This is a genomic window from Streptomyces johnsoniae, assembly GCF_031845565.1.
GTDB classification, from domain to species: domain Bacteria; phylum Actinomycetota; class Actinomycetes; order Streptomycetales; family Streptomycetaceae; genus Streptomyces; species Streptomyces johnsoniae.
The window spans coordinates 169,403-262,069 of sequence record NZ_JAVREV010000011.1 but is presented as its reverse complement, the minus strand read 5'-3'; the positions used below and the strand labels follow the sequence as shown (position 1 = coordinate 262,069).

Below are 92,667 nucleotides of genomic sequence, written 5' to 3'. Positions count from 1 at the left end.
CCGCCCGGGTCCGGCCGGCCCGGTCGGCGCCGCCCCCCCCCCCCGGCCCTTGTGGCAGCTTCGTTACCCGGTCGCGCCCCGGGCACGGCGTCCGTCTCAGGGCTGGACGCTGTTCGCCTCGATGACCGCGGCGAAGTCCTCTGGCGTCTTGGGAACGTCCACGACCTCGTCGTTGTACTTCAGCGTCGGGGTGCCGGACACGTCGGGCGCGGCATCGAACTTGTCGGACATCTGGAGGGCCCAGACGGCGAACGTGCTGTCGGTGACCGCGGCTTCGAAGTCCGCGTTGCCCTCCAGCTCGGGAACCTCCTGGGCTATCTCGATCAGCCGCTCGTCGTCGGCGAACGCGTCGGACGACTCGGCGGGGTGGAACTCCTCGGAGTAGAGGGCCGCCTGGAGGTCCAGGAACGCCGAGGGGCTGACGTCGAGTGCGGCGCCGAGTGCGGTCAGGGCGTTCTTGGAGCCGGAGCCGCCGAGCCGGTCGTCGAGGAAGGAGCCGAAGACGTACTCGACGGCGAAGGTGCCGTCGTCGATGCCCGCGTGGACGCTGTCGCCGATGCTCTGCTCGAAGTTGGCGCAGGCGGGGCAGCGCGGGTCCTCGAACAGAGTGAGGGTGTTGGCCGCGTCCTCCTCGCCGATGCGGATGGTCAGGCCGTCCTCGCCCGAGGTGTTGGCCGGGGCGTCGGCGGCGAACTCGCCCGACCCGCCGTCCTCGATCTGCGTGCGGACGGCGCCCCAGTCGGTGTTGTCCGAGTCGCCGCCCATGTTGGCGACGGCCACGCCGACGCCGCCGGCGACGGCCAGGAGGGCCAGGGCCGAGCCGCCGACGATTGCCTGGCGGCGCACCTTTTCGCGCTTGGCCTGGCGTTCGCGCTCGGCACGCAGCCGTTCGCGGGCCTCGCGTTTGGCCACGGAGGTGTTGCGCTTGCTCATGGGATATCTCCGTCGAGAAGTGTCGGTGGTCCCGGGCGCGGCGGGGCGGCCGGGACGGGTGACTGCCGGTGCGGGGTGCTCGCTCAGTGGGCGAGCGCCGCGCTGGGCGGGCCCCGACGGAGGACGGAGTGGGCCAGGGGCGGCGCGATCGGCGCCGCGGGGGCGGTCCGCGGGCGGCGCGGCAGCCGCGGGGGCTCGGCCGCGGGCACGTTGCGGAACGTGACGGCGAGCAGCAGCGGCCGGAAGCCGGCCGCGACGGCGGCGTGCAGGAGCCGGGCCAGGGCCCGTTCGCCGCAGCGCAGCCAGCCGGCCGCGGCCAGACCGGCGCAGACGTGCGCGGCCAGCAGTACCCAGGGCCCGGCCGGATCGGCCGCGTCCAGCGGCCCGCGGCCGGCGGCCGCGAGGTTGACGAGCGGGGTGCCGACCTCGCCGGCACAGAGCAGGTCCACGCCGAGCAGCCGCAGCGGCCCGGTGACCGGGCCGCCGCCGGGGCCGTAGCAGGTGGACTGTCCCGCGGTGAAGAGGGTGTCGGCCGCCAGGTGCAGGGGAACGAGCAGCGCGGCGATGGCGCGGAAGCCGCGTTCCCCGCCGCCGAACAGCAGCCAGGCACACGCGAAAACCGCGGCGCCGACGGCGGCGACGGCCGGTGCGGGCAGGGGCGCGCCGGACAGCAGGACGTGGGCACCGGCGGAGAGCGTGACGCACAGCGCGGCGAACATCGCCGCGCGGGCCGCACGCATGCCAGGAGCCGATATACCCATCGAGCCCGAGTGTGCCACGGCCCGCGGGGCGGGGGTACGGGCGGTGCCGGGTGAGGTTTTCCGGCCGGCCTTCCCCCGGGTGGGCGGCGTGCGTTCCCGGGCCGGGAGCGGGGCACCGTCCTGACCTTGGGCATTGCCGTGATCATGGCTCTGACCTGCGGAAACGCCGAGGAATTGGGATCGCGTGCGCGGGGCCGGTGCGGCTGGTGCGGATGTAGGGTTCAGGGTGATCCAAGCCCCTGCTGCGGAAGGCCGTGGAGTGACGAAGCCCTTCACACACCTGCATGTGCACACCCAGTACTCGCTGCTCGACGGAGCGGCGCGGCTTGCGGACATGTTCAAGGCGTGCCGGGAGATGGGCATGTCACACATCGCCATCACCGACCACGGGAACCTGCACGGCGCCTACGACTTCTTCCAGCAGGCGCGGGCCGCGGAGATCACGCCGATCATCGGCATCGAGGCGTACGTGGCGCCGGAGTCGCGGCGGCACAAGCGGCGGGTGCAGTGGGGGCAGCCGCATCAGAAGCGGGACGACGTCTCCGGCTCCGGCGGTTACACGCACAAGACGATCTGGGCGTACAACAGGACGGGGCTGCACAACCTGTTCCGGCTCTCCTCCGACGCCTACACCGAGGGCTTTTTCGTCAAGTGGCCCCGTATGGACCGGGAGACCATCGCGCAGCACGCGGAGGGCCTGATCGCGTCCACCGGCTGTCCTTCCGGCGAGGTGCAGACGCGGCTGCGGCTCGGTCAGCCCGAGGAGGCGCTGAAGGCGGCGGGGGAGTACCGGGAGATCTTCGGAAAGGACCGGTACTTCCTCGAACTGATGGACCACGGTCTCGAAATCGAGACCCGGGTCAGGGACGGGCTGCTGGAGATCGGCCGCAAGCTGGGCATCCCGCCGCTGGTGACGAACGACTCGCACTACACGTACGCCCACGAGTCGGCCGCGCACGACGCGCTGCTATGCGTGCAGACCGGGAAAAACCTGTCGGACCCCGATCGCTTCCGCTTCGACGGCTCGGGGTACTACCTGAAGTCGCCGGAGGAGATGTACGCCATCGACTCCTCCGACGCCTGGCAGCAGGGCTGCGCCAACACCCGCCTGGTGGCCGAGCAGGTCGAGACCAGCGGCTGGTTCGAGCCGCGGGACCTGATGCCGCGCTTCGACGTGCCCGAGGGGTACACGGAGGTCTCCTGGTTCCAGGCGGAGGTGGCCCGCGGCATGGCCCGCCGCTACCCGGGCGGGGTGCCGGAGTCGCGGCAGCGGCAGGCCGAGTACGAGATGGGCGTCATCATCCAGATGGGGTTCCCCGGCTACTTCCTCGTGGTCGCGGACTTCATCATGTGGGCCAAGCAGCAGGGCATCGCGGTCGGCCCTGGGCGCGGTTCCGCGGCCGGTTCGATCGTGTCGTACGCGCTGGGCATCACCGACCTCGACCCGATCGACCACGGTCTGATCTTCGAGCGCTTCCTCAACCCGGAGCGCGTCTCCATGCCGGATGTCGACATCGACTTCGACGAGCGCAGGCGCGGCGAGGTGATCCGTTACGTCACCGAGAAGTACGGCGCCGACAAGGTGTCGATGATCGGCACCTACGGCACGATCAAGGCGAAGGCGGCCATCAAGGACGCCTCGCGCGTGCTGGGTTACCCCTACGCGATGGGTGACCGCATCACGAAGGCGATGCCCGCGGACGTGCTGGGCAAGGGCATTCCGCTGTCCGGCATCACGGACAAGGACCACCCGCGGTTCAGCGAGGCCGCCGAGGTCCGCGGCATGTACGAGAACGAGCCGGACGTGCGGAAGGTCATCGACACCGCGCGTGGCCTGGAGGGGCTGGTCCGGCAGATGGGCATGCACGCCGCGGGCGTGATCATGTCCAGCGAGCGGCTGGTCGACCACGTGCCGCTGTTCGCGCCGAAGAACGACGGTGTGGTCGTCACGCAGTGGGACTATCCGACGTGTGAGGCGCTCGGCCTGCTGAAGATGGACTTCCTGGGCCTGCGGAATCTCACGATCATGGATGACGCGGTCAAGCTGATCAAAAAGAACAAGGACGTCGACATCGAGCTGCTCAATCTGACGCTCGACGACCCGAAGACGTTCGAGTTGCTGGGGCGCGGGGACACGCTGGGCGTCTTCCAGTTCGACGGCGGGCCCATGCGGTCGCTGCTGCGGATGATGAAGCCGACCGACTTCGAGGACATCTCCGCCGTCGGCGCCCTGTACCGGCCGGGCCCCATGGGCATGAACTCGCACATCAACTACGCCCTGCGCAAGAACGGCCAGCAGGAGATCACGCCGATCCACAAGGAGCTGGAAGAGCCGCTGAAGGAGGTCCTCGACGTCACCTACGGCCTGATCGTGTATCAGGAGCAGGTGCAGAAGGCGGCGCAGGTGCTGGCCGGCTACAGCCTCGGACAAGCGGACCTGCTCCGCCGGGCCATGGGCAAGAAGAAGAAGGAGATCCTGGACAAGGAGTTCCTTCCGTTCCAGAAGGGCATGCGGGAGCGCGACTACTCCGACGAGGCCATCCAGGCCGTGTGGGACGTGCTGGTGCCGTTCTCCGGCTACGCGTTCAACAAGGCGCACTCGTCGGCATATGGCCTTGTCACCTACTGGACGGCATATCTCAAGGCCAATTACCCGGCCGAGTACATGGCCGCGCTGCTCACCTCCGTGCGGGACGACAAGGACAAGTCGGCCGTCTATCTGAACGAGTGCCGGCGCATGGGGATCAAGGTGCTGCCGCCCGACGTGAACGAGTCGGAGGCTTTCTTCACCCCGCGCGGAGACGAGACGATCGTTTTCGGCCTCACCGCCGTCCGCAACGTGGGGCAGAATGTTGTCGATTCGATCGTGGCCACGAGGAAGGCGAAGGGGAAGTACAGCTCGTTCCCCGATTTCCTGGACAAGGTCGAGGCGGTGGTCTGCAACAAGCGCACCATCGAGTCGCTGATCAAGGCCGGCGGATTCGACAGCCTGGAGCACACGCGCAAGGGCCTGACCGCGCATTTCGAGCCGATGATCGACAACGTCGTGCAGGTCAAGCGCAAGGAGGCCGAGGGACAGTTCGACCTCTTCGGGGGCATGGACGACGACGCCGGCAGCGAAGGGCCCGGCTTCGGCATGGACGTCGTCTTCACCGAGGAGGAGTGGGAGAAGGCGTATCTCCTCGCGCAGGAACGGGAGATGCTCGGCCTGTACGTGTCCGACCACCCGCTGTTCGGCATCGAGCACGTGCTCGACGACAAGGCGGACGCGGCCATCTCGGCACTGACCGGAGGCGACTACAGCGACGGCGCGATCGTCACCATCGGCGGCATCATCTCCGGCCTCCAGCGCAAGATGACCAAGCAGGGCAACCCCTGGGCCATCGCCACCGTGGAGGACCTGGCGGGCTCCATCGACTGCATGTTCTTCCCCGCCACCTACCAACTGGTCTCCACACAACTCGTCGAGGACACCGTGGTGTTCGTCAAGGGTCGCCTCGACAAGCGCGAGGACGTCCCGCGGCTGGTCGCCATGGAGCTGATGGTGCCCGACCTGTCGGAGGCGTCCGCCGATTCCCCCGTGACCATCACCATTCCCACCCTGAGAGTCACCCCGCCGCTGGTGGAGCGGCTCGGGGAGGTGCTCGGCCAGCACCGCGGGCCGACCGAGGTGCGGGTGAAGCTCCAGAGCGCGCGGACCACGACCGTGCTGCGCCTGGACCGGCACCGGGTGCAGGCCGATCCCGCGCTTTTCGGCGACCTCAAGGCACTGCTCGGGCCCGCCTGCTTGGCCGGGTGATGCCGCAAGTTGGCGCGATGATGGAAGCTGCTTTACCGAAACGGGTAATTCCGAGGTCTACCTTCGAAAGGGAGGATTTCGACAATCGAGGGGTGGGCCGTCATGGAGACCCGGATGATCGAAAAGGCAGTATTCCTGCTGCGCCAGGTGCACAGTTCCCGGCAGGAGGCCGTGCACGCGCTGGCCGTGTATTTCCCCGGCGCGGCATTCGAGGACAGGCTGCGGTGTGTCCACGAAGCCTGGGACATCGCCCGCCGTGGCGAACAGCCCGCGCAATCCGTCGTGTCCCAGGTGTCCGACGCGCGGTATTTCGCGGCGGCACACGAACGGCACGCCTTCACCGACTGAAAGGTGCCCGGCCGGCCCGGCTCCGGCGCCACGGGGCGCACTTCCCGCGACGGGGTGTGCGCCCCGCGGCGTTGGAGCCGCGTCAGTTGTGGCCGAAGCGCCGCTCGCGTTTCCTGGTCTTCTGCTGCTCCTCAGGAACCTCGGCGCGGCTCTGCTCGGCCGGACGCTGCGGCTCCGACCGGCGGTTGCGGTTCTTGTTCCTGGCCATGATCGCCTCCTGGGTGAATCATCCTCCGGGCGCGGAACGCCGACCGCCACCAGATTCGCACGGCGCAACATAGTTCGCATTCCGGGCGGCGAGGGTCATCGATTCGCCACGCCGAAGATCGAGTTGGCACAGATAACGGCGGCGTGGTCGGGCAGACTCAAGAAAACGGTACGGGAACGTCGGGAGAAAGAAGGTGCAACGTGGACCGCTGCGTCGTCCTGGTGGACGCGGGCTATCTGCTTGGCGCCGCCGCCAGCCTTCTCGCCGGAGAACCTGCCCGGCCCCGCATCACCGTGGACCACGCGGCCCTCATCCAGGGCCTGCGGGAGCGCGCCGAGGCGGACACCGGCCGGCCGCTCCTGCGGATCTACTGGTTCGACGGCGCGCCCGACCGCGTGCCCCAGCCGGAACACCGGCGCCTGCGCGTCATGCCGCGCGTCACCGTGCGCCTGGGTGCGCTCACCAGAAGTGACGGGCGGTGGGCGCAGAAAGGCGTCGACGCGGCCATGCACGCCGAACTGACCGAGCTGGCCCGCAACCGCGCCTGCGCCGACATCGTCCTCGTCACGGGCGACGGCGACCTGCTGCCGGGCCTGATGTCGGCCAAGGAGCACGGCGTTGCCGTCCACCTCTGGGCCGTCCAGGCCGCCGACGGCGACTACAACCAGTCCGAGGACCTGGTGGCCGAGGCCGACGAACGCCGCGTCCTCGACCGGGCCTGGATCACCCGCGCCGTGCGCGTCAGCGACGCGGCCGTCCCCGGCACCCCGCACGGCGTTCCGCGTTCCGAGATCGCCGCCATCCTCGCCGCCCCGCTGCCGGAGACCGGCGCGCCCGCGGGAGCGCCCGCCGGGCGGGAGCCGGCGGTCGCCGTGAAGAACGGCGCCCCGCAGACCGGGGAGCCCCCCTGCCCGCCCCCGCACCGCGACGCCACCGGCCCCGCGGTCAAAGGCGTTCCGACGCCCAAGGACCTCGCCTCGCTCGGCCGTCCCGTCCCGCCCCCGGCCACCGCCACGCTGCGCTGGTCCTCCGACCGCGGCTGGGTGGACCGCGGCACCCCGGAGGAGCCGCCCGAGGTCGCCGGGCTGCCGATGCTCTCCCAGCTCACCACCGCCGAACAGCGGTGGGCCGACCGCGAGGAGGACATCACGGCCGTCAGCGGCGACCCGTTCGAGGTCGGCCAGGTCTTCGCCCGCCGCTGGGCCGAACGTCTCTCCGCCCCGGCCCACTTGCAGCAGCTCTCCGGCGAGTACCCGCGCATCCCGCACCGCATCGACGGTGAACTGCTGCGCTACGCGGCCCGCTTCGGCCTGCTCGCGCACAAGGACGATCAGATCGACGAGCAGGACCGGTACGCGATCCGCGCGGGTTTCTGGCGCGAGGTCGACGGGCGCACCGGCGCCGAACGGGCCTCCTGAGGGCGCGGGCCCGGGGCGGGCGGCGACTTGACCGAAACATGCCCCGGTGTCCGGCGGCCGCGGGCCGCCACGTAGGCTCCTCCACCGTGGCCTCATCCATCGCACGGGCCGGCTCCCACCCCACGGCGGAGCGGCGTGCGCCGGGCAGTACGGCGACCGCCGCCCGGCCCGCCTTCGCCGTGCGCGGCCTGACCAAGACCTACCCGGCCGCGCGGGGCCGCGCCGGCCGCGGGCGGAACGCCGAGCGGCCCCGGCCCGTGCGCGCCAGCGACGACATCAGCCTGGACGTGGCCCGCGGGGAGATCTTCGGCCTGCTGGGGCCCAACGGAGCGGGGAAGACCACGCTCGTCCGGCAGCTCACCGGCCTGCTGCGGCCCGACGCCGGCCACATCACCCTGCTCGGGCACGACCTGGTGCGCCACCCGCGCCGGGCCGCGCGGCTGCTGGCCTACCTCGGGCAGGAGTCGACCGCGCTCGACGAGCTGACGGTGGCGCTCGCCGCCGAGACCACCGGGCGGCTGCGCGGCCTCGGGTCCGACGCGGCCCGCCGCGAGCGCGACGCCGTCCTCGACGAGCTGGGGCTGGCGCCGCTGGCCGGGCAGCCGCTGAAGAAGCTGTCCGGCGGGCAGCGGCGGCTCGCCTGCGTGGCCGCCGCGCTCACCGGCGAACGCCCCGTGCTCGTGCTGGACGAGCCGACGGCCGGCATGGACCCGGTGGCCAGGCGCGCGGTGTGGTCGGCGATCGACCGGCGGCGCACCGGGAACGGCACCACGGTGCTGCTCGTCACCCACAACGTCATCGAGGCGGAAACGGTCCTCGACCGGGTCGCGGTCCTCGACTCGGGCCGCGTCATCGCCTGTGACACACCGGGCGGTCTGAAGGGCATGGTCAGCTCCGAGGTGCGCCTCGACCTGGTCTGGCGCGGTGAACCGCCGCTGGGCGAGCCGGAGATCGCCGCCCTGTACGGCGCGGCCACCGTCGCGGGCCGCCGCTGGACGCTGCGGCTGCCGCCGGAGCGGGCCCGTTCGGTCGTGGCCGCCGTCACCCAGGGGCCCGCGTTCGCCGCGCTCGACGACTTCACCCTGGCCACCCCCAGCCTGGAGGACGTCTACCTGGCGCTCGGCGGCCGGGGCGCGGGACTGGAGCGCTCGTGAGCACATCCGCGATCAGCGCCGTGCATCCCCTGGCGCCGGGCGCGCGCCTGTGGCCCGCCCTCGGGGCGGTCTACCGGGCGCAGCTCTCGCGCGCCCGCGTGGCGCGGATACCGCTGCTGTTCGTCGCCACCTTCCAGTCCATCGGGATCATGGTCCTGATGCGCGGCGTCGTGGACGGCGGCGGGGGCGAGGAGGCGCGCGCCGTCGTGGCCGGCTCCGCCGTGCTCGTCGTGGCGTTCGTCGCGCTCAACCTGCTGGCCCAGTACTTCGGGCAGCTGCGGTCCGCCGGCGGCCTCGACCACTACGCGACGCTGCCGGTGCCCGCGGCGGCGGTCGCGCTGGGCACGGCCGCCGCGTACGCGTCGTTCACGGTGCCCGGCGTGATCGTCACCGCCGTCACCGGGAGCCTGCTCTACCAGCTGCCGATGGGCGGCCTGTGGGTGATCGCGGCCGTCGTACCGCTGGCCGGTGCCGCGCTCGCCGGGCTCGGCGCCGCGCTCGGGCTGCTGGCGCCGCGCGCCGAGCTGGCCACCCTGTGCGGACAGCTGGGCATGTCCGCGGCGCTGCTGCTCGGGGTGCTGCCCGAGGGGCGGCTGCCGGAGCCGGTGCGCTGGCTGAGGGAGCTGCTGCCGTCCAGCTACGGTGTCGACGCGCTGGCCGCGGCCCTGGGCCCGCGGACCGACTGGGGCTCGGTCGCGGCGAACCTCGCCGTCTGCGCCGCCGTCGGCGCCGCGGCGCTCGCCCTGGCCACGTGGGCCTACCGCAGGGCGGCCCTGCGCTGAGCCGCCGGAAAATACGGTCATACGCCCGAACGGCCGTCCCGCGGGCCGAACAGGTGCCCGTACCTGGCAGGATGACAGGGTGACCGTTCCCCAGCCCGCACCGGATCACCGTCCGGCCGCCGACAATGCCGCCGAGCACACCGCCGGAGGCGAGGGCCACGACCCGTGGGCGGCCAGGACCGCGGCGCCCGTGCCCGGCCGCGCCGCGGCGGGGACCGCGCCCGACTGGGGCCGCGAGATACGCGACGGCCTGCTCGTCGCCCTGCCGGTCGCCGTGCTCGGCGGGCTGGTGCTCGGCCTGCTGTGGCTGTGGCGCGCGCCGCGCGTTCCGCTCGTCTCGGACGGCCAGGCGGTGCTGCTCGCCAATTCGGAGGGGCAGGCGGCCATGGGCGCCGACGCCACGTTCCTGCTGTTCGGCCTCGCGCTCGGCGTGCCGGTCGGCATCGCGGTCTTCGTGGCGCGTCGCCGCGGCGGCGTGGGCACCGCGATCGGCCTGGCCGTGGGCGCCCTGGCCGGCTCGTGGCTGGCCTGGCGGCTCGGGGTGTGGCTCGGCCCGGCGCAGGACGTCGCCGGGCACGCCAGGGAAGTCGGCGCCGACGTCGAGTTCGACGCCCCGCTCGACATCGGGGCCCGCGGCGTGCTGCTGGGCCTGCCGTTCGCCGCCGTCGGCGTCCACCTGCTGTGCATGGCGGCCTGGGGCCCCCGCGAGCCGCAGCAGCAGCCCGCGGAACTGCCGCATTGGCGCGGACACGGCGCGCCGCCGCCGGACCACGCGCCGGGAGGCACTTCCTGATCTGGCGCGGCTCGACCGGCCGCCCGCGGATCGGCGGCCTGCCGAACGGTGCCTGCCCGAACGGAACGCGCGGTCGGCCCCCGTTCGGTCAGTCCTTCGCGATCGGCGCCGTGCGCGCGCCCGTCAGCGTCACCAGATCCGCCGGGGACAGCTCGATCTCCAGACCCCGCCGGCCCGCCGAGACGAAAACCGTCTCGTGCCCGGCCGCCGAGGAGTCGACCACCGTCGGCAGCCGCTTGCGCTGCCCGAGCGGCGAGATCCCGCCCCGCACGTAGCCCGTGGTCCGCTCCGCCGTCGCCGGGTCGGCCATGGCCGCCCGCTTCCCGCCGACCGCCGCCGCCAGCGCCTTGAGGCCCAGCGAAGCCGACACCGGCACCACCGCCACCGTCAGCGCCCCGTCCACCTCGGCCACCAGGGTCTTCAGCACCCGCCGCGGGTCGCTGCCCAATGCCTCGGCCGCCTCCTCGCCGTAGGACGCGGCGGCCGGATCGTGCGCGTACGCGTGGACGCGGAAGGGGATGCCCGCCCGCGTCGCGGCCACCGTCGCCGGCGTGCCGCCCGCCGCGGCGCGCTGCTTCCTGCCCACTGCCGGCCCTCCGCTCAGTTCAGACTCGTCGGACGGGCGGTGTACTCGGCGCCGGGAACGGAGGGCAGCTTGCCGATCAGTGACGTCTCCTGCCGCAGGATACGCAGCTCCTCCGCGAGTCTCGTCGCCGTGTCCTTGGCCTGGAGCAGCCGCTGCTTGTCCGACGTGTACAGCATCGTCGCCGCCGCCACCAGATAGGACACCACCGACGGGTCCTCCGGCAGCTCCTGCCCCGGGGCGAGCGTCCGCTCGTTCGCACCCGCGAGCACCTTCTGGTAGGCGCGGAACGCCCGCAGCACCCCGGAGGCCAGCGCGCCCGCGCCCTCGCCCGCCTCCTCCGGGAGCGGCTCGACGTCCGCCGTCAGGTACGGCCCCTCGGTGTGCACCGAGAGCAGCCGGAACCTGGTCGTCCCGGTGGCCAGCACCTCGTAGCCCTCGGCGTCCTCCTCGTCCGCGCCGCCCGCCGCGGACCGCGCCCTGATCGTCGAGGCGTCCGCGATACAGCCCACGCCGTGGAACGACAGCATCGGGTCCCGCGCGAACCCGGCCCCCGCGCCCGCCTCCGGCGGCTCCGAGCCGTCCGGCAGGCCGAGCGCGCTCGGCGCCACCTCGTGGCCGTCCCTGATGGCGACGACACCGAACGGACGTGGCCCCTCGCCCGGAAGTTCGAGCAGGTCCCGCATCATGGCCCGGTATCTGGCCTCGAAGACGTTCAACGGCAGCACCAGCCCGGGAAACAGCACGGTGTTCAGCGGAAAGAGCGGCAGGCGCGTGGTCGTCACGACCGGCCAGCCTATCGGCTGGGCTCCGGGGCAGGGCCCGCATGGTGAAACGCGTCAGCGGTGCGCGTGTGGCGTCTGCGAGACTGGACGGGTGCTGACCCGAATCGACCTGCGGAGTTCCCCCGGCCAGGGGGCGATCGACCGTGACCTGCTGCCCCGCGCCGAACTCGACGTCGAGGCCGCCCTGGAGAGGGTGCGGCCCATCTGCGAGGACGTACGCCATCGCGGGACCGCGGCGCTGATCGACTACGCGCAGCGGTTCGACGGGGTCACCATCGAGCGCACCCGCGTTCCCGCGGAAGCCCTGGAGCGCGCCCTCGCCGAGCTGGACCCGGCCGTCAGGGCCGCCCTGGAGGAGTCCATCGCGCGCGCCCGCCTCGTCCACCGCGAGCAGCGGCGCACCGACACCGCCGTGCGCGTCGTGCCCGGCGGCACCGTCACCGAGCGGTGGGTGCCGGTGGAGCGCGTCGGCCTCTACGTGCCCGGTGGCAAGGCCGCGTACGGCTCCTCCGTCGTCATGAACGTGGTACCCGCGCAGGAGGCCGGCGTCGGCTCGCTCGTGGTCGCCTCGCCGCCGCAGCGCGCCCCGGGCAACGAGTGGGGCGAGGGCCTGCCGCACCCCACGATCCTGGCCGCCTGCGCGCTGCTCGGTGTCACCGAGGTCCACGCCGCGGGCGGCGCCCAGGCCGTCGCCATGTTGGCGCACGGCACGGCCGAGTGCGCCCCGGTGAAGCTGGTCACCGGCCCTGGGAACGTGTACGTGACCGCCGCCAAGCGCCTGCTGAAGGGCATCGTCGGCATCGACGCCGAGGCCGGACCGACCGAGATCGCCGTGCTCGCCGACGCCTCCGCCGACCCCCGGCTGATCGCCGCCGACCTCATCAGCCAGGCCGAGCACGACGTGCTGGCCGCCGCCGTCCTGATCACGCCATCCGCGGAGCTGGCCGACGCGGTCGACGCCGAGCTGGGCCCGCAGGTCGCCGCCGCCAAGCACCACGAACGCATCTCCGAGGCGCTGACCGGCCGGCAGTCCGGGATCGTCCTCGTCCGCGACCTCGACCACGGCCTCGCCGTCAGCGACGCCTACGCCGCGGAGCACCTGGAGATCCACACCGAGGACGCCGCGGCCGTCGCCGCCCGCGTCCGCAACGCCGGCGCCGTGTTCGTCGGGCCGCACGCCCCCGTCTCGCTGGGCGACTACTGCGCGGGCTCCAACCACGTGCTGCCCACCGGCGGCTGCGCCTGCCACTCCTCCGGGCTGTCCGTCCAGTCGTTCCTGCGCGGCATCCACGTCGTCGACTACGACCGGCAGGCGCTGGCCGAGGTCGCCCACCACGTGGTGGCGCTGGCCGAGGCGGAGGACCTGCCCGCGCACGGCACCGCGGTCAAGGCGCGCTTCGAGAGCGGGAAGGCCGGGCCGGGCGCGTGACACGTATCGACGACCTCCCCGTCCGGGACGAGTTGCGGGGCAAGATGCCCTACGGCGCGCCCCAGCTGGACGTTCCGGTGCGGCTCAACACCAACGAGAATCCGTACCCCGCGCCCGAGGATCTGGTGCGCCGCATCGCGGAGCGCGTGGCCGCCGCGGCCCGCGACATGAACCGCTACCCGGACCGGGACGCGGTGCTCCTGCGCACCGAGCTGGCCGCCTACCTCTCCAGGACCGCGGGCCTGCCCCTCGGGCCCGAGCGGGTCTGGGCCGCGAACGGGTCCAACGAGGTGCTCCAGCAGCTCCTCCAGGCGTTCGGCGGCCCCGGGCGCAGCGCGCTCGGCTTCGACCCCACGTACTCGATGCACTCCCTCATCGCCCGCGGCACCGGCACCGGGTGGATCTCGGGGCCGCGCACCGAGGACTTCGGCATCGACCGGGACGCGGCCGTCGCCGCCGTGCACGAGCACCGGCCCGACGTGCTGTTCATCTGCTCGCCGAACAACCCGACGGGCACCGCCGTCGGCCCGGAGACCGTGCTCGCCCTGTACGACGCGGCGCAGCGGGCCGCCCCGGGGCCGCGCGGCGCGCTGGTCGTCGTGGACGAGGCGTACGCCGAGTTCAGCCACCGCCCCTCGCTGCTCCCGCTGACCGAGGGCCGCCCGCTGCTGGTGATCAGCCGCACCATGTCGAAGGCGTTCGGCGCGGCCGGGCTGCGCCTCGGCTACCTGGCGGCCGACCCGGCCGTGGTGGACGCGGTGCAGCTGGTGCGCCTGCCCTACCACCTGTCCACGGTCACGCAGGCCACGGCGCTCGCCGCCCTGGAGTTCACGGATACTCTGCTGAGCTACGTCGAGGAGCTCAAGGGCGAACGGGACCGGCTGGTGACCGAGCTGCGGGCGATCGGCCGCGAGGTCACGGAGTCCGACGCCAATTTCGTGCAGTTCGGCCGGTTCGCCGACGCGGCTGCCGTCTGGCGGCGGCTGCTCGACCACGGCGTGCTCGTCCGGGACAACGGCGTGCCCGGCCGGCTGCGGGTCTCGACCGGGACCCGCGCGGAGAACGACGCGTTCCTCGACGCGATACGTGCAGTGACGAAGGAGATCAGCGAATGACCCGCGTGGGCCGCGTGTCACGCACCACCAAGGAGACGTCGGTGCTCGTCGAGATCGGTCTCGACGGCACCGGGCAGGTCGATGTGTCGACAGGAGTCGGCTTCTTCGACCACATGCTCGACCAGCTGGGCCGGCACGGCCTGTTCGACCTCAGCGTCAAGACCGAGGGCGACCTGCACATCGACAGCCACCACACCATCGAGGACACCGCCCTCGCGCTCGGCGCCGCCTTCCGGCAGGCGCTCGGCGACAAGAGCGGCATCGTCCGCTTCGCCGACGCCTCCGTCCCCCTGGACGAGGCGCTCGCGCAGGTGACCGTGGACCTGTCGGGCCGCCCCTACCTGGTGCACCGCGAGCCGGACAACATGGCGCCGATGATCGGCTCCTACGACACCACGATGACGCGCCACATCCTGGAGTCCTTCGTCGCTCAGGCACAGGTGGCGCTCCACGTTCACGTGCCGTACGGCCGCAATGCGCACCACATCGTGGAGTGCCAGTTCAAGGCCCTGGCCCGCGCCCTGCGTTACGCCAGCGAGATCGACCCCAGGCAGCCGGGCATCCCCTCGACCAAGGGCGCCCTGTGAACGGAGAGACATTGTGAACGGGGTTTCGACGCTGCTCATCGTCGTCGGGCTCTTCCTGGCCGGCGGCGTGTACTCGTTCGCGAAGCAGGGGCTGCCCCGCGGCGTCGTCGTGCTGCTCGCCGTCGCCAGCGGCCTCTGCCTGCTGGCGGGGGTGCTGAGGCTGGAGTGGTAGCCATGAAGAGTGTCGTCGTCTTCGACTACGGGTTCGGCAACGTCCGTTCCGCCGAGCGGGCCGTCGCCAGGGCCGGGGCGCGGGTCGAGATCACCCGGGACCTCGACGCCGCGCTGCGGGCGGACGGGCTGCTGGTACCGGGCGTCGGCGCGTTCGCCGCCTGCATGAACGGCATCCGCGAGGCGCGCGGCGACTGGGCCGTGCAGCGGCGCCTCGCGGGCGGGCGGCCCGTGCTCGGAATCTGCGTCGGCATGCAGGTCCTCTTCGCCCGCGGCATCGAGCACGACGTGGAGAGCAAGGGCCTGGACGAATGGCCCGGCACCGTCGGGCCGCTGCGCGCGCCCATCGTGCCGCACATGGGCTGGAACACCGTCCGCGCCCCGGCCGACTCCGCGCTGTTCGCCGGACTGTCCGCGGAGGAGCGGTTCTACTTCGTGCACTCCTACGCCGTGCACGAGTGGGAGCTGCCGCCCGACAGCGGCACCGCGGCGCTGTCCGTCCCCAGGGTCACCTGGGCGACCCACGGCGAGCCGTTCGTCGCCGCCGTGGAGAACGGCCCGCTGTGGGCCACGCAGTTCCACCCGGAAAAGTCGGGCGACGCCGGTGCCCGCCTCATCACCAACTGGATCGAGACTCTTTGATGCTGGAACTGCTTCCCGCCGTCGACGTCCGCGACGGCCAGGCGGTGCGCCTGGTGCACGGCGAGTCCGGAACGGAAACCTCCTACGGCGACCCGCTCGCCGCGGCCCTCGCCTGGCAGCGCGCCGGCGCCCCGTGGCTGCATCTGGTCGACCTGGACGCCGCGTTCGGCACCGGCGACAACCGCGCCAGGATCGCGGAGGTCGTGCGGGCCATGGACATCAAGGTCGAGCTGTCGGGCGGCATCCGCGACGACGACTCGCTGCGCGCCGCGCTCGGCACCGGCTGCACCCGCGTCAACCTGGGGACCGCCGCGCTCGAGTCGCCCGACTGGGTGGCCAAGGTCATCGCGGAGCACGGCGACCGCATCGCCGTGGGCCTCGATGTACGCGGCACCACGCTGCGCGGGCGCGGCTGGACGCGGGACGGCGGCGACCTGTACGAGACGCTGGAGCGGCTGAACCGCGAGGGCTGCGCGCGGTACGTCGTCACCGACATCAACAAGGACGGCACGCTGAAGGGCCCGAACCTCCAGCTGCTGCGGGACGTGTGCGCCGCGACGGACCGCCCGGTCGTCGCCTCGGGGGGCGTGGCCACCCTTGACGATCTGCGGGCCCTTGCCACTCTGGTACCCGAGGGCGTCGAGGGTGCGATTGTCGGAAAGGCGCTCTACGCCAGGGCGTTCACCCTGGAAGAGGCGTTGGAGGCCGTGGCGGCATGAGTGTGGAGCGGGTGCGGAACGGAAGTCCCTGGCAGGAGACCATCGGTTCGGCACGCGCGGTGGCGGCGGGTGACCTGGTGCTGGTGGCGGGCACGATCCCGGAGGCGGACGGGGCGGCCGCCGTCGGTGACCCGTACGAGCAGGCCAGATCGGCGCTCGGCGAGGCGATCGCGGCGCTCGGACCGTTCGGGATCGGCGCGGAATCCGTGGTCCGCACCCGCCTGTACATCAGTCACGCCCGGGACGCGGAGGACGTGGGGCGTGCCCACCGGGAGCTGCTCGGCGCGGTCGGGCCGGTCGTCACGGTCGTGGTGGTGTCCGGTTTCGCCGATTCGCGGGTGCTGGTGGAAGTGGAGCTTGAAGCGTATCGAGGAGCGGCGACGTGACCCTGGCCGTACGAGTGATCCCCTGCCTGGACGTGGACAACGGCCGGGTGGTCAAGGGGGTCAACTTCCAGAACCTGCGGGACGCCGGCGACCCGGTGGAGATGGCGCAGGTCTATGACGCCGAGGGCGCGGACGAGTTGACGTTCCTCGACATCACCGCCTCCTCGGGCAACCGGGAGACGACGTACGACGTGGTGCGCAGGACGGCGGAGCAGGTCTTCATTCCGCTGACCGTCGGCGGCGGCGTCCGCACCGCGGACGACGTCGACCGGCTGCTGCGGGCCGGCGCGGACAAGGTGGGCGTGAACACGGCGGCCATCGCGCGGCCCGAGCTGATCCGGGAGATCGCGGAACGGTTCGGCCGCCAGGTGCTGGTGCTGTCGGTGGACGCCAGGCGCTGCCCCGAGGGCACCACGACCCCGTCCGGTTTCGAGGTGACCACGCACGGCGGCCGGCGCGGAACGGGCCTGGACGCGGTGGAGTGGGCGCACCGGGCGGCCGGGCTCGGGGCGGGGGAGATACTGCTCAACTCGATGGACGCGGACGGCACGAAGGACGGGTACGACACGGAGATGATCGCGGCGGTCCGCGCCCAGGTGTCGATCCCCGTCATCGCCTCGGGCGGCGCGGGCCGCGGGGAACACTTCGCCCCGGCCGTCGCCGCGGGCGCCGACGCGGTGCTCGCCGCATCGGTCTTCCACTTCGGCGATCTGCGCATCGGCGAGGTCAAGACGGCCCTGCGGACCGCCGGGCACCCGGTCCGCCACCCGCTGCCCGACCCCGCCTGACACGGAGCGCACGACCGGCCCGCCGCCGGGCACACCGCGGGTCGACAACCGCTTGCTGCGTCGTTCTTTCCTTGTTCCCCGTCTCGATCGAGAGAGCCGGGCGCGGCTCTTGACATGTATGCAGTAAGCGCTTACTTTCCGGGTGAGACGCTTGCCCGGGGGTGGGACGACCCCCCGGGCAAGCGATTTCCACGGCACCGGCGGGCACGCCCGCCGGGACCTTCACCAGCCACGAGCCGCACCTTCGGCGTGCGCGTCGAGGGACGGCGAGGAAGGGGTAAGCACCGTGCAGCCATCAAGAACGTTATCGAGGAAGAGGCAAGGTCCGCTGGGGGCGTGCCTGGCCGTGGCAGCAGTGGCGGCCGTGTCCGCCGCCGTGCTGCCGGGTACGGCCGGTGCCGCGCCCGTCGCCCCCGAGGCGGTCGCGCCCGCGGCGGTCGCGGACGGCTTCGCGAGCGTGTCCGCGCTCGGGCAGGACGGCACCACCGGGGGAGCGGGCGGCGAGGTGGTCACCGCCTCGACGACCGAGCAGTTCCTCGACTACATCGCGCGGCCAGAGCCGCTCGTGGTGCAGGTGAGCGGCACCATTCCGCTGCCGACCGGGGACAGCGACGGCATGCACGACGTGGCGTCCGACAAGACCATCGTCGGGCTCGGCGCCGACGCGGCCCTCACCGGCGGCGGGCTGAACATCGGCCTGCCGGTCGACGAATCCGTCACCGCGCCGCCGCCGGACGCGGTGCACAACATCATCATCCGGAATCTGTCGATATCCGGCGCGACGGACGACCTGATCAACGTCCAGATGTTCTCCCACCACATCTGGATCGACCACAACGACTTCTCGGACGGCGACGACGGCGCCGTCGACATCAAGCGGGGCTCCGACTACGTCACCGTCTCGTGGAACCACTTCTACGACCACGACAAGACGCTGCTCGTCGGGCACGACGACGACAACGCCGCCCAGGACGCCGGCCGCCTGCGCGTGACGTACCACCACAACTTCTTCGACACCTCGGACCAGCGCAACCCGCGCGTCCGGTTCGCCGAGACGGTCCACGTCTACAACAACTACTACTACGACAACAGTTACGGCGTGGTCTCGGCCATGGACGCGGGTGTGGTGCTGGAGGGCAACTACTTCTACAGCGTCAACAACCCCGGCCGCGTCGACTTCAGCGGCGATCTGGGGCGCATGGTGGAGCGCGACAACATCCTCGTCGACTGCAACCACGAGATCGAGACCCGCGGTTCGGTCGTGGAGCCGGGCGACTCCTACGACTACGCGCTGGACCCGGCGGCCGACGTTCCCGAGGTGGTCCCGGCCGGTGCCGGTGCCGGGCGGATCGAGGGGGGTGCGGCATGACGCGCGACGTCTCCCTCACCCGCCGCGGCCTCCTCGCCGGCACGGCCGGCACGGCCGCCGCGCTGGCCCTCGCGGGCCAGGCCCATTCGGCGCCGCGTGCCGCTCCCCGTTCGGCGCCCGGCGCCGCCGCCACCGCGGACGGCTTCGCCGGGGTGAACGCGCTGGGGCTCGACGGCACGACCGGCGGTATCGCCGGCGAGGTGGTCACCGTGTCGGACGCGGACACGTTCCTCGACTACTGCGACCGCAACGAGCCGTACGTCATCCAGGTGCAGGGCACCATCGCGATCACCAGCAAGCAGGGCGTGCGCTCCGACAAGACGATCGTCGGTCTCGGTCCGGACGCCGAGATCACCGGCGGCGGCCTCGACATGTACCGCAGGCAGAACGTGATCATCCGCAATCTGCGCTTCACCGGCGGGGAGGACGACTCCGTCAGCATCCAGCAGGACTCGCACCACATCTGGATCGACCACTGCGCGTTCACGGCCGGGGCCGACGGCCTCATCGACATCGTGCGGGGCGCGGACTACATCACCGTGTCGTGGAACCACTTCCACACGCACAGCAAGACGATGCTGATCGGCCACTCCGACGCCAACGGCGGCCAGGACACGGGCAAGCTGCGGGTCACGTTCCACCACAACTTCTTCGACGGAACAGAGCAGCGGCACCCGCGCGTCCGCTTCGCCGAGCCCGTGCACGTGTTCAACAACTACTACCGCGACAACGCCCTGTACGGCGTCGCCTCGACCGAGGACGCCGGTGTGCTGGTGGAGGGCAACTACTTCGAGAACGTGCCGCACCCCATCTACTCCGGCTACGACGAGAGCGGTCCTGGCCGGGTGGTCGAGCGGGACAACGTGTACGTCGGCTCGGGCACGCCCGAGACGCTGGGCACGGTCGTGGAGCCCAGCACCTACTACACCTACACCCTGGACGATCCGCAGCGCCTGCCCGAGATCGTGCCCGCGGGCGCCGGTGTCGGCCGCGTCGCCTGACGGCACCTCCCCCCACTTCCCCCACATCCCCTTCCTGGAGGAGCCATGAAGCTCCGCACCAAGGCGGCCGCCGTCTCGGCCGCCGCCGTCACCGTGCTCGGCACCGGTCTCGCCGTGACCCAGTCGGCGCCGGCCGCCGCCCACACCGTTCCGCCGTCCGTGCTCGCCGAGACGCCGACCGGGTTCGCGAGCATGTCCGCGCTCGGGCAGGACGGCACCACGGGCGGCGCCGGCGGGCCGCAGATCCCGGTCTCGGACGCGGCCTCGTTCATCGAGGCGATCGCGGCCGACGGGCCGCGGACCGTCGTCGTGGAGGGCATGATCACGCTGCCCGCCGGCATGTACGACGTCAGCTCCGACACCACGATCGTGGGCGTCGGCGCCGACTCCGGTATCAGCGGCGGCGGGCTGAACGTCGGCCTGCCGGTCGACGAGTCCGTCACCGCGCCGCCGCCGGACGCCGTGCACAACGTGATCATCCGCAACCTGAACTTCCGGGACGCGAGCGACGACTCGATCAACGTCCAGATGTTCTCGCACCACGTCTGGATCGACCACAACGATCTGGCCGAGGGCTACGACGGCCTCATCGACATCAAGCGCGGTTCCAGCTACATCACCGTCTCGTGGAACCACACGCACGACCACGCCAAGAACATGCTGCTCGGGCACGACGACGACAACGAGGCCCAGGACGTGGGCCACCTGAACGTCACGTACCACCACAACTGGTACGACCAGACCCCGCAGCGCAATCCCCGGGTGCGGTTCGGCAACCCGGTTCACGTCTTCAACAACTACTTCTTCGACAACAGCGACACAGGACCGGCCTGCCAGGCCGACTCCGGCTGCTGGATCGAGAACAACTTCTTCGAGGACGTCGAGGAGCCCATGACGACCGACTACTCGGGCCCCAGCGGCAACATCGTGGAGCGGAACAACCACTTCGAGGGGGAGACGGGCGAGCCCGTCGTCGGCGGCGAGGTCCGCGACCCCGGCGCGTTCTACTCCTACACGCCCGACCCGGCCGCGGACGTCAAGGCGCTGGTGACGGCGGGAGCGGGCACCGGCACCATCGGCCTGTGAGCCGCACGCCCGGCTGATCCGGTCCTGGGCACGGAAAGGGGGCGGCCCTCCGGCGGGAGGGCCGCTCTCCCATCCCGCCGCCGTATAAGAGGACCGCCCCCGGGCCGTGGGGTCAGACGCCCTTGCGGAGGGCGCGCAGGTATTCGCGGTTCATGGTGGTGATGGACGACATCGGGATGCCCTTGGGGCACACCGTGGTGCACATGCCCGTGTTGGTGCAGCCGCCGAAGCCCTCGTCGTCCATGGTGTCGACCATGTCGAGCACGCGGCTCTCGCGCTCGGGACCGCCCTGCGGAAGCGTGTTGAGGTGCACGACCTTGGCCGAGGTGAAGAGCATGGCCGACCCGTTGGGGCAGGCGGCCACGCAGGCGCCGCAGCCGATGCACTCGGCGTGCTCGAACGCGGTGTCCGCCGCCGCCTTGGGCACCGGGGTGGCGTGCGCCTCGGGCGCGCTGCCGGTCGGGGCGGTGACGTAGCCGCCGGAGCCGATGATGCGGTCGAACGCCGAGCGGTCCACGACGAGGTCCTTGACCACGGGGAACGCGGCGGCCCGCCAGGGCTCGATGTCGATGACGTCGCCGTCCTCGAACTGCCGCATGTGCAGCTGGCAGGTCGTGGTGCGCTCGGGCCCGTGGGCGTTGCCGTTGATGACCATGCCGCAGGCGCCGCAGATGCCCTCGCGGCAGTCGTGGTCGAACGCGACGGGCTCCTCGCCGCGCAGGATCAGGTCCTCGTTCAGGGTGTCGAGCATTTCGAGGAACGACATGTCGGGGGAGACGTCGGTGACCTCGTAGGTGGTCATGGCGCCCTCGGTGTCGGGGCCCGTCTGCCGCCAGATGCGCAGGGTGAGGTTCACGCGTAGCTCCGCTGGGTGGGGTGGACGTCGTGGAAGACGAGGTGCTCCTTGTGCAGCACGGGCGCCGCGCCGCTGCCGGTGAACTCCCAGGCCGCGGCGTAGGTGTACTCCTCGTCGTGCCGCTCGGCCTCGCCGTCCGGGGTCTGGCTCTCCTCGCGGAAGTGGCCGCCGCAGGACTCGGCGCGGTGCAGCGCGTCCAGGCACATCAGCTCGGCCAGCTCCAGGTAGTCGGCGACGCGGTTGGCCTTCTCCAGCGACTGGTTCAGCTCGGTGCCGCTGCCGGGGACCTTGATCCGCCGCCAGAACTCCTCGCGCAGGGCGGGGAGGCGGTCCAGCGCCTTGCGCAGCCCGGAGTCGCTGCGGGACATGCCGCACTCGTCCCACAGCAGCTCGCCCAGCTCGCGGTGGAACGAGTCGGGCGTGCGGTCGCCGTTGTTGGACAGCAGCTGGTAGAGGCGGTCGGTCACGCCGAACACGGCCTCGGTGACCGCCGGGTGGTCGGCCGGCACCTCGTCGTGGGGGTGGCGGGCGAGGAAGTCGGCGAGGGTGGACGGGAGGATGAAGTACCCGTCGGCCAGGCCCTGCATCAGGGCGGAGGCGCCCAGCCGGTTCGCCCCGTGGTCGGAGAAGTTGGCCTCGCCGATCGCGAACAGGCCGGGAATCGTCGTCTGGAGGTCGTAGTCCACCCACAGGCCGCCCATCGTGTAGTGGATGGCCGGGTAGATACGCATCGGCACCTGGTACGGGTCCTCGGCGGTGATGCGTTCGTACATCTCGAAGAGGTTCCCGTACTTGGCCTCCACCGCCGGGCGGCCCATGCGGGCGATCGCGTCGGCGAAGTCCAGGTACACGCCCTGGCCGCCGGGGCCGACGCCGCGGCCCTCGTCGCAGACGGTCTTGGCGGCCCGGGAGGCGATGTCACGCGGCACCAGGTTGCCGAACGAGGGGTAGGCCCGCTCCAGGTAGTAGTCCCGCTCGTCCTCGGGGATGTCGCCCGGCGCCCGGGTGTCGCCGCGCTCCTTGGGCACCCAGATGCGGCCGTCGTTGCGCAGCGATTCGCTCATCAGCGTCAGCTTGGACTGGTGGTCGCCGGAGCGCGGGATGCAGGTGGGGTGGATCTGGGTGAAGCACGGGTTGGCGAAGTACGCGCCGCGCCGGTGGGCGCGCCAGATGGCGGTGGCGTTGGAGTTCTTCGCGTTGGTGGAGAGGAAGAAGACGTTGCCGTAGCCGCCGGTGGCCAGCACGACCGCGTCGGCGAGGTGGGTGTCGACGCGGCCGGTGATCAGGTCGCGGGCGACGATGCCGCGGGCCCGGCCGTCGACGACGATCAGGTCCAGCATTTCGGTGCGCGGGTGCATCTCGACGTTGCCCGCGGCGATCTGCCGGGAGAGCGCCTGGTAGGCGCCGAGCAGCAGCTGCTGCCCGGTCTGGCCGCGGGCGTAGAAGGTGCGGGAGACCTGGACGCCGCCGAACGAGCGGGTGTCGAGCAGGCCGCCGTACTCGCGGGCGAACGGAACGCCCTGGGCGACGCACTGGTCGATGATCTCCACGGACACCTCGGCGAGGCGGTGGACGTTGGACTCCCTGGCGCGGAAGTCGCCGCCCTTGACCGTGTCGTAGAAGAGGCGGCGCACCGAGTCGCCGTCGTTGCGGTAGTTCTTCGCGGCGTTGATGCCGCCCTGGGCGGCGATGGAGTGGGCGCGCCGCGGGGAGTCCTGGTAGCAGAACTGGACGACGCGGTAGCCCTGCTCCGCGAGCGTCGCGCCGGCCGCGCCGCCCGCGAGCCCGGTGCCGACGACGATGACGGTCTGCTTGCGGCGGTTCGCCGGGTTGACGAGCTTGGCCTCGAAGCGGCGCCGGTTCCAGCGCTCGGCGACGGGGCCGTCGGGCGCCTTGGTGTCGACGACGGGCTCGCCGGTGCGGTAGTCGAGGTAGCTGCCGTGGGGCGTGGTCATTCCACTACTCCCGTCATCACGCCGATGGGTACGGAGAGGAAGCCGATGGTCAGGATCAGGGCGAGGCCGTTGGCGGTGGCCTTCAGCGCGCGGTCGCGGGTCGGGCTGCCGACGCCCAGGGTCTGCGCGGCACCGTAGAAGCCGTGCCGGATGTGCAGGCCGACGGCGATCATCGCCACGAAGTAGATGACGTTGCCGTACCAGGTGTCGAACGTCGCCACGATGTTCTCGTACGGGCGGCCGTGCTCGCCGTTCGGATTCACCGTGCCGGTGGTGAGGTCCAGGATGTGCCAGACAATGAACAGCGCGAGGATGATCCCGCCCCAGCGCATGGTGCGGGTGGCGTAGCTCGTGCGGCGGCGCTGGTGCGCGTACTTCACGGGGCGCGCGGCGATGTCGAGGCGGCTCAGCTGGTAGGCGGCGACGCCGTGCGCGATCACGGCGGCGAGCAGCGCGACGCGCATGATCCACAGGAACCACTCGTGGTGCAGCACCGGCTCGCCGATGGTCCGCAGCCAGTGCGCGTAGCTGTTCATGTCGTCGGGGCCGAAGAAGACCTTCAGGTTCCCGACCATGTGCGCGATCAGGTAGAGCAGCATGACGGCGCCGCTGACGGCCATGACCGTCTTCTTGCCGATCGTGGATCGCCAGAGCCGTCCGGCCGTGGACACGGGCCGGGTCGGGCGCTGCTTTCCGCGCTGTTGCTTGTCGCGCTGTTCCGGGCGCGTCGCCAGAGCCATGATCCGACCGTAGGTCGCGGCAGGGGAATCAGTCCAAGACATAGAACGGCTGATTCCGATAGCCGTAGACTATCGACATGCAATTGCAGCAGCTCCGCTACTTCGCGGCCGTCGCCGAGACCCGGCACTTCACGCGCGCGGCCCGCCGCGAGCACGTCGCCCAGCCGTCGCTCTCGCAGCAGATCCGCGCCCTGGAACGGGAGCTGGGCGCCGAGCTGTTCCACCGGGCCCGCGGCCACATCTCGCTCACCGACGCCGGTGCCGCCCTGCTGCCCCTGGCCCGCCGCATCCTGGCCGACACCGACACCGCCCGCCGCGAGGTGCAGGAGGTCGCGCAGCTGCGGCGCGGCCGGGTCAGACTCGGCGCGACGCCGAGCCTGTGCGCCAGCCTGGTGCCCGGAGTGCTGCGGACGTTCCGCGACAGCTACCCGGGCGTCGAGCTGTTCGTCCACGAGGACGGCTCGCAGGACCTGGTGCGCATCCTCGCGGCCGGCGAGCTGGACCTGGCGCTGATCATCACGCCCCTGCCGGGGCAGGCCCCGGTGCTGGCCACCGAGGAGCTGCTGCGGGAGGAGCTGGTGGTGATCTCCTCGCCCATGCTGCCGCCGCCCGTGCCGGGGGACCGCATCGGCATCGAGGACCTGCGGGGCGAGCCGCTGGTGATGTTCCGGCACGGCTACGACCTGCGGGAGCTGACCCTCGCGGCCTGCCATGGCGCCGGCTTCGAGCCGACGTTCAGCGTCGAGGGCGGCGAGATGGACGCGGTGCTCGGCTTCGTCCGGGCGGGCCTCGGCCTCGCCGTCGTCCCGAGCATGGTCGCCGAACGGGCCGGCCTGCGCGCCACCCCGTTCGCCCCGCCCGGACTGCACCGCACGATCTCGGTCGCCCACCGCGGCGACGTCTCCCCGCCCCGGGCGGCGAGAGAATTGCAGCGCATCCTCATGGCGCATTGAGCCGTATTTCCGCGCCGCCGCGGGCCGCGGTCACCAGCCGTAGGGTCCGAACCGGCCCCACGCGACGAGCGCGGCGAGCGCGAACAGGACAGCGGTGACCACCACTCCGGACGGCTCTTCGCGGCGGATGTGCACGGCCGCCGCAAAGAGCATCAGGGCCGCGAGCCCGGTGGCGGCGACCGGTGCCAGGACGGACGCGATACCGGTGGCGGCCGGCACGATCAGCCCGATCGCGCCGAGCAGCTCCGTGCCACCGATGAACCGCACTGTCGACAGGGAGACATCCTCTATCCACGGATACTTGGCGGCCTGCTTGTCCTTCGGCTGGACGGTCTTGGCCAGGCCGGACATGGCGAACATGGCCGCCAGGACCGCCTGCACGATCCACAGGAGCACGTTCACAGGTGAGTCACTCCCCAGGTGATTTCGGTGAAAAGCCCCCGGGGGCCACGCCGAGCTGCCGCATCAGCGACAAGAGGTCGACGACCCCCCACGTCTCCGCTACGCGGCCGTCCGTGAAGCGGCCGATGAAGATCTCCCGGTACGTGATGGAGGTGCCGGTGGGCGGGACGCCCATGAACTCGCCCCGGTGGGTTCCGGTCACCGTGTTCCGGCAGACGACTTTGTCCCCCTCGGCGATCAGGTCCTCGACCGCGATATGAAGGTCGGGAAAAGCCCGGTGGAGCGTGGTGAACACCTTTGTGATCGCCTGCGCCCCCGTCGATTCGACCGGCAGCGGCATGTGGATCAGCGCGTCCGGCCGGAAGACCTCGTCGATCGTTCTCGACATCAGCTCCGTATCGCCGCCGCCGAAGGCTTCTTGCAGGCGGTTGAACGTCGCTTTGTTGCGGGACAGCTGGTCTGCTGACATGGCTTCTCCTCGGTTGGCGTGCGTGTTCCGGATGGTCCGGGCTTCCGCAGCCTGTTGACGACGCAGCCCTCCGAGGTGTGACACGCACACCAGCCGGCCGGGAGACGTGTCACATCGGGACCGGCTGTGTCGTCAACAGGGCATGGGAATGACAGAGTCGGATGCACGGGAGACCGAGGAACGGCTGGCGCGCTCCTTCGAGGCCAACCGGCCGCGGTTGCTGCGCGTGGCGTACACGATGACGGGCTCGCTGGCCGAGGCCGAGGACTGCGTTCAGGAGGCGTGGCTGCGGCTGCGCGGGCTACCCGATCCGGCGGTTGTCCGCGATCTCGCCGCCTGGCTGACGACCACCGTCAGCAGGTTGGCGCTCGACGCCCTGAACAGCGCGCGTGCGCGCCGGGAGCAGTACGTCGGCACGTGGCTGCCCGAGCCGCTGGTCGAGGACCGCTCGGGTGACCCGGCCGACCGCGTCACGCTGGACGAGTCGGTGAGCATGGCGCTACTCGTCGTCCTGGAGCGGCTTTCCTCCGCCGAACGCACCGCGTTCGTGCTGCACGACGTCTTCGGCGTTCCCTTCCGCGAGATCGCCGGGATCGTCGGCCGCTCACCGGCGGCCGTGCGCCAGCTCGCCTCGCGGGCGCGCCGGCAGGTCGAGGACGGGCGCCCGCGGAGGCCGGTGACGGAAGCCCAACAGCGGGAGCTGGTCGACGCGTTCCTGGCCGCTTGCCAGGGCGGCGACCTGCCGGGGCTCATCGCGCTGCTCGACCGCGACATCGTGCTGCGCGGCGACGGCGGGGGCAAGGCCGTCACGCTTCAGCACGTGGAACGCGGCGTGGCGCGGGTGGCCCCCATGATGCTCGCCAGAGCCCGCGAGGGTGGCCCGCTGGACATCGTGCTCACCCAGGTCAACGGCGCTCCCGGGCTGGTGTTCCGGAGCAGCGACGGCGAGCGGTCGGTCATGGCGTTCACGGTGGACGCCGGGCTGATCACCGCGATCGACATCGTGCGCAACCCGGACAAACTCGCAAGAGTCCCGGACCTGGCCTGAGGGCTCCCACCCATCGGGCGGTGGCGCCGCCGTCCCCGTGCCGGCGCCTCCGCGGCACCTACGCGGCGCCCAGGGAGGACCGGACAGGGCCCGGGCGGGTGCTCAGGCGCCCGGGCCGCCGGGCTCCGCGGTGCCGTACTCGGGCTCGGCGCGGGCCGCGGCGCGGTGCTCGACGGCGATCGCGGCCAGCGCCAGCAGCCCGCCCGCCACGAGGTAGAGCGGCAGCAGCATCCACACGAACACCAGGCACATCCCGCAGGCGAACGCCAGCAGCACCGAGCCGGCCACGTCCTCCCGCGCCCGCGCGACGGCCGCGCGCACGGTCGGCGCCGCCGCGCGGCCAGGCCGCCAGGCCGCCGCGGCGCGCAGCAGCAGCGACCCCCAGGCCGCGAGCAGCAGCACGGTGACCGCGAGCATCCCGGCCGAGCCGGGGATCACGTCGGCCTGGGCGAGCGACAGGTTCCACAGCAGGAGCAGCAGCGCCGCGGTCCAGCCGAGCGCGGCCGGCCACAGGGTGCGGCAGGCCGCCGCGAAGTCCCGCAGCAGGTCGGCCACCCGGACGCTGTCGCCGGTGAGGTACCGGCGCAGATGGGCGGCGCCGGCCGCCAGCGCGGGCAGCGCGGTGACGACCGGCACGGTGAGCAGGGCCACGACCAGGCCGGTGATGACGACCTCGCCGAAAAGGGCGAAGCCCGTTTGCCACCGTTTGCCGTCCATGAGATCAGCCCTTCAGGCCCTGGGTTGCCACGCCCTCGACGATATAGCGCTGGAAGAGGATGAAGAAGATCAGCACCGGTGCGAGCGCCAGCACCGCGGCCGCCATCTGGCCGCCGTAGTCCGAGACGCTCGTCTGGTCCGTGTACTGCCTCAGCATCAGGGGCAGCGGGTACTTGTCCGGCGTCCGCAGGTAGATCAGCGGCGCGAGGAAGTCGTTCCAGCTCCAGATGAACGCGAAGATCGACGCCGTGGCCAGCACAGGACGCATCAGCGGCAGCATGATCGCGGTGAAGATCCGGACGTGCCCGGCGCCGTCGATGCGCGCCGACTCGTCCAGCTCGCGGGGCAGGTTCCGCATGAACTGCACCATCAGGAAGACGAAGAACGCCTCCGCCGCGAGGAACTTGCCGATCAGCAGCGGCATGTAGGAATCCGTCCAGCCGATCTCGTTGAACATGATGAACTGCGGAATGATCACCACGTGGAAGGGGAGCAGCAGGGTGCCGATCATCAGGGAGAAGAACAGGTTCCGCCCCGGAAAATCGATCCGCGCGAACGCATAGGCCGACACCGAACAGGACAGGCAGACGCCGACGGCCGAGCCGACCGCGAGAATCATGGAGTTCGTGAAGAACGTCCAGAACGAGACGCCACCGATTCCCTCGAACGCGGTCCTGAAGTTGTCCAGCGTCGTATTGTCCGGTATCAGGCCCGTCTGGCCGACGATCTCATTCGTCGGCCGGAAGGACGACAGCAGCATCCACACGCCCGGGTAGAGCATGACCGCGGCGAGCGCGAGGATGCCGATGTGCAGCAGCAGCGTCTTGCCAGCGCGGCGCCGCTTGGCGCGGCGTCGCAGCTCGGCGCCCGGGTCGGCCGCCGGGGCGGACTGGCCGTCGGTGAGGATGGTGGCGCTCATCGGCCCTCCCCGGAGTAGTGGACCCAGTAGCGCGAGGTCCTGAAGAAGATCAGCGTGATGATGCCGACCGCGATGACCAGCAGCCACGCCATCGCCGCGGCATAGCCGAGCTGACCGCCCTGGCCGAAGCCACGTTGGTAGAGGTACAGCGTGTAGAACAACGTGGAGTTCGCCGGCCCGCCGCGCCCGCCGGAGATGATGAACGCGGAGGCGAAGACCTGGAAGGAGTTGATCGTTTCCAGTACCAGGTTGAAGAACAGCACCGGCGAGAGCATCGGCAGCGTGATCCGCGTGAACCGGCGCATCGGCCCGGCGCCGTCCACCTGCGCGGCCTCGTACAGCTCGTTCGGTATCTGCTTCAGTCCGGCCAGGAAGATGACCATGGGTGCGCCGAACTGCCACACCGCCAGGAGGATCATCATCGGCATGGTCCGGCCCGGGTCGCCGACCCAGCCGCCGTTCCAGGTGCCGAAGTAGTCCCCGATGTCGTCGATGATGCCCTGGTCGTTGAACATCGCCTTCCACACGATGGCGATGGAGACGCTGGCGCCGATCAGTGACGGGGCGTAGAAAAGCGACCGGTAGGTGCCCTTGCCGCGCTTCCTGTTGTTCAACAGCATCGCGACGCCGAGCGCGGCGGCCAGCTTGATCGGCGTTCCGACGATCGCGTACGTCAGCGTCACCTGGACCGAGTCCAGGAACCGCGGATCGTCGAAGAGGCGCGTGAAGTTCTCGGTGCCGATCCACTCACCGCCGCGGATGGGGTGGTAGTCGGTGAACGCCAGGTAGAGCGAGGCGATCATGGGCCCGGCCGTCAGGGCGATGAAGCCGAGCAGCCACGGGGCGAGGAAGGCGTAACCGGCCCGGGTCTCGGCAGCCCGCCGCGACGGCCGCTTGTTCTGCGGCCGTCGCGCGGGCCCGCCGGCCCGAGTGGCCCGGGACGCCTCGTGCGTCACGGTCATGTGCTGGTTCCGTTCGGGGGAGTCGTCGTCACGGGGCGGGTGGCGTTCAGTAGGTCACCAGCAGGTTCGGCGCCTCGCCGAACCAGCGCTCGACGAACTCGTCCGTGTCGATCTGCCGGAAGCCGAACTCCTGCGACAGCACCTCGACGTACTCCGTCTCCAGGGCGCCGAAGCCCTCCGGCTGGACCGGAACGGTGGCGGTCGCGTGCCCCTCATCCCGCACCCGCTGCTCGTACTCCATGACCCGCGCGTCCAGGCTGCCCTCCTCGACGTTCAGCGCGTCCAGCCGGCCCTGGGAGGACGGCACACCCAGGTCGGTGCCGATGATCTCGCCGGCCTCGGGGGAGTTGATGAGGAAGTCGATCAGCTGCGCGGCCTCTTCCGGATGATCGGTGTTCGCACCCATGGAGAGCTGCATGGTCGGCTTGAAGAACATGTGCTTCTGGCCGTCGGGGCCCGAGGGCACCGGCATCAGCTGCATGTTCTCGGTGCCGAGGTCGGCGGAGTAGCCGTGCAGGAAGTTGTCCCAGTGGAATTCCACCGCGGCCTCACCGCTGGTGAACCCGCCCTTCGGCAGCAGCTGCTCGGTCCGCTCGGCGGGGAAGGTGAGGTCCTCGGGCTCGCGCAGCTCGTCCGTGCTGGAGATGAACGTGCGCATGTCGTCCTCGTCGAAGTTCATCTCGCCGTTCTCGGAGAACGGCTCGATGCCCTGCTGGACGAGGTGCTGCATGAAGAACCACCAGACCATCGTGTAGTCCGTGGCGCCGTACACCGGCGGGTCCATGTCCGCGCCGGCCGCGGTGACCTCGGCCAGGAAGTCGTGGTACTCGTCCCACGTGTAGTCCCAGTCCGGTATCTCGACACCGAGTTCGGCCAGCAGGTCCGGGTTGTAGAGCAGGGCGAGGGTGTTGGTGCCGGTGGGAATGGCCACCAGCTGCTCGTTCACCTCGCCGGAGGCGATCAGCTCCTCGTCGATCTGGGAGACGTCGAGCGCGCCGCCGTCCGTGAACTCGGACATGTCGTACAGCAGGCCGTTGTTCGCGTATTCGAGCAGGCGCGAGGCGTCCATCTGAATGACATCGGGCAGCTCGGCGGACGTGGCGTCCGTGCTGCGCTGCGTCCAGTAGTCCTGGAATTCGCCGAAGCTGGTCTGCACCTCGATATCCGGGTTTTCCTGCTCGAAAAGGTCGATGGCCGCCTCGTAGCGCTCGGATCGCTCGGCGCCGCCCCACCAGGTGAAGTTGAGCGTGACTTTTCCGTCATCGCCGCCGTCGCCATCGGAGCCGCATGCGGTGAGTGCCAGCGAACCAACGAGGGCCAGGGTCAGACCGCGCGTCGCGGTCTTTCTGATCGACATGTAGAGCCTCCCTGCTCTGCCATTGCGTAACAGCACTTCAGGAGCGGTGTCATAGCCTTTTCAGCCCCCTGCGGCACCCGAAGTGAATCGTTACAATACCGTCGGGGTCGGCGGGGGCAACCGGACAGCGGGTAACTTTTCGGAAACGTCGGCGAGGGCTTTTCCACCCTCTTCCGCGACGTCCGCGCACGGCCTGGCCGGCCGGTGTGCCCGTACGGCGTCACCGGCCGTTCGTCACCCGGCCGTTCCTCACCGGCCTGTTCCTCACCGGGCCGTCGTCACCGCGTCATGCGGCGGGCCGCGGCGGCTCCGCTCTTTCCTCCCGTCGGCGTGCCCGGCGGTCTGCCTGCTTCCTGCTTCGCCCGCGACCGCAAGTCCCGGCGGCGGCGCGGGGTCTCGCGCGCCGGGCCGGTCCGCGGCCATCCCGCTCGCCGGGGCGGCCCGTTCGTCCTGGGCGTCCCGCGGTGCGGGCCGCGGCTCTGCGGCTCATCCGGTGCTCCTTTGTTTCCCGGACGAGGGGGTCCGTCTGAAGTACGTGCGTGAATCGATTCATTCGCATGGCGGGCATGGGCTGCCATGCAGCCGTAGCAAGCGCTTTCGGCTGCACCGGAGTGTGGCAACGGACGATTGGTTAAGTCAAGACTTGTGCAATCCCGTGTGAACATGCATGCCGGATGACCGGGCGGGCCGGCCGCCCGCGGGTGACGCGGTCGGCTCCGGGGGCGCGCCGAAGCGGGCCAGGTAGTGCCAGACCTTCTTCAGCGCCTGCGGGTCGTACCGGCCGGTCGCGGCGGCCTCGCCGATGGTGCGCGGGACGAGGAGCCCGTTCACGGCGATCTCCGCGCCCAGGTCCACGAACTCGGGCCCGCGGAAGTCCGGATGCCGCCGCAGCTCCGCCACCGTCAGCCGGTACCCGCCGTGCCACTCCACCGGGCAGGGCAGCAGCCGGGCCGCCGCCTCCACGGCCGTTCCGCGGTGGCACGGGTCGAGGACCAGCGCCTCCACGTCGCGGCCGAGCCGTACGCCGCCGTGAAGCTGCGCCTCGATGTGGCCGTCCAGCACGTCGAAGCCGTCCGCGGCGGCCCGTTCGGCGAGCGCGAAGCGGGCGGCGACACCGAACGCGGACGGGCCCGTCGAACTGTCCGGGTAGCAGAACGTCGCCCGCGGCAGCACCTCGGCCGTCAGCCGGAAGTGCGCCGAGCCGAACCGCGGTGCCGCGCCGACGCTCAGGCGCGCGACGTTCAGCCCGCCGTAGACGGGCCGTTCCCGTGCGGGGGCGTGGTCGTAGGCGCCGCCGAAGATCCGGCTCTCCCAGTGCCAGCGGTCGCCTCCCGGGCGGGCGGTGAGCCCGCCGTTGCTCGTGCCGGTCACGAACTGCGACAGGTAGACACCGTCCGCCGCGAGCCGTTCCAGGATGGCCAGGCCGCCCGAGGACCGGTCGGGATGAAAGTTCATCGTCACGCGCAGGCCACGGCCGAGAGGCCCGCCCGCCGACCGGGCGGCGACGTGGCGCAGCGCCCTGTCCTGCGCCGAACCGGGGGCGAAGACGCTCATCCGGGCAGTGTGCCCGAGCGCCCGAGGGCAGCGCACGCCCTTTGAACGCCGCCGCGCCGCGTGGAGGTTGCCGGAGTGGCAACGCGTGTTGCTCTCCGGCGGGCCGTCCCGCAGCATCGGCAGGGAACGGAGGTATCACTCATGTCCGAACCGACCCTGCGGGAATTCCCGGCATCCGAGCGTTACGACGTCGTGGTCATCGGCGGTGGCGCCGCCGGGTTGAGCGGTGCGCTCGCCCTGGCCCGCGCCCGGCGTTCCGTGCTCGTCGTCGACGCGGGGCACCCCCGCAACGCACCGGCCGACGGCGTCCACACCTACCTGGGCCGGGAAGGGACCCCGCCCGCCCAGCTGCTCGCCCGCGGCCGCGCCGAGGTGACCGGTTACGGCGGCGAGATCGTCGCCGGCACCGTCACCGGGGCCGACCGCCTGCCCGGCGGGGACTTCCGCGTCGTGCTCGACGGCGGCACGCACGTCGTGGCGTCCCGGCTGCTGGTGACCACCGGCCTGCGCGACGAACTGCCCGAGGTGCCCGGCGTGGCGGAACGGTGGGGCCGCGAAGTGCTGCACTGCCCGTACTGCCACGGCTGGGAGGTGCGCGACGCGGCGATCGGCGTGCTGGCCACCGGGCCCGCCGCCGTGCACCAGGCCCTGCTGTGGCGGCAGTGGAGCCCGCACATCACGCTGTTCCTGCACACCGCGCCCGAGCCGGGCGAGACCGGGCGCGAACAGCTCGCGGCGCGCGGCATCTCCGTCGTCGAGGGGCCGGTGGCGCGCTTGGACATCACGCGGGACCGGCTCACCGGCGTCGTGCCGGCCGACGGGCCCACCGTCCCGTGCGACGCACTGGCGGTCGCCCCCCGCTTCACCGCCCGCGCCGACCTCCTCGCGCCGCTCGGGCTGCGTGCCACGGACGTGGAACGGGACGGGCACGTGATCGGCAGCCACATCGCCGCCGACCCCATGGGCGCCACGGAGGTGCCCGGCGTGTGGGTCGCGGGCAACGTGGCGAACGTGACCCAGCAGGTCATCGGCGCCGCCGACGCCGGCGTGCGCGCCGGCGCGGCCATCAACGCCGACCTGATCGACGAGGAGACCCGGCGGGCCGTCGCCGCGCACCGCGCGGGCGCCGACGCCCGCGCCGACTGAGGGCCTAAGCGTGGCCTAAGCGCTGCCGACCGCGTCCGGGTCCTGGCCGGCGCCCGGTGCGGCGCCGGACGCCGCACCGCCGCCAGGGGCCAGCCGGGAGAGCAACTGCGCGCGGTGCAGCTCGGCGACCGGCGCGGTCAGATCGGGGTGCCGCAGGAGCGCCGCGGCCCGCCGGTCACGTTCCGCGGGGTCGGTCAGCCGCCGGAACTCGACCGCGGGCGAGCTGGCGTGCTCGCCGCGCGCCACCGTCGCGACGGCCCGTTCCGCCAGGGCGGCCGAGGTCAGCAGGCACGCGGCCCAGCTCGCGACCGCCTCGTCCACCCAGGTGCGCCAGGCGAAATCCGCGCCGTCGAGCAGCACGGTGTCCGCCCCGACCACCCAGTCGAGACGCGCCGAGCCGCCGGGGCCCGCGAGCGCGACCAGCGCGGCGTCCACCTCCGTCGGATACCGGAGCCAGGCGGCCACGGTGACGGCCTGCCGCGCCTGCACCTCCGCCAGGACCTCGGCCAGCGGCCCGTCCGCGGCCGGGTAGGCGCGCAGCAGCCACTGGGTGGTGGCCGCGATCACGGGTGAGAGATCGGCGCACACGGACGTCTTCCTTCCGATCCGGCGTGCGTGGGGCGTACGGGTGGCAAACGCCAGCCAGGGTAGTCGCTCGGCCGCGCGCCGCTCTCACCCGAATGGCGGCGGGCCATGTGCGCCGCCCGGGGCGGCGGCGGACAGTGGCGACTGAGGCGCGCGGGCGCCCCGGGGCCGCGCCCCGTTCACTCAAGTGGAGTTGCCATGCGAGCAGTCCGAACAGCAGCGATCACCCTGGCCGCCCTGTGCCTGGCCGGCTCCCCCGCGGGCCTCGCCCACGCGCAGGACAACGTCTCCGCCGAGGACGAGACGTTCGTCACAAGCGCCCACCAGTCCAATCTGGCGGAGATCGCCGCGGGTCAGGACGCCGGTGAGAACGCGACCACCCAGTGCGTCAAGAACGTCGGCGCCGCCCTCGTGCGCGACCACACGCGTCTGGACGAGTCGCTCACCGAGCTGGCCGACCGGTTCGGCATACCGCTGCCCGACGCACCCACCGAGGAGCAGCAGCGGCAGCTCGCCGAGGTCCAGGCCGAGGCCGGCACACCCGCGTACGACGAGAAGTGGCTCCTCACCCAGGCCGCCGCCCACGAGGCGACGCTGGCCCTCATCGACCGCGAGCTGGACGCCGGCACGAACGCGGACGTCAAGGCAGCCGCCGAGGCCGCCCGTCCCGTCGTGGAAATGCACCTGGAGATGGTGCGCGACGGCGTCTGCCACGACTGAAGCCCGATGTTTTCCGCGCGCCCCCGCCGGATACCCGGGCGCGCGGCGCGTCGCGCACACGCGCCCTCACGGACGTCGAAGGAGACAGCACCATGGGACACGGCGGAGACATCATCAGGGAACTGACCACGGACCACGGGGAAGTGGAGGACGTCTTCCGGGAGATCGAGGCGCTTCCGCCGGGGCACGAGGCGCGCAAGGAACTGGCGGACCGTGCCACGATCGAGCTGGTGCGGCACTCCGTCGCGGAGGAGGCTTACCTCTACCCGGCCGTGCGGGAGCACGTGCCGGACGGGGGTCCCATCGCGGACAAGGAGATCGACGACCACGCCACCGCCGAGCAGATCATGAAGGACCTGGAGGGTCACGGCGCCTCGGAGCCGGAGTTCGACCGGCTGATCGGCCGGCTGATGCTGGAGATCCGCGAGCACATCCGCGACGAGGAGGAGAACCTCTTCCCCATGCTGCGGCAGGCCTGCTCGCAGGACCAGCTTGAGGAGCTGGGCGAGAAGGCGCGCCGCGCCAAGTCCATGGCCCCCACCCGGCCGCACCCCTCGGCCCCCGACCGGCCGCCGTTCAACAAGCTGCTGGCGCCGGGTGCCGGGCTCGTGGACCGGGCGCGCGACGCGCTGAGCGGCCGCGGCAAGGACTGAACCCAGGGCCCGCCCCGCCCCGCGCGCCCCTCCCGTGCCTCCCCGCGCCGGGAGCGCACGGGGCGGGGCCCGCGCCCCCGGCTCAGCCGGGCGCGAGACCGAGCGCCCGCGCCGCCACGTCGTACACCAGCTGGTCGGCGGGCAGCCGGTTCTCCTTCAGCCGCTCCAGGTCGGCCGGGCCGAACCAGCCGTAGCGCGGATGCTTGGCCCACTCCAGCGCGGGCGCGTCCAGATCGCCCGCCACGTCCACGACGTAGTCCGCCTCGTGCCGCACGCCAAGGCCGTCGTCGCCCTCCCAGGTCAGCACGCCGAGGAACCTGCGGACGCGCCGCACCCGCCAGCCGGTCTCCTCCGCCACCTCGCGAACGAGCGTGTCCAGCAGCGACTCACCCGGCTCGACGTGCCCGCCGACGAGGTCCCACGTGCTGGGGAACAGCCGCCTCGCCGCGGACCGGAACTGCGCGAACACCTCGCCGCGCCCGTTCAGGATCACCGCGCCCACGACCCACGACTGCCCGGGACCCGGAACGGGGAACGTGACGCCCTCGTCGACGAAGATCCCCTCCGCGCGCCCGGCGCTCACGCCGCACACCCCCGCCGGCTCACCCGGACGGGTGGGCAACTCCCGTGCGCTCCGGGCCCGTACCCGCGTGACCTCCAGTTCGAGCGCGGAATCGCGCGGCTCAGCCGAAGCCAAGCTTGGCCTGCCGCACCTTGGCGACCGCCTCCGGCTCGCCCTCCACCTCGACCCGCGCCGCCTCCTGGCGCCCCGACGCGAACAGCAGCAGCTCGCCCGGCTCCCCGGTGACCGTCACCACCGGCGCGCCCTTGTGCGCCACCACCGTCTGCCCGTTGGGCCGGCGCAGCACGAGACCGGCCGGGCTGCGGCGGCCCATGATCCGGCCCGCCGTCTCCAGACGCTTCCACAGCGCCTCCGCGAACACCCCGTCCAGCGGGCGCGGCGTCCACTCGGGCTGCGCGCGCCTGATGTCCTCGGCGTGGACGTAGAACTCCACCGTGTTCGCCGCCTCGTCGATCTGCTTCAGGGAGAACGGCGAGACCCGCGGCGGTCCCGTCCTGATCAGCTGGATCAGCTCGTCGTACGGCCGGGCCGCGAACTCGTTCCGCACGCGCTCGGACCGGGCCGCCAGGGGCTTGATGAGGATGCCCCCCGCCGCGTCCGCGCGGCGCTCGCGCACCACCAGGTGCGCGGCCAGGTCACGGGCCGTCCACCCCTCGCACAGGGTGGGAGCCTCGGGGCCCGCGGACTCCAACAGATCCGCGAGCAGCAGACGTTCACGCTTGGCATGGGTTGACATGCATCCACCCTAATCGCCCGCCTTCCGCGGCGGGCCACGCTCACCATGTGCGGCGCGGCAGAATGGAGTCATGTCCCGCATCCCGCCGTCCCTCGACCCGGCCATCGCCGACCGCCTCAAGCGCACCGCCGACGGCCTGGTCGCCGCCATCGCCCAGCAGTACGACACCGGGGAGGTGCTGATGCTCGGCTGGATGGACGACGAGGCGCTGCGCCGGACGCTGACCACCGGCCGCTGCACCTACTGGAGCCGCAGCCGCCGCGAGTACTGGGTCAAGGGCGACACCTCGGGGCACGTCCAGCACGTGAAGGCCGTCTCCCTCGACTGCGACGGCGACACCGTCCTCGTCCAGGTCGACCAGGTCGGCGGCGCTTGTCACACCGGTGACCGCACCTGCTTCGACGCCGGCCGGCTCCCCCTGATGGAGCAGTAGGCTCAGCGGCCATGACGACGCCAGACCTCGACCGTTTCCGGGCACTCGCCAAGGAGCGCCGCGTCATTCCGGTCACCCGTCGCCTCCTCGCCGACGGCGACACCCCGATCGCGCTCTACCGCAAGCTGGCCGCCGAGCGCCCCGGCACCTTCCTGCTGGAATCCGCGGAGAACGGGCGCACCTGGTCCCGTTACTCCTTCATCGGCGTCTCCAGCATGGCCACCCTGACCGTGCGCGAGGGGCGGACGCACTGGCTGGGTACGCCGCCGGTGTCCGTGCCGGTGGACGGCGATCCGCTGGAGGTCCTGCGCGAGACCATCGAGGCCCTGCACACCCCGCACGACCCGCAGCTGCCGCCGTTCACCGGCGGCATGGTCGGCTACCTCGGCTACGACGTCGTCCGCCGCCTCGAATCCGTCGGCGACAGCGCCCGCGACGACCTGCGGCTGCCCGAGCTGACCATGCTCCTCACCTCCGACCTCGCCGTCGTCGACCACCGCGACGGCACGGTGCTGCTGATCGCCAACGCCATAAACCACAACGATCTGGAGACGGGCGCCGACGAGGCGTACGCCGACGCCGTGCGCCGCCTCGACCGGATGACCGCGCGCCTGGCCGACCCCGCGCCCTCGGCCGCCGTCGCGCTGCCCGCCTCCGAGCTGCCGCCGCACACCGTCCCGTGGGGCGGTCCCGACTACCAGCGGGCCGTGGAGACCGTGAAGGAGTACATCCGCGCGGGCGACGCGTTCCAGGTCGTGCCCTCGCAGCGCTTCGAGACGCCCTGCCCCGCGAGCGCCCTCGACGTCTACCGGGTGCTGCGGACCACCAACCCCAGCCCGTACATGTACCTGTTCAGGTTCGAGGGCGAGGACGGGCCGTTCGACGTGGTCGGCTCCAGCCCCGAGGCGCTGGTCAAGGTCGAGGACGGCCGGGCCATGCTGCACCCCATCGCCGGCACCAGGCCGCGCGGCACCACCCCGCGGCAGGACGCGACCCTCGGCGAGGAGCTGCTGGCCGACCCCAAGGAGCGCGCCGAGCACCTGATGCTCGTCGACCTCGGCCGCAACGACCTGGGCCGGGTCTGCGCGCCCGGCTCCGTCGAGGTCGTCGACTTCATGTCGGTGGAGCGCTACAGCCACGTCATGCACATCGTGTCCACCGTCACCGGCCGCCTCGCCGAAGGGCGCACCGCGTTCGACGCGCTGACCGCCTGCTTCCCCGCCGGAACGCTGTCGGGGGCGCCCAAACCCCGCGCGCTCCAGATCATCGAGGAGATCGAGCCCACCCGGCGCGGCATCTACGGCGGCTGCGTCGGCTACCTCGACTTCGCGGGGAACGCCGACACCGCCATCGCCATCCGCACCGCCCTGCTGCGCGACGGCACCGCCTACGTCCAGGCAGGTGCGGGTGTCGTCGCCGACTCCGACCCCGTCGCCGAGGACACCGAGTGCGGGAACAAGGCGGCGGCCGTTCTCAGGGCGGTCGCCACCGCGGGGAAGCTGCACGGTAGCGTGGAAGAGTGAAGCGTGACCCCGCCGCCGGCAGCAGCACCAGCGCGACGCGCCGTTCGCTGGGCGCCGCGCTGCTCAGCGGTGCGGCCGGGGCCGCCGTCGTCCTCGTCTCCGCCGGGCAGACCTGGGGCGAGGCCGAGGCCGCCGTGGCAGGCGCCGAGCTGCCCGTGACCGCGAGCGGCAGCGACGTGTCGGGACTGCCGAGCGCGCTGGCGCTGGTCGGACTCGCCGCGCTGGTCGCGGTGTTCGCGGTCCGCCGCACCGGCCGCGTCGTCGTCGCCTCCCTGCTCGCCCTCAGCGGCGCGGGCGCCATCGGCGCCGCCCTGATCGGCGCGAGCGACACCGCGGCCCTGGAGGACCGCGCGGCCGAGACGATGGGCCTGGCCGAGGCCGCCGTCACCGGGGTCGGCCACACCGGGTGGCCGTGGTTCTCCGCGCTCGGCGGGCTGCTGCTGCTGTGCGCGGGGCTGCTGGCCCTCAGCTACGGCCGGCAGTGGCCCGCGATGTCCGGCAGGTACGAGCGGGCCGCCCGCCGCGCCCCGCGGCGCGAGGAGAGCGGCTCCGACCGGCCCGAGGACATATGGCGCGCCCTCGACCGCGGCGAGGACCCGACGTAGCTCCGGCCTGGCCGGGCCCGTTCGCCGGGTTGTCCGAGCCGCCTGCCACAATGGCAGGCGGGCGCACCGAGGGAACGCACCCACGATCCTGACCACGAGGAGCAGCACATGGCGGGCCGCCACTACCACCACGGAAACAGCCCTGCGGCCTGGACGGCCGTCCTCATCATCTTCGTCGGCTTCTCCATCGGCAGCGCCTACACGGTGATGGCCGAGCCGCTCGGCGTGCTCGCCGGCGCCGTCGTCGTCGCGCTCGGCGGCGTCGTCGGTCTGGTGATGCGCGCGATGGGGCTCGGCCAGGCCACGACGCTGGTCAAGCCCACCACCGGCGCCGCGGGCAGCGGTGTGGCCGCGGCGACCGTGCCCGCCCCCGCCACCGGGGAGCAGGAGCAGGAGCAGGCCACCGCCAGCAGCTGACGGCCGGACCCCGGCCGCGGCCGGGCGCGCGGCGCGCCGCGCGCCCGGCTGTTTTGCGCCGGCGCGGGCGCGCCCCGATGCTGGTCGCGTGCCCATCCGCCTCCGCCCGCCGGCCGCGGCCGGCGCGCCCCTGGCCGTCCTCGCGGCGGCCGCCGCAGCGTTCTGCTACGTGGCCCTCGTCGACCCGAATCAGCCGGGCCACTACCCGGCCTGTCCCGTGCTGTCCCTCACCGGCCTGCACTGTCCCGGCTGCGGCGGGCTGCGCAGCGCGCACGCCCTCGCGCACGGCGACCCGGTCGCCGCGCTCAAGGCCAACGCCCTGGTGGTGGCCGGCTGCGCCATCGCCGCCGTGGTCCTCTGCGTCCGGCTGGCCGGGGCGCTGCGCGGAAGCGCGGGACCCCGGTGGGTCCCCCGGGCGGCGCACGGCCTGGCGCTGGGCGCTGTTGTTTTCATGTTCACGCTCCTGCGGAATCTGCCCGTGGGCGCCACTCTGGTGCCCTGACGTGTCCTGAGCAGGGGCGTCACAGGCGGATGCGAATCCTCCGCCTGCCGCCCGATACCATCGAAGTGTTTGACCGACAGGAAGGGGCCAGTCGCGTGAGTGTGCTCGACGAGATCATCGACGGAGTCCGCGCCGACCTGGCCGAGCGGCAGGCACGCGTCAGCCTCGACGACCTGAAGGCCGCCGCGGCCAGGGCCCCGCAGGCCAAGGACGGGGTGGCCGCCCTCAAGGGCGACAGCGTCACGGTGATCTGCGAGGTCAAGAGGTCGAGCCCCTCCAAGGGGGCGCTGGCCGCCATCGCCGACCCGGCCGGGCTGGCCGCCGACTACGAGGCGGGCGGCGCCGCGGCGATCTCCGTGCTGACCGAGCGGCGCCGCTTCGGCGGCTCGCTTGAGGACCTGGCCGCCGTCCGGGCCCGGGTCGACGTTCCCGTGCTGCGCAAGGACTTCGTCGTCACCGCCTACCAGTTGTGGGAGGCGCGGGCGCACGGCGCCGACCTGGTGCTGCTGATCGTGGCGGCCCTGGAGCAGGAGGCCCTGGTGTCGCTGGTGGAGCGGGCGGAGTCCATCGGGCTCACCCCGCTCGTCGAGGCGCACGACGAGGAGGAGGCCGAGCGGGCGCTCGACGCGGGGGCGAAGATCATCGGGATCAACGCGCGGGATCTGAAGACCCTGGAGGTCGACCGGTCCACCTTCGCGCGCGTCGCGCCCGAGGTCCCCGACCACATCGTCAAGGTCGCCGAGTCCGGCGTGCGTGGCCCGCACGACCTCATCGCCTACGCCAACGACGGCGCCGACGCCGTGCTGGTGGGCGAGTCCCTGGTGACCGGCGGCGATCCACGGTCCGCCGTGGCCGACCTGGTCGCCGCGGGCGCCCACCCCGCACTGCGGCAGGGGCGCTGACGCCGGTGCCCGTTCCCCTCACCGCCGACCGCGACCCGGCCCGCGGCACCCGCCCCCGCGGGTGCCGGGCCCCGGCGCGGCGCGTGCTGGGGCGGCGGGTCCGCTATCACATCGGCTGCGAGCCCGGCCAGATCAACGGCCGCCGATGGCATGAGGCCGCCGGGGGTACCGCCCGGCCCTGCCCGGTCACCGGCGCCGCGCCGCGGCGCGCCGCCTGACGCGCGGCCCGCGGCTCCCGCGGCCCGCCGCCGGGCGAGGACCGCAGGCGGTCCGGCGTGCCGCCGGGACAGCTCCGTTCAGCTACGTTCATCCGCGTTCATCCGCGTTCAGCCGTGTCGTCGCATTCGTGCCACTCTGCCAGGAGGCTCCGTTCCGCATGCCTGTTGAACACTTCTTTCCCGACCCCGAGGGCCGGGTCCCCGGCCCCGGGGGCTACTTCGGCGACTACGGGGGGACCTTCATCCCCGAGGCCCTGCGGGCCGCGGTGGAAGAGGTCGCCGCCGAGTACGAGAAGGCGAAGGACGACCCCGCCTTCGCCGCCGAGCTGGACGAGCTGCTCGTCCACTACACCGGCCGGCCGAGCCCGCTGACCGAGGTGCCGCGGTTCGGTGCCAGGGCCGGCGGCGCCCGCGTCTTCCTCAAGCGCGAGGACCTCAACCACACCGGCTCCCACAAGATCAACAATGTGCTGGGGCAGGCGCTTCTCACCCGCCGCATGGGCAAGACCCGCGTCATCGCCGAGACCGGCGCGGGCCAGCACGGCGTGGCCACCGCCACCGCCTGCGCCCTGTTCGGCCTGGACTGCACCATCTACATGGGCGAGATCGACACCGAGCGGCAGGCGCTGAACGTGGCGCGCATGCGGATGCTCGGCGCCGAGGTCGTGCCCGTCTCCTCCGGCAGCCGCACCCTGAAGGACGCCATCAACGAGGCGTTCCGCGACTGGGTCGCCAACGTCGGGCACACCCACTACCTCTTCGGGACCGTCGCGGGCCCCCACCCGTTCCCCACCCTGGTCCGTGACTTCCACCGCGTCATCGGCGTCGAGGCGCGGCGCCAGATCCAGGAGCGCGCCGGGCGGCTGCCCGACGCGGTCGTCGCCTGTGTCGGCGGCGGCTCCAACGCCATCGGCCTCTTCCACGCCTTCATCCCCGACGCGGACGTCCGGCTGGTGGGCTGCGAGGCGGCGGGCCACGGCGTCGAGTCCGGCGAGCACGCCGCGACCCTCACGGCGGGCGAGCCCGGCATCCTGCACGGCTCCAGGTCGTACGTGCTCCAGGACGAGGAGGGCCAGATCACGGAGCCCTACTCGATCTCCGCGGGCCTGGACTACCCGGGCATCGGCCCCGAGCACGCCTACCTGAAGGACGCGGGCCGCGGCGAGTACCGGCCGGTCACGGACGAGCAGGCGATGCAGGCGCTGCGGCTGCTGTCCCGCGCCGAAGGGATCATCCCGGCCATCGAGAGCGCCCACGCGCTGGCCGGCGCCCTCGACCTCGGCCGCGAGCTGGGCGAGGACGGGCTGATCCTGGTCAACCTCTCGGGCCGCGGTGACAAGGACATGGACACCGCCGCCCGGTACTTCGGGCTCTACGACGGCGAGGGGGACGCGCAGTGAGCGGCAAGGCACAGGCGCTGAGCGAGGCGCTCGCCGCCACCCGGCGCGAGGGGCGCGCCGCCCTCATCGGCTACTACCCGGCCGGGTTCCCCACGCTGGAGAGCGGCATCCGGGCGGTGACCGCCATGGTGGAGGGCGGCTGCGACATCGTCGAGATCGGCCTGCCGCACAGCGACCCGGTCCTGGACGGCCCGGTGATCCAGACCGCGGACGACATCGCGCTGCGCGGCGGCATCCGCATCGCCGGCGTGCTGCGCACGGTCCGGGAGGTGCACGCGGCGACCGGCGTTCCCGTGCTGTGCATGACCTACTGGAATCCGGTGGACCGCTACGGTCCCGAGCGGTTCGCCGCCGAGCTGGCCGAGGCGGGCGGTGCCGGCTGCATCCTGCCGGACCTGCCGCTTGAGGAGTCCGAGCCGTGGCGCAAGGCGGCCGAACGGCACGGTCTCGCGACCGTCTTCGTTGTCGCGCCCAGCAGCAGGGACGCCCGCATCGCGGGGATCACGGATGCGGGCAGCGGCTTCGTGTACGCGGCGTCGCTGATGGGCGTGACCGGCACGAGGGAGTCCGTCAGCCGTGACGCGGCCGATCTGGTGCGCCGCATCCGGGCCACGACCGAGCTGCCGGTGTGCGTCGGCCTCGGGGTGTCGAACGCGGTACAGGCTTCGGAGGTCGCCGCGTTCGCCGACGGCGTGATCGTCGGCTCGGCGTTCGTGCGGCGGGTCCTTGACCACGCCGACGACGAGGGCGCGGCCCTGCGGGAGCTGCGTTCCCTGGCCCAGGACCTGGTTCAGGGCGTCCGCTGCCGGACCTGACCGGCGCGTTTCCGGCCCCCGGCCCGTGTGCCGGCCGGGGGCCGTTCCCCGATACAGTCGAGCGCATGGGGAATCAGGGGGAGGCGGACCACGCGCCGTGGGAGCCGCCGACGGTGGTCGAACATCAGCTGTACCAGGCGGGGCTCGGGGGAGACTGGCCGGCGTTCTTCGACGTGCTGGCCGGCACGGACCTGTACTTCCCCATGTCGCGCGAGCTGATGGACGCGGTGCCAGGCACCATCCCGTTCCGGCCGTTCCGGGACCCGAAGTTCGACGGGCTAGCCCTGGCCGTCTTCACCCGCGGGCTGCTCATGCCGCCGTCCGGGGACCAGGTCTTCGAGCGCAGTGACCTGGCGTCCCTCGCCAAGGTGTGGCCCAAGACGGTCCGCTGGCTGGCGGTGAACCCGGGCACGCCCGCCGAGGCGTTCCTCCCCGCGGACCCCAAGCGGTGGAAGAAGCACGGCAAGCACTCGGTGCCCGAGCACCGGCTGAAGACGCTGTGGACCGGCCACCGGCACGGCTCGCTCGCGCACGGCATGGCCTGCGGCGCGATGCTGATGGTCAACAACGGCGCCATCTGGAATCACCTCGGCTGGCAGTGGGGCGGCTACACCGAGGAGAAGGAGCTGCTGAAGCGCTGGTGGGGCGTGACCGGGCGGGCGGGGTGGCTGGAGATCGTCGAGCAGCTGCTGCGCGGCGATGTCGTCTCCCCGGCCTGGGAGTTCGCGCTGCGCGTCCGCCAGGCGCTGGTGCAGGAGTACGGCGTGCTGCCCGACGCGGTGCGGTGGCGGGAGACGGCGGAACGCGTGCTGGTGTCCAGGACCGCGGAGGTCGTGGACCAGACCGGCAAGCCGCCGGAGTTCGACCTCGACGCGGATATCGCCCTGGTGCAGGACCTCATCGGCCGCATCCTGCGTTACGAGGCGCGGTTCCGCGCCGACGGGCTGTTGGACGGCGACACGTGTGTGCGTTCGGTGCTGGCCTGGGACTTCGGCCGGGCCTCCTGCATGGCGCGCTGGGGCCTCGGGGCGCGCTACGCCGAGCGGCAGGAGAGCGAACGGGCGCTGCTGCGGGCGGGGGAGGCCAGCCGGCAGGTGTACCGCTCGTGGGCCGAGTTCGCCATCGGCTTCGTGCTGGGCCGCTGCCTGCACTTCGACAGCGAGGAGTTCGGTGACTGGTACACGGACATGGTGGCCGTGCACCAGATCCTGAGCACCGATCCGGAGAGCCCGTGGCTCAGCGTGCCGTGGGAGCAGTCGCCCGCGGATCTTACGGAACGCTGACGCCGGGCCGCGCCTGCTCTCCCGGCGCCGCCCGCGTGGCTAGCGTGCTGGCATGCGTGTACTGGTCACCGGAGGAGCCGGCTTCATCGGCTCGCACATCGTCGCGGAACTGCTGGCGGCGGGTCACGAGGCAGTGGTCCTCGACATCCGGCCGCCCGGGGCCGCCGTTCCCTGGGAGCAGGCCGACATCCGCGACGCGCAGGCCGTGGCCCGCGCCCTGGCCGGGGCGGACGCGGTGTGCCACCAGGCGGCGATGGTGGGGCTCGGGAAGGGCTTCGCGGATGCGACGGACTACGTCGGGGTCAACGACCTGGGCACGGCGGTCCTGCTGTCGGCGATGGCGGCGGCCGGGGTGCGGGACCTGCTGCTGGCCGGCTCGATGGTCGTGTACGGCGAGGGCCGCTACGACTGCCCGCGCCACGGCCGGGTCCGCCCCGGGCCGCGCACGCCGGAACAGCTCGACGCCGGCCGCTTCGAGCCGCCGTGCCCGCAGTGCGGAGAACCGCTCGTGCCCGGCACGGTGGCGGAGGACGCGCCGCCCGACCCGCGGAACGTGTACGCCACCACGAAGCTGACGCAGGAACACCTGGCCGCCGCCTGGGCCCGCTCGACCGGCGGTCGGGCGATCGCGCTCCGCTACCACAACGTGTACGGCGACGGCATGCCGCGCGACACCCCGTACGCCGGGGTGGCCGCTCTCTTCAGGTCCGCGCTCGCCGCGGGCCGGCCGCCGCGGGTCTTCGAGGACGGCGGGCAGCTGCGGGACTTCGTCCACGTCGAGGACGTCGCGGCGGCAAACGTGACGGCGCTCGCCGCGCTGCCCGCGGGCCCGCCCGGGGCGCTTCGCGCGTTCAACACCGGCAGCGGCGAGCCGCACACCGTCGGCGAGATGGCGGGGGCGCTCGCCGCGGCGCACGGCGGCCCCGAGCCGGTCGTCACCGGCGAGTACCGGCTGGGGGACGTGCGGCACGTCGTGGCGGACTCGTCGCGGCTGCGCGCGGAGTTCGGCTGGCGCCCGCGGGTCGGCTTCGAGGCGGGCATGGCCCGGTTCGCGAACGCCCCGCTCGGCGGCGTGCCGGCGCGCTGAGGCCGGGGCGCTGAGGCCGGGGCGCTGAGGCCGGGGCGCCCGCGCGTTCAGGGCGGGTCGCCGTGCAGGGTGCGCAGCAGGACGTCGCCCGAGGCGTTGGCGCCGGTGAGGACGAGCGCGGTCACGCCCTCACCGGCCAGGTCGGGCCGCTGGATCACGGCCGCCGCGGCGGCGGCGCCCGACGGCTCGGTCAGCACGCCGCGGTTGTTCCACAGCAGTTTCGCCGCGTCGAGCAGCTGGTCCTCCTCCACGAGCACGAACTCGTCCACGACCTGACGCAAACGCGCGACCGCGTCCGGCTCCGGCACCCGCACGCCGAGGCCGGGGGCGGCGGTGTGGAACGGCGGTCCGGGCTCGGCCACGCCCGTGCACCACGCGTCGTGCGTGGCCCTGGAGGCGGTCGAGCCGACCCCGACCAGCCGGGTGCCGGGGCTGACGGCGCGCAGCCAGGTGCCTACGCCGCAGGCCAGCGAGCCGTTGCCGACCGGCACCACCACGGTGCGCAGAGCGGGGCCGTGCCGACGGGCGAGTTCGACGGCGATGGTCGCCGCGCCCTCGGCGAGCGCGGGTTCCGCTCCCGCCCCGACCAGCCGCCAGCCGCGCTCCGCCGCGAGCGCGGCGGCCCGCGCCGCGGCCTCGTCGGCGTCGCCTTCCACCGGCGTCAGCCGGGCGCCCAGCTCGCCGAGGCGGCGCAGCTCGGCCGGGTTGGCGGTCCGCGCGGCCAGGACGTGCAGCTCAAGGCCGTGGCGGCGCGCGCCGTGGGCCAGGCCCTGGCCGAGGTTGCCCGCGGAGGCGCAGACCAGGGTCTCGCCTGCGCCGCAGCGCGCGGCCAGCCAGTCGCCGCCGCGGCCCTTGAAGGAGCGCACCGGGTTCAGCGTCTCCAGTTTCAGCGTCAGCCCGGGCCACAGCTCGATCTCCGGGGTGTCGAGGAACGCCGGATCGATCACCCGGGCGGCTTGTTCGATGGCGTCGAGCGAGACGTTCAGCACCCGGGCACCCTACGGGCTACCCGCCCGTTCGCTCCGCCGCAGGCAGGATCACCTCGAAGCGGCAGCCGCCGGGCACGTTGCGCACGCGGGTGCTGCCCGCGTGGGCCTCGACGATGCCGCGCACGATCGCCAGGCCGAGCCCGGCGCCCGCGGGCGGGGTGCGGGCGTCGGTGCCGCGCCAGCCGGTGTCGAACACACGGGGCAGGTCCGCCGCGGGGATGCCGCCGCAGCCGTCGGTGACCGAGAGCACCACCGAGTCCGCGTGGCGGGCGGCGGACACGGCCACCGTGCCGTCCGCCGGGGTGTGCCGGATCGCGTTGACCAGCAGGTTGGCCAGCACGCGGCTCATCTCCTTGCCGTCGACCTCCACCGGCAGCGGCGCCACGCCGTCGTTCGCGAGCAGGACGCCGCGTTCGCCTGCCAGCGGGTCGGCGCCGGCGATGGCGTCGCTGACCAGGTCGTACACGGATATCCGGGTCGGGGTCAGGGCCAGGGAACCGGCCTGGATACGGGAGAGTTCGAAGAGGTCGCCGACCATCGAGCCGAGCCGCTCCACCTCGCCGCGGATCTGCCGGTGGTAGCGGGCGGGGTCCTCGGCGATGCCGTCTTCCAGGGCCTCGGCCATCGCCCGCAGCCCGGCCAGCGGGGAGCGCAGGTCGTGGGAGATCCAGGCGACCAGCTCGCGGCGGGAGGTCTCCAGGGCCCGTTCGCGCTCCCGCGACGCCGCGAGGCGCGCGTCCGCCTCGGCCAGCCGCTGGGCGAGCGAGGCCAGTTCCGCGGGCATCGGCCCGGCGGGCGGCGTGAACGCCCCGCCCTCCCCGAGGGCGTGCGCGGAACGTTCGAGCGCCCGGTGCGCGCCGATGACCCAGCGGCCGAGCAGCAGCGCGGTGGCGGTCGCGGCCAGGGCGCCGGTCAGGCCGACGGTGACCACGACGGCCAGGTCGTGCGCGGACAGGAACATCGCCCACGCCACCGACAGCGTCCCGGCCAGCAGCGCGCCGACCGTCACGCCGATCAGCACCGCGAGCGACACCGCCACCGAACGGCGCCTGACCGCCGCCAGCACCAGCGCGCCCGCCACCCCGGCGGCGGCCGCACCGGCCGCCGCGTACAGCACGATCAGCGGCAGATCGCGCAGCAGTTGAGCCATTCCCATGCCGGTCGCCCTCAGCCGCCGTCGAAGCGGTAGCCGACGCCCCAGACCGTGGTGATCAGCCTGGGCCGCGCCGGGTCGTTCTCCACTTTGTGCCGCAGCCGCCGCACGTGCACGGTGACGGTCGACAGGTCCCCGAAGTCCCAGCCCCACACTGTCGCCATCAGCTCCTCGCGGCTGAACGCCCGCCCGGGGTGGCGCAGGAAGTGCGCCAGCAGGTCGAACTCGCGCAGCGTCAGCCGCAGCGGGCCCCGCGCGTCCTGCGCGGTGCGCGCCGCCGGGTCGAGCACGACGCCCCCGCCACGCAACAGTGCGCCCCCGCCGGGTGCCGGGCCCCCGGCGGCCCGGCGCAGCACGGACGAGACGCGCAGCACCAGTTCACGGGGGCTGAACGGCTTGGTCACGTAGTCGTCCGCGCCGACCTCGAGTCCGAGGATGCGGTCCTCCTCGTCGCCGCGCGCGGTCAGCATCACCACCGGCACCGGGCCGGCCTCGCGCAGTCGCGCGCATACCGCGAGCCCGTCGAGGCCGGGCAGCATCAGGTCGAGGACGACGAGGTCGGGCGGGTGGGCGGCGGCCCGAGCCAGGGCGTCGCGGCCGTCCGCGGCGCGGTCGACGGTGAAGCCGGCCCGGTCCAGGTAGCCGGCCACGACCTCGGTGACGGTCGGGTCGTCGTCGACGACCAGGACATGGTGCTGCGGGCGCGGCTGTCGCATGCCCCCGAGTCTCACACCGGCGCGCGGCCATCGGCCGGGCGCCGTCGGCGGAAACGGGGCGACGTCAGGGTTTCGTAAGGAGCAGTGCCCCGATATGTCCCGGTTGTCTCCGTAGGGTAAGGAGCGTGACCACCTCTCCACCGACGCGGGGCGATCTGGTGCTGCCCTGCCTGAACGAAGCCGAAGCACTGCCCTGGGTACTGAGCCGGGTCCCCGACGGCTGGCGGGCCGTCGTCGTGGACAACGGGTCGACCGACGGCTCCGCCGACCTGGCCGGACGGCTCGGCGCACGGGTCGTCCACGAACCGCGCCGCGGCTTCGGCGCCGCCTGCCACGCCGGGCTCCTCGCCGCCACCGGCGACCTGGTCGCGTTCTGCGACTGCGACGCCTCCCTCGACCCGGCCGAACTGCCGCGCGTCGCGGCGCCCGTCGGCGCCGGGACGGCCGACCTCGTGCTGGCCCGCCGGCGCCCCACCGCGCGCGGCGCCTGGCCCCTCCACGCCAGGGCGGGCAATCGCGCCCTGTCCCGCATGGTGCGCACCCGCACCGGCGTACGGCTGCGCGACCTCGGCCCGATGCGCGTCGCGCGCCGCACCGGCCTCCTCGGCCTGGGCCTCACCGACCGGCGCAGCGGATACCCCTTGCAGATGGTCGTCCTGGCCGCCGAGGCGGGCTGGCGCATCGAGGAGACGGACGTCGCCTACCGGCCGCGCACCGGCCGTTCGAAAGTGACCGGCACCTGGCGCGGCACCTGGCAGGCCGTCACCGACATGCGGGCGGTGCTGAAATGACCGCGCGCCCGCCGGAAGGGCCCACGACCCTCGTCGTCATCGCCAAGGAGCCGGCCCCCGGCCGCGTCAAGACGCGCCTCACCCCGCCCTGCACCCCCGCCCAGGCCGCCCGGCTCGCCGAAGCCGCGCTCGCCGACACCCTGCACACCCTGCTGCGCGTGCCCGCCAGGCGCCGGCTGCTGGTCCTGGCCGGGCGCACCGGCCGCTGGCTGCCGCCCGGCTTCGACGTCGTCCCGCAGTGCGACGGGGGTCTCGACGAACGCATCGCCGCCGCGTTCGCGCACTGTGCGGGCCCCACGCTGCTCGTCGGCATGGACACCCCCCAGCTCACCCCCGCGCTGCTGGCCCCCGCCACCGCGCCGCCCGGCGGCTGGCCGCGGCGCCGCGCCTGGTTCGGGCCCGCGGCGGACGGCGGGTTCTGGGCGCTGGGCATGGCGGAGCCGCGCCCGGCGCTGGTGCGCGGCGTGCCCATGTCCACGCCGCTGACCGGCCGCGCCCAGCACCGGCGGCTGACCGAGGCGGGCCTGGACGTGCGGGAACTTCCCGTCCTGCGCGACGTGGACACCGCCGCGGACGCGGAACGGATCGCCCACGAGGCGCCCGGCGGCCGGTTCGCCGCCGCCTGGCACGCCCTCGGCACCGGCGTCGCCTCGTGACCTGGACCGGTGACGCCTACGCCTGGGCCCTGCGCACCGGCCGCGGACCGCTGTTCCTGCGCCGCGCCGACGGGCGCCGCCTCCGCCTCGACGTCGAACGCTGGTGCGCGGGCCCCGACGCGGCCGACCGCACCGTCCTGCGCCACTGCACCGGCAGCGTTCTGGACATCGGGTGCGGGCCCGGCCGCATGGTCACCGCACTGGCCCGCGCCGCGCGCCCCGCGCTCGGCATCGACACCTCGCCCGCGGCCGTCGCCCGCACCCGCAGCGGCGGCGGAACGGCCTTGCTGCGCTCGGTGTTCCAGGACCTTCCGGCCGAGGGCCGGTGGGGGAGCGTCCTGCTGATGGACGGCAACATAGGGATCGGCGGCGACCCGGCCGCGCTCCTGCACCGCATCCGCCGCCTGACCGCCCCCGGCGGGCTGCTGCTCGCCGAGACCGCGCCCGGCGACGTCGACGAACGCTTCGAGGTGCGCCTCGACAATGGGAACGGCCCCCTCGGCCCCGCGTTCCCCTGGGCCCGCATCGGCCCCCCGGCCCTGTGCGCCGACGCGGAGTCCGCCGGCTGGACGCCGGTGGTCCGCTGGACACTCCACGGCCGGACGTTCGTGGCCCTCCGCCGCTGAGTGCCGAGCGCTTCCCGCGCGGGTTTGCCCGGGGAAGCACCATGCCCGGCCTCGCCTGCGCTTCGTCCGGCGGTGCCGCGCATGGTGCTTCCCACCGAGTCGGCCGCGCATTCGGGCGCCACGCCCGGCGATGGCTCGCGGCAGACAGCGACGGCGACAGCGACGGGGCGGCGCCCCGAGCAACCGGATCACAGTGCGCGGGACGGTAGGAGCCCCGGCCGGGGACCGCGCCGCCGGATGTTCGGGGGCGGCGCCCCCGAACACCGCGGTGCGTGAGTCGCACGCGGAAGGGTCAGGCGCCGGGGCCTCCCGGCCCCGGGCGGCGGGCGCGGCGCCAGGCCGCTGCCGCGGCCGCTGCCAGGGCCGTCGCCGCGAGCAGCAGTACCAGATTGCGGCCGTAGTCCAGCGGCAGCGCCGTCGCGTTGCGCGGCTCGCCCGGCCGCAGCAGCGGCGGGAGCGCGACCAGGGTCAGGCAGCCCGCGACGATCAGCCCGCCGCGCACCGCGCGGCGGGCGGGCAGCCGGCGCACCACGAGGCCCGCGGCCAGGACCAGCGGCGCGAGCGCCAGGTCGTGCAGCACCACCGCGCCGGCCAGCCACACCGCGACCTGCCGCGGCGCGTCCGCGGGGCCGCCCGTGATCAGCAGCCGCACCCCGGCCGCGAGCAGCAGCAGCCCGGCCGCCCCGAGGACCAGGCGCGCCGCCCTCACCGCAGCACCTCGATGAGCCGCACCCATTTGGTCTGCCACACCCCCGGCCGGTTCGGCGCGATGATCCGCGCCGGGAAGCCGTGGTCGGGCGACAGCACCTCACCGTTCAGCCGCAGCGCGAGCAGTGTGAGCGGATCGCGCGCGTAGTGCGGCCCCATCTCCATCACGCGGTACCCGCCCGACTTCTGCAACGACACCACCCGCACGAACGCGTCCTCGGGTGCCCCCGCCCGGTCCAGCAGGTCCGCCAGCCGCACCCCTTCCCACCACGCCGACGCGCTCCAGCCCTCCACACAGGCGATCGGCAGCCGCGCCCGGTGCCGAGGCAGCGCGCGCAGCTCGGCGAGCGACAGGTGGAACGGGCGCGGCCCGGTGACCTGGAGCCGCCACGCCGCACCGCTGACGTGCGCCACCCCGGCCTCGGCGGCCGTGCGGTTCACTGGCAGGCCCTGCGCCGTCCCGTCCGGGCGGCGCGGCGCGAGCAGGGTCGCGGCACGCAGCGGCGTCAGCGACTGCCCCGCCGTCACCAGCGTCACCGCGCCCACCGCCGCGCCGACCCCGAGCAGCAGCGACCGCCGTTCGCCCGCGTCCGGGTCCGTGCCCGGCGCGGGCCGCCGCCAGTGGGCGGCGATCCGCGGCGCCTTCACCGCCACGTGCAGCAGCAGCGCCCCGCACAGCACCCAGGCCAGCGCCCAGTGCACGCGCTTGAAGCCGAACGGCCACGGGTACCACTGCGCGATGTTGGCCAGCCCCAGGGCGACTTCGAGCAGCGCGGCGGCCACCAGCACCGCGATCGACGCGCGCTCCAGCACGTGCCGAACCGACCGCACCGGCGGGCGGACCCACAGCCGCGGGTACACCGTCCACAGCTTGGCCAGGAGCAGCGGCACCAGCGCGATCCCGGTGGCCACGTGCAGGCCCTGCGTGACGCGGTAGCCCCAGACCGGCCTGGCCGGCAGGTGCGGCGCGAGCCAGCCGGGCGGGGTCTGGAGGCCGTGGCTGATCAGGCCGGTCAGGAAGCACACCAGCACGCCGGCGCCCAGCCACCGGCCGACGGCCGTGGCCGTGCGGGCGTCGTGCAGCCGGCCACGGAAGGGAACGAACGTGCGCATGCGTCCTCACCTCACCAGCGGGTGATCCACAGATGGTTGACGGTCAGGGCCACCACGGCCTGCGCGGCCAGCCACCAGCGCGCGTGCCGTTCGGGCAGCAGCGCCGCGGCGGGCAGCAGCCACACGGCGAACGGCAGCCAGATCCGTTCGGTCTCCGCCTTGCTCATGCCGGACACGTCGGCCAGCAGCATCGCCGCCAGGGCCGCCCCCACCAGCACGACCAGCGCCCGCCGGGGCCCTCGCGCGGGCCACGGGCGTTCCGCGGCCCGGCGCAGGCCGGCGGCGGTGGCGAGGCCGACGGACGCCACCTGGACCGCCAGGTTCGCCCAGATGAAGTAGCCGTAGGGCCGGTGCCCGCCCGAGCCCGCGTAATAGCGGTCCACGAGGATGTCGTAGCCGTCGTACCACCAGAACCCGGCCGCGGTGAATCCCACCACCCACGGCACGATCCCCAGCAGCAGCCACGGCAGCGGGCGCCAGGACCGCGCGAGCAGCAGGACCGCGACGGCCACCACGCCCATCAGCACCAGGCCGTAGGACAGGTAGAGCAGCAGCCCGGACAGCACCCCGGCGCCGAGCGCCGCCGCCCACGGGGCCCGCACCGCTCGGGTCGCGGCGAGCGCGAGCAGCGCCAGCGCCCAGGCCGCGACCGCCGTGAACCAGCCGTCCGCGGAGACCCCGAGCCACACCGCGGCCGGGGCGAGCACCAGGAACGGCGCGGCCCGCCGGGCCGTCTCCTCGTCCGCGAGCGTGCGCACGGCGATCAGGACGGCGGCGGCGGCGCTGGCCGCGGCCGTGATGCAGAACGCCGCGGCCCAGGCCCCGCCGCCCAGACCCACCCGGTCGAGGAGCACGAACGTCAGCGTGGCGGCCGGCGGGTGCCCGGCGACGTGCGCGGGCCAGTTGTCCTGCGACTCCAGCGGAATGTGATCGGTGAACGTGCGCAGGAAGTGCCCGATGCCGTCGATGTCGTCCAGCGCCGTCAGGTACTCGTGCCCGTAGGCCAGCCGCCGCGCCACGCCCCGCCGCCAGCCGTCGATCAGCGCGAGCGACCACACCCAGGCCATCGACGCGCCCCAGGCCGCGAGCGGCAGCCACCGCCAGGGCAGCCGCCGGGCGACGTGCGGCCCGTACAGGAGCACCAGGCCCGCGACGATGAGGGCCGCGGGCGTGCCGGGACCCACGTGCGGCTCCCAGCGGGCGAACATCGGCGGCCACTTCAGCGTCAGCACGTCGTCGTCGTTGATGGCGGCCCCGACGACGGCCGCCGTCGCGAAGAGCAGTACGGCCAGGGCCGCGGCCAGCAGGTCGAGCGCGGTCTTGCGAGCGATCACCCGCCTCACGCTAGGCGCGCCAGGACCGCAAACGGCTCGTCTGCGGGCGGATGTCACCGCTTCGTCAGATCCACGCGCGGAGCGTGTCCTGTCCTGGCCGGGTTCGTTGGCTCAGGACGTGAGTGAACGGAATCGTGAGGGGAAGCGCAGCGCCCGCGAACGGCTGCGCGAGGAGCGGGAACGGGAGAAGGCGGCCGAGCGCAGGAAGCGGACGGTCAAGGTCGGCGGGATCGCCGTCGTCGTCCTCGCCATTGCCGCGGGGATCGGCGTCATCGCCGCGAACGGCGGTGGCGAGGGCGACGACGTGCCGGGCACCGAGCCCGTCACCGTGGGCCGGTCCTCGGCCCCGGCCACCCTCGCCGTGTACGAGGACTTCCGCTGCCCGGCCTGCGGCCAGTTCGAGAACGGGTTCCGGGACACCATCCGGGACCTGACGGAGGAGGGGAAGCTCCAGGTCGACTACCACCTCGTCACCATCATCGACGGGAACATGGGGGGCAACGGCTCCAAGTTCGCCGCGAACGCCGCGCTGTGCGCCCGGGACGAGGGCAAGTTCTCCGAGTACCACGACGTGCTGTTCGAGAACCAGCCGGCCGAGCGCGACGACACGTTCGGCGACAAGGCGCGCCTGATCGGCCTCGCCGAGGACGTCGAGGGGCTCGACACCGAGTCGTTCCGCTCCTGCGTCCAGGACGGCGCGCACGACGAGTGGGTCAGCAGCTCCAACGCCGGGTTCCTCGACGCGGACTTCAACGCCACGCCGACCGTGCTGCTCGACGGCGAGAACATCTACGGCGACTCGGAGGACCCGCTGACGCCCGAGCGGCTGCGGGAGAGAGTGGAGGAGGCCGCCGGATCGGGCAACTGACGCCTGACACGGCGGCCGACGCGCCCGGCGGATTCCGTCCCGCGGGGCGGGCAGGGTAGCGTCTGGACCACCATGGAGATCCTTGCCTCTATCCCCAGCCCCAGCGAGAGCGAGATCCACCTCGGACCGCTGCCGCTCCGCGGGTACGCGCTGTGCATCATCATCGGTGTCTTCCTCGCCATCTGGCTCGGCGGTCGCCGCTGGGTCCAGCGCGGCGGCAATCCGGGAACGGTCGCCGACATCGCCGTGTGGGCCGTGCCGTTCGGCCTGGTGGGCGCGCGGATTTACCACGTCGTGACCGACTACCAGCTCTACTTCGACGAGGGCCGCGACTGGGTCGACGCGTTCAAGATCTGGGACGGCGGCATCGGCATCTGGGGTGCCATCGCCGGCGGTGCGCTGGGCGCGTGGATCGCCTGCCGGCGGCGGGGTATCGCGCTGCCGCCGATGGCGGACGCGATCGCCCCCGGCATCGCCTTCGCGCAGGCGATCGGGCGCTGGGGCAACTGGTTCAACCAGGAGCTGTACGGCAAGGCCACGGACGTGCCGTGGGCCGTGGAGATCGACAACGGTCTGGACAGCGGCACGTTCCACCCCACCTTTCTGTACGAGTCGCTGTGGTGCGTGGGCGTCGGCGTTCTGGTGATCTGGGCGGACCGCCGGTTCCGGCTGGGGCACGGCCGGGCGTTCGCGCTCTACGTGGCCGCGTACACGGCCGGCCGCTTCTGGATCGAGTACCTGCGGATCGACGAGGCGAACGAGTTCCTCGGGCTGCGGCTGAACAACTGGACTTCCATCGTGGTCTTCCTCGCCGCCGTCGCCTACCTGGTGCTCTCCGCCCGGCGCAGCCCGGGCCGCGAGGAGCGGGTCGAGCCGGACGGTGCGGCAGGACCGGACGGTGCCGACGGTGCGGCGGCCGGCGCCGAGGAGCCGCAGGCGGACGCGGAGAAGGACGCGGACGAGAACAAGGACGCGGACGTGGAGAAGCGCGCGGAGCAGAAGGACACGGGAGCCGGCGCGGACGAGGCCGCGTCCGCGAAGCGGCCCTGACCGGGGCCATCCCCCTCGCACGGCCCGGCCCCGCCGGGCCGTGCCGCATGTCGGGACCAGGCCGGGGAATGCGTCCGCGGCCGGGCGCGTTGCACGCAATCGTGAGGAGTCGGGAGGCACCGGACATGGCGGGAGCGGAGGCGCACCACAGCCACCGCGAGGTGAACGGCGGCTGGCTGCGGCCGGCCGTCTTCGGCGCCATGGACGGGCTCGTCTCCAACCTGGGGCTGATCAGCGGCGTCGCCGGCAGCTCCGCCTCCTCCCAGGCCATCGCCGTGGCGGGCACGGCCGGCCTGGCGGCCGGCGCGTTCTCCATGGCGGCGGGGGAGTACACCTCGGTGGCGTCCCAGCGCGAGCTGGTCCTGGCCGAGATCGACGTGGAACGCCGGGAGCTGAGCCGGCACCCGGACGACGAGCTGGCCGAGCTGGCCGACGTCTACGTGCGGCGCGGGGTGGAGCCGGGCCTTGCCCGGGAGGTCGCCCGGCAGCTGTCGGCCGACCCGGAGCAGGCGCTGGAGATCCACACGCGCGAGGAGCTGGGCGTCGCGCCGGGCGACCTGCCGTCGCCGACCGTCGCGGCGGTTTCCTCGTTCGGCTCGTTCGCCGCGGGGGCGGTGCTGCCCCTGCTGCCCTACCTGATGGGGGCCACGGCGCTGTGGCCCGCGGTGCTGCTGGCGCTGCTCGGCCTCTTCCTGTGCGGCGCGGCCGTCGCCCGCGTGACGGCCAGACCGTGGTGGTTCAGCGGGCTGCGGCAGCTCGGTCTCGGCGCCGCGGCGGCGGGCCTGACCTACGCGCTGGGCTCCCTGCTGGGCACCTCGCTGGGTTGATCCATACGAACGACAATTGACCACGCTATGTCGCTTGTGCGTGCTTCAGGGTGAGCTTTGTTTCCTGGTGGTTTCAGTTCGTTGACGGCGGGCATGTGGTTCTCGGCCCGCGGGCACAGGCGCCCGTGCAGGCTTGCATGCTAGGCGGACATATTCCGCCATCTCCGGTACGGCCTCGCGCGGCGAAGTCCGCATCGTGGACAGTGGTATCCGCTTCCCGGGATTCGGGTCATCGTGTAATCTGCACGAAAATTTAACGTACGCCAGGGCCAGCGTCGTCCCTCGGAACAAGTCACACACCAAGACGACGACGGGAGAGCCGATGCGTTCTGCGTCCCACCCGGTCAAGCAGGGGATGTACGACCCGCGCAACGAGCATGATGCGTGCGGTGTCGGCTTCGTCGCCACACTCACCGGCGAAGCCAGCCACGAGCTGGTCGACCAGGCGCTCACCGTGCTGCGCAATCTTGAGCACCGCGGAGCCACCGGCTCGGACCCCGATACCGGCGACGGTGCCGGCATCCTCCTCCAGATTCCGGACGCGTTCCTCCGGGACAGCGTTCCCTTCGTGCTGCCGCCGGCCGGCTCCTACGCCGTCGGCCTGGCCTTCCTGCCCACCGGCCCGGAAGCGGCCGCCGCTGCCATGGGCCGGGTCGCCGCGATCGCCGGCGAGGAGGGGCTGGCCGTGCTCGGCTGGCGCGAGGTGCCTGTCGCGCCCGAGCTGCTCGGCACCGCGGCCCGCGACACGATGCCCGCGTTCCGGCAGCTGTTCGTCGCCGACGCCGCGGGCGAGAAGAGCGGCCTGGCCCTCGACCGCGCCGTCTTCGTGCTGCGCAAGCGCGCCGAGCGCGAGGCCGGGATCTACTTCCCGTCACTGTCCGCGCGTACCCTGGTCTACAAGGGCATGCTCACCACGGGGCAGCTGGAGCCGTTCTTCCCCGACCTGTCCGACCGCCGTCTCACCAGCGCCATCGCCCTGGTGCACTCGCGGTTCTCCACCAACACCTTCCCGAGCTGGCCGCTGGCGCACCCCTACCGCTTCGTCGCCCACAACGGTGAGATCAACACCGTCCAGGGCAACCGCAACTGGATGCGGGCCCGCGAATCGCAGCTCGCAGGTGACGTCTTCGGGCCGCCGGAGAAGCTGGCGCGGCTCTTCCCGATCTGCACCCCGGAGGCGTCCGACTCGGCCACCTTCGACGAGGTGCTCGAACTGCTGCACCTCGGCGGCCGGCCGCTGCCGCACGCCGTGCTGATGATGGTCCCCGAGGCGTGGGAGAACCACGGCTCCATGGACCAGGCCCGCCGCGCGTTCTACCAGTACCACTCCACGATCATGGAGCCCTGGGACGGCCCGGCCTGCGTCACCTTCACCGACGGCACGCAGGTCGGCGCGGTCCTCGACCGCAATGGACTGCGCCCTGGCCGCTACTGGGTCACCGACGACGGGCTCGTCGTGCTGTCCTCCGAGGTCGGCGTCCTGGACATCGACCCCGCCCGCGTCGTCCGCAAGGGCCGGCTCCAGCCCGGCCGGATGTTCCTCGTCGACACCGCCGAGCACCGCATCATCGAGGATGACGAGATCAAGGCGGCGCTGGCCGCCGAGCAGCCCTACGCCGAATGGCTGGAAGCCGGGCTCATCGAGCTGGCCGACCTGCCCGAGCGCGAGCACATCGTCCACACCCACGCCTCGGTCACCCGCCGCCAGCAGACGTTCGGCTACACCGAGGAGGAGCTGCGGGTCCTGCTCACGCCGATGGCCCAGAGCGGTGCCGAGCCGATCGGCTCCATGGGAACCGACACGCCCATCGCCGCCCTCTCGGACCGGCCGCGGCTGATCTTCGACTACTTCACCCAGCTGTTCGCGCAGGTCACCAACCCGCCGCTGGACGCCATCCGCGAGGAGCTCGTCACCTCCCTGCTGTCGTCCCTCGGCCCGCAGGGCAACCTGCTGGAGCCGAACGCGGCCTCCTGTCGCAGCGTGACGCTGCCCTTCCCGGTGATCGACAACGACGAGCTGGCCAAGCTCATCCACATCAACGCCGACGGCAACCTGCCGGGCTTCGGTGCCGTCACCCTCTCCGGCCTGTACCGGGTCTCGGGCGGCGGGGCGGCCCTGGCCGACCGGATCGCCGAGATCTGCGCCGAGGCCGACGCGGCGATCGCGGACGGCGCCCGCCTCATTGTGCTCTCCGACCGGCACTCGGACGCCGAGCACGCCCCGATCCCGTCGCTGCTGCTGACCTCCGCCGTGCACCACCACCTCATCCGCACCAAGCAGCGCACCCAGGTGGGTCTGCTCGTGGAGGCCGGGGACGTGCGCGAGGTGCACCACGTCGCGCTGCTCATCGGCTACGGCGCCGCCGCGGTCAACCCCTACCTGGCCATGGAGTCGGTGGAGGACCTGGTCGCCCGCGGCACCTACCTGCCCGGCATGGCGGCCGGCGAGGCCATCCGCAACCTCATCAAGGCGCTGGGCAAGGGCGTACTGAAGGTGATGTCCAAAATGGGCATCTCCACCGTCGCCTCCTACCGCGGCGCGCAGGTCTTCGAAGCCGTCGGCCTGGACGAGTCGTTCGTCGACACCTACTTCCACGGCACCACCACCAAGATCGGCGGCGCCGGCATCGACGTGGTGGCCCGCGAGGTCGCGGCGCGGCACGCCAAGGCGTACCCGGCCTCCGGCGTGGCGCCCGCCCACCGGAACCTGGAGATCGGCGGCGAGTACCAGTGGCGCCGCGAGGGCGAGCCGCACCTGTTCGACCCGGAGACGGTCTTCCGCCTCCAGCACTCGACCCGCGAGCGCCGCTACGACGTCTTCCGGCAGTACACCGGCCGGGTGAACGAGCAGTCCGAGCGGCTGATGACGCTCCGCGGGCTGTTCCGGCTGAAGCCGGGCGAGCGCCCGGCCGTGCCGCTGGAGGAGGTCGAGCCGGTCGGCGAGATCGTCAAGAGGTTCTCCACCGGCGCGATGAGCTACGGCTCCATCTCCCGCGAGGCGCACGAGACGCTGGCCATCGCGATGAACCGGCTGGGCGCCAAGTCCAACACCGGCGAGGGCGGCGAGGACTCCGACCGGCTGGTCGACCCCGAGCGGCGCAGCGCCATCAAGCAGGTCGCATCCGGCCGCTTCGGCGTGACCAGCGAGTACCTGGTCAACGCCGACGACATCCAGATCAAGATGGCGCAGGGCGCGAAGCCGGGTGAGGGCGGCCAGCTGCCGGGCCACAAGGTGTACCCGTGGGTGGCCAGGACGCGGCACTCCACGCCGGGCGTCGGCCTGATCTCCCCGCCCCCGCACCACGACATCTACTCGATCGAGGACCTGGCGCAGCTCATCCACGACCTGAAGAACGCCAACCCCGCGGCCCGCATCCACGTGAAGCTGGTCTCCGAGGTCGGCGTGGGCACCGTTGCGGCCGGCGTTTCCAAGGCGCACGCCGACGTGGTGCTGATCTCCGGGCACGACGGCGGCACCGGCGCCTCCCCGCTCACCTCCCTGAAGCACGCGGGCGGCCCCTGGGAGCTGGGCCTGGCCGAGACTCAGCAGACACTGCTGCTCAACGGGCTGCGCGACCGGATCGTCGTGCAGACCGACGGTCAGCTGAAGACAGGCCGCGACGTGCTGATCGCGGCGCTGCTCGGCGCCGAGGAGTTCGGCTTCGCGACCGCGCCACTGGTCGTCTCGGGCTGCGTCCTGATGCGGGTGTGCCACCTGGACACCTGCCCGGTCGGCATCGCCACGCAGAACCCGGTGCTGCGGCAGCGGTTCACCGGCAAGCCGGAGTTCGTGGTCAACTTCTTCGAGTTCATCGCGGAAGAGGTCCGCGAGCTGCTGGCCGAGCTGGGCTTCCGCACCCTGGACGAGGCCATCGGTCACGCCGAGCTGCTCGACGTCTCGCGCGCCGTCGACCACTGGAAGGCGCAGGGCCTGGACCTGGCGCCGCTGCTGCACGTGCCGCAGCTGTCCGAGGGAGCGGCCAGGCACCGCACCACCGAGCAGGACCACGGCCTGGCCAAGGCGCTGGACAACGACCTGATCCGGCTGGCCGCCGACGCCCTGTCGGCGGACACCCCCGAGGACGCCCAGCCGGTCCGCGCGCAGGTCGCCATCCGCAACATCAACCGCACCGTCGGCACGATGCTCGGGCACGAGGTGACCAAGCGGTTCGGCGGCGCCGGGCTGCCCGAGGACACCATCGACATCACCTTCACCGGCTCGGCCGGCCAGTCCTTCGGCGCGTTCGTGCCGCGCGGCGTCACGCTGCGCCTGGAGGGCGACGCCAACGACTACGTCGGCAAGGGCCTGTCCGGCGGCCGGCTGATCGTTCGCCCGGACCGGGGGGCCGACCACCTGCCGGAGTTCTCCACCATCGCGGGCAACACCATCGCCTACGGCGCCACCGGCGGCGACATCTTCCTGCGCGGCCGGGTCGGCGAACGTTTCTGCGTGCGCAACTCCGGTGCCACCGTCGTGGCCGAGGGCGTCGGCGACCACGGCTGTGAGTACATGACGGGCGGCCGGGCCGTGGTGCTCGGCGCCACCGGGCGGAACTTCGCGGCCGGCATGTCCGGCGGCGTCGCCTACGTCGTCGACCTCGACCCGGCGCACGTCAACCCCGGCTTCGTCGCCGTGGAGGAGCTGACGGACGCCGACCGCCAGTGGCTGCACGACGTGGTGCGGCGGCACGCCGAGGAGACCGGCTCCACGGTGGCGGACCGCCTGCTGAAGGACTGGGACGCGAGCCTGGCCCGGTTCAGCAAGATCATGCCCACTACCTACAAGGCCGTGCTCGCCGCCAAGGACGCCGCCGAGCGGGCCGGACTCAGCGAGTCCGAGACCCACGAGAAGATGATGGAGGCGGCGACCCATGGCTGATCCGAAGGGATTCCTTTCCACCGAGCGCGAGGTCGCCCAGGCCCGCCCCGTCGACTCCCGGGTCAAGGACTGGAACGAGGTGTACGTTCCCGGCTCGCTGCTGCCGATCATCAGCAAGCAGGCCGGGCGCTGCATGGACTGCGGCGTGCCGTTCTGCCACAACGGCTGTCCGCTGGGCAACCTGATCCCCGAGTGGAACGACTACGCCTACCGCGAGGACTGGGCGGCGGCCAGCGAGCGGCTGCACGCCACGAACAACTTCCCCGAGTTCACCGGGCGGCTGTGCCCGGCGCCCTGCGAGTCGGCGTGCGTGCTCGGCATCAACAGGCCCGCGGTGACCATCAAGAACGTCGAGGTCACCATCATCGACAAGGCGTGGGAGGCCGGTACCGTCACCCCGCAGCCGCCGGAGCGTCTTTCCGGGAAGACCGTCGCCGTCATCGGCTCAGGACCTGCCGGGCTCGCCGCCGCGCAGCAGCTGACGCGGGCCGGGCACACCGTCGCCGTGTTCGAACGGGCCGACCGGATCGGCGGGCTGCTGCGCTACGGCATCCCCGAGTTCAAGATGGAGAAGCGGCACTTGAACCGCCGCGTCGAGCAGATGCGCGCGGAGGGCACCAAGTTCCGCACCGAGGTCGAGATCGGCCGCGACATCGACGCCGCGGCGCTCCGCAAGCGCTACGACGCGGTCGTCATCGCCGCCGGTGCCACCGCCGCGCGCGACCTGCCGGTGCCGGGGCGCGAGCTGAACGGCGTGCACCAGGCCATGGAGTACCTGCCGCTGGCCAACAAGGTGCAGGAGGGCGACCTCACCGCCGCCCCGATCTCCGCCGCGGGCAAGCACGTCGTCGTCATCGGCGGCGGCGACACCGGCGCCGACTGCGTCGGCACGGCCCACCGGCAGGGCGCGGCCTCGGTCACCCAGCTGGAGATCATGCCCAGGCCGGGCGAGGAGCGGCCCGCGCACCAGCCGTGGCCGACGTTCCCCATGACGTACAAGGTCACCTCGGCGCACGAGGAGGGCGGCGAGCGGGTCTACTCCGTCTCCACCACCCACTTCGAGGGCGACGAGGACGGCAACGTCGCGTGGCTGCACCTGATCGAGGTCGAGTTCGTCGACGGGAAGCTGACGCCGAAGCCGGGCACCGAGAAGCGGATTCCGGCGCAGCTGGTGACCCTCGCCATGGGCTTCACCGGCACCGATCAGGAGAACGGCCTGGTGCGGCAGTTCGGCCTCGACCTGGACGCGCGCGGCAACATCGCCCGCGACGCCGAGTACGCGACCAACGTGCCCGGCGTGTTCGTCGCGGGCGACGCGGGCCGCGGGCAGTCGCTCATCGTGTGGGCCATCGCCGAGGGCCGCGCCGCCGCCCGCGGCGTCGACCGTTACCTCACCGGTGAGTCCACGCTGCCCTACCCGATCCGCCCGACCGACCGCTCCCTGGCGGTCTGACCCCGGCGACCACCCCAGACGTTCCGCACCCGTCAGTGGTCCAGCCCACAAACGGTGCCGTTCCGTGATGTGACCATCTGGTGGCCCGCACCCGGCACTGTCACAATCAGACGCCCAGCCCGGCTCGAAGATCCCACGACCTTTGCGGAGGGGACCGGCCATGCGTCAATCTTCCCGGGGGCGTGCCTCCATAACGGTCTTTCGGTGTCTGGCCACCGGCGCCGCGGTGCTCTCCCTGGGCCTGGCCACGGCCTGCGGCGGCGACGACGGGGACGACGGCGCGAACGGCGGGCCGACCCTCGACGTCTGGATCATGGAGGGCACCAACCCGGACGCCGGCCCGTACGTGGCGGAGCTCCAGGCCGCGTTCACCGAACGGACCGGTGCCACGCTTGAGGTGCAGTTCATCCAGTGGGCGGACGCGCACGACCGGTTCACGACCGCGATGGCCGGCGGCGAACTGCCCGACGTCGCCGAGATCGGCACCACCTGGGCGCCGGAGTTCGGCGCGGCCGGGGCCCTGACCGACCTCGCGGAGCAGATCGAGGCCGACGGCCTCGGCGACGATCTGGTGCCTGGCCTGTACGAGGCGGCGCAGGTGGACGGCGCCGTCTACGGCATGCCCTGGTACGCGGGCATCCGCGCCCTCATGTACCGCTCCGACATCTTCGCCGAGCACGACCTCCAGCCGCCCACCACATGGCAGGAACTGCGCGAGGTGGCCCGGCAACTGCGCGTTTCGGAGCCGGACATGATCCCGTTCCCGGTCAGCGGCGGCAGCGAGTACGGCCTGTACCCGTTCGTCTGGGGCGCGGGCGGCGAGATCGCCGAGCAGACCGGCGACGGACAGTGGCGGTCGGCCATCAACGCGCCGGAGGCCGTCGAGGGCATCGAGTTCTACACCTCGCTGGCCACCGAGGACGGCCTGTCGGTCGCCGCCGCGGAAACCTGGCTGGAGACCGACCAGCTGGAAAGCTTCCAGAACGGCGACTCCGCCATGGTCATCAACGGCAACTGGACCGTCAACACGCTGATCGCCGACGACCCCGCGTGGGCCGACCGGATCGGCGTCGTCCCCGTGCCGGGGCGGGGCGGCGGCTTCAGCCCCTCGTTCGTCGGCGGTTCCCTGCTGGGCGAGTTCGGCAGCGACGAGCCCGAGCTGGCCTGGGAACTCATCAGAATGATGACCACCGGCGAACACGCCGCCGCGTGGGCCGAGCAGTCCGGCTACTTCCCCGGGCAGCAGTCCCTGCTCGAAGAGGTCCAGCAGGAGGCCGACCCGCTCGTCGCACCGTTCGCGCAAGCGATGCTCGAAGCCGGCGCCAGCCTGCCGGTGACGGACCGGTACGGCGCGATCCAGGGCGAGCAGGTCGTGCAGGGCATGCTCCAGTCGATCCTGTCGGGCGACCGTTCGGTGCGGGAGGCCGCCGACGAGGCCGCCGCGGCCATGGACGAGACCTTTGGCGGCTGACCGCCCGGTCAAGGCCCGGCCGCCGCGCGGGGGGCGCGCCCCGCGCAGCGCGCGCCGCGCCGCGGCCGGCCGCGCGCTGCGGCCCTGGCTGCTGCTCGCACCCGCCCTCACGGTGCTCGCCGTGCTGCTGTTCTGGCCGCTGGCGCGCGTCGTGCTGCTGTCGTTCCAGGACTACGGGCTGCGGCAGATCAACACGGGGGAGAGCAACTACACCGGGCTCGACAACTACCGCGACATCCTCGGCGACTCGTTCCTGTGGAAGACCGTGCTGCCCAACACGGTCTTCTTCGCCGGCGCCTGCGTCGGCCTCACCCTCGTCGTCGGCACGCTGGTCGCGCTGCTGCTCCAACGCCTGGGGCGGGTGTGGCGCGTCATCTGCTCCACCGTCATCATGATGGCCTGGGCGATGCCCGCCGTCACCGGCACCTACGTGTGGATCTGGATCTTCGACCCGCTCGACGGCGTCGTCAGCAGCGGCCTGGACGGGCTCGGCCTCATCGAGCCGCGGGAAACCAACTGGTTCACCGACCGCTGGTCGTTCTACGCCATCGCCACGCTCAACGTCGTGCACCACGGCTTCCCCTTCGTGGCCATCACCCTCTACGCCGCGCTCCTCACCATCCCCAGGGAGCTGCCCGAGGCGGCCGTCTGCGACGGCGCCGGGCCTTGGCAGCGCTTCTGGCTGATCACCGTGCCCACCATCAGGCCCGCCTTCGCGGTCGTGACCATCCTGTCGATCATCTGGGACTTCAAGGTATTCGCGCAGATCTACCTGATGCCGGGCGGCGCGGGCGCGAACGAGGACGTGCTCAACCTCGGCGTCTGGTCCTACATCCAGTCGTTCAGCAGGAACGAGTACGGCACGGGCTCCGCCATCGCCGTGCTGCTGACCCTGCTGCTGCTCGCCATCACCGTCGTGTACGTGCGCGCACTGTCCAGGGAGAAGGACGAACCGTGACCCGCCGCACCTCCACCGCAGGGCGCATCGGCATCGCGGCGGCCGTGGCGGCGCTGCTGGTCTTCACGCTGTTCCCGGTGTATTGGATGATCTCCTCGGCGTTCGACCCCGATGCCGACCACCGCGGCTCCGAGGTGCTGCCCGCGGGCTTCACGCTCGACCACTTCCGACAGGTCCTGAACGAGGGGGAGTTCACCCGCTACCTCGCCAACTCGGCGCTTGTCGGCCTCGGCACGGTGCTGCTGTCCGGCCTGCTGGCCCTCTTCGCCGCCGTCGCCGTCGCCCGCTTCCGCTTCCGGATGCGCACCAAGGTGCTGGTCATGATCCTGGTGGTGCAGATGGTGCCCCTTGAGGCGCTGGTGATCCCGCTGTTCCTCCAGATGCGTGACCTCGAACTCCTCAACAGCCTCATCGGCCTGACGATCGTCTACCTCGCGTTCTCCCTGCCGTTCGCCGTCTGGACCCTGCGCGGATTCGTCGCCGCGGTGCCGAACGAAGTCGAGGAGGCCGCCTACCTGGACGGCTGCGGCTGGTGGCGCATGTTCCGTTCGGTCCTGCTGCCGCTGGTGGCACCCGGGCTCGTAGCCACCAGCATCTTCGCGTTCATCACGGCCTGGAACGAGTTCATCTTCGCGTTCGTGTTCATGCAGGACGACAGCAAGTACACGGCGGCCGTCGGGCTGCATCGCTTCTTCGGCCAGTACAGCACCGACTGGGGGGCGGTCATGGCCGGCTCCACGCTGATCACCCTGCCGGTGCTGATCTTCTTCGTGCTCGTGCAGCGCCGCCTCGCCGGCGGCCTCGCGTCCGGCGCGATCCGCTGACCGCGCCGCTTCCCGGCGGTGAAGGACCTTCGACCTCCGCGAAACCTTCGCGAGGTCGACACAACCGACGTGGCCGGCGCGGGGTCTCTAGCCGCATGACAGGATTTCTGAATCCACGGCGCGGGGCCGCGACCACCGTGACCGCGATCGCGGCCCTGGCACTGACGGCGGGCCTCTCCGCCCAGGCCCTGGCCCTGGACACCGACGCACGGAGCGATACCGCCGACAATGTCGTGTCCCGGCAGCTGGCGGACACCGCCGCGAAGCAGCAGCAGGTGCGCGACTACTGGACCGCCGAACGGATCGCCGAGGTGCCCCACCACGAGCCCTCTGACCTGCCGCCGTCCCCGGGCCCGGCAGGCGCGGCCTACTCGGGTGACGGAGCGGTGTCCACGACGGTGGGCAGACTCTTCTACGTCGGCCACGGCGGCGAGGACTCCAGCTGCACGGCCACCGTCGTGGAGAGCGCCAACCGAAGCACCGTGGTGACGGCCGGCCACTGCGTCGTGACGCACGATCTGCTGGGTGAGAACGCCCGGTGGGCCGAGCAGCTTCTCTTCGTCCCGGGGTTCCGCGACGGCGAGATGCCCCACGGCGCGTTCCCCGCCGTCTCCGGCGTCGTGGACGCGCGCTGGGTGGCCAGTGGCGAGGCGATCGACTACGACCAGTCCTTCCTGGTGCTCGGGGAGAACGAGGAGGGCGAGCGGGTCGCCGATGCGGTCGGCGCCGTTCAGGAACTCGCCTTCGATCCGGAAGTCGGCCAGCCCGTCCAGGAGTTCGGCTATCCCCGCGCGACCGGGGACCCGGCGCAGCAGGGGCGCCCGGAGTTCATCGGCCTGCGGCTCGCCCACTGCTGGGGCACGAGCCAGGCGTTGGCGGACCACCCGGAGATACCGAACACGAGTGACACACGCGGCATCCCCTGCGACATGGGGGGCGGCGCGAGCGGCGGTCCCCGTTTCGCCGACTTCGACCCCGAGGCCGGAACGGGTGCGGTGGTCGGCCTGAACACCCGGGGCAGGTACATGAACTCCGCAGGGGAATGGTGCCAGGAGGGCGACTCCGCCGACTGTGTCCGATACCTGGCCGGGCCACCGCTGACCAGCGCGATCACCGGCCCGCTGTACGAGCGAGCGCACCGCTCCGGCGTTCCTGAGGCGGGACATCACAGGTAGGAAGTCGCAGCACAGCCGGACCGGCACCGGACGCTGCTGCGGCGTCGCGTGCCCACGCACGTGAAAGTGCCTTTTGTAAGCCCTCCCTTACTCACTCATGATGGTGTTACGCACTGCTAGTGAGGTGAGGGAGAGAGATGGTTGAGCGGGTAACGCAACCCGAAGGGGCGGAGGTCGTCATCGAGGTGTGGTCCGACCTGGGCTGCCCGTGGTGCTATGTCGGTCACCACCGGCTCCAGGTCGCGATCGCGCAGCGCCCGGACGCGGACAGGTTCGATATCAGGATGCGGTCCTTCGAACTGAACCCGACCGCACCACAGGAGTTGGAGACGATCGAGAAGGCCTTCATCCGGGCCCACGGCGGTACCGCCGCCCACTTCCTCCAGGCCGAGCGTCAGATCCAGGCGATCGCACGCGGGGAGGGGCTCGCGTTCTCTCTGGATCGGCCGAGCGCCAACACCTTCGGCCTGCACCGCGTGGTGCAGTACGCAGGCGACCAGGGCCGCGGGTTCGCGCTCTTCTCCGACGTCCAGGACGGCTTCTTCGCGGGCACCCTCAACCCCTACGACCCGGACGCTCTGGCAGGCGTCGCGGAGTCGGTCGGGCTGGACGGGCAGCGAGTCCGCGAGATCCTCGCGAGCAACGAGTACGCCGAGCGCGTGCGCGCCGACCGGAGCGAGGGTTTGGCGCTGGGCGCCACTGGCGTCCCCTTCGTCGTCCTCGACCGCCGGGTGGCCGCCCCGGGCGCCCAGAAGGTCCCGGTCTACGGCCAGTTGCTTGAGCAGGTGGCCGGGCCGGTGCCGGGGTGTCCGACGCTAGGGAGCGATGAGCGCCACCGACACCTCAGTCTGCCGGCGCGCTGACCGCGGCCTTGCCCCGGCCGACTCCGGTCAGCTCGCTGGCGGCCCGGTTGCTGGCGATCTCGCTGTGGTGGGCGGCGGCCCAACTGGCCATCGTCGTCACCGCGTCCATCAGTGACCGGCCCAGCTCCGTCAGCTCGTACTCCACTCGCGGCGGGACCTCGGCGTACGCGGTCCTGGTAATCAGGCCGTCGCGCTCAAGATGCTTGAGCGTCTGGGTCAGCATCCGCTGGGAGATCCCTGGGATGCTCGCCTGCAAGTCGGAGTAGCGCAGCGAGCCGGCGTTCAGCGTGCTGATGGTCAATACCGTCCACTTGTCGCCGATGCGGTCGAGCACCTCACGGATGAAGGCGCTGTCCTCCGGCCAGGTCCGGCACGGACCACTTATCTGTCGCGCTGACGCCATCTCGATTACCTCTCATCCGGGTGCAACCGCACTACCAGTATGTAATGCCCACGGGGCGACCGCACACCAATCCACGACGCGTTCTCGAACCACTCCGAAAGGAACCACCCCATGTCTTACCTGCTTCACATCGACTCCTCCTCGCTCGGCGAGGCATCGGTCTCCCGCCAGGTCGCCCGGTCCTTCCTCGAAGGCTGGGACGGCAAGGTCGTTCACCGCGATCTCGCCGCCGCACCCGTGCCCCACATCAGCGCGGCCGGTATCACCGCACGCGTCACCGACCCCGCCCAGCACACCGACGAGCAGGCTGCCGCGGCCGCGATGCAGGACACACTGATCGAGGAGTTCCTCGGCGCCGGCGCCTATCTCTTCACGGTGCCGATGTACAACCTGACGATGCCATCGGTGTTCAAGGCGTGGCTCGACCAGATCATCGTCTTCGGCCACACCGTCAACCACGAAGGTCCCGCTCGAGTCGCCGGGCGTCCCGCCGTGGTGATCTCGGCCAGGGGCGGCAGCTACGGCCCCGGCGCTCCCAGGTACGGCCTGGACTACGTCATACCCATCATCGAGGCGCTGCTCGGCCACGAGGACATGCTCGGCCTCGACGTCACCACCGTGATCCCCGAGCTGACCATGGCCCCCCACACGCCGGCGCTGGCCGCGCTGGTGCCGATGCACGAGGCGTCCATGGCCGACGCCCACGACCGTGCTCGCGCACTCGCCGCGAAGATCGCCGACGGCATGACCACCGCCGCCTGAGCCCCGAAGAGCGGACAACGGCCTCTGAGAAGCTCCTACAGGTTTTCCGAGTAGAAGTCGACGAGCCGATCGACGGCGGCGCCGACGTACTCGGGCTCGTCGTACATCTCGTAGTGGCCGGCGCCTTCGATCACCATGAGATCGACTGGGTTGGGCGCCCGTTCCCAGAGCTGCATGCCGGACTCGTAGGACCCCGTATTGCCGGTGCGTCCGGCGAGGATGACCTGTAGCGGCTGCGTCATCAGCTGATCGACCAGGTGATACGCGTCGTAGCCCAGCAGCAGCGAATCACCACGCGAGAGGCGGCGGTTCGTCGAGTGCTCGTTCCTGCCCCGCTCGGTGCGGTAGAACGTGATCGCCTGGGTCGTGTCGATGTCGGTCAGGCCGGCCGCGGCGGCCTCCTCCAACGTGTCCGGCAGCCAGTTCACACGGGGCAGCTCACCGGTGCGAGTCTCCTCGATGCGCGCGTCGGCCAAGTCGTCGAGCGCGGCTGCCGGGCCGTCCGGCTGGAAGCTGCGGAACGACGTGCCCATGTTGCCCGGGACGACCGTTCCGACCGCTTTGATGCGGTGGTCCGTGCGGGCGGTGTGCACCGCATAGCCGCCGCCGGCGCAGATGCCGAGGACGCCGATGCGGTCGGGGTCGATCCCGGGGACCGTACTGAGCGCGTCGATCGCGTAGGAGATGTCCTCCCCGCGGCGGTACGGGTCTTCGAGGTCGCGGGGCTCACCGCCACTCTGGCCCTGATGGGCGGGGTCGAACACGAGTGCCGCGATGCCCCGGGCGGCGAGGCGGGACGCGTAGTTCGCGCCGATCTGGCCCTTCACGCTGCTGCCGGGCGTGGAGAGCACCACAGCGCGCGGCGGCGCGGCTTCGTCGATGCCGTCGGGCAGGTGGAGGTCGGCCGCGAGCTCGATCGGCCCGCGCGGGACCGTGATGTGCTGAAGCACTTGATGGCACCCATTCACGTAGGGTTCGTTCGGTCACTGATCAGTCCCAGATCATGCTAGTACATTCTCGAACTAGTCTAGGGCTGTACCATCTGAATGAAGGGGCTCGCGTGCCGGTCGACGCCGCACAGCTTTGGACGCTGAACCATCGTCTGCTGACCGTCGTGATGGACGCCTGCAGCGCCGAACTGGCCAGACTCGGCCTCGAAACGAAGGAGTTCTTCGTGCTCGCCGAGGTGACCTCGTCGCCGTACCCGGCCGAGCTGGCCGCGACGCTGATGATCCCCAAGGCGAGCGTGACGGTCTACGTCCGCAACCTGGTCGCAAAGGGGTTCATGCGGCGCGAGATCGACGACGCGGACCTGCGGCGGCATCGGCTCGCACTGACCGCCGAAGGCGAGGTGGCGCGGGACCGCGCGCTCGCGGTGCTCGCGACAGAGTTCGACCGCAGGCTGGCGAAGATCTCGCCTCACGATCGCACCGAGCTGCACCGAATCCTGCTGGCTCTGCTCGAGCCCGCGCGGTAGCTCGGCTCATATCTGGCCGTAGCACAAACAGAAAGGGTGACCGGCAGGGTCGGAGAAGACCCGGAATCCACTGGTCTGTCCGCCGCTGTCGTGCAGGAACGTCGCGCCCAGCGCGATCACCTGCTCGTGCGCCGCATCGATGTCGTCGCGCGTCGGCACGTCGAAGTCCAGGTGGAACTGCTGCGGATGTTCCGGGTCCGGCCACCGGGGCGGCTGGTGGTCCGGCGCCGCCTGGAAAGCCAGCCGGTGGCCGCCGGGCGAGGTCAGGGTGACCCAGGACGGGTCACTCTCGTCCAGTTTCCAGCCCAGGATTTCCCGGTAGAACCGGCCAAGCGCGATCGGACTCGGGCAGTCGATCACCGTGCACTGCAAAGTTGCGATCACGATGTGCAGCATAGGGTGGTGCACATGAACAGCAGCAGTACCGGACAGGGCCGCCAAGGCCCCGGGGACCTCGACGAGGACGTGCGCGCGGAGCTGGACACGCTGCGGGACAGCATCGACAACATCGACGCAGCCATCATTCATATCCTGGCCGAACGGTTCAAATGCACACAGCGGGTCGGTCAGCTCAAGGCCGAACACAGCCTCCCCGCCGCCGATCCCGCCCGAGAGGCCCGCCAGATCACGCGGCTGCGCCAGCTCGCGGAGAACGCGAAACTCGACCCCGCCTTCGCTGAGAAGCTGCTGAACTTCATCATCGCCGAGGTCATCCGCCACCACGAGACGCTCGCGAGCGAAGCCACGACCGCCGGCGGCCCCGGTAACGCGGACTGACCGCGGGGGGCCGGCCCCTGCCCCCGGGTGACGACGACCTTCGCGGGTTGCGCCGACCAGCCGCCTGCCGGAGGCGCGGCACGCCGTCGCCGTGCCGCGCTCGCACGTTCGGGTGCGGATCACCGGCAGCTCTACACAGCCGTGACCATGCGGACGTAGCGTGGTGGAGCGACCTGCTGGCGGGGGTGGACATGCGATCCGACGAGAACGCGGGCATCGGCGACCGCATCGCGCGGCTCCGGCACAGACGCAAGCTGACGCGGGAACAGCTCGCCGCCACCACGCTGACCGCGCTCGGCAAGGAGGATGCGGCATTCACCGCGCTTGAGCGCTCCCCGCACGCGGTCGGCCAGTCCGACGACCGCGACCACAACGCGGCCCGCGACGTCTCTTCGAAGGACGCCGCATCGTCGCCGCCGGACGGGCGGAGACACCACACGCCTGTGGAGCGCCGGTAAGGCGGGTACACCTGCCCGCACAGCGCTGTGAAACAGGAAGCCCCGGGAAGGGTCAGACGACCCAGACCGGAATCCCTGGACTTCAGGCCAGGGAGCACGTCAACGTAGACCCGGCGTGCCCGCCGGGTGCGTACGAGTGCGTACGAGCGCGAGGGAACGGGATGGCCGAGCCAGAGGACGACTGCCCAGGTCCGCACCACCAGTGCCAGGCGTGCACCGGGCAGCGCGTGGAGTTCCGCGAGACGCTGTACGTTCCCGCGTCCGGGCCGGTGCACGGGGTCGCCGCGCCGCACCGGTGCTGGCACTGCAAGGGGCGCGGTTACTACTGCACCGCGGAGGTGCGCTGCACGCCGCCGCACGAGTAGGGCCGCGAGTGACCGGCGGGAGGCTCCGGGGGACGGTGTCCCGCGGAGGAACGGTCACTCGCGGCCGTCCCGGGCGGGCCGCCGGCCGGCGCCGCGGGCCTGCCTCAGGGCTTGATTCAAGGCGTGACTCCCGGGAGCGTCAAGGCTCTGGACTGGACCAATTCTCCGGTCGTCCGGTTCCGGTACGACGTCGGGGAACGGCGCCCGGCCGCCGGCACGCAATCTGCGTGCACCGCTCGCGGCCCCTGCGGCACGATGGCCCCCATGGCCCCACTGACACGCCTCGAAGCGGAAGCCCGATCGGCTCTCCTGGACGTCCACCACTACGCGATCGACCTCGACTTCACCCGCGGCGAGGACACGTTCGCCTCCGTCACCACCATCCGCTTCACCGCGCGTCGGGACGGCGACACCTTCGCCGAACTGCGGCCCACCGCCCTCCGCGGCGCCACCCTCGACGGCCGGGCCCTCGACCCCGCCACCCTCGCCGACGGCAGGCTGCCGCTGTCCGGCCTCACCGCCGGCACCCACGAGCTCCGGGTCACCGCGGACATGCCCTACTCCCGCACCGGCGAGGGCATCCACCGCTTCACCGACCCCGCCGACGGCCTCACCTACCTGTACAGCACGTGCTTCCTGGCCGACTGCCCGCTCGTCTTCGCCGCCTTCGACCAGCCCGACCTCAAGGCCGTCTTCGACGTCACCGTCACCGCGCCCGAAGACTGGACGGTGCTCGGCAACGGCAGCGTCACCCCCGTGGCGGGCCGGCCCGGAGTCCACCGCTGCGCCACCACCCCGCCCATCAGCACCTACCTGATGGCCGTGGCCGCCGGGCCCTACCACTCCGTGCGCACCGAGCACGCCGGCCTGCCCTTCGGGCTCCACGTGCGGCGTTCCCTCGCCGAGCACCTCGACAAGGACGCCGACGAAATCCTCGACATCACCCGGCGCTGCTTCGATCGCTACCACGAAATCTTCGACGAGCCCTACCCGTTCGACTCCTACGACCAGGCGTTCGTCCCCGAGTTCAACGCCGGCGCCATGGAGAACCCGGGCCTGGTCACCTTCCGCGAGGGCTACATCCACCGCTCGGCCGTCACCGACAGCCAGCGCGAGGTGCGGGGCGTCGTCGTCGCGCACGAGATGGCGCACATGTGGTTCGGGAACCTCGTCACCCTCCGCTGGTGGGACGACATCTGGCTGAACGAGTCCTTCGCCGACTACCTCGGCTACCAGGTCCTCACCGACGCCACCGAGCACCGGCCGTGGGTCGAGTTCTGCACCGACCAGAAGCCGCGCGGCTACGACGCCGACCAACGCGGCTCCACCCACCCCGTCGCCCCCGAGCCCGACGCGGTCCCCGACACCGCCTCCGCCCTGCTCAACTTCGACGGCATCTCCTACGCCAAGGGTGCCTCCGCGCTGCGTCAACTCGTCACCTGGCTCGGCGAGGACGCGTTCCTCGCCGGCGTCAACGACCACTTCACGCGTCACCGGTTCGCCAACGCCACACTCGCCGACTTCGTCGACTCCATGGCCCGCGCCTCCGGCCGTTCCGTCCCCGCGTGGGCCGACGCCTGGCTGCGCACCACCGGGCCGGACACCCTCACCCCGCAGATCGACGCGAGCGAGAACGGCGAGGGCTGGCGGCTGCGCCTCGCGCACGCCGGCGCGCGCCCGCACCGGCTGCGCCTCGGCGTCTACGACGCCGACGGCGCGCCGCGCGCCCGGCACGAGATCGAACTGCCCGCGGCCGAGGGCACCACCGAGCACACGTTCCCCGGGCCGCGCCCCGACCTGCTCGTCCTCAACGACGGCGACCTCACCTACGCCAAGGTCCGCCTCGACCCCCGCTCCTGGGACACCGCCCAGCGCGTCCTGTCGGACCTGCCCGAGCCCCTCACCCGCACCGTCGTGTGGAACGCGGCCCGCGACATGGTGCGCGACGGCGAACTCGCCCCCGCCGCCTACCTCGACGCCGCCCGCCGCCTGCTGCCCGCCGAACCGTCCACGGCCATTCTCGAAGCCGTCGTCGCCTTCGCCCGCGGCCCCGTCACCGACCGCTACCTCACCCCGGAGCAGCGCCCGGCCGGGCTCGCGGCGCTCTCCGACCTCGCCCGCGACCTCCTCGGCGCGGCCGTCACCGACCCCGCCCGCCGCCTCTTCGCCGCCCGCACCGCCATCGACGCCGCCACCGAGCCAGGGGAGCTGCGTTCCTGGTGGGAGGCAGGCACCGTGCCCGGCGGCCCGGTGCTCGACCCGGAACTGCGCTGGCGCCTCCTCGGCCGGCTCGCCGTCCTCGGCGCCACCACCGAGGAGGAGATCGCCGCCGAGGCCGCCCGGGACGTCACCGCGAACGGCGAGGAGGGCGCCGCCCGCTGCCGCGCCGCGCTCCCGGACGCCGCCGCCAAGGAAGCGGCCTGGCGCGCCATGTTCGACCCGGCCGACACCCTGTCCAACTACCTCTTCGCGGCCACCGCGCAGGGTTTCTGGCAGCCGGAGCAGCGCGACCTCCTCGCCCGGTGGGTCGCGCGATACTTCCCCGCCGCTCTCGGTGTCGCCGCCCGCCGCGGGCACACGCTGGGCGTCCTGGCCGGTCGCCAGGCGTTCCCCCGCGGCTTCACCGACGCCGGGACCCTGCGGCTCGGCGAGGACACGCTGCGCCGCGACGACCTCACCCCCGCCCTGCGCCGCCCCCTCGCCGATCAGCTCGACGACCTGCGGCGCGCCCTGCACGTCCGCGGCCGGTGACGCCGCCGGGCGGGGGCGGCGACGGCTGCCGCCCCGCCCCCGGCCCGGTCCGGCCCGGCGGTCAGCCGGCCGTCACGGCCAGGTGCATCCGGTGGTGCGCGGGCGACTCCACCTCGTCGAGCAGCGCGACCGCGAAGTCCTGATAGGAGATCCGAGTCGCCATGTCACCCGCCGCCACCACCCGGTAGGTGCCGCCGCGCCCGCCCTCGTGGTCGAAGTCCCCGGCCGGGGACACGTACAGCCAGTCCACGTCGCCGCCCGCGGAACGCAGCACCTCCAGCCCCGCCCCGTGCGCCAGGCAGAACGGCCGGTGCTCCTCCGGTATCGCCGAAAGCAGCGGCACCCCCGCCGCGTCCGGCAGCAGCGCCGACAGCCCCACCACGACCAGCCGCCCCACCCCCGCGCCGCGCGCCCCCGCGAGCAGCGCGTGCGCCGACGCGGGGAAGAACACGTCGGGACGCGTCCCCTCCCCGTACACCGCCGCGGCCGACACCACCGCGTCGTGGCCCGGCACCACGGCCGCCACCGACGCCGCGTCGGCCGCGTCGCCCGCCACCACCCGCACCGATCCGTCCGCCGGGCCCCCGTACCGCGCCGGGTCGCGCACCACCGCCGTCACCTCGTGCCCCCGCGCCCGCGCCTCGGCGACGGCCCGCCGCCCCGCCCTGCCTCCCGCGCCGAACACCACGATCGTGCCCATCACCACGTCCCTCTCCGCTCGTCAGGCCGGCCCGGCGCCGACCCGTTCCGGGAACGTAACCGCACGCCCGGTATCCCCCCGGATACCGCCACCCGCACTACCGTGGCCGCATGAAGGAACGCACGACGGAACGCGTGACGGAACTGCGGCCGCTCAGACCCGACATGCTCGACGAACTGTGCCCGTCCGCCGTCGCCCCCTTCCGGTTCGGCGACAAGTGGGCCGCGCCCGTGCTGCGTTGCCTCGCGGACGGCCCCCGCCGTTTCTCCGAGCTGCGCGTTCCCCTGCACCGCGCCACCCCACGCGTCCTCACCCGCACCCTGCGCGCCCTCGAACGCGACGGTCTGCTCACCCGCACCGCCCACCCGGGCCCCGCCCGCCGCGTCGACTACGCGCTGACCCCGCTCGGCCGCAGCATCCTGGAGCCGCTTGCCGCCGTCTGCGCCTGGACCGCCGAGCACTGGGACGAGCTGGTCGACGCCCGCGAGGCCTGGTCCGCGGACCGCACAACCGGCGCACAACCGGGGCGCATCCGCAAGCCGCATTAACCCCTTCGGGGGAACGGGGGGCAACGTGCGGACCGCGCCCCCGGCGCGCGCGTAGCTTGAGCGCCGTCCCGCCGCACGCGGTGCCTGCCGCCCACCGAAGGGTTCCCCATGCCCGCGAACCCCCTGCCCGACGCCGCCCTCCTCGCCGGCGGAGCCGCCGGTCCCCGCGCCCTGCGCCCCCTGCTCGACACGGTGCTCGACGCCCTCGCCGAGGGAGCCGCCGCCCGCTGCGGACCACTGCCCGCGGGCGGCCCGGACGCCGTGACCCAACTGCTCGAACGCTGCGGCCCCACCCTCCCCGACCACGGCACCGGCGCCCTCGACGCCCTGCACACCCTCGTCACCGCGCTCGCCGCCGGCGCCGCCGACCCGGCCGACCCGCACTGCGCCGCCCACCTGCACGCCCCGCCGCTCGCCGTCGCCGCCGCGGCCGACCTCGCCGCCTCCGCTCTCAACCCCTCGATGGACTCGTGGGACCAGGCACCCGCCGCCTCCGCCCTCGAAGAGCGGCTGACCCGCGACCTCGCCGCCCTCGTCCATCCCCGCGGCCCCGGCCCCGACGCCCTGGTCACCACCGGCGGCACCGAGGCCAACCTGCTCGGCGTGCTCCTCGCCCGTGAACGGCTCTCACCGCGCCTGGCCCTGCTCTGCGGCGCCAACGCCCACCACAGCGTCCACCGCGCCGCCTGGCTCCTCGGCCTGCCCGCGCCCACGGTCCTGCCCACCCCGCGCGGCATCCTCGACCCCGCCGCCGTGCACGACGCGCTCACCGGCCTCGACACCCTGAACTGCACCGCCGGCCCGCCCACTCCCGTCCTCGTCGTCGCCACCGCGGGCACCACGGACAGCGGCGCCATCGACCCCCTGCCCGCCCTCGCCGACACCGTCGCCGCCCATCGCCGCGGCAGACCCAGCGCGTTCCACATCGACGCGGCCTATGGCGGCGCCCTCCTGTTCAGCCCCGCCCACCGTGCCAAACTCGCCGGCCTCGACCGCGCCGACACCGTCACCCTCGACCTGCACAAACTCGGCTGGCAGCCCGTCGCGGCCGGTCTGCTCACCGTTCCCGACGGGCGCGCCCTCGCGCCCCTCGGCCACCGCGCCGACTACCTCAACGCCGAGGACGACACCGACGCAGGACTGCCCGACCTGCTGGGCCGCTCCCTGCGCACCACGCGCCGCCCCGACATCCTCAAGATCGCCGTGACCATACGCGCCCTCGGCACCGCCGGCCTGGCCGCGCTCGTCGAGCGCACCTGCGACGCCGCGCGCGACCTGGCCGACCGCGTCGCCGCCGAACCGCGCCTCACCCTCCACGCCAGGCCGGCCATCAGCACCGTGCTCTTCCGCCCCGTGGGCGCCGCCGACGAACAGGTCGCCGCCATCCGCCGCCGCCTCCTCACCGAGGGCCGCGCCGTCCTGGGCCGCGCCCGCGCCCGCGACCACGACGGCCGCACCGTTCTGTGGCTCAAGGCCACCCTGCTCAACCCCCATGCCCAGCCGAGCGACCTCGCCGCCCTGGTCAAGCTCGTCCTCGACCAGGCGCCGCGCCCGCGGAAGGACAGCAGCCGATGACCCCCGCCGACCCCCGCCGCCCCCTCGACCTCGCGGGCATCGGCATCGGACCGGCCAACCTCTCCCTCGCCGCCCTCGCCGAGCCCCTGCGCGGCCTGCGCACCGCCTTCTACGAGCAGCGCCCCGCGTTCCACTGGCACCCCGGCCTGCTGATCGAGGGCACCACCCTCCAAGTCCCCTTTCTCGCCGACCTCGTCACCCTCGCCGATCCCACCAGCCGCTGGAGCTTCCTCGCCCACCTCCGCGACCGGCAGCGTCTGTTCCCCTTCTACTTCGCCGAGCGCTTCCACATCCCGCGCGCCGAGTACGACGCATACTGCCGGTGGGTCAGCCGCGGGCTCGCCGGACTCCACTTCCACCACCGCGTCGACGCCGTCCGCTGGAACGAGGAGCACGCCGTCTTCGAGCTGGACTTCACCCGCCTCGACGGCGGGCGGGAGGACAACGGCACCGCGCGGCCCGGCGGCTCCGGCCGCGCCCACGCCCGCAACCTCGTCATCGGCATCGGCACCGCACCCCACGTGCCCGAGGCGCTGCGTCCGCTGACCGCCTCCGCGACCGCGAGCGCGCCCGTCGTCCACTCCGCCGACTACCTCGGCCACCGCGAACGCCTGCTGGCCGCGGACCACGTCACCGTCGTCGGCTCGGGGCAGTCCGGCGCCGAGATCTTCCTCGACCTGCTGCGCAGGCGCCCGTCCGGCCGCGAACGGCTCCACTGGCTCGCCCGCACCCCCGCGTTCGCACCCATGGAATACAGCAAGCTCGGCCTCGAACACTTCACTCCCGACTACACCCGCTACTTCCACGGCCTGGCGGAGCCCGTCCGCGACCGGCTGACCGACCGGCAGTGGCAGCTGCACAAGGCCGTCGACGCGGAAACGCTCGCCGCCATCCACGACGAGCTGTACCGGCGCAGCCTCGACGGGCCGGACGGCGGCTGGCCGGACGCCGTGCTCACCCCGGGTGTCACCGTCCGCACCGCGGGCCGCACGGCCGCGGGCCGCCTCGAACTGCACCTGGACCACGCCGAACAGGGCACCAGAACCCGTCTCACCACGGGCGCGCTCGTGCTCGCCACCGGCTACCGCGAACGCCCCCTCGCGCCGCTGCTCGCCGACCTGGCCCCGCTGGCGCGCCGCGACGCCGCCGGCCGCTTCGAGGTGGACCGGAACTACCGCCTGGTGCTCGATCCGCCGGTCACGGGTGCGGTCCATGTGCAGAACGCGGAAAGCCACACCCACGGCGTCGGCGCGCCCGACCTCGGCCTGGTCGCGCACCGCAGCGCGGCGATCCTCAACCACCTGACGGGGGAGGAGCGCTACCCACTCCCGGAGCGCACCGCTTTCACCACCTTCGGGACGAGTTACACCGGCGCGTGCGCCGTCGCAGAGCAACGTTTCACCACGCAAGGCAGCGGGCAGATTACCTCTCGATAAGGGCCGGTGAAAAAGCTCATAAGAGCGGGCCCCCGCTCATTCCGAGAGTTGTCGGACTCTCTTTAAATTCCGGCCGTTGAGTGGTCACTTTCGGATGGCTCTCTACTGGCTGGTAACTCCTATGGTTGGCCTATGCGCCGAGCAAAAATTGTCTGCACACTTGGGCCCGCCACCGACTCATATGAGCGCATCGCCGCGCTCGTAGAGGCGGGAATGGACGTGGCCCGGCTGAACCTCAGCCATGGCGCTCACCGCGAGCACGACCTGCGGTACCAGCGCGTCCGCCGCGCCGCCCAGGAAAAGGGACGCAGCATCGGAATTCTGGCCGACCTGCAAGGCCCCAAGATCCGGCTCGGCAGCTTCCGTGAAGGGCCGGTCCTCCTAGAAGCCGGTGACGAATTCACCATCACCACCGAGGACGTCGCCGGCGACCAGAACCACTGCGGCACCACCTACCCGGGCCTCGCCGGAGACGTCACCCCCGGCGAGCGCATCCTGGTCGACGACGGCCGCGTCGCCCTCGAGGTCGCCGCCGTCGACGGCCCCCGCGTGCGCACCCACGTCGTCGAGGGCGGAATGGTCTCCGACCACAAGGGGCTCAACCTCCCCGGCGTCGCCGTTTCCGTCCCCGCCCTGTCCACCAAGGACATCGACGACCTGCGCTGGGCCCTGCGCACCGGCGTCGACATCATCGCCCTGTCCTTCGTGCGCAGCGGCGACGACATCAAGGACGTGCACCGCGTCATGGCGGAGGAGGGCCGGTTCCTCCCTGTGATCGCCAAGATCGAGAAGCCGCAGGCCGAAGCCAATCTCCAGGACATCGTCGACGCGTTCGACGGCATCATGGTCGCCCGCGGCGACCTCGGCGTCGAAGTCCCCCTGGAGGCCGTGCCGCTGGTCCAGAAGCGCGCCGTCAAGCTCGCCAAGCGCAACGCCAAGCCCGTCATTGTCGCCACCCAGATGCTGGACTCGATGATCGAGTCCTCCCGGCCGACCCGCGCCGAGGCGTCCGACGTCGCCAACGCAGTGATGGACGGCACCGACGCGGTCATGCTCTCCGGCGAAACCAGCGTCGGCAGGTATCCGGTCGAGACCGTCCGCACCATGAGCCGCATCGTCGCCGCCGCCGAGGAGGAGCTGCTCTCGCACGGGCTGTCCCCCCTCGCCGAGGGCGGCAAGCCCCGCACCCAGGGCGGCGCCGTCGCGCGGGCCGCCGCCGAGATCGGCGACTTCCTCGACGCCAAGCTGCTCGTCGCGTTCACGCAGAGCGGCGACACCGCCCGGCGTCTCTCCCGGTACCGCTCCCCGATCCCGGTCGTCGCGTTCACCCCCGACCCGGCGACCCACGCCCAGCTCACCCTGACCTGGGGAGTCGAGACCTATCTGGTCCCGACGGTCCAGACCACCGACGAGATGGTGGCCCAGATGGATGAGCAGCTGCTGCGGATCGGCCGCTGCCGCAAGGGTGAGATCGTCGTGATGACCGCGGGCTCCCCGCCCGCCACCCCCGGCACCACCAACCTCGTGCGCGTGCACCACGTCGGCGAGGACGACGCCCCGCGCTGACCCGGCGCCAGGGCCCCACGGGCACCGGCAGGTCCCCACAGGCACCGCGACGGCCCGGCCGCCGCGGTGCCTCTTGTCACTCCGATCGCGCCCGTGGTTGGCTGCACGGCGAAAGCGCTTACTCCCGCCCAGCCAGGAGCCGTCACCACCATGGCCGAACGCCGCGTCAGGGCCGCCGTCGTCGGGACCGGCGCCATCATTACCGTCGGTCATCTCCCCGCGCTCGCCGCACACTCCGCGGAGGCCGAACTCGTCGCCGCCGTCGACATCGACCCCGCCCGCCTCACCGCCTTCCGCGAACAGGTGGCGGCCGTCGAAGGGATCGGCGCGCCCACCGGGTACACCGACCTCGCGGCCATGCTCGCCACCGAACGCCCCGACCTCGTCATCCTCGGCACGCCGCCCGCCCTCCACCGCGCACAGGCCCTCGCCGCCCTCCGCGCCGGCGCGTGGGTGTGGAGCGAAAAACCCCTGTGCCTCTCCCTCGCCGAATACGACGAGATCGCCGCCGCCGAACGCGAAGGCGGCCCCTACATCGCGGTCGTCGCCCAGCACCGCTACGGCTCGGGCACCGTCCACGCCCGCGGGCTGCTGGCGTCCGGCGACCTCGGCGCCCCCCGCGTCGCCCACTGCCAGACCACCTGGCACCGCGACCGCGCCTACTACGCCGTGCCCTGGCGCGGCCGGTGGGCCACCGAGGGCGGCGGCCCCACCATGGGCCACGGCATCCATCAGAACGACCTGCTCCTCCACCTCCTCGGCGACTGGACCGAGATCCGTGCCATGGCGGCGCGCCTCGTCCACGGCATCGAGAGCGAGGACGTGTCCACCGCCCTCGTCCGCTTCGCCAACGGCGCCGTCGCCACCGTCGTCAACAGTGTGCTGTCCCCCGACGAGGTCAGCCGCATCCGTATCGACTGCGCCGACGCCACCGTGGAACTCACCCACCTCTACGGTCACCGCAACGAGGACTGGACCTACACCCCGCGCCCCGGCCTGGCGGACGAGGCGCGCGTCGCGCGCTGGCGCACCCCCGCCGCCGACCGTCCCAGCTCGCACGCCGCCCAACTCGAAGGCGTACTGGCCGCCATGCGCACCGGCACCCGCCCGCCCGGCGGCGGCGCGGACGCCCGTCGCACCCTCGAATTCAATGCGGCCCTCTACAAGGCCGCCTTCACCGGCCGCCCCGTCCGCGCGGGCGAGATCGCCGAAGGCGACCCGTTCTACTCCGCGATGCACGGCAACCACCCCGACTGGGCTCCCAAGGAGGCGCAGTGACCGCGCAGCTCACCCTCGTCCATACGCACGGGGACCGGGTCACGGTATCCGCGGGCGGCACCGAGATCCTCGCCTATGTCTACCGCCCCGATCCCGAGACGTTCGAATCGCGCAAGCCCTACGCCCACCCCGTGCGCACCCTGGCCGGACACCTCGTCACCGGCTACCGGCCCAACGACCACCGCTGGCACAAGGGCATTCAGATGACCGCGAGCCACGTGTCGGAGCAGAACTTCTGGGGCGGCAACTCCTACCTCGGCCCGGATACCGGCTACCGGCGCGTCCCCGAACGCGTCGGCTCCATGCGCCACGACGGCTTCCCCCGCATCGACGCCGCGGGCGACCGAGTCGATCTCGCCGAGGACCTCACCTGGGTCAACCACGGCGGCCAGGAGTGGGCACACGAGGAACGCACCCTCGCTGTCCACTCCGCCGACCCCGCGGAAGGTGCCTGGGCGCTGGACTGGACGATCCGGCTCACCAACGTCCGCGGCGAACCCCTGCACTTCGGCTCCCCCACCACCGCGGGGCGCGAGATGGCCGGCTACACCGGCCTCCAGTGGCGCGGGCCGCGCGACTTCACCGGCGGCCAGATCCTCACCCCCGCCGGGCCCGCCACCGATCAGGCCACCATGGGCACTCCCGCCGCCGACGCGCCCTGGATCGCCTTCACCACCGAACACGACGACATCGACGCCCACTCGACCCTCGTCTTCGTCCATGCCCCGGAGAACACCGGCGATGCCGCGATCCACCCGTCCCACTGGTTTGTCCGCTCCGCACCCACCCCCACCATCGCGTTCTCCTGGGCCTTCTTCGAAGAGTTTGCGCTCGCTCCTCAGGAGTCCTTCTTCTACCGCTACCGGATGATCGTCGCTGACGGCGCCTGGGACATCCGGCGCGTTGAGACGTACCTGGGTGGCCATGGCTGGTGAACCGGCCCGCGGGCCCCGGCACTCGGGCCCGACGTAGGAAGTCCATTGACGGGCCATCGCCAGAGGTGCCGAACGAGCTGTGGTGGGTGCGTGTTGCTCCATACGGGAAGCGTCGCAGCTCGTGTACGCAGAGTCACGAGATCTGGGAATCGATCACCTGATCGAGTGACGTGAGTGCCGGGTGCGGGATTTGAACCCGCACGCTCTTGCGAGCAGAGGTGTTTGAGACCTCCGTGTCTGCCCTTCCACCAACCCGGCCTGCTGGCGCCCGGACAGTCTAGCGGCTCCGCCGTGGCCCCAGCGACTAGGTACCCTCGTGGGTGCCCCATTCGGCAGGAAACGAGGAGCATCGTGACCACCCCCGACGTCCCCGACGAGCCCACCCCGGCGGATGCCGCCGAATCCGCGGCTCACGTCCCGCCCAACACCGCCCGTGTCGTCATCGCCGAGGACGAGGCGCTGATCCGGCTCGACCTGAAAGAGATGCTGGAGGAAGAGGGGTACAGCGTCGTCGGAGAGGCCGGGGACGGTGAGCGGGCTGTCGAGCTGGCCCGTGAGCTGCGGCCCGATCTGGTGATTCTCGACGTGAAGATGCCGGTGATGGACGGCATCTCGGCCGCGGAGAAGATCGCGGCGGACAATATCGCGCCGGTGCTGATGCTGACCGCGTTCTCGCAGCGTGACCTGGTCGAACGGGCCAGGGACGCCGGAGCCATGGCCTACCTGGTGAAGCCGTTCAGCAAGAGTGACGTCGTCCCGGCCATCGAGATCGCCGTCTCGCGGTTCCAGGAGCTGAAGACGCTCGCGGGTGAAGTCGCCGACCTCGCGCAGCGGCTGGAGACGCGGAAGCTGGTGGACCGGGCCAAGAGTGTCCTCCAGACCCAGTACGGTCTGTCGGAGCCGGCCGCTTTCCGCTGGATTCAGAAGACGTCCATGGACCGCAGGCTCTCCATGCATCAGGTGGCCGAGGCTGTGATCCAGGACGCCGAGGAGAAGCGGCAGAAGCAGTAGAAATAGCGGCAGAAGCGGCGAAGACCCCGCGGGGAGTTAAGTCTTCGTTAATTCCCCCAAAGTGGGTCAGAGCGCGTCCCGGTGTCTGTCCGGGGCGCGCTCTTGTCGTTTGCGCATTATCTGGTCCGGGTTGAGTGGATCTTGTCGGGATCGTCCGCTGACCGGTCAGTCATGTTCTGTTTCCGGCATGTGCCAGAGGTCACGAGGCGATCACATCTGTCGCGACAGTGTGTTCGTGCAGCTTGCATGGCAATAGATTCCGCTGCACGCCGCACCGGTGTGCCGTATGCGCATGGGAGCTGTGCGGTGACGACATGACTGGGCTCGCTCCAGGGGGTTTTCGAAGTGCTCAACAAGTCCATCGTGAGGCTCGCGATACCCGTCGCCGCCGGCGCGCTCGTGCTCACTGCTTGCGGCGGTGACGACGACGGGGGCGACAGCGGGGGTGGGGGCACCACGTACAAGATCGCCTTCCAGGGGCCGCTCTCCGGTACGAACGTGGCGCTCGGCGAGAACATGGAAAACGGTATTCAGCTGGCCATCAACGAGGCCAATGGAAGTGGCGATTACGACTTCACTGTTGAGTACGTCGCGGCCGACGACCAGGGCGTGGAGACCCAGGCCACCGCGGCGGCGCAGAGCGCCATCGACGACCAGGACGTGATGGCCGTGGTCGGCCCGGCGTTCTCCGGCCCCGCGAACGTGTCGGCGCCGCTCTATGCGCAGGCCATGCTGCCGGCGGTCAGCTCGTCCGCGACGGACCCGACGCTGACGGAGGACGGCAAGTTCGCCACGTTCCTGCGCGCCGTGCCCAACGACAACGCGCAGGGTCTGGCCATGGCGGACTTCCTGGCGGCCCAGGACGGCGTCGAGAGCGTCATGATCGTCGACGACGTCACGCCGTACGGCGAGGGTCTCGCCGAGGTGGCCGAGTCGGAGATGACCGCCGCGGGCCTGAGTGTGGAGCGGCAGAGTGTGCCGGCCGACACCGTCGACTACAGCGGAGCCGCCCGCACGGTGACCGAAGCCGGTGTGGACGCGCTTATCTACGCGGGTTACTACGAGGCGCTCGGGCCGTTCGCGATCCGGCTCCAGGAGGCCGGGTACGAGGGCATCCGCATATCAGGCGACGGCTCGAACGACGACGAGTTCATCAACCTGGCGGGCGACGCCGCCGAGGGCTGGCACCTGACCTGCCCGTGCACCGACGCCACCGAGAACGAGGGCACCGCGGCGTTCGCGGAGACGTACGAGGCGGAGTTCGGCCTCGCGCCCGGTACCTACTCGGCCGAGTCCTACGACGTCACGAACATGATCATCGAGGCGATGGCCGAGCTCGGCGGCGACGTCAGCCGTGAGGCGCTGTACCAGCAGCTCGCGGGGACCGAGTACGAGGGGCTGACGAAGACGTTCGCCTTCGACGAGAACGGCGAGTTCACCAATACGGCGATCTTCATGTACCAGGTCGAGGACGGTGTCCGCGGCTACCTGGGCGGCGTCGACGAGCTGGTCGGCGGCTGAGTCCACCTGGCCGGCGGGGGCGGGGCGCCGACCCGTTCCGCCCCGCCGGCCGATCAGCCCACCGCTGCTCGTTCCCACAAGGAAGTAAGTTCCATGTCGCTTTCCGATATCTGGGACGTTCTGGTCCTGGGTGTGGTGCTCGGCTCGTTGTATGCCGTTATCGCCATTGGCTACACGCTGGTCTATGGTGTCCTCCAGCTTCTGAACTTCGCGCACAGCGAGGTCTTCATGGCCGGTGGATTCGGGGGCGTCATCGCCCTCACCATTTTCGAACCCGCCGCTGATCCTTCCGGCCTTCAGTCGGCCCTCTACGTGCTTCTCGGGATTCTCGGCGGAGCGCTGCTCGGCGGCCTGGTCGCCTTTGGCCTTGAAAAAGGTGCCTATCGTCCACTGCGGAGACGTCACGCATCGCGTCTGATCTTTCTGATCACGGCGATCGGTGCGTCGTTCTTTCTCTACAATCTCGCGGGCAAGATGTTCGGCCGCTACCCGATGCCGATGCCGACGATGTACGAGAACAAGCAGGTGTTCGAGGTGTTCGGCACCTCGGTCAACGTGACGCAGCTCCTTATCGTGGTGGCCGCGGTGCTGATGCTGCTGACGGTGGATTTCGTGGTGAACCGCACCAAGATGGGTTCAGGAATCCGGGCGGTCGCGCAGGACCCGGAAGTCGCGTCCCTGATGGGCGTGGACATCGACAAGGTGGTGTCGAGGACGTTCGTGCTCGGCGGCGTGATGGGCGGGGTGGCCGGCTTCCTGTTCGGCACGAACCTCCAGGTCGAGTACACCATGGGCTTCCTGCCCGGCATCACGGCGTTCGCGGCTGCGGTGCTCGGCGGTATCGGCAACGTGCGCGGGGCGATGCTCGGCGGGCTGACGCTGGGTGTGGTGGAGGCGTTCACGGTCGAGTGGTTCGGTGACGCGTGGCGGTACGCGGGCGCGTTCGCGGTGCTCGTGCTGGTGCTGATGTTCCGTCCGACGGGCATTCTCGGTGAGCGTGTGGGGAGGACGGCATGACCGCGGGAGTAACCGCTCCGAAGGTGCCTTCCGCGGCGAAGCTGCGGAAACGTTCCTGGTATCAGCAGCCGCGTTGGCACCGGCTGTTCGCGCTGGTGGTGACGGCGCTGGTACTGACCCAGGTCACGGGTGCGCAGGGTACGCGTGGCGATTTGTTCGCGGCGCTGGAGGAGAATTTCAGCGGCGGCGCGGTCTGGGGCTGGCTCGGCCTGGCCGTGGTGATCTGGCTGGTCCGCGAGTTCGCGCACGAGCTGCTCGGCCGCTACACGTCGCGGGTGAAGGAGGAGGCGGGCCGCCCCGCGGAGCGGCCGGGCGATCTGACGCCGTCCGGGGGGTTCTCGCCGGCGGCGGCGCCGGTGTGGCTTCCGGCGCTGGTGGCGCGCACGGTCCGGTTCGTCACCGACGTGGTGCGCGGGCAGCGGCTTTACCGGTGGGGTTCGATGGCGGCGCTGCTCGGGCTGCTGATCGTGCTGCCGCTGATGGTGTCGACGTTCTGGCAGCAGGTGATGGTGGACCAGATCGGCATGTTCGTGCTGGTCGCCATCGGGCTGAACGTGGTGGTCGGCTGGGCCGGAATGCTGGACCTGGGATTCATCGCGTTCTTCGCGATCGGTGCCTACAGCTCGGCGTTCTGGACGGGCGGGCTGCCGGTGGAGCCGCCGGTGGAGCTGAACAACTTCCTGGTGATTCCCATCGCGGTTCTCACCTGCCTGGTCGCGGGCGTGCTGCTCGGGGCGCCGACGCTGCGGCTGCGCGGCGACTACTTGGCAATCGTGACGCTGGGCTTTCACGAGATCGTGTACTTGACGGCGAAGAACTGGACGGAGTTCACGGGCGGTTCGCGGGGTGCCCCGCAGCTGGACCGGTTCTCGGTCGACCTCGGATTCTGGTCGTACGAGTGGGAGCTCGATCCGCGGCCGTACTACTGGCTCCAGCTGGCCTTCGTGGTCGTGGTGCTGCTGCTGTTCGTGCGGCTCGAGCATTCGCGGGTGGGCCGGGCCTGGACGGCGATCCGGGAGGACGAGGTCGCGGCGGCGGCGACGGGCGTGGACACCGTGCGGTTCAAGCTGCTGGCGTTCGCGATCGGCGCGTCGACCTCGGGCATCGCCGGGGTGATCTACGCGAGCAAGCTGGGCTTCATCAACCCGGAGATGTTCGTACTGCTGCTGTCCGTGCTCGCCCTGTCCTACGTGGTGTTCGGCGGCATGGGCTCGATCCCGGGCGTGCTGATCGGCACGGCGGTGCTGGTGTGGCTGCCGGAGTACCTGCGGGACACGGTCGACCCCCAGGACCGGTACATGTATCTGGGCGGGCTGCTGGTGGTCATGATGATCTACCGGCCGCAGGGTTTGCTGCCGTCGCGGCGGCGGCAGCGGGAGCTGCGGATGGCGGAGGAGGGCTCGGGGTCCGCCGATGCCCTGGGCGCGCGGCCGGGAGGTGCGCAGGCATGACGACCGAGATGCTGGACGAGGCCGCGAAGGTGCGGGCGCTGTCGGACGACGTGCTGGACGCGTCGGGCGTGACGCTGCGGTTCGGCGGGCTGACGAGCCTGGACGGCGTGGCCCTGCGGATGGCGCGCGGGGAGATCCTGGCGGTCATCGGGCCGAACGGGGCGGGCAAGACCTCGCTGTTCAACTCGCTGACGGGGGCGTACGTTCCGCAGGAGGGGAAGATCACCTTCCGTCCGCGGGCGGGGGGCGAGCACGAGCTGCGGGGCCGCAAGCCGCACAGGACGAGCCGCCTCGGGGTGGCACGCACGTTCCAGAACATCCGCCTGTTCGGGGCGCTGACGGTGCTGGAGAACGTGAAGGTCGCCGTGGAGACGCGGCAGCGCACGGACGCCATCTCGATCATGCTGGGGCTGCCGAACGCGCGCAGGGACGAGCGGGAGAGCGACCGGAAGGCGCACGAGGTGCTGTCGTTCGTCGGTCTCGGCCACCGGCTGAACGAGCTGGCCTCCGCGCTCAGTTACGGCGAGCAGCGGCGGCTGGAGATCGCGCGGGCGCTGGCGACGACGCCGGAGGTGCTGCTGCTCGACGAGCCTGCGGCGGGGACGAACCCGACGGAGAAGCGGGATCTGGAGGTGCTGATCCGTCGGATCAACCAGGAACTCGCGGTGAGCGTGCTGCTGATCGAGCACGACATGCGGCTGGTGATGTCGGTGGCGGACCGGGTGGTGGTGCTGAACTTCGGCAGGAAGATCGCCGAGGGAACCCCAGGGTCGGTACAGCAGGACCCCGCGGTGATCGAGGCGTACCTGGGCGCGTCGGCCGAGGACGAGCGGGCGCTGGTGGCGGAGGTGGTCGCGGAGCGCGAGGAGCACGGCGCGGAGGAGCGGCCGGACGGGCCGCCCGGTGCCGCGGGCGCGGCGGCGGACGACGAGGAGGGACGGGCGTGAACGTGGGCGTCGAGAAGGAGGCCGGCGCGGCCTCGGGAGCGGTGGACGGGCGCCCAGCGCTGCTCGAACTGCGGGACCTGCGCGTGTTCTACGGCGCCATCGAGGCACTGAAGGGCGTCAGCATGACGGTGGGCGAGGGCGAGGTCGTGGCGCTGCTCGGCGCGAACGGCGCGGGCAAGTCGACGACGCTGAAGGCGGCGTCCGGAATGCTGGCGCCGCGTTCGGGCGAGGTGCTGCTGCGCGGCGAGCGCGTGGACGGCATCAAGTCGCACGAGCTGGTGCAGTTCGGCATCGGTCATGTGCCGGAGGGGCGCCGGGTCTTCGCCCGGATGACGGTGCTGGAGAACCTGAAGATGGGGGCGTACCGGCTGAAGCGGCCGGACGACGCCGACCTGGACCGGGTGTTCTCCCTGTTCCCCGTGCTCGCGGAGCGGCGCAGGCAGGTCAGCGGCACCCTGTCCGGTGGCGAGCAGCAGATGCTGGCGATCGGCAGGGCGTTGATGGGGAAGCCGGAGCTGCTGCTGCTCGACGAGCCGTCGATGGGGCTCGCGCCGCTGATCGTGCGGCAGATCTTCGAGATCCTGAAGGAGATCAACGAGCAGGGGACGACGCTGCTGCTGGTCGAGCAGAACGCCGCGCAGGCGCTTCGGCTGGCGAACCGGGGCTACGTGCTGGAGACGGGCGCGGTGGTGATGGCCGACGAGGCGTCGGCGCTGCTGTCCGATCCGCGGGTGCGGGCCGCGTATCTGGGTGAGGTGGCCGAGCAGTCGGAGCAGGCGGAGGAGAAGGGGTAGCCCCGGTCACGGGGCGGGGGACGCCTCGCTCGTGGGCTCCGCCGTCTGCTGTCCGCCGGCGGCGGGGCGCAGGGCGCAGGTGAGGCGGGCGGTGCAGACGCGCTTGCCCCGTTCGTCGGTGATGGTGACGTCATAGGTGGCCGAGGTGCGGCCGGTGTGGGCCGGGGTGGCGACGCCGGTGACGATGCCGGAGCGGACCGCGCGGTGGTGGGTGCAGTTGATGTCGACGCCGACGGCGATCTTGTTGGGGCCCGCGTGAAGCATCGCGCCGATGGAGGCCAGGGTTTCGGCGAGTGCGGCGGAGGCGCCGCCGTGCAGCAGGCCGTAGGGCTGGGTGTTGCCCTCGACGGGCAGGGTGCCGACGACCTTGTCCGGGGACGCCTCGGCGACGCGGATGCCGAGGCGTTCGCCGAATCGCCCCGCGGAGAAGAGCGCGGGCAGGTCGATGCCGAGCCCCGCCCACTGGTCGATGATCTGTGCGGGGAAGAGTGTGCTGGTGTGCTCGCCCATGGGAGCGTTCTATCAGGTCCGTTCAGGGGGCGGTTGCCGGGGTCAGGCGGACCACGACGGACTTGCTGGCGGGGGTGTTGCTGGTGTCGGCGGTGGCGTCGAGGGGGACGAGAACGTTGGTCTCCGGGTAGTAGGCGGCGGCGCAGCCGCGCGCGGTGGGGTAGTGAACGACGCGGAAGCCGGGGGCGGTGCGTTCGGAGCCGTCGGTCCATTCGCTGGTGAGGTCGGCGTGGGAGCCGTCGGGCAGGCCGAGTTCGCGGGCGTCGTCGGGGTGGACGAGGACGACGCGCCGGCCGCCGGTGATACCGCGGTAGCGGTCGTCGAGGCCGTAGACGGTGGTGTTGTACTGGTCGTGGGAGCGCAGGGTCTGCAAGAGCAGGCGCCCGGGGGGAACGGTCGGCCAGGTCACGGGGTCCGCGGTGAAGTTGGCCTTGCCGGTGGCGGTGGGGAAGTGCCGGTCGTCGCGCGGTGCGTGGGGGAGTGCGAAGCCGCCGGGCTGGGCGACGCGGGTCTCGAAGTCCTCGAAGCCGGGGATGACGCGGGCGATGCGCTCGCGGACGAGGCGGTAGTCCCGTTCGAAGTCCTCCCAGGGGATGGTGCCGGTGTCGCCGAGGACGCGGCGGGCGAGGCGGCAGACGATGGCGGGCTCGGACAGCAGGTGGGGGCTCGCGGGCTTCAGGCGGCCGCGCGAGGCGTGGACGATGCCCATGGAGTCCTCGACGGTGACGGACTGCGGGCCCGCGGCCTGATGATCGCGTTCGGTGCGGCCGAGCGTGGGGAGGATGAGGGCGCGGGCGCCGGTGACGCAGTGGGAGCGGTTGAGCTTCGTCGACACGTGAACGGTGAGCGCGGCGCGGCGCATGGCGTCCTCGGTGACGGCGGTGTCGGGGCTCGCGGCGACGAAGTTGCCGCCCATGGCGAAGAACACCTTGGCCCGGCCGTCGCGCAGGGCGCGGATGGAGTCGACGACGTCGAGGCCGTGGCGCTGCGGCGGGTCGAAGCCGAACTCCGTTCCGAGGGCGTCGAGGAAGCCGGCCGCGGGCTTCTCGGTGATGCCCATGGTGCGGTCGCCCTGGACGTTGCTGTGGCCGCGCACGGGACACACGCCCGCGCCGGGGCGGCCCACGTTGCCGCGCAGCAGGAGGAAGTTGACGATCTCCTTGATGGTGGGCACGGAGTGCTTGTGCTGGGTGAGGCCCATGGCCCAGCAGACGATGATGCGCCGGGAGGCGAGGATCATCGCGAGCGCGCGTTCGATATCGCTGCGGGTCAGTCCGGTCGCGCGCCGGGTCTCCTCCCAGTCGGCGGCGCGGGCGGCGGCGGCGAACTCCTCGTACCCGGCGGTGTGGCGGCGGATGAAGACGGAGTCCACGGCGGCGCCGCGGTTGATGATCAGCTTGTTGAGAAGGCGGAAGAGCGCCTGGTCGCCGCCGAGCCTGATCTGGAGGAAGAGGTCGGTGAGCGGGGTGCCGCCGCCGGCGAGACCGCGGGCGGTCTGCGGGTTCTTGAACCGTTCGAGTCCGGCTTCCGGCAG

94 protein-coding genes and 1 tRNA gene (1 of these 95 running past the window's edge) are annotated in these 92,667 nt (G+C 72.2%); 64 read left to right on the top strand and 31 right to left on the bottom strand.

Annotation, left to right across the window (positions count from 1 at the left end; translation table 11 throughout):
- Positions 1-96: 96 nt before the first annotated feature.
- Both RM779_RS20885 and RM779_RS20880 read right to left on the bottom strand, forming a co-directional pair.
- Positions 97-933, bottom strand: coding sequence for a thioredoxin domain-containing protein (locus tag RM779_RS20885; RefSeq protein ID WP_311619253.1), 837 nt, complete (start codon positions 931-933; stop codon positions 97-99).
- Positions 934-1,016: 83 nt separating this feature from the next.
- Positions 1,017-1,673, bottom strand: coding sequence for a hypothetical protein (locus RM779_RS20880; protein WP_311619252.1), 657 nt, complete (start codon positions 1,671-1,673; stop codon positions 1,017-1,019).
- Positions 1,674-1,953: 280 nt separating this feature from the next.
- Here RM779_RS20880 and dnaE point away from each other — a divergent pair, with 280 nt between their 5' ends.
- On the top strand, positions 1,954-5,493 hold the full coding sequence (gene dnaE / locus RM779_RS20875) for a DNA polymerase III subunit alpha (protein WP_311619251.1): 3,540 nt from the start codon (positions 1,954-1,956) through the stop codon (positions 5,491-5,493).
- Between the two features lie 114 nt (positions 5,494-5,607).
- Positions 5,608-5,841 carry a hypothetical protein gene (locus RM779_RS20870; protein ID WP_311619250.1) on the top strand — a complete coding sequence of 78 codons (234 nt, stop codon included), beginning with the start codon at positions 5,608-5,610 and terminating at the stop codon, positions 5,839-5,841.
- Between the two features lie 82 nt (positions 5,842-5,923).
- On the opposite strand, the gene RM779_RS20865 is transcribed toward RM779_RS20870, so the two are convergent.
- On the bottom strand, positions 5,924-6,049 hold the full coding sequence (locus RM779_RS20865; RefSeq protein ID WP_311619249.1) for a hypothetical protein: 126 nt from the start codon (positions 6,047-6,049) through the stop codon (positions 5,924-5,926).
- 200 nt (positions 6,050-6,249) lie between these two features.
- On the opposite strand from RM779_RS20865, the gene RM779_RS20860 reads away from it, so the two are divergent.
- From RM779_RS20860 to RM779_RS20845, 4 genes are all read left to right on the top strand, one after another.
- Positions 6,250-7,467 (top strand): NYN domain-containing protein, encoded by a 1,218-nt coding sequence (locus tag RM779_RS20860; RefSeq protein WP_311619248.1) that lies wholly within the window; start codon positions 6,250-6,252, stop codon positions 7,465-7,467.
- Positions 7,468-7,646: 179 nt separating this feature from the next.
- A complete protein-coding gene (locus tag RM779_RS20855) occupies positions 7,647-8,621 on the top strand; it encodes an ABC transporter ATP-binding protein (RefSeq protein ID WP_311619274.1) in 975 nt (324 codons plus the stop codon).
- Positions 8,618-9,403: an ABC transporter permease gene (locus RM779_RS20850; protein WP_311619247.1), complete on the top strand. Its 786-nt coding sequence runs from the start codon at positions 8,618-8,620 to the stop codon at positions 9,401-9,403. The genes RM779_RS20855 and RM779_RS20850 overlap by 4 nt, the downstream gene beginning before the upstream one ends.
- 79 nt (positions 9,404-9,482) lie before the next feature.
- Entirely contained in the window at positions 9,483-10,196 is a 714-nt protein-coding gene (locus RM779_RS20845; protein WP_311619246.1) for an ABC transporter permease, read from the top strand.
- Between the two features lie 88 nt (positions 10,197-10,284).
- On the opposite strand, the gene ybaK is transcribed toward RM779_RS20845, so the two are convergent.
- Both ybaK and RM779_RS20835 read right to left on the bottom strand, forming a co-directional pair.
- Positions 10,285-10,782, bottom strand: a complete 498-nt coding sequence (ybaK, locus tag RM779_RS20840; protein WP_311619245.1) for a Cys-tRNA(Pro) deacylase — start codon at positions 10,780-10,782, stop codon at positions 10,285-10,287.
- A 14-nt stretch (positions 10,783-10,796) separates the two neighbouring features.
- Entirely contained in the window at positions 10,797-11,564 is a 768-nt protein-coding gene (locus RM779_RS20835; protein ID WP_311619244.1) for an LON peptidase substrate-binding domain-containing protein, read from the bottom strand.
- Between the two features lie 91 nt (positions 11,565-11,655).
- Between RM779_RS20835 and hisD the strand changes: the two genes are divergently transcribed.
- The 11 genes from hisD (at position 11,656) to RM779_RS20780 (ending at position 20,857) form a co-directional block, all read left to right on the top strand.
- Positions 11,656-12,993 (top strand): histidinol dehydrogenase, encoded by a 1,338-nt coding sequence (gene hisD / locus RM779_RS20830; protein ID WP_311619243.1) that lies wholly within the window; start codon positions 11,656-11,658, stop codon positions 12,991-12,993.
- Positions 12,990-14,108 carry a histidinol-phosphate transaminase gene (locus RM779_RS20825; protein ID WP_311619242.1) on the top strand — a complete coding sequence of 373 codons (1,119 nt, stop codon included), beginning with the start codon at positions 12,990-12,992 and terminating at the stop codon, positions 14,106-14,108. Before hisD ends, RM779_RS20825 begins: the two co-directional genes overlap by 4 nt.
- Positions 14,105-14,695 (top strand): imidazoleglycerol-phosphate dehydratase HisB, encoded by a 591-nt coding sequence (hisB, locus tag RM779_RS20820; RefSeq protein ID WP_311619241.1) that lies wholly within the window; start codon positions 14,105-14,107, stop codon positions 14,693-14,695. Before RM779_RS20825 ends, hisB begins: the two co-directional genes overlap by 4 nt.
- A gap of 13 nt (positions 14,696-14,708) precedes the next feature.
- Complete coding sequence (locus RM779_RS20815; RefSeq protein ID WP_171987811.1) at positions 14,709-14,867, top strand: hypothetical protein; 159 nt, start codon at positions 14,709-14,711, stop codon at positions 14,865-14,867.
- A gap of 2 nt (positions 14,868-14,869) precedes the next feature.
- Positions 14,870-15,508: an imidazole glycerol phosphate synthase subunit HisH gene (gene hisH / locus RM779_RS20810; protein WP_311619240.1), complete on the top strand. Its 639-nt coding sequence runs from the start codon at positions 14,870-14,872 to the stop codon at positions 15,506-15,508.
- Positions 15,508-16,227, top strand: a complete 720-nt coding sequence (gene priA, locus RM779_RS20805; RefSeq protein ID WP_311619239.1) for a bifunctional 1-(5-phosphoribosyl)-5-((5-phosphoribosylamino)methylideneamino)imidazole-4-carboxamide isomerase/phosphoribosylanthranilate isomerase PriA — start codon at positions 15,508-15,510, stop codon at positions 16,225-16,227. Before hisH ends, priA begins: the two co-directional genes overlap by 1 nt.
- Entirely contained in the window at positions 16,224-16,613 is a 390-nt protein-coding gene (locus tag RM779_RS20800; RefSeq protein ID WP_311619238.1) for a Rid family hydrolase, read from the top strand. Before priA ends, RM779_RS20800 begins: the two co-directional genes overlap by 4 nt.
- A complete protein-coding gene (hisF, locus tag RM779_RS20795; RefSeq protein WP_077062006.1) occupies positions 16,610-17,401 on the top strand; it encodes an imidazole glycerol phosphate synthase subunit HisF in 792 nt (263 codons plus the stop codon). Before RM779_RS20800 ends, hisF begins: the two co-directional genes overlap by 4 nt.
- Before the next feature lie 346 nt (positions 17,402-17,747).
- Positions 17,748-18,770: a pectate lyase family protein gene (locus tag RM779_RS20790; protein ID WP_311619237.1), complete on the top strand. Its 1,023-nt coding sequence runs from the start codon at positions 17,748-17,750 to the stop codon at positions 18,768-18,770.
- A complete protein-coding gene (locus RM779_RS20785; RefSeq protein ID WP_311619236.1) occupies positions 18,767-19,771 on the top strand; it encodes a pectate lyase family protein in 1,005 nt (334 codons plus the stop codon). The genes RM779_RS20790 and RM779_RS20785 overlap by 4 nt, the downstream gene beginning before the upstream one ends.
- 45 nt (positions 19,772-19,816) lie before the next feature.
- Positions 19,817-20,857: a pectate lyase family protein gene (locus tag RM779_RS20780; RefSeq protein WP_311619235.1), complete on the top strand. Its 1,041-nt coding sequence runs from the start codon at positions 19,817-19,819 to the stop codon at positions 20,855-20,857.
- Between the two features lie 112 nt (positions 20,858-20,969).
- Here the strand turns inward: RM779_RS20780 and RM779_RS20775 are convergent, their stop codons facing one another.
- The 3 genes from RM779_RS20775 to RM779_RS20765 are packed head-to-tail and all read right to left on the bottom strand — an operon-like array spanning position 20,970 to position 24,408.
- Positions 20,970-21,713: a succinate dehydrogenase/fumarate reductase iron-sulfur subunit gene (locus RM779_RS20775; RefSeq protein ID WP_077062008.1), complete on the bottom strand. Its 744-nt coding sequence runs from the start codon at positions 21,711-21,713 to the stop codon at positions 20,970-20,972.
- Complete coding sequence (locus RM779_RS20770) at positions 21,710-23,668, bottom strand: fumarate reductase/succinate dehydrogenase flavoprotein subunit (RefSeq protein WP_077062009.1); 1,959 nt, start codon at positions 23,666-23,668, stop codon at positions 21,710-21,712. The genes RM779_RS20775 and RM779_RS20770 overlap by 4 nt, the downstream gene beginning before the upstream one ends.
- Positions 23,665-24,408 (bottom strand): succinate dehydrogenase cytochrome b subunit, encoded by a 744-nt coding sequence (locus RM779_RS20765; protein WP_311619234.1) that lies wholly within the window; start codon positions 24,406-24,408, stop codon positions 23,665-23,667. The genes RM779_RS20770 and RM779_RS20765 overlap by 4 nt, the downstream gene beginning before the upstream one ends.
- 77 nt (positions 24,409-24,485) lie before the next feature.
- Between RM779_RS20765 and RM779_RS20760 the strand changes: the two genes are divergently transcribed.
- Entirely contained in the window at positions 24,486-25,361 is an 876-nt protein-coding gene (locus RM779_RS20760; protein ID WP_311619233.1) for a LysR family transcriptional regulator, read from the top strand.
- 30 nt (positions 25,362-25,391) lie between these two features.
- Here RM779_RS20760 and RM779_RS20755 read toward each other — a convergent pair whose 3' ends face one another.
- The gene (locus tag RM779_RS20755) at positions 25,392-25,763 is read right to left on the bottom strand and encodes a DoxX family protein (RefSeq protein WP_311619232.1); all 372 of its coding nucleotides are present in this window, start codon (positions 25,761-25,763) and stop codon (positions 25,392-25,394) included.
- 7 nt (positions 25,764-25,770) lie between these two features.
- Positions 25,771-26,232: an ester cyclase gene (locus RM779_RS20750; protein WP_311619231.1), complete on the bottom strand. Its 462-nt coding sequence runs from the start codon at positions 26,230-26,232 to the stop codon at positions 25,771-25,773.
- 148 nt (positions 26,233-26,380) lie between these two features.
- Between RM779_RS20750 and sigJ the strand changes: the two genes are divergently transcribed.
- Positions 26,381-27,280: an RNA polymerase sigma factor SigJ gene (gene sigJ / locus RM779_RS20745; protein WP_311619230.1), complete on the top strand. Its 900-nt coding sequence runs from the start codon at positions 26,381-26,383 to the stop codon at positions 27,278-27,280.
- A 102-nt stretch (positions 27,281-27,382) separates the two neighbouring features.
- On the opposite strand, the gene RM779_RS20740 is transcribed toward sigJ, so the two are convergent.
- The 5 genes from RM779_RS20740 to RM779_RS20720 form a co-directional block, all read right to left on the bottom strand.
- Positions 27,383-27,997, bottom strand: coding sequence for a hypothetical protein (locus tag RM779_RS20740; RefSeq protein WP_311619229.1), 615 nt, complete (start codon positions 27,995-27,997; stop codon positions 27,383-27,385).
- Positions 27,998-28,001: 4 nt separating this feature from the next.
- Positions 28,002-28,916: a carbohydrate ABC transporter permease gene (locus tag RM779_RS20735; protein ID WP_311619228.1), complete on the bottom strand. Its 915-nt coding sequence runs from the start codon at positions 28,914-28,916 to the stop codon at positions 28,002-28,004.
- Positions 28,913-29,878: a carbohydrate ABC transporter permease gene (locus tag RM779_RS20730; protein WP_077062017.1), complete on the bottom strand. Its 966-nt coding sequence runs from the start codon at positions 29,876-29,878 to the stop codon at positions 28,913-28,915. The genes RM779_RS20735 and RM779_RS20730 overlap by 4 nt, the downstream gene beginning before the upstream one ends.
- A 46-nt stretch (positions 29,879-29,924) precedes the next feature.
- The gene (locus RM779_RS20725) at positions 29,925-31,235 is read right to left on the bottom strand and encodes an ABC transporter substrate-binding protein (RefSeq protein WP_311619227.1); all 1,311 of its coding nucleotides are present in this window, start codon (positions 31,233-31,235) and stop codon (positions 29,925-29,927) included.
- A 636-nt stretch (positions 31,236-31,871) separates the two neighbouring features.
- Entirely contained in the window at positions 31,872-32,789 is a 918-nt protein-coding gene (locus RM779_RS20720) for a DUF3626 domain-containing protein (RefSeq protein WP_311619226.1), read from the bottom strand.
- 141 nt (positions 32,790-32,930) lie between these two features.
- Here RM779_RS20720 and RM779_RS20715 point away from each other — a divergent pair, with 141 nt between their 5' ends.
- Positions 32,931-33,935, top strand: coding sequence for an NAD(P)/FAD-dependent oxidoreductase (locus tag RM779_RS20715; RefSeq protein WP_311619225.1), 1,005 nt, complete (start codon positions 32,931-32,933; stop codon positions 33,933-33,935).
- 15 nt (positions 33,936-33,950) lie between these two features.
- On the opposite strand, the gene RM779_RS20710 is transcribed toward RM779_RS20715, so the two are convergent.
- Positions 33,951-34,523: a hypothetical protein gene (locus tag RM779_RS20710; RefSeq protein ID WP_311619224.1), complete on the bottom strand. Its 573-nt coding sequence runs from the start codon at positions 34,521-34,523 to the stop codon at positions 33,951-33,953.
- A gap of 195 nt (positions 34,524-34,718) precedes the next feature.
- On the opposite strand from RM779_RS20710, the gene RM779_RS20705 reads away from it, so the two are divergent.
- Both RM779_RS20705 and RM779_RS20700 read left to right on the top strand, forming a co-directional pair.
- Complete coding sequence (locus tag RM779_RS20705; protein ID WP_311619223.1) at positions 34,719-35,240, top strand: DUF4142 domain-containing protein; 522 nt, start codon at positions 34,719-34,721, stop codon at positions 35,238-35,240.
- A 92-nt stretch (positions 35,241-35,332) separates the two neighbouring features.
- Positions 35,333-35,893 carry a hemerythrin domain-containing protein gene (locus RM779_RS20700; RefSeq protein WP_311619222.1) on the top strand — a complete coding sequence of 187 codons (561 nt, stop codon included), beginning with the start codon at positions 35,333-35,335 and terminating at the stop codon, positions 35,891-35,893.
- Between the two features lie 82 nt (positions 35,894-35,975).
- Here RM779_RS20700 and RM779_RS20695 read toward each other — a convergent pair whose 3' ends face one another.
- Together RM779_RS20695 and RM779_RS20690 are read right to left on the bottom strand one after the other, a co-directional pair.
- A complete protein-coding gene (locus tag RM779_RS20695) occupies positions 35,976-36,476 on the bottom strand; it encodes an NUDIX hydrolase (RefSeq protein ID WP_311619221.1) in 501 nt (166 codons plus the stop codon).
- 100 nt (positions 36,477-36,576) lie between these two features.
- A complete protein-coding gene (locus tag RM779_RS20690) occupies positions 36,577-37,212 on the bottom strand; it encodes a TIGR03085 family metal-binding protein (RefSeq protein WP_077062025.1) in 636 nt (211 codons plus the stop codon).
- A gap of 70 nt (positions 37,213-37,282) precedes the next feature.
- Between RM779_RS20690 and hisI the strand changes: the two genes are divergently transcribed.
- The 11 genes from hisI to RM779_RS20635 all read left to right on the top strand — a co-directional run bounded on the left by hisI (position 37,283) and on the right by RM779_RS20635 (position 46,397).
- Complete coding sequence (gene hisI / locus RM779_RS20685; RefSeq protein WP_077062026.1) at positions 37,283-37,645, top strand: phosphoribosyl-AMP cyclohydrolase; 363 nt, start codon at positions 37,283-37,285, stop codon at positions 37,643-37,645.
- Between the two features lie 11 nt (positions 37,646-37,656).
- On the top strand, positions 37,657-39,168 hold the full coding sequence (locus tag RM779_RS20680; RefSeq protein WP_311619220.1) for an anthranilate synthase component I: 1,512 nt from the start codon (positions 37,657-37,659) through the stop codon (positions 39,166-39,168).
- Positions 39,165-39,773 carry a TIGR02234 family membrane protein gene (locus RM779_RS20675; RefSeq protein ID WP_311619219.1) on the top strand — a complete coding sequence of 203 codons (609 nt, stop codon included), beginning with the start codon at positions 39,165-39,167 and terminating at the stop codon, positions 39,771-39,773. Before RM779_RS20680 ends, RM779_RS20675 begins: the two co-directional genes overlap by 4 nt.
- 108 nt (positions 39,774-39,881) lie before the next feature.
- The gene (locus tag RM779_RS20670) at positions 39,882-40,190 is read left to right on the top strand and encodes an HGxxPAAW family protein (RefSeq protein ID WP_311619218.1); all 309 of its coding nucleotides are present in this window, start codon (positions 39,882-39,884) and stop codon (positions 40,188-40,190) included.
- An 88-nt stretch (positions 40,191-40,278) separates the two neighbouring features.
- Positions 40,279-40,692 carry a DUF2752 domain-containing protein gene (locus RM779_RS20665; RefSeq protein WP_311619217.1) on the top strand — a complete coding sequence of 138 codons (414 nt, stop codon included), beginning with the start codon at positions 40,279-40,281 and terminating at the stop codon, positions 40,690-40,692.
- 95 nt (positions 40,693-40,787) lie between these two features.
- Positions 40,788-41,594, top strand: coding sequence for an indole-3-glycerol phosphate synthase TrpC (gene trpC, locus RM779_RS20660; RefSeq protein ID WP_077062031.1), 807 nt, complete (start codon positions 40,788-40,790; stop codon positions 41,592-41,594).
- A 5-nt stretch (positions 41,595-41,599) separates the two neighbouring features.
- Positions 41,600-41,812, top strand: a complete 213-nt coding sequence (trpM, locus tag RM779_RS20655) for a tryptophan biosynthesis modulator TrpM (protein WP_394813349.1) — start codon at positions 41,600-41,602, stop codon at positions 41,810-41,812.
- A 158-nt stretch (positions 41,813-41,970) separates the two neighbouring features.
- Positions 41,971-43,212, top strand: coding sequence for a tryptophan synthase subunit beta (gene trpB, locus RM779_RS20650; protein ID WP_311619216.1), 1,242 nt, complete (start codon positions 41,971-41,973; stop codon positions 43,210-43,212).
- Positions 43,209-44,027 (top strand): tryptophan synthase subunit alpha, encoded by an 819-nt coding sequence (trpA, locus tag RM779_RS20645; RefSeq protein ID WP_311619215.1) that lies wholly within the window; start codon positions 43,209-43,211, stop codon positions 44,025-44,027. Before trpB ends, trpA begins: the two co-directional genes overlap by 4 nt.
- 65 nt (positions 44,028-44,092) lie before the next feature.
- Positions 44,093-45,310 (top strand): DUF1266 domain-containing protein, encoded by a 1,218-nt coding sequence (locus tag RM779_RS20640; protein ID WP_311619214.1) that lies wholly within the window; start codon positions 44,093-44,095, stop codon positions 45,308-45,310.
- Between the two features lie 52 nt (positions 45,311-45,362).
- On the top strand, positions 45,363-46,397 hold the full coding sequence (locus RM779_RS20635) for an NAD-dependent epimerase/dehydratase family protein (protein ID WP_311619213.1): 1,035 nt from the start codon (positions 45,363-45,365) through the stop codon (positions 46,395-46,397).
- 47 nt (positions 46,398-46,444) lie between these two features.
- Here the strand turns inward: RM779_RS20635 and RM779_RS20630 are convergent, their stop codons facing one another.
- The 3 genes from RM779_RS20630 to RM779_RS20620 are packed head-to-tail and all read right to left on the bottom strand — an operon-like array spanning position 46,445 to position 49,255.
- Positions 46,445-47,386 (bottom strand): PLP-dependent lyase/thiolase, encoded by a 942-nt coding sequence (locus tag RM779_RS20630; RefSeq protein ID WP_311619212.1) that lies wholly within the window; start codon positions 47,384-47,386, stop codon positions 46,445-46,447.
- 16 nt (positions 47,387-47,402) lie between these two features.
- On the bottom strand, positions 47,403-48,524 hold the full coding sequence (locus RM779_RS20625) for a sensor histidine kinase (RefSeq protein WP_311619272.1): 1,122 nt from the start codon (positions 48,522-48,524) through the stop codon (positions 47,403-47,405).
- Between the two features lie 29 nt (positions 48,525-48,553).
- On the bottom strand, positions 48,554-49,255 hold the full coding sequence (locus RM779_RS20620; RefSeq protein WP_311619211.1) for a response regulator transcription factor: 702 nt from the start codon (positions 49,253-49,255) through the stop codon (positions 48,554-48,556).
- Between the two features lie 125 nt (positions 49,256-49,380).
- Between RM779_RS20620 and RM779_RS20615 the strand changes: the two genes are divergently transcribed.
- The 3 genes from RM779_RS20615 to RM779_RS20605 are packed head-to-tail and all read left to right on the top strand — an operon-like array spanning position 49,381 to position 51,328.
- A complete protein-coding gene (locus RM779_RS20615) occupies positions 49,381-50,046 on the top strand; it encodes a glycosyltransferase family 2 protein (RefSeq protein ID WP_311619210.1) in 666 nt (221 codons plus the stop codon).
- On the top strand, positions 50,043-50,702 hold the full coding sequence (locus tag RM779_RS20610) for a TIGR04282 family arsenosugar biosynthesis glycosyltransferase (RefSeq protein ID WP_311619209.1): 660 nt from the start codon (positions 50,043-50,045) through the stop codon (positions 50,700-50,702). The genes RM779_RS20615 and RM779_RS20610 overlap by 4 nt, the downstream gene beginning before the upstream one ends.
- Entirely contained in the window at positions 50,699-51,328 is a 630-nt protein-coding gene (locus RM779_RS20605; RefSeq protein ID WP_311619208.1) for a methyltransferase domain-containing protein, read from the top strand. Before RM779_RS20610 ends, RM779_RS20605 begins: the two co-directional genes overlap by 4 nt.
- 292 nt (positions 51,329-51,620) lie before the next feature.
- Here RM779_RS20605 and RM779_RS20600 read toward each other — a convergent pair whose 3' ends face one another.
- From RM779_RS20600 to RM779_RS20590, 3 genes are read right to left on the bottom strand one after another with little or no spacing between them, the layout of a single operon-like run.
- Positions 51,621-52,037: a hypothetical protein gene (locus RM779_RS20600; RefSeq protein WP_311619207.1), complete on the bottom strand. Its 417-nt coding sequence runs from the start codon at positions 52,035-52,037 to the stop codon at positions 51,621-51,623.
- A complete protein-coding gene (locus RM779_RS20595; protein WP_311619206.1) occupies positions 52,034-53,149 on the bottom strand; it encodes a molybdopterin-dependent oxidoreductase in 1,116 nt (371 codons plus the stop codon). The genes RM779_RS20600 and RM779_RS20595 overlap by 4 nt, the downstream gene beginning before the upstream one ends.
- A gap of 11 nt (positions 53,150-53,160) precedes the next feature.
- On the bottom strand, positions 53,161-54,540 hold the full coding sequence (locus RM779_RS20590) for a hypothetical protein (protein WP_394813348.1): 1,380 nt from the start codon (positions 54,538-54,540) through the stop codon (positions 53,161-53,163).
- Between the two features lie 61 nt (positions 54,541-54,601).
- Here RM779_RS20590 and RM779_RS20585 point away from each other — a divergent pair, with 61 nt between their 5' ends.
- From RM779_RS20585 to RM779_RS20540, 10 genes are all read left to right on the top strand, one after another.
- A complete protein-coding gene (locus tag RM779_RS20585; RefSeq protein ID WP_311619204.1) occupies positions 54,602-55,351 on the top strand; it encodes a DsbA family protein in 750 nt (249 codons plus the stop codon).
- 72 nt (positions 55,352-55,423) lie between these two features.
- Positions 55,424-56,401, top strand: coding sequence for a prolipoprotein diacylglyceryl transferase (gene lgt, locus RM779_RS20580; protein ID WP_311619203.1), 978 nt, complete (start codon positions 55,424-55,426; stop codon positions 56,399-56,401).
- A gap of 125 nt (positions 56,402-56,526) precedes the next feature.
- Entirely contained in the window at positions 56,527-57,228 is a 702-nt protein-coding gene (locus RM779_RS20575; protein ID WP_311619202.1) for a VIT1/CCC1 transporter family protein, read from the top strand.
- Positions 57,229-57,550: 322 nt separating this feature from the next.
- Positions 57,551-62,107: a glutamate synthase large subunit gene (gltB, locus tag RM779_RS20570; RefSeq protein ID WP_311619201.1), complete on the top strand. Its 4,557-nt coding sequence runs from the start codon at positions 57,551-57,553 to the stop codon at positions 62,105-62,107.
- Positions 62,100-63,560, top strand: coding sequence for a glutamate synthase subunit beta (locus RM779_RS20565; protein ID WP_311619200.1), 1,461 nt, complete (start codon positions 62,100-62,102; stop codon positions 63,558-63,560). The genes gltB and RM779_RS20565 overlap by 8 nt, the downstream gene beginning before the upstream one ends.
- Positions 63,561-63,720: 160 nt before the next feature.
- Positions 63,721-65,031 (top strand): sugar ABC transporter substrate-binding protein, encoded by a 1,311-nt coding sequence (locus RM779_RS20560; protein WP_311619199.1) that lies wholly within the window; start codon positions 63,721-63,723, stop codon positions 65,029-65,031.
- Positions 65,021-65,989: a carbohydrate ABC transporter permease gene (locus tag RM779_RS20555; RefSeq protein ID WP_311619198.1), complete on the top strand. Its 969-nt coding sequence runs from the start codon at positions 65,021-65,023 to the stop codon at positions 65,987-65,989. The genes RM779_RS20560 and RM779_RS20555 overlap by 11 nt, the downstream gene beginning before the upstream one ends.
- On the top strand, positions 65,986-66,813 hold the full coding sequence (locus RM779_RS20550; protein WP_311619197.1) for a carbohydrate ABC transporter permease: 828 nt from the start codon (positions 65,986-65,988) through the stop codon (positions 66,811-66,813). Before RM779_RS20555 ends, RM779_RS20550 begins: the two co-directional genes overlap by 4 nt.
- A gap of 95 nt (positions 66,814-66,908) precedes the next feature.
- Complete coding sequence (locus RM779_RS20545) at positions 66,909-67,988, top strand: trypsin-like serine peptidase (protein WP_311619196.1); 1,080 nt, start codon at positions 66,909-66,911, stop codon at positions 67,986-67,988.
- A 137-nt stretch (positions 67,989-68,125) separates the two neighbouring features.
- Positions 68,126-68,851, top strand: a complete 726-nt coding sequence (locus RM779_RS20540) for a DsbA family oxidoreductase (RefSeq protein ID WP_311619195.1) — start codon at positions 68,126-68,128, stop codon at positions 68,849-68,851.
- Here RM779_RS20540 and RM779_RS20535 read toward each other — a convergent pair.
- Positions 68,832-69,254, bottom strand: coding sequence for a winged helix-turn-helix transcriptional regulator (locus tag RM779_RS20535; RefSeq protein ID WP_311619194.1), 423 nt, complete (start codon positions 69,252-69,254; stop codon positions 68,832-68,834). The two genes, RM779_RS20540 and RM779_RS20535, sit on opposite strands and share 20 nt — an antisense overlap.
- Before the next feature lie 111 nt (positions 69,255-69,365).
- Here RM779_RS20535 and RM779_RS20530 point away from each other — a divergent pair, with 111 nt between their 5' ends.
- Entirely contained in the window at positions 69,366-70,016 is a 651-nt protein-coding gene (locus RM779_RS20530; protein WP_311619193.1) for an FMN-dependent NADH-azoreductase, read from the top strand.
- Between the two features lie 35 nt (positions 70,017-70,051).
- On the opposite strand, the gene RM779_RS20525 is transcribed toward RM779_RS20530, so the two are convergent.
- Entirely contained in the window at positions 70,052-70,966 is a 915-nt protein-coding gene (locus tag RM779_RS20525; protein ID WP_311619192.1) for an alpha/beta hydrolase, read from the bottom strand.
- Positions 70,967-71,076: 110 nt separating this feature from the next.
- Between RM779_RS20525 and RM779_RS20520 the strand changes: the two genes are divergently transcribed.
- Positions 71,077-71,493 (top strand): MarR family winged helix-turn-helix transcriptional regulator, encoded by a 417-nt coding sequence (locus tag RM779_RS20520; RefSeq protein WP_311619191.1) that lies wholly within the window; start codon positions 71,077-71,079, stop codon positions 71,491-71,493.
- Between the two features lie 6 nt (positions 71,494-71,499).
- Here the strand turns inward: RM779_RS20520 and RM779_RS20515 are convergent, their stop codons facing one another.
- Complete coding sequence (locus RM779_RS20515; protein ID WP_311619271.1) at positions 71,500-71,877, bottom strand: VOC family protein; 378 nt, start codon at positions 71,875-71,877, stop codon at positions 71,500-71,502.
- 24 nt (positions 71,878-71,901) lie between these two features.
- Between RM779_RS20515 and RM779_RS20510 the strand changes: the two genes are divergently transcribed.
- The 4 genes from RM779_RS20510 (at position 71,902) to pepN (ending at position 75,844) form a co-directional block, all read left to right on the top strand.
- Positions 71,902-72,270: a chorismate mutase gene (locus tag RM779_RS20510; RefSeq protein WP_077062054.1), complete on the top strand. Its 369-nt coding sequence runs from the start codon at positions 71,902-71,904 to the stop codon at positions 72,268-72,270.
- A gap of 191 nt (positions 72,271-72,461) precedes the next feature.
- Positions 72,462-72,728, top strand: coding sequence for a hypothetical protein (locus tag RM779_RS20505; protein WP_311619190.1), 267 nt, complete (start codon positions 72,462-72,464; stop codon positions 72,726-72,728).
- Positions 72,729-72,889: 161 nt separating this feature from the next.
- Positions 72,890-73,093, top strand: a complete 204-nt coding sequence (locus tag RM779_RS20500; RefSeq protein ID WP_311619189.1) for a hypothetical protein — start codon at positions 72,890-72,892, stop codon at positions 73,091-73,093.
- Between the two features lie 264 nt (positions 73,094-73,357).
- Positions 73,358-75,844, top strand: coding sequence for an aminopeptidase N (gene pepN / locus RM779_RS20495; RefSeq protein ID WP_311619188.1), 2,487 nt, complete (start codon positions 73,358-73,360; stop codon positions 75,842-75,844).
- 61 nt (positions 75,845-75,905) lie between these two features.
- On the opposite strand, the gene RM779_RS20490 is transcribed toward pepN, so the two are convergent.
- Entirely contained in the window at positions 75,906-76,544 is a 639-nt protein-coding gene (locus RM779_RS20490; protein ID WP_311619187.1) for an NAD(P)-dependent oxidoreductase, read from the bottom strand.
- 110 nt (positions 76,545-76,654) lie between these two features.
- On the opposite strand from RM779_RS20490, the gene RM779_RS20485 reads away from it, so the two are divergent.
- The 6 genes from RM779_RS20485 to RM779_RS20460 all read left to right on the top strand — a co-directional run bounded on the left by RM779_RS20485 (position 76,655) and on the right by RM779_RS20460 (position 83,882).
- Positions 76,655-77,092 (top strand): winged helix-turn-helix transcriptional regulator, encoded by a 438-nt coding sequence (locus RM779_RS20485; protein WP_311619186.1) that lies wholly within the window; start codon positions 76,655-76,657, stop codon positions 77,090-77,092.
- 108 nt (positions 77,093-77,200) lie between these two features.
- Positions 77,201-78,667 carry a pyridoxal phosphate-dependent decarboxylase family protein gene (locus RM779_RS20480; RefSeq protein WP_311619185.1) on the top strand — a complete coding sequence of 489 codons (1,467 nt, stop codon included), beginning with the start codon at positions 77,201-77,203 and terminating at the stop codon, positions 78,665-78,667.
- Positions 78,664-80,103 carry a lysine N(6)-hydroxylase/L-ornithine N(5)-oxygenase family protein gene (locus RM779_RS20475; RefSeq protein WP_311619184.1) on the top strand — a complete coding sequence of 480 codons (1,440 nt, stop codon included), beginning with the start codon at positions 78,664-78,666 and terminating at the stop codon, positions 80,101-80,103. Before RM779_RS20480 ends, RM779_RS20475 begins: the two co-directional genes overlap by 4 nt.
- Positions 80,104-80,235: 132 nt before the next feature.
- Positions 80,236-81,669, top strand: a complete 1,434-nt coding sequence (gene pyk, locus RM779_RS20470; protein ID WP_077062060.1) for a pyruvate kinase — start codon at positions 80,236-80,238, stop codon at positions 81,667-81,669.
- Positions 81,670-81,819: 150 nt separating this feature from the next.
- The gene (locus tag RM779_RS20465) at positions 81,820-82,947 is read left to right on the top strand and encodes a Gfo/Idh/MocA family protein (protein WP_311619183.1); all 1,128 of its coding nucleotides are present in this window, start codon (positions 81,820-81,822) and stop codon (positions 82,945-82,947) included.
- Positions 82,944-83,882 (top strand): DUF6807 domain-containing protein, encoded by a 939-nt coding sequence (locus RM779_RS20460; RefSeq protein WP_311619182.1) that lies wholly within the window; start codon positions 82,944-82,946, stop codon positions 83,880-83,882. Before RM779_RS20465 ends, RM779_RS20460 begins: the two co-directional genes overlap by 4 nt.
- Before the next feature lie 175 nt (positions 83,883-84,057).
- Here the strand turns inward: RM779_RS20460 and RM779_RS20455 are convergent.
- Positions 84,058-84,140 (bottom strand) — tRNA-Leu (locus RM779_RS20455).
- Positions 84,141-84,233: 93 nt separating this feature from the next.
- Here RM779_RS20455 and RM779_RS20450 point away from each other — a divergent pair.
- The 6 genes from RM779_RS20450 to RM779_RS20425 all read left to right on the top strand — a co-directional run bounded on the left by RM779_RS20450 (position 84,234) and on the right by RM779_RS20425 (position 90,623).
- Positions 84,234-84,893 carry an ANTAR domain-containing response regulator gene (locus tag RM779_RS20450; RefSeq protein ID WP_311619181.1) on the top strand — a complete coding sequence of 220 codons (660 nt, stop codon included), beginning with the start codon at positions 84,234-84,236 and terminating at the stop codon, positions 84,891-84,893.
- 363 nt (positions 84,894-85,256) lie between these two features.
- Complete coding sequence (locus RM779_RS20445) at positions 85,257-86,414, top strand: branched-chain amino acid ABC transporter substrate-binding protein (protein ID WP_311619180.1); 1,158 nt, start codon at positions 85,257-85,259, stop codon at positions 86,412-86,414.
- A 93-nt stretch (positions 86,415-86,507) separates the two neighbouring features.
- The gene (locus RM779_RS20440) at positions 86,508-87,431 is read left to right on the top strand and encodes a branched-chain amino acid ABC transporter permease (protein WP_311619179.1); all 924 of its coding nucleotides are present in this window, start codon (positions 86,508-86,510) and stop codon (positions 87,429-87,431) included.
- Positions 87,428-88,882 (top strand): branched-chain amino acid ABC transporter permease, encoded by a 1,455-nt coding sequence (locus RM779_RS20435; RefSeq protein WP_311619178.1) that lies wholly within the window; start codon positions 87,428-87,430, stop codon positions 88,880-88,882. The genes RM779_RS20440 and RM779_RS20435 overlap by 4 nt, the downstream gene beginning before the upstream one ends.
- Positions 88,879-89,829 carry an ABC transporter ATP-binding protein gene (locus tag RM779_RS20430; protein ID WP_311619177.1) on the top strand — a complete coding sequence of 317 codons (951 nt, stop codon included), beginning with the start codon at positions 88,879-88,881 and terminating at the stop codon, positions 89,827-89,829. The genes RM779_RS20435 and RM779_RS20430 overlap by 4 nt, the downstream gene beginning before the upstream one ends.
- 2 nt (positions 89,830-89,831) lie before the next feature.
- On the top strand, positions 89,832-90,623 hold the full coding sequence (locus RM779_RS20425; RefSeq protein WP_311619270.1) for an ABC transporter ATP-binding protein: 792 nt from the start codon (positions 89,832-89,834) through the stop codon (positions 90,621-90,623).
- A 6-nt stretch (positions 90,624-90,629) separates the two neighbouring features.
- On the opposite strand, the gene RM779_RS20420 is transcribed toward RM779_RS20425, so the two are convergent.
- Both RM779_RS20420 and RM779_RS20415 read right to left on the bottom strand, forming a co-directional pair.
- A complete protein-coding gene (locus RM779_RS20420) occupies positions 90,630-91,133 on the bottom strand; it encodes a PaaI family thioesterase (RefSeq protein ID WP_311619176.1) in 504 nt (167 codons plus the stop codon).
- 22 nt (positions 91,134-91,155) lie between these two features.
- Positions 91,156-92,667 carry the 3' portion of an FdhF/YdeP family oxidoreductase gene (locus RM779_RS20415; RefSeq protein WP_311619174.1) on the bottom strand. It continues 771 nt past the right edge of the window, so the window shows 1,512 of its 2,283 coding nt (coding positions 772-2,283); its start codon lies off the right edge, out of view — the gene reads right to left on this strand; its stop codon occupies positions 91,156-91,158.

Bases quoted from the DNA above. Each gene is read 5' to 3' on its own strand.
- RM779_RS20545 (WP_311619196.1), top strand. From the start codon at position 66,909: ATGACAGGATTTCTGAATCCACGGCGCGGGGCCGCGACCACCGTGACC.
- RM779_RS20575 (WP_311619202.1), top strand. From the start codon at position 56,527: ATGGCGGGAGCGGAGGCGCACCACAGCCACCGCGAGGTGAACGGCGGC.
- hisB (WP_311619241.1), top strand. From the start codon at position 14,105: ATGACCCGCGTGGGCCGCGTGTCACGCACCACCAAGGAGACGTCGGTG.
- RM779_RS20490 (WP_311619187.1), bottom strand. From the start codon at position 76,544: ATGGGCACGATCGTGGTGTTCGGCGCGGGAGGCAGGGCGGGGCGGCGG.
- RM779_RS20475 (WP_311619184.1), top strand. From the start codon at position 78,664: ATGACCCCCGCCGACCCCCGCCGCCCCCTCGACCTCGCGGGCATCGGC.
- RM779_RS20760 (WP_311619233.1), top strand. From the start codon at position 24,486: ATGCAATTGCAGCAGCTCCGCTACTTCGCGGCCGTCGCCGAGACCCGG.
- RM779_RS20500 (WP_311619189.1), top strand. From the start codon at position 72,890: ATGGCCGAGCCAGAGGACGACTGCCCAGGTCCGCACCACCAGTGCCAG.
- RM779_RS20715 (WP_311619225.1), top strand. From the start codon at position 32,931: ATGTCCGAACCGACCCTGCGGGAATTCCCGGCATCCGAGCGTTACGAC.
- RM779_RS20635 (WP_311619213.1), top strand. From the start codon at position 45,363: ATGCGTGTACTGGTCACCGGAGGAGCCGGCTTCATCGGCTCGCACATC.
- RM779_RS20565 (WP_311619200.1), top strand. From the start codon at position 62,100: ATGGCTGATCCGAAGGGATTCCTTTCCACCGAGCGCGAGGTCGCCCAG.
- RM779_RS20435 (WP_311619178.1), top strand. From the start codon at position 87,428: ATGACCGCGGGAGTAACCGCTCCGAAGGTGCCTTCCGCGGCGAAGCTG.
- RM779_RS20785 (WP_311619236.1), top strand. From the start codon at position 18,767: ATGACGCGCGACGTCTCCCTCACCCGCCGCGGCCTCCTCGCCGGCACG.
- RM779_RS20885 (WP_311619253.1), bottom strand. From the start codon at position 933: ATGAGCAAGCGCAACACCTCCGTGGCCAAACGCGAGGCCCGCGAACGG.
- RM779_RS20705 (WP_311619223.1), top strand. From the start codon at position 34,719: ATGCGAGCAGTCCGAACAGCAGCGATCACCCTGGCCGCCCTGTGCCTG.
- gltB (WP_311619201.1), top strand. From the start codon at position 57,551: ATGCGTTCTGCGTCCCACCCGGTCAAGCAGGGGATGTACGACCCGCGC.
- priA (WP_311619239.1), top strand. From the start codon at position 15,508: ATGCTGGAACTGCTTCCCGCCGTCGACGTCCGCGACGGCCAGGCGGTG.
- RM779_RS20505 (WP_311619190.1), top strand. From the start codon at position 72,462: ATGCGATCCGACGAGAACGCGGGCATCGGCGACCGCATCGCGCGGCTC.
- RM779_RS20880 (WP_311619252.1), bottom strand. From the start codon at position 1,673: ATGCGTGCGGCCCGCGCGGCGATGTTCGCCGCGCTGTGCGTCACGCTC.
- RM779_RS20725 (WP_311619227.1), bottom strand. From the start codon at position 31,235: ATGTCGATCAGAAAGACCGCGACGCGCGGTCTGACCCTGGCCCTCGTT.
- RM779_RS20720 (WP_311619226.1), bottom strand. From the start codon at position 32,789: ATGAGCGTCTTCGCCCCCGGTTCGGCGCAGGACAGGGCGCTGCGCCAC.
- RM779_RS20465 (WP_311619183.1), top strand. From the start codon at position 81,820: ATGGCCGAACGCCGCGTCAGGGCCGCCGTCGTCGGGACCGGCGCCATC.
- RM779_RS20780 (WP_311619235.1), top strand. From the start codon at position 19,817: ATGAAGCTCCGCACCAAGGCGGCCGCCGTCTCGGCCGCCGCCGTCACC.
- hisH (WP_311619240.1), top strand. From the start codon at position 14,870: ATGAAGAGTGTCGTCGTCTTCGACTACGGGTTCGGCAACGTCCGTTCC.
- RM779_RS20765 (WP_311619234.1), bottom strand. From the start codon at position 24,408: ATGGCTCTGGCGACGCGCCCGGAACAGCGCGACAAGCAACAGCGCGGA.
- RM779_RS20430 (WP_311619177.1), top strand. From the start codon at position 88,879: ATGACGACCGAGATGCTGGACGAGGCCGCGAAGGTGCGGGCGCTGTCG.
- lgt (WP_311619203.1), top strand. From the start codon at position 55,424: ATGGAGATCCTTGCCTCTATCCCCAGCCCCAGCGAGAGCGAGATCCAC.
- RM779_RS20750 (WP_311619231.1), bottom strand. From the start codon at position 26,232: ATGTCAGCAGACCAGCTGTCCCGCAACAAAGCGACGTTCAACCGCCTG.
- RM779_RS20800 (WP_311619238.1), top strand. From the start codon at position 16,224: ATGAGTGTGGAGCGGGTGCGGAACGGAAGTCCCTGGCAGGAGACCATC.
- RM779_RS20610 (WP_311619209.1), top strand. From the start codon at position 50,043: ATGACCGCGCGCCCGCCGGAAGGGCCCACGACCCTCGTCGTCATCGCC.
- RM779_RS20595 (WP_311619206.1), bottom strand. From the start codon at position 53,149: ATGCGCACGTTCGTTCCCTTCCGTGGCCGGCTGCACGACGCCCGCACG.
- RM779_RS20870 (WP_311619250.1), top strand. From the start codon at position 5,608: ATGATCGAAAAGGCAGTATTCCTGCTGCGCCAGGTGCACAGTTCCCGG.
- RM779_RS20735 (WP_311619228.1), bottom strand. From the start codon at position 28,916: ATGAGCGCCACCATCCTCACCGACGGCCAGTCCGCCCCGGCGGCCGAC.
- trpB (WP_311619216.1), top strand. From the start codon at position 41,971: ATGCCTGTTGAACACTTCTTTCCCGACCCCGAGGGCCGGGTCCCCGGC.
- RM779_RS20670 (WP_311619218.1), top strand. From the start codon at position 39,882: ATGGCGGGCCGCCACTACCACCACGGAAACAGCCCTGCGGCCTGGACG.
- RM779_RS20480 (WP_311619185.1), top strand. From the start codon at position 77,201: ATGCCCGCGAACCCCCTGCCCGACGCCGCCCTCCTCGCCGGCGGAGCC.
- RM779_RS20680 (WP_311619220.1), top strand. From the start codon at position 37,657: ATGACGACGCCAGACCTCGACCGTTTCCGGGCACTCGCCAAGGAGCGC.
- RM779_RS20770 (WP_077062009.1), bottom strand. From the start codon at position 23,668: ATGACCACGCCCCACGGCAGCTACCTCGACTACCGCACCGGCGAGCCC.
- RM779_RS20535 (WP_311619194.1), bottom strand. From the start codon at position 69,254: ATGGCGTCAGCGCGACAGATAAGTGGTCCGTGCCGGACCTGGCCGGAG.
- hisI (WP_077062026.1), top strand. From the start codon at position 37,283: ATGTCCCGCATCCCGCCGTCCCTCGACCCGGCCATCGCCGACCGCCTC.
- RM779_RS20640 (WP_311619214.1), top strand. From the start codon at position 44,093: ATGGGGAATCAGGGGGAGGCGGACCACGCGCCGTGGGAGCCGCCGACG.
- RM779_RS20865 (WP_311619249.1), bottom strand. From the start codon at position 6,049: ATGGCCAGGAACAAGAACCGCAACCGCCGGTCGGAGCCGCAGCGTCCG.
- RM779_RS20740 (WP_311619229.1), bottom strand. From the start codon at position 27,997: ATGGACGGCAAACGGTGGCAAACGGGCTTCGCCCTTTTCGGCGAGGTC.
- pyk (WP_077062060.1), top strand. From the start codon at position 80,236: ATGCGCCGAGCAAAAATTGTCTGCACACTTGGGCCCGCCACCGACTCA.
- RM779_RS20510 (WP_077062054.1), top strand. From the start codon at position 71,902: ATGAACAGCAGCAGTACCGGACAGGGCCGCCAAGGCCCCGGGGACCTC.
- RM779_RS20620 (WP_311619211.1), bottom strand. From the start codon at position 49,255: ATGCGACAGCCGCGCCCGCAGCACCATGTCCTGGTCGTCGACGACGAC.
- sigJ (WP_311619230.1), top strand. From the start codon at position 26,381: ATGACAGAGTCGGATGCACGGGAGACCGAGGAACGGCTGGCGCGCTCC.
- RM779_RS20485 (WP_311619186.1), top strand. From the start codon at position 76,655: ATGAAGGAACGCACGACGGAACGCGTGACGGAACTGCGGCCGCTCAGA.
- RM779_RS20420 (WP_311619176.1), bottom strand. From the start codon at position 91,133: ATGGGCGAGCACACCAGCACACTCTTCCCCGCACAGATCATCGACCAG.
- RM779_RS20700 (WP_311619222.1), top strand. From the start codon at position 35,333: ATGGGACACGGCGGAGACATCATCAGGGAACTGACCACGGACCACGGG.
- RM779_RS20560 (WP_311619199.1), top strand. From the start codon at position 63,721: ATGCGTCAATCTTCCCGGGGGCGTGCCTCCATAACGGTCTTTCGGTGT.
- RM779_RS20730 (WP_077062017.1), bottom strand. From the start codon at position 29,878: ATGACCGTGACGCACGAGGCGTCCCGGGCCACTCGGGCCGGCGGGCCC.
- RM779_RS20530 (WP_311619193.1), top strand. From the start codon at position 69,366: ATGTCTTACCTGCTTCACATCGACTCCTCCTCGCTCGGCGAGGCATCG.
- RM779_RS20540 (WP_311619195.1), top strand. From the start codon at position 68,126: ATGGTTGAGCGGGTAACGCAACCCGAAGGGGCGGAGGTCGTCATCGAG.
- RM779_RS20690 (WP_077062025.1), bottom strand. From the start codon at position 37,212: ATGTCAACCCATGCCAAGCGTGAACGTCTGCTGCTCGCGGATCTGTTG.
- RM779_RS20440 (WP_311619179.1), top strand. From the start codon at position 86,508: ATGTCGCTTTCCGATATCTGGGACGTTCTGGTCCTGGGTGTGGTGCTC.
- pepN (WP_311619188.1), top strand. From the start codon at position 73,358: ATGGCCCCACTGACACGCCTCGAAGCGGAAGCCCGATCGGCTCTCCTG.